General features: G+C 67.4%; 92 protein-coding genes (1 of these 92 only partly in view). 19 read left to right on the top strand and 73 right to left on the bottom strand.

Going from position 1 to position 97099, the window contains the following annotated elements:
• From AC5YGJ_RS05100 to AC5YGJ_RS04825, 56 genes are all read right to left on the bottom strand, one after another.
• Positions 1 to 1695: HAMP domain-containing methyl-accepting chemotaxis protein (locus AC5YGJ_RS05100; protein ID WP_496185937.1), on the bottom strand; the 1695-nt coding region annotated here is incomplete at its 3' end.
• Between the two features lie 395 nt (positions 1696 to 2090).
• Positions 2091 to 4082, bottom strand: a complete 1992-nt coding sequence (locus AC5YGJ_RS05095; protein WP_496185936.1) for a chemotaxis protein CheA — start codon at positions 4080 to 4082, stop codon at positions 2091 to 2093.
• Between the two features lie 45 nt (positions 4083 to 4127).
• Positions 4128 to 4493, bottom strand: a complete 366-nt coding sequence (locus tag AC5YGJ_RS05090) for a response regulator (RefSeq protein WP_005409521.1) — start codon at positions 4491 to 4493, stop codon at positions 4128 to 4130.
• The gene (locus AC5YGJ_RS05085; RefSeq protein WP_057496420.1) at positions 4490 to 4798 is read right to left on the bottom strand and encodes an STAS domain-containing protein; all 309 of its coding nucleotides are present in this window, start codon (positions 4796 to 4798) and stop codon (positions 4490 to 4492) included. Before AC5YGJ_RS05085 ends, AC5YGJ_RS05090 begins: the two co-directional genes overlap by 4 nt.
• 147 nt (positions 4799 to 4945) lie before the next feature.
• On the bottom strand, positions 4946 to 6220 hold the full coding sequence (locus tag AC5YGJ_RS05080) for a chemotaxis protein CheW (RefSeq protein WP_496185935.1): 1275 nt from the start codon (positions 6218 to 6220) through the stop codon (positions 4946 to 4948).
• Positions 6217 to 6999, bottom strand: a complete 783-nt coding sequence (locus AC5YGJ_RS05075) for a ParA family protein (RefSeq protein WP_107230436.1) — start codon at positions 6997 to 6999, stop codon at positions 6217 to 6219. Before AC5YGJ_RS05075 ends, AC5YGJ_RS05080 begins: the two co-directional genes overlap by 4 nt.
• A gap of 4 nt (positions 7000 to 7003) precedes the next feature.
• Entirely contained in the window at positions 7004 to 8020 is a 1017-nt protein-coding gene (motD, locus tag AC5YGJ_RS05070; RefSeq protein ID WP_107230437.1) for a flagellar motor protein MotD, read from the bottom strand.
• Position 8021: 1 nt separating this feature from the next.
• Entirely contained in the window at positions 8022 to 8762 is a 741-nt protein-coding gene (locus AC5YGJ_RS05065) for a flagellar motor protein (RefSeq protein ID WP_107230438.1), read from the bottom strand.
• A gap of 102 nt (positions 8763 to 8864) precedes the next feature.
• Positions 8865 to 10691: a chemotaxis protein CheA gene (locus AC5YGJ_RS05060; protein WP_249844086.1), complete on the bottom strand. Its 1827-nt coding sequence runs from the start codon at positions 10689 to 10691 to the stop codon at positions 8865 to 8867.
• Between the two features lie 2 nt (positions 10692 to 10693).
• Positions 10694 to 11299 carry a protein phosphatase CheZ gene (locus AC5YGJ_RS05055; protein WP_107230440.1) on the bottom strand — a complete coding sequence of 202 codons (606 nt, stop codon included), beginning with the start codon at positions 11297 to 11299 and terminating at the stop codon, positions 10694 to 10696.
• A complete protein-coding gene (gene cheY, locus AC5YGJ_RS05050; protein ID WP_006365466.1) occupies positions 11299 to 11691 on the bottom strand; it encodes a chemotaxis response regulator CheY in 393 nt (130 codons plus the stop codon). Before cheY ends, AC5YGJ_RS05055 begins: the two co-directional genes overlap by 1 nt.
• Before the next feature lie 57 nt (positions 11692 to 11748).
• Positions 11749 to 12492, bottom strand: a complete 744-nt coding sequence (locus AC5YGJ_RS05045; protein WP_057496426.1) for an RNA polymerase sigma factor FliA — start codon at positions 12490 to 12492, stop codon at positions 11749 to 11751.
• The gene (locus AC5YGJ_RS05040) at positions 12489 to 13376 is read right to left on the bottom strand and encodes a MinD/ParA family ATP-binding protein (RefSeq protein WP_005409532.1); all 888 of its coding nucleotides are present in this window, start codon (positions 13374 to 13376) and stop codon (positions 12489 to 12491) included. The genes AC5YGJ_RS05045 and AC5YGJ_RS05040 overlap by 4 nt, the downstream gene beginning before the upstream one ends.
• Positions 13363 to 14985: a flagellar biosynthesis GTPase FlhF gene (gene flhF, locus AC5YGJ_RS05035; RefSeq protein ID WP_496185934.1), complete on the bottom strand. Its 1623-nt coding sequence runs from the start codon at positions 14983 to 14985 to the stop codon at positions 13363 to 13365. The genes AC5YGJ_RS05040 and flhF overlap by 14 nt, the downstream gene beginning before the upstream one ends.
• Positions 14986 to 15130: 145 nt before the next feature.
• Entirely contained in the window at positions 15131 to 17191 is a 2061-nt protein-coding gene (flhA, locus tag AC5YGJ_RS05030; RefSeq protein ID WP_496185950.1) for a flagellar biosynthesis protein FlhA, read from the bottom strand.
• Between the two features lie 44 nt (positions 17192 to 17235).
• Positions 17236 to 18366, bottom strand: a complete 1131-nt coding sequence (flhB, locus tag AC5YGJ_RS05025; protein WP_107230443.1) for a flagellar biosynthesis protein FlhB — start codon at positions 18364 to 18366, stop codon at positions 17236 to 17238.
• 161 nt (positions 18367 to 18527) lie between these two features.
• Positions 18528 to 20774 (bottom strand): CocE/NonD family hydrolase, encoded by a 2247-nt coding sequence (locus AC5YGJ_RS05020; RefSeq protein WP_496185933.1) that lies wholly within the window; start codon positions 20772 to 20774, stop codon positions 18528 to 18530.
• A 119-nt stretch (positions 20775 to 20893) separates the two neighbouring features.
• Positions 20894 to 23029 carry a putative bifunctional diguanylate cyclase/phosphodiesterase gene (locus AC5YGJ_RS05015; RefSeq protein ID WP_496185932.1) on the bottom strand — a complete coding sequence of 712 codons (2136 nt, stop codon included), beginning with the start codon at positions 23027 to 23029 and terminating at the stop codon, positions 20894 to 20896.
• Between the two features lie 265 nt (positions 23030 to 23294).
• Positions 23295 to 24086, bottom strand: coding sequence for a flagellar biosynthetic protein FliR (gene fliR / locus AC5YGJ_RS05010; RefSeq protein ID WP_309339540.1), 792 nt, complete (start codon positions 24084 to 24086; stop codon positions 23295 to 23297).
• A 13-nt stretch (positions 24087 to 24099) separates the two neighbouring features.
• Complete coding sequence (locus AC5YGJ_RS05005) at positions 24100 to 24369, bottom strand: flagellar biosynthetic protein FliQ (protein WP_005413254.1); 270 nt, start codon at positions 24367 to 24369, stop codon at positions 24100 to 24102.
• 84 nt (positions 24370 to 24453) lie between these two features.
• Entirely contained in the window at positions 24454 to 25233 is a 780-nt protein-coding gene (gene fliP / locus AC5YGJ_RS05000) for a flagellar type III secretion system pore protein FliP (protein WP_409461374.1), read from the bottom strand.
• Position 25234: 1 nt separating this feature from the next.
• Complete coding sequence (gene fliO / locus AC5YGJ_RS04995) at positions 25235 to 25642, bottom strand: flagellar biosynthetic protein FliO (protein WP_249844080.1); 408 nt, start codon at positions 25640 to 25642, stop codon at positions 25235 to 25237.
• Positions 25639 to 25974 (bottom strand): flagellar motor switch protein FliN, encoded by a 336-nt coding sequence (fliN, locus tag AC5YGJ_RS04990; protein ID WP_005409543.1) that lies wholly within the window; start codon positions 25972 to 25974, stop codon positions 25639 to 25641. Before fliN ends, fliO begins: the two co-directional genes overlap by 4 nt.
• Positions 25971 to 26975, bottom strand: a complete 1005-nt coding sequence (gene fliM, locus AC5YGJ_RS04985) for a flagellar motor switch protein FliM (RefSeq protein ID WP_057496435.1) — start codon at positions 26973 to 26975, stop codon at positions 25971 to 25973. The genes fliN and fliM overlap by 4 nt, the downstream gene beginning before the upstream one ends.
• A 10-nt stretch (positions 26976 to 26985) precedes the next feature.
• The gene (locus AC5YGJ_RS04980; RefSeq protein ID WP_107230449.1) at positions 26986 to 27501 is read right to left on the bottom strand and encodes a flagellar basal body-associated FliL family protein; all 516 of its coding nucleotides are present in this window, start codon (positions 27499 to 27501) and stop codon (positions 26986 to 26988) included.
• Between the two features lie 162 nt (positions 27502 to 27663).
• Complete coding sequence (locus AC5YGJ_RS04975; protein ID WP_496185931.1) at positions 27664 to 28836, bottom strand: flagellar hook-length control protein FliK; 1173 nt, start codon at positions 28834 to 28836, stop codon at positions 27664 to 27666.
• Complete coding sequence (gene fliJ / locus AC5YGJ_RS04970) at positions 28836 to 29303, bottom strand: flagellar export protein FliJ (protein ID WP_107230451.1); 468 nt, start codon at positions 29301 to 29303, stop codon at positions 28836 to 28838. The genes AC5YGJ_RS04975 and fliJ overlap by 1 nt, the downstream gene beginning before the upstream one ends.
• Positions 29304 to 29306: 3 nt before the next feature.
• Entirely contained in the window at positions 29307 to 30692 is a 1386-nt protein-coding gene (locus tag AC5YGJ_RS04965) for a FliI/YscN family ATPase (protein WP_249844077.1), read from the bottom strand.
• Positions 30689 to 31330, bottom strand: coding sequence for a FliH/SctL family protein (locus tag AC5YGJ_RS04960; RefSeq protein WP_249844076.1), 642 nt, complete (start codon positions 31328 to 31330; stop codon positions 30689 to 30691). The genes AC5YGJ_RS04965 and AC5YGJ_RS04960 overlap by 4 nt, the downstream gene beginning before the upstream one ends.
• Complete coding sequence (fliG, locus tag AC5YGJ_RS04955; protein ID WP_057496445.1) at positions 31327 to 32313, bottom strand: flagellar motor switch protein FliG; 987 nt, start codon at positions 32311 to 32313, stop codon at positions 31327 to 31329. The genes AC5YGJ_RS04960 and fliG overlap by 4 nt, the downstream gene beginning before the upstream one ends.
• 7 nt (positions 32314 to 32320) lie before the next feature.
• Positions 32321 to 33967 carry a flagellar basal-body MS-ring/collar protein FliF gene (gene fliF / locus AC5YGJ_RS04950; RefSeq protein ID WP_107230454.1) on the bottom strand — a complete coding sequence of 549 codons (1647 nt, stop codon included), beginning with the start codon at positions 33965 to 33967 and terminating at the stop codon, positions 32321 to 32323.
• A gap of 13 nt (positions 33968 to 33980) precedes the next feature.
• Positions 33981 to 34346: a flagellar hook-basal body complex protein FliE gene (gene fliE / locus AC5YGJ_RS04945; protein WP_496185930.1), complete on the bottom strand. Its 366-nt coding sequence runs from the start codon at positions 34344 to 34346 to the stop codon at positions 33981 to 33983.
• Between the two features lie 290 nt (positions 34347 to 34636).
• Complete coding sequence (locus AC5YGJ_RS04940) at positions 34637 to 35053, bottom strand: hypothetical protein (protein ID WP_496185929.1); 417 nt, start codon at positions 35051 to 35053, stop codon at positions 34637 to 34639.
• Between the two features lie 185 nt (positions 35054 to 35238).
• Entirely contained in the window at positions 35239 to 36744 is a 1506-nt protein-coding gene (locus AC5YGJ_RS04935; protein ID WP_496185928.1) for a sigma-54 dependent transcriptional regulator, read from the bottom strand.
• Positions 36741 to 37118, bottom strand: a complete 378-nt coding sequence (locus tag AC5YGJ_RS04930) for a response regulator (protein WP_010485922.1) — start codon at positions 37116 to 37118, stop codon at positions 36741 to 36743. The genes AC5YGJ_RS04935 and AC5YGJ_RS04930 overlap by 4 nt, the downstream gene beginning before the upstream one ends.
• A 14-nt stretch (positions 37119 to 37132) precedes the next feature.
• Positions 37133 to 38542 carry an RNA polymerase factor sigma-54 gene (gene rpoN, locus AC5YGJ_RS04925; protein ID WP_496185927.1) on the bottom strand — a complete coding sequence of 470 codons (1410 nt, stop codon included), beginning with the start codon at positions 38540 to 38542 and terminating at the stop codon, positions 37133 to 37135.
• Positions 38543 to 38973: 431 nt separating this feature from the next.
• Positions 38974 to 39606: a response regulator gene (locus tag AC5YGJ_RS04920; RefSeq protein WP_005413261.1), complete on the bottom strand. Its 633-nt coding sequence runs from the start codon at positions 39604 to 39606 to the stop codon at positions 38974 to 38976.
• Between the two features lie 91 nt (positions 39607 to 39697).
• Positions 39698 to 40276, bottom strand: a complete 579-nt coding sequence (locus tag AC5YGJ_RS04915; RefSeq protein WP_107230460.1) for a PilZ domain-containing protein — start codon at positions 40274 to 40276, stop codon at positions 39698 to 39700.
• Entirely contained in the window at positions 40273 to 40566 is a 294-nt protein-coding gene (locus AC5YGJ_RS04910; protein ID WP_249844071.1) for a hypothetical protein, read from the bottom strand. The genes AC5YGJ_RS04915 and AC5YGJ_RS04910 overlap by 4 nt, the downstream gene beginning before the upstream one ends.
• Entirely contained in the window at positions 40563 to 40979 is a 417-nt protein-coding gene (gene fliS / locus AC5YGJ_RS04905) for a flagellar export chaperone FliS (RefSeq protein ID WP_249844070.1), read from the bottom strand. The genes AC5YGJ_RS04910 and fliS overlap by 4 nt, the downstream gene beginning before the upstream one ends.
• Positions 40980 to 41107: 128 nt before the next feature.
• Entirely contained in the window at positions 41108 to 42526 is a 1419-nt protein-coding gene (gene fliD, locus AC5YGJ_RS04900; protein ID WP_107230463.1) for a flagellar filament capping protein FliD, read from the bottom strand.
• 442 nt (positions 42527 to 42968) lie between these two features.
• A complete protein-coding gene (locus AC5YGJ_RS04895; RefSeq protein WP_496185926.1) occupies positions 42969 to 44147 on the bottom strand; it encodes a flagellin in 1179 nt (392 codons plus the stop codon).
• Between the two features lie 86 nt (positions 44148 to 44233).
• Entirely contained in the window at positions 44234 to 45424 is a 1191-nt protein-coding gene (locus AC5YGJ_RS04890) for a flagellin (protein WP_249844068.1), read from the bottom strand.
• A gap of 72 nt (positions 45425 to 45496) precedes the next feature.
• The gene (locus tag AC5YGJ_RS04885) at positions 45497 to 46714 is read right to left on the bottom strand and encodes a flagellin (protein ID WP_409461379.1); all 1218 of its coding nucleotides are present in this window, start codon (positions 46712 to 46714) and stop codon (positions 45497 to 45499) included.
• Positions 46715 to 47148: 434 nt separating this feature from the next.
• Positions 47149 to 48351: a flagellar hook-associated protein FlgL gene (flgL, locus tag AC5YGJ_RS04880; RefSeq protein WP_496185925.1), complete on the bottom strand. Its 1203-nt coding sequence runs from the start codon at positions 48349 to 48351 to the stop codon at positions 47149 to 47151.
• Positions 48348 to 50228, bottom strand: coding sequence for a flagellar hook-associated protein FlgK (gene flgK, locus AC5YGJ_RS04875; protein WP_496185924.1), 1881 nt, complete (start codon positions 50226 to 50228; stop codon positions 48348 to 48350). Before flgK ends, flgL begins: the two co-directional genes overlap by 4 nt.
• A gap of 8 nt (positions 50229 to 50236) precedes the next feature.
• Positions 50237 to 51436: a flagellar assembly peptidoglycan hydrolase FlgJ gene (gene flgJ, locus AC5YGJ_RS04870; protein ID WP_496185923.1), complete on the bottom strand. Its 1200-nt coding sequence runs from the start codon at positions 51434 to 51436 to the stop codon at positions 50237 to 50239.
• A 1-nt stretch (position 51437) separates the two neighbouring features.
• Positions 51438 to 52580 carry a flagellar basal body P-ring protein FlgI gene (locus AC5YGJ_RS04865; protein ID WP_249844063.1) on the bottom strand — a complete coding sequence of 381 codons (1143 nt, stop codon included), beginning with the start codon at positions 52578 to 52580 and terminating at the stop codon, positions 51438 to 51440.
• A 2-nt stretch (positions 52581 to 52582) separates the two neighbouring features.
• Positions 52583 to 53275 carry a flagellar basal body L-ring protein FlgH gene (gene flgH / locus AC5YGJ_RS04860; RefSeq protein WP_107230471.1) on the bottom strand — a complete coding sequence of 231 codons (693 nt, stop codon included), beginning with the start codon at positions 53273 to 53275 and terminating at the stop codon, positions 52583 to 52585.
• A gap of 22 nt (positions 53276 to 53297) precedes the next feature.
• Positions 53298 to 54083, bottom strand: coding sequence for a flagellar basal-body rod protein FlgG (flgG, locus tag AC5YGJ_RS04855; RefSeq protein WP_005416457.1), 786 nt, complete (start codon positions 54081 to 54083; stop codon positions 53298 to 53300).
• Between the two features lie 102 nt (positions 54084 to 54185).
• Positions 54186 to 54935, bottom strand: a complete 750-nt coding sequence (locus AC5YGJ_RS04850; protein WP_057498420.1) for a flagellar basal body rod protein FlgF — start codon at positions 54933 to 54935, stop codon at positions 54186 to 54188.
• Positions 54936 to 54967: 32 nt separating this feature from the next.
• Positions 54968 to 56191 (bottom strand): flagellar hook protein FlgE, encoded by a 1224-nt coding sequence (gene flgE / locus AC5YGJ_RS04845; protein ID WP_496185922.1) that lies wholly within the window; start codon positions 56189 to 56191, stop codon positions 54968 to 54970.
• Between the two features lie 32 nt (positions 56192 to 56223).
• The gene (locus AC5YGJ_RS04840; RefSeq protein ID WP_014647064.1) at positions 56224 to 56907 is read right to left on the bottom strand and encodes a flagellar hook assembly protein FlgD; all 684 of its coding nucleotides are present in this window, start codon (positions 56905 to 56907) and stop codon (positions 56224 to 56226) included.
• Between the two features lie 23 nt (positions 56908 to 56930).
• Positions 56931 to 57338, bottom strand: coding sequence for a flagellar basal body rod protein FlgC (gene flgC, locus AC5YGJ_RS04835; RefSeq protein ID WP_005416461.1), 408 nt, complete (start codon positions 57336 to 57338; stop codon positions 56931 to 56933).
• 3 nt (positions 57339 to 57341) lie between these two features.
• The gene (gene flgB, locus AC5YGJ_RS04830) at positions 57342 to 57737 is read right to left on the bottom strand and encodes a flagellar basal body rod protein FlgB (RefSeq protein ID WP_107230473.1); all 396 of its coding nucleotides are present in this window, start codon (positions 57735 to 57737) and stop codon (positions 57342 to 57344) included.
• A 156-nt stretch (positions 57738 to 57893) separates the two neighbouring features.
• Positions 57894 to 58838, bottom strand: coding sequence for a chemotaxis protein (locus AC5YGJ_RS04825; RefSeq protein WP_107230869.1), 945 nt, complete (start codon positions 58836 to 58838; stop codon positions 57894 to 57896).
• 190 nt (positions 58839 to 59028) lie between these two features.
• Here AC5YGJ_RS04825 and flgA point away from each other — a divergent pair, with 190 nt between their 5' ends.
• The 4 genes from flgA to AC5YGJ_RS04805 all read left to right on the top strand — a co-directional run bounded on the left by flgA (position 59029) and on the right by AC5YGJ_RS04805 (position 61706).
• The gene (gene flgA / locus AC5YGJ_RS04820) at positions 59029 to 59685 is read left to right on the top strand and encodes a flagellar basal body P-ring formation chaperone FlgA (RefSeq protein WP_496185921.1); all 657 of its coding nucleotides are present in this window, start codon (positions 59029 to 59031) and stop codon (positions 59683 to 59685) included.
• Between the two features lie 75 nt (positions 59686 to 59760).
• The gene (gene flgM / locus AC5YGJ_RS04815; protein WP_496185920.1) at positions 59761 to 60066 is read left to right on the top strand and encodes a flagellar biosynthesis anti-sigma factor FlgM; all 306 of its coding nucleotides are present in this window, start codon (positions 59761 to 59763) and stop codon (positions 60064 to 60066) included.
• On the top strand, positions 60063 to 60401 hold the full coding sequence (locus AC5YGJ_RS04810; protein ID WP_496185919.1) for a flagellar protein FlgN: 339 nt from the start codon (positions 60063 to 60065) through the stop codon (positions 60399 to 60401). The genes flgM and AC5YGJ_RS04810 overlap by 4 nt, the downstream gene beginning before the upstream one ends.
• An 84-nt stretch (positions 60402 to 60485) precedes the next feature.
• A complete protein-coding gene (locus AC5YGJ_RS04805; RefSeq protein WP_249844059.1) occupies positions 60486 to 61706 on the top strand; it encodes an ATP-binding protein in 1221 nt (406 codons plus the stop codon).
• 114 nt (positions 61707 to 61820) lie between these two features.
• Here AC5YGJ_RS04805 and AC5YGJ_RS04800 read toward each other — a convergent pair whose 3' ends face one another.
• Together AC5YGJ_RS04800 and AC5YGJ_RS04795 are read right to left on the bottom strand one after the other, a co-directional pair.
• Positions 61821 to 63593 (bottom strand): EAL domain-containing protein, encoded by a 1773-nt coding sequence (locus AC5YGJ_RS04800; RefSeq protein WP_107230478.1) that lies wholly within the window; start codon positions 63591 to 63593, stop codon positions 61821 to 61823.
• A gap of 4 nt (positions 63594 to 63597) precedes the next feature.
• Complete coding sequence (locus AC5YGJ_RS04795; RefSeq protein ID WP_496185918.1) at positions 63598 to 65700, bottom strand: sensor histidine kinase; 2103 nt, start codon at positions 65698 to 65700, stop codon at positions 63598 to 63600.
• 131 nt (positions 65701 to 65831) lie between these two features.
• Here AC5YGJ_RS04795 and AC5YGJ_RS04790 point away from each other — a divergent pair, with 131 nt between their 5' ends.
• A complete protein-coding gene (locus AC5YGJ_RS04790; RefSeq protein ID WP_496185917.1) occupies positions 65832 to 68591 on the top strand; it encodes a bifunctional diguanylate cyclase/phosphodiesterase in 2760 nt (919 codons plus the stop codon).
• Between the two features lie 75 nt (positions 68592 to 68666).
• On the opposite strand, the gene AC5YGJ_RS04785 is transcribed toward AC5YGJ_RS04790, so the two are convergent.
• The 8 genes from AC5YGJ_RS04785 to AC5YGJ_RS04750 all read right to left on the bottom strand — a co-directional run bounded on the left by AC5YGJ_RS04785 (position 68667) and on the right by AC5YGJ_RS04750 (position 73992).
• Positions 68667 to 69194 (bottom strand): hypothetical protein, encoded by a 528-nt coding sequence (locus AC5YGJ_RS04785; protein WP_496185916.1) that lies wholly within the window; start codon positions 69192 to 69194, stop codon positions 68667 to 68669.
• A 99-nt stretch (positions 69195 to 69293) separates the two neighbouring features.
• Positions 69294 to 69599: a MafI2 family immunity protein gene (locus AC5YGJ_RS04780; RefSeq protein WP_496185915.1), complete on the bottom strand. Its 306-nt coding sequence runs from the start codon at positions 69597 to 69599 to the stop codon at positions 69294 to 69296.
• Between the two features lie 33 nt (positions 69600 to 69632).
• A complete protein-coding gene (locus tag AC5YGJ_RS04775; RefSeq protein WP_496185914.1) occupies positions 69633 to 69851 on the bottom strand; it encodes a hypothetical protein in 219 nt (72 codons plus the stop codon).
• A 98-nt stretch (positions 69852 to 69949) separates the two neighbouring features.
• Positions 69950 to 71140 (bottom strand): methyl-accepting chemotaxis protein, encoded by a 1191-nt coding sequence (locus tag AC5YGJ_RS04770; RefSeq protein ID WP_496185913.1) that lies wholly within the window; start codon positions 71138 to 71140, stop codon positions 69950 to 69952.
• A gap of 165 nt (positions 71141 to 71305) precedes the next feature.
• Positions 71306 to 71920, bottom strand: coding sequence for a high frequency lysogenization protein HflD (gene hflD / locus AC5YGJ_RS04765; protein ID WP_107230484.1), 615 nt, complete (start codon positions 71918 to 71920; stop codon positions 71306 to 71308).
• Positions 71917 to 73059: a tRNA 2-thiouridine(34) synthase MnmA gene (gene mnmA / locus AC5YGJ_RS04760; RefSeq protein WP_249844053.1), complete on the bottom strand. Its 1143-nt coding sequence runs from the start codon at positions 73057 to 73059 to the stop codon at positions 71917 to 71919. Before mnmA ends, hflD begins: the two co-directional genes overlap by 4 nt.
• Positions 73056 to 73517, bottom strand: coding sequence for an NUDIX hydrolase (locus AC5YGJ_RS04755; RefSeq protein ID WP_249844052.1), 462 nt, complete (start codon positions 73515 to 73517; stop codon positions 73056 to 73058). The genes mnmA and AC5YGJ_RS04755 overlap by 4 nt, the downstream gene beginning before the upstream one ends.
• Position 73518: 1 nt before the next feature.
• Entirely contained in the window at positions 73519 to 73992 is a 474-nt protein-coding gene (locus tag AC5YGJ_RS04750) for a hypothetical protein (RefSeq protein ID WP_249844051.1), read from the bottom strand.
• Positions 73993 to 74104: 112 nt separating this feature from the next.
• Here AC5YGJ_RS04750 and clpS point away from each other — a divergent pair, with 112 nt between their 5' ends.
• Positions 74105 to 74431 (top strand): ATP-dependent Clp protease adapter ClpS, encoded by a 327-nt coding sequence (gene clpS / locus AC5YGJ_RS04745; protein ID WP_057496341.1) that lies wholly within the window; start codon positions 74105 to 74107, stop codon positions 74429 to 74431.
• A 138-nt stretch (positions 74432 to 74569) separates the two neighbouring features.
• On the opposite strand, the gene AC5YGJ_RS04740 is transcribed toward clpS, so the two are convergent.
• Entirely contained in the window at positions 74570 to 75382 is an 813-nt protein-coding gene (locus tag AC5YGJ_RS04740; RefSeq protein ID WP_496185912.1) for an APH(6) family putative aminoglycoside O-phosphotransferase, read from the bottom strand.
• A 138-nt stretch (positions 75383 to 75520) separates the two neighbouring features.
• On the opposite strand from AC5YGJ_RS04740, the gene clpA reads away from it, so the two are divergent.
• Positions 75521 to 77806 carry an ATP-dependent Clp protease ATP-binding subunit ClpA gene (gene clpA / locus AC5YGJ_RS04735; RefSeq protein WP_107230489.1) on the top strand — a complete coding sequence of 762 codons (2286 nt, stop codon included), beginning with the start codon at positions 75521 to 75523 and terminating at the stop codon, positions 77804 to 77806.
• Between the two features lie 70 nt (positions 77807 to 77876).
• Here clpA and AC5YGJ_RS04730 read toward each other — a convergent pair whose 3' ends face one another.
• The 5 genes from AC5YGJ_RS04730 to trxB all read right to left on the bottom strand — a co-directional run bounded on the left by AC5YGJ_RS04730 (position 77877) and on the right by trxB (position 81779).
• A complete protein-coding gene (locus tag AC5YGJ_RS04730; protein WP_496185911.1) occupies positions 77877 to 78233 on the bottom strand; it encodes a hypothetical protein in 357 nt (118 codons plus the stop codon).
• 229 nt (positions 78234 to 78462) lie between these two features.
• Positions 78463 to 78681 (bottom strand): translation initiation factor IF-1, encoded by a 219-nt coding sequence (gene infA / locus AC5YGJ_RS04725; protein ID WP_005409596.1) that lies wholly within the window; start codon positions 78679 to 78681, stop codon positions 78463 to 78465.
• 86 nt (positions 78682 to 78767) lie between these two features.
• Positions 78768 to 79508: a leucyl/phenylalanyl-tRNA--protein transferase gene (gene aat / locus AC5YGJ_RS04720; protein ID WP_496185910.1), complete on the bottom strand. Its 741-nt coding sequence runs from the start codon at positions 79506 to 79508 to the stop codon at positions 78768 to 78770.
• A gap of 73 nt (positions 79509 to 79581) precedes the next feature.
• Complete coding sequence (locus AC5YGJ_RS04715; RefSeq protein WP_496185909.1) at positions 79582 to 80706, bottom strand: GNAT family N-acetyltransferase; 1125 nt, start codon at positions 80704 to 80706, stop codon at positions 79582 to 79584.
• Positions 80707 to 80807: 101 nt separating this feature from the next.
• Positions 80808 to 81779, bottom strand: coding sequence for a thioredoxin-disulfide reductase (gene trxB / locus AC5YGJ_RS04710; protein ID WP_496185908.1), 972 nt, complete (start codon positions 81777 to 81779; stop codon positions 80808 to 80810).
• Between the two features lie 233 nt (positions 81780 to 82012).
• On the opposite strand from trxB, the gene AC5YGJ_RS04705 reads away from it, so the two are divergent.
• From AC5YGJ_RS04705 to AC5YGJ_RS04685, 5 genes are all read left to right on the top strand, one after another.
• Entirely contained in the window at positions 82013 to 84376 is a 2364-nt protein-coding gene (locus tag AC5YGJ_RS04705) for a DNA translocase FtsK (protein WP_107230493.1), read from the top strand.
• Between the two features lie 38 nt (positions 84377 to 84414).
• Positions 84415 to 86358, top strand: a complete 1944-nt coding sequence (locus tag AC5YGJ_RS04700; RefSeq protein ID WP_496185907.1) for a DUF3857 domain-containing protein — start codon at positions 84415 to 84417, stop codon at positions 86356 to 86358.
• Between the two features lie 111 nt (positions 86359 to 86469).
• Positions 86470 to 87108: an outer membrane lipoprotein periplasmic chaperone LolA gene (gene lolA / locus AC5YGJ_RS04695; protein WP_496185906.1), complete on the top strand. Its 639-nt coding sequence runs from the start codon at positions 86470 to 86472 to the stop codon at positions 87106 to 87108.
• Between the two features lie 215 nt (positions 87109 to 87323).
• Positions 87324 to 88601 carry a replication-associated recombination protein A gene (locus tag AC5YGJ_RS04690; protein ID WP_496185905.1) on the top strand — a complete coding sequence of 426 codons (1278 nt, stop codon included), beginning with the start codon at positions 87324 to 87326 and terminating at the stop codon, positions 88599 to 88601.
• Between the two features lie 190 nt (positions 88602 to 88791).
• On the top strand, positions 88792 to 89163 hold the full coding sequence (locus tag AC5YGJ_RS04685) for a DUF805 domain-containing protein (RefSeq protein ID WP_496185904.1): 372 nt from the start codon (positions 88792 to 88794) through the stop codon (positions 89161 to 89163).
• Between the two features lie 73 nt (positions 89164 to 89236).
• On the opposite strand, the gene AC5YGJ_RS04680 is transcribed toward AC5YGJ_RS04685, so the two are convergent.
• Entirely contained in the window at positions 89237 to 89611 is a 375-nt protein-coding gene (locus AC5YGJ_RS04680) for a hypothetical protein (RefSeq protein ID WP_496185903.1), read from the bottom strand.
• 282 nt (positions 89612 to 89893) lie between these two features.
• Between AC5YGJ_RS04680 and AC5YGJ_RS04675 the strand changes: the two genes are divergently transcribed.
• The 7 genes from AC5YGJ_RS04675 to fusA all read left to right on the top strand — a co-directional run.
• Positions 89894 to 90922 carry an alpha/beta hydrolase gene (locus tag AC5YGJ_RS04675; RefSeq protein WP_496185902.1) on the top strand — a complete coding sequence of 343 codons (1029 nt, stop codon included), beginning with the start codon at positions 89894 to 89896 and terminating at the stop codon, positions 90920 to 90922.
• A gap of 122 nt (positions 90923 to 91044) precedes the next feature.
• Complete coding sequence (locus AC5YGJ_RS04670) at positions 91045 to 92421, top strand: YncE family protein (RefSeq protein ID WP_496185901.1); 1377 nt, start codon at positions 91045 to 91047, stop codon at positions 92419 to 92421.
• A 51-nt stretch (positions 92422 to 92472) separates the two neighbouring features.
• Positions 92473 to 93519, top strand: coding sequence for a heme/hemin ABC transporter substrate-binding protein (locus AC5YGJ_RS04665; RefSeq protein ID WP_496185900.1), 1047 nt, complete (start codon positions 92473 to 92475; stop codon positions 93517 to 93519).
• Positions 93516 to 94559, top strand: a complete 1044-nt coding sequence (locus tag AC5YGJ_RS04660) for a FecCD family ABC transporter permease (RefSeq protein WP_496185899.1) — start codon at positions 93516 to 93518, stop codon at positions 94557 to 94559. The genes AC5YGJ_RS04665 and AC5YGJ_RS04660 overlap by 4 nt, the downstream gene beginning before the upstream one ends.
• On the top strand, positions 94556 to 95317 hold the full coding sequence (locus tag AC5YGJ_RS04655; RefSeq protein WP_496185898.1) for a heme ABC transporter ATP-binding protein: 762 nt from the start codon (positions 94556 to 94558) through the stop codon (positions 95315 to 95317). The genes AC5YGJ_RS04660 and AC5YGJ_RS04655 overlap by 4 nt, the downstream gene beginning before the upstream one ends.
• A gap of 464 nt (positions 95318 to 95781) precedes the next feature.
• A complete protein-coding gene (locus AC5YGJ_RS04650; protein WP_496185949.1) occupies positions 95782 to 96531 on the top strand; it encodes a hypothetical protein in 750 nt (249 codons plus the stop codon).
• Between the two features lie 435 nt (positions 96532 to 96966).
• Positions 96967 to 97099 carry the 5' portion of an elongation factor G gene (fusA, locus tag AC5YGJ_RS04645; RefSeq protein ID WP_496185897.1) on the top strand. 1904 nt of this gene lie beyond the right edge of the window, so 133 of the gene's 2037 nt are visible here — the first part of the coding sequence; it begins with the start codon at positions 96967 to 96969; the stop codon falls past the right edge of the window.

The raw sequence follows: 97099 nt of genomic DNA, 5'->3' as shown, positions 1-97099 counted from the left end.
GGCGGCTTCCACGGCGGCGTTCAGCGCCAGGATGTTGGTCTGGAAGGCGATGCCGTCGATGACGCTGATGATCTCGGCGATCTTCTTCGAGGAGGCTTCGATGGCCGACATGGTGGTGACCACCTGGCCGACCACCTCGCCGCCCTGCGAGGCAACGCCATGGGCGCCAATGGCGAGCTGGTTGGCCTGGCGGGCGTGTTCGGCGTTCTGGCGCACGGTGGAGGTCAGTTCCTCCATCGACGCAGCGGTCTCTTCCAGGTTGGCGGCCTGCTGCTCGGTGCGGCGCGACAGGTCGCTGTTGCCGGAGGCGATTTCGCCGGCGGCCAGGGTGATGCTGGAGGCGCTGGCCTGGATCTGGCCGACGATCTGGGTCAGCTGCGCGACGGTGGTGTTGGCATCGTCACGCATGCGCGCGAACACGCCGTTGAACTGGCCTTCCATGCGCGCGGTCAGGTCGCCTGCGGCAATGGACTGCAGCAACTGCGAGAGCTGGCCGAGGTTGCCGTCGGCCACCTGCATCATGGTGTTGAGATGCTCGATCATCAGCCTGAAATCATGCTGGAAGCGCTGGGCGTCACCGCGCTGGCTGAAGTCGCCTGCGGCCGCTGCGGCGGCCAGCTGCTGGATCTGGGTGTTGATCGCCAGCAGGCTGGCCTTGGCCGCATCCATCGATTCATGCAGGATGGCGCGGCTGCCCGGCAGGCGGCGTGCATCCGGGGCGAGATTGCCGATGGCGTACTGGTTGAGCACGTCGATGGCATCGCGGATCGCATCGAGGTGTTCGAAGATCACGGTGTTGATGCCGGCGGCCAGCTGGCCATAGACGCCCGGGAAGTCTTCCGGAATGCGGTGGCCGATGTCCGGGCCGGCATGCATCTGCGCCATCAGCTGGGTCTGCTCGGAGAAGCGCCGCAGCGTGGCGGTCATTTCGGCGGTGGCGGCCAGCATCTTGCCGGCTTCGTCCTTGCTGGTGGCCTGGGTGCTGACGCTCAGGTCGCCGCGGGCGACCGCCTGGATGGCATGCACGGCCTTGCCCAGCGGACCGGTGACGGCACGCGAGATGACCGTGGCCAATGCGGCGGCCACCAGCGAAAGCAGCACGATGCAGCTGACGATGGCGATCATGCTGGTACGGTGGGTGGCGTTGGCATCGGCGATCTTGCCGTCCATCAGGCCGGCGATGTGGGCGCCGAGGGTCTTCATCGCGGCAAACAGATCGCGGCGTGCCGGTCGTGACTGCTCGTCGGAGATCTGCTGGGCGAGGGCACCGTCACCGGCGGCTACGGCTTCACGCATGGCCTTGTTGGCGGCGAAGTAGCGATCCAGCTGCGCGCTGGCGGCACGATACAGCTCACGTTCCTTGGCCAGTGCCGGCAGCGCTGAGTACGCGGCCAGTTCCTCATGCACGGTCCTGGCGGTGTCGTCCATGCGCTTGTTGTAATCGGCCACCTTGTCGGGCTGGTCGAGCATGCTCAACAAGGCCAGTTCGTAGGTGCGGAACTCGCCCAGCTGCGAGCGCGCCTCGCCCAGGTGCTGGACCGACGGAATATCGTTGCCGGCCATCTCGCCGAGCTGCTTGTTGGCTTCACTCAGGCGCAGCAGGGCGAAGGCGCCGAGGACGAGGGTCATCAGCGTGGTGAGCGTGAACCCCACGGCCAGCTTGCGGGCGATGGGCAGATCTTGGAACCACTTCATGCAGGGTGCTCCAGGTGGGCAGGGTGCCGGCGGCGGTGCGCCGGCTGGGGGGGGGGGCATCGCGAACGGTGGTGCCGGTGGGGGTTCGGTGACGGCCGTCATTGCGGAATAACGGCGCGGTTTGAACGGACTTTATGGACGCAGATCACATTCGGTTGCGTAGGGATGACGGCGCGAAAGTGCGGCAGTGGCGGGGCTTTCGCTTGAATGATGTGGTTGCGCGCGAAACCAACGCGGCGACGGAGTTCACGGAATGCGCGGCGCCATCAGTCGGGGTCAGTTCCCTTTCCTGCGGAATGGGAGCTGACCCCATCGCCGCCGCCATCGCCGGAGCGCGCGCAAACAAAAACCGCCGCCCCGAAAGGGCGGCGGTTCTGTACAGCCTGCAAGCAGGATCAGGCGGCCTGCGGCATCCGCAGCGAGCGCACCAGGCCGCCGATGTCGACGATCAGGGCGACGCGGCCATCGCCGAGGATGGTGGCACCGGAGACCCCGCCGATGCGGCGGTAGTTGTTCTCGATGTTCTTCACCACCACCTGCTGCTGGCCCACCAGTTCGTCCACTTCCAGCGCAATCTTCTGGCCATCGCCTTCGACCACCACCACCAGCGATTCGCTGTTGGCACGGCGGCTGCCATAGCCGTAGTACTCGGTCAGCGACAGGATCGGCAGGTACTCGCCGCGTACGCGCAGCACGCGGCCTTCGCCGGCCATGCTGCGGATGTCTTCGGGCTGCGGTTGCAGCGCCTCCAGCACATAGGCCAACGGCAGGATCAGGGTTTCACCGGCCACGGCCACGGTCATGCCATCGAGGATGGCCAGGGTCAGTGGCAGGCGGATCAGCGTGCGGGTGCCAGCGCCGAGGCTGCTTTCGATCTGCACCTCGCCGCCCAGCGCCTGGATGTTGCGGCGGACCACGTCCATGCCGACGCCGCGCCCGGACAGATCGGTGACCGCATCGGCGGTGGAGAAGCCGGGTTGGAAGATCAGGTCCCAGACCTGCGAATCGGTGGGATTGTCCGGTACCGCCAGGCCGCGTTCATGCGCCTTGGCCAGGATCTTGCTGCGATCCAGGCCGCGGCCGTCGTCGCTGACCTCGATCACGATGTGGCCGCCCTGATGCGACGCGGCCAGAGTGATGGTGCCGGTTTCGTCCTTGCCCGCGCCGCGGCGCACGTCCGGCATTTCCAGGCCGTGGTCGATCGAATTGCGCACCAGGTGCACCAGCGGATCGGCAATCTTCTCGATCAGGCCCTTGTCGAGCTCGGTGCCTTCGCCGACGGTGCGCAGGCGCACCTGCTTGCCGAGGCGGCTGGACAGATCGCGGACCAGGCGCGGGAAGCGCCGGAACACGGCTTCAACCGGCAGCATGCGCACGCCGATGACCGCTTCCTGCAGGTCGCGGGTATTGCGCTCGAGCTGGTCCAGGCCGGCGAACAGGCTCTCGGCGTGGACCGGATCCAGGGCATGCGAGACCTGCTTGAGCATGGCCTGGGTGATGACCAGTTCGCCGACCAGGTTGATCAGCGCATCGACCTTGTCGACGCTTACACGGATCGAGGTCTCCGCTTCCTGGCTGGCGCCGGCGGCCGGGCTGGCTGGGGCGGCCGGAGCGGCGGCGGAGGCGGTGGAAGGGGCAATCTGTGTTGCTGCCGGGGCCTGGGTGGCCAGGCTTGGCGGCGCGGCCGGACGGATGTCCAGTTCGCAGTCGTCCAGCACCCAGGCAAAGGTGTCTTCGATCTTGCTGCGCGGCACCTTGCCGACCAGACCCAGGTCCCAGGCCAGGTGCGCTTCAAGCGGGTCGAGCTGGGCGAAGCCCGGCAGGCGCTCCATGCGCGCGGCCACCTGCAGCGAACCGAGGTGTTCCAGTTCGCGGATGATGCGCAGCGGGTCGTTGCCGCTCATGAACAGCGAAGGTGCCGGGGTGAAGCCGATCTGCCAGGCTTCCGGCGTGTCGTCGACCTTGGCCGCTGCCGGCGCGGGGGCGCTTGCCGCGGCCTGACCGGACAGCACCGCTTCCAGGCGTGCCTTCACCGCAGCCACTGCGGCAGGGTCGGCGGCCTGGCCATGCTCGGCCTCGCGCAGCAGCGCGCGCAGCACGTCCACCGAGGACAGCATGGCGTCGACGGCATGGCCCTCCAGCGCACGCTTGCCGGCGCGCAGCTCATCGAGCAGCGTTTCCAGTACGTGGGTCAGGCTGGCGATGGCGTCGAAGCCGAAGGTGCCGGCGCCGCCCTTGATCGAGTGGGCGGCGCGGAACACCGAATTGATGATCTCCGCGTCCTGCTGCCCCGATTCCAGGGCCAGCAGGCCAGCCTCCATCGCGTCGAGGCCTTCGCGGCTCTCCTCGAAGAAGGTGGCGTGGAAGCGTTGCAGGTCCATGCTCATGGCAGTGGTGGTCCGGAAGCGAAGAGGGGAAGCGGCGGCGGGCGATCAGCCCAGCACTTTCTGCACGGTGGCGACCAGCTGTTCGGGATTGAACGGCTTGACCAGCCAGCCGGTGGCACCGGCGGCCTTGCCTTCGGACTTCTTGTCGGCGGCCGATTCGGTGGTCAGCATCAGCAGCGGGGTGAACTTGTAGTCCGGCAGCTGGCGCAGTTCGCGGATCAGCGCGATGCCGTCCATGTTGGGCATGTTGACGTCGGTGACCACCGCGTTGAAGCGTTGGCCCTTGGCGCGACCGAGCGCGACCGCGCCGTCTTCGGCTTCTTCGACGGCAAAACCGGCCGAGGTGAGGGCGAAGGAAACCATCTGGCGCATCGACGCCGAATCGTCCACCACCAAGATACGTGCGCTCATGCAGCGTTCTCCACAGATTTCAGGTTGTCATGGGGTACGTCCAGGCCCAGGGCCTGGGTGACGCCCAGCAGGCGCGCGGCGTCACGGAAGGTTGCAGTGCAACCGTGGAAGCCGGTGCCCAGGCCTGCCTCGCGGCGGGCCTGCACGAATGCACACAGCACCTGCACCGCGGCCGTGTGGATGCGGGCGACCTGGCTGGCATCCAGGGTCAGCTCGCCTGCCTGCGCCACCAGCGGGGCGAGGCGGTTCTTGAGCTCGGTGCTGCTCTCGATGCCGAGATCCTCACCCAGTTCGACAGTGCTCATCGTTGCTCCGGACAAACGGTTCCGTGATCCATAACGGCACCCCGGCAGGGTTCTTTAGAGGAATCGACGCGGAGCGTCGATGCGGCTGATGGTGGGCAGATCGCAGGGGCGTTTGCGACTTAACCCCCTCCGTCCCCTTTTGGGGGCTCAGCTCAGCAGCCGGGTGGCGTCGAGCAGGATCATCGGCCGCTGGCTGACGCGTGCCACGCCGCGGAACAGGTCGTTGGAGATCTGGCAGATGCGCGCGGTATCCGGCGGTTCGATCTGCGAATCGGTGAGGTTGGCGACGTCTTCCACCGCCGACACGCGCAGGCCGATGGTCTCGCCGTCTTCTTCCAGCACCACGATCCGGGTCTGCGCGTCGTCTTCGGCGGCGGCGGCACCAAGGTGCAGGCCGAGGTCCATCACCGGTACCACCTGGCCGCGCAGGTTCATGATGCCGAGCATCGCCGGTGCGGTGCCACGCAGGGGCAGCAAGGGCACCGGCAACACCACTTCCTGCACCTTCAGCAGTTCCAGTGCGTAGGCCTGGGTGCCGCAGCGCAGGCGCAGCCAGCGCGAGGTGCGTTCGGCGGCACGGCGGTTCTGCGGATGCGGGCTGCTGGCGGGCTGGTGGGCCTGGGCCTGCAACTCCTGCCAGCTGCCCGGGCGGTTGCCGCTGGGGGCGTCCAGTGCCACGCGCGGGGGCGGGGCGACGGCGGCGCGTGCGGACGGTGCAGCTGCGGGGCGGGGAGTGGGCGCCGGCGCGGCGATCACCGCGGGTGGGGGCGGGGCGACGTCCTCGCCACCGGCGGCAGCCTCGAAGGCGGCCTGCAGGCCGGGGCTGTCGGTGTGGGCAAGACGATGACTGTCGGCCGCATCGGTCTCGTAGATCACTTCGTCGGGCAGGTCATCCCAGGTAGGCTCGGGGCCGGTCGTTACGGCGGCTGCGGGTGCTGGCGCGGTTTCGTGGATGACTTCGTCGGGCAGGTCATCCCAGGTGGGCTCGCGTTCCGGAGAGGCGGCGCTTGGCGGGGAAGGCGGGGCCCCCGCCGGTGCAGCGGCAGCCTCGAAAGCGGCCTCCAGCAGGGCGTCGTCCGCGCTCGGGCCCGCAACGACAGCGTCCGTTTCGTAGATCACTTCGGCCGGCAGATCGTCCCAGGTCGGCTCGCGCTCTGCATCGATCACGCTGACGGGCGCGGACGCGGCCTGGAAGGCGGCTTCCAGCGCGGTGTTGTCCACGGCAGGGGCCGCGGTGACGGTCTCGGTCTCATAGATCACTTCGGCCGGCAGATCGTCCCAGGTCGGCTCGCGTTCCGGTGCCGCCGCGTCCGCCGGGCGTGGCCCGGCGCTACCGGGAGGTGGCACGGCAGCCGGCGCCGCAACAATCGCTTCGCCCAGCAGTTCGTCCAGATAGTCGTCCAGTACGCCGGTGCTGTTCATGCCGCCTGCTCCAGCGCGCGCGCGTCCTCACCCAGAATCCAGTTCAGTGCACGCCGGTAGGCCGCAAGACCGCGCCCCGGATAGTCCTCACCGATGCTCGGCAGGGTCAGGCCGGCGGCGTTGCTGATGCGGGTGTCGATCGGAATAGCGTCTTCCCACACGCGTGCACCGTGGCGATCCTGCATGGTGCGCAGCGATTCGTTGCCGGCGCGCGTGCGGCGGTCGAACAGGGTCGGCAGGATCGAAATCGGCAGCGGGCGCCGGCGCGAACGCTCGACCATCTCACCGGTGCGGACCATGCCATCCAGTCCGTGCAGGGCCAGCGGCTCGGCCTGGGTGGGGATGATCAGGCGGTCGGCCGCGGCCAGCGCATTGATCATCAGCAGGCCGAGGGTCGGCGCGCAGTCCAGCAGGATGTAGTCGTGCTGGCCCTGGTGGCGCGCCAGCGCGTTCTGCAGCGCCAGGCCGAGCCCGGGCTGGTTGGCGCTGCGGCGCTCCAGCGTGGCCAGCGCGGACTGTGCGCAGACGTAGTCCAGGCCGTGGATGTTGCTGGCGTGGCACAGGCCGGAAAGATCGGCCGGCGGCGTGCCGAACAGTTCAAGCACACCGGCCGGCGGCGGATCCACCGGCACGCCGAAGGCGCGGCTGAGCGACGCATGCGGATCGAGGTCGATCAGCAGCACGCGATGGCCGAGTGCGGCCAGGCCGCGGCCGAGGGCGAGGGTGGTGGTGGTCTTGCCGACTCCGCCCTTCTGGTTGGCGACTGCCCAGATGCGCATCGGATTACTCCTTCATTGCCGGGGGAACGGCGGCGCCGACGCGGCTGCCAGCCGGCACCGGTGGCAACGTCACCGGCGCGAGGGGGGAAGTGGGGGCGGTAGCCGGCGTTGCGGCGGCTTGTTCGGGGGTGGCCCTGTCAACGGCACCGGTGGCGGCGTTCAGACGTTGGCCGAGCGGGTCCACCGAATGGCTGGTGTCGGCCAGGATGATGACCATCACCCGGCGATTGCGGTTGCGGCCCTGCGCGCTGTCGTTCTCCTCGCGCGGGCGGAACTGGCCGTAGCCGACCATCGCCAGCCGCGACGGCTGTACGCCCTGGTCGGCGAACAGGTGCACCACGCTGGCCGCGCGCCCGGCCGACAGTTCCCAGTTGGACGGGAAGGTGGCGGTGGCGATCGGCACGTTGTCGGTGTGGCCTTCCACACGCACGCTGTTGGGTACATCGCGCAGCACGTCGGCCAGGCTGGCCAGGGTCTGCCGGGCGTGCACGTCCAGCGCCGCCGAGCCGGTGGGGAACAGGATGTCGCTGTTGATCTCCACTTCGATCCACAGCTCGGTACGGCGCACGCTGATCATGCCGCGGTCGATCAACGGTGCCAGCGCGGCGGTGAGGCGGTCGGCGATGCTGTTGAGCTGGCGCTCGGCGCGTGCGATCTGTTCCTGGTTGTGCACCGACACCGGCATGCGCATCTGCGAGGCCATCGACGGCAGCAGCGTCGGATCATGCGAGGGTGCCGGCGCCGAAGGGCCGATCTTGGTGCCGGACTTGATCACCGACGGGCTGTCCCAGCCGCCACCCTGCACCTGCTTGTTGCCGACCTGCACCGGATTGATGGTGCGCGGCGCACCGCCGAAGGCGTCGGTGAGCGCGTCGGCCATGATCCGGTACTTGCCCTCGTTGACCGAGGAGATCGCGTACATGACCACGAAGAAGGCGAGCAGCAGCGTCATCAGGTCGGCATAGGGGATCGCCCATGCTTCGTGGTTGGCGTGCTCTTCGTGGTGCTTGCGGCGGGCCATGTCAGTGCAGGAAGCCGGAGAGGTTGGTTTCGATGTTGCGCGGGTTCTCGCCCTGGGCGATCGAGATCAGGCCTTCGATGACCATTTCGCGGTCGCGCGTGTTGTGCGAGATCACACTCTTGAGCTTGGCGGCGATCGGCAGGAACAGCAGGTTGGCCGAGGCGATGCCATAGATGGTGGCGGTGAACGCGGCGGCGATGCCATGGCCGAGCTTGCTCGGGTCGGCCAGGTTCTTCATCACTGCGATCAGGCCGAGCACGGCGCCGATGATGCCGAGGGTGGGTGCGTAGATGCCCATCGCCTCGAATACCTTGGCGCCGGCCTGGTCCTGGTGCTCCTGGCTGCCCAGTTCGATTTCCAGCATGTGCCGCATCGATTCGGGCTCCACGCCGTCCACCAGCAGCTGCAGCCCCTTGCGCAGGAACGGGTCCTGCTGTGCTTCCACCTGCGATTCCAGGCCCAGCAGGCCCTGGCGACGGGCGATGTTGCTCCATTCCACGATCTGGCGGATCAGCTCGTGGCGATCGCTGTTCGGCGGGCGCACGACCCAGCGCACGATCTTGAAGGCGTGCTTGAACACGGCCGGTGAGGTGTGCAGCAGGATCGCCGCGACGGTGCCGACGATGACAATCACAAAGGCCGCAGGCGACCACAACGATGCCAGCCCGGCGCCCTTGAGGATGCTGCCACCGACCAGCGAGGCCAGGGCGAGAAAGAGTCCAATGAGGCTGAGTCTATCCATGGATCCGGTATCGGCTTGTGTGAATGGGACTTGAGACACCGGGCGTTCGTGTACAGACGGTAGTCACAGTTTCTGGGGGCGCCGGGCGGGGCCCGGCGGGGGTCATCGCAGGCCGTCCACGTCCAGGATCAGCGCCATGCGACCATCGCCGATCAAGGTTGCACCGGCATAACCGCGCAGGCCGCGCAGGGCTTTGGGCAGCGGCTTGATGACCACTTCCTCGCGCCCGCGCACCTGGTCCACGACCAGCCCGAAGCGTGCCTCGCCGGCCTGCAGCACCACAATGGTCAGCAGGGTGGAGGCGGCCGGCGTCACATCCAGCCACTGGCGCAGATCGACCAGCGGCAGGGTGTGCGAGCGGCGGTCGAGCACGGCACGGCCATCGAACCAGCCCAGCGAGGTGCGCGGCGCGTGCAGCACTTCCATCACGCGCGCCAGCGGCAGCGCGTAGACGTCCTCGCCGGCCTGCACCAGCAGCGTCGGCAGGATCGCCAGGGTCAGCGGTACGCGGATCAGGAAGCGGCTGCCACGGCCCAGCTCCGACTGGATCTGGATCTGGCCGCTGAGTTCGCGGATACGGGACTGCACCACGTCCATGCCGACGCCGCGGCCGGAGATGTCGGTCACCTGCTGCTTGGTCGAGAAGCCGGGCAGGAACACCAGGTGCAGGCATTCCTCGCTGCTCAGGCGGGCGGCGGCTTCCGGATCGATCAGGCCCTTCTCGCGTGCCTTGGCGCGCAGCTTTTCCGGGTCGATGCCGGCGCCATCGTCCTGCACCTCGATGCTGACGTAGTCACCTTCCTGCTGCGCCGACAGGCGCACATGGCCCATCCGCGGCTTGCCCTGCGCTTCGCGCAGTTCGGGCATTTCCACGCCATGGTCGATGGCATTGCGGACCAGGTGAACCAGCGGGTCGGCCAGGGCTTCGACCAGGTTGCGGTCGAGCTCGGTCTCGGCGCCGATCAGTTCCAGATCCACTTCCTTCTTCAGCGAGCGGGCGACATCGCGGGCGACCTTGGGGAAGCGCGAGAACACCTTGCCGACCGGCTGCATGCGGGTGCGCATCACCGCCGACTGCAGTCGCGCGGTGGCGATGTCCAGGGTGGATACGGCGCGGTCCAGCTCTTCATCGCGCAGGCGTGCGCGCAGCGTCTTCAGGCGGTTGCGTGACAGCACCAGCTCGCCGATCAGGTTGACGATCGCATCCAGGCGCTTGGTATCCACGCGCACGGTGTGCTCGGCTTCGGCCAGCGGCTTGGCGGCCGGCTTGGCTGCCGGGGTGGCGGCCGCCGGGCGCGGCGCAGGCGTCGCAGCGACCGGCGTGGCGGCGACCGGCTTGCTGCCGGGCGCGGCGCCACCGTGCAGCTGGTCGAGCAGGGCTTCGAACTCGTCTTCGCTGATCAGGCCGTCGTCGGCCTTCTTCGCCGGCGCGACCGCGGTCGGCGCGTTGCCGCCGTGCAGCTGGTCGAGCAGGGCCTCGAATTCGTCTTCGGTGATCAGGTCGCCGCCGGCAGCGGCGGGTGCGGCGGCGGTCGGGGCTGCGGTACCGCCACCGTGCATGTCGAACTGTGCGATCAGCTCCGGCGGCGCATAACCCGGCTCGGTGCCCGAGGACACCGCGTCGAGCATCGACTGCAGGTAATCCAGCGACTGCTGGGCCGCGTCGAAGTGATGGGCCTGCAGCACGGCCTGGCCGGCGCGCGCGATGCCGAGGGCTTCTTCGGCGGCGTGGCACAACTCGACCATGGCGGTGACGCCGAGGAAGCCGGCGCCGCCCTTGAGCGTGTGGTAGCCGCGGAACACCGCGTTGAGCTGCTCGCTGTCCTGCGGCGCCTGCTCCAGCGACACCAGCTGTTCGCCCAGGCGGTCCAGGATTTCCTGTGCCTCGATGATGAAATCGGCAGTGATGTCGTCGGATACCGCGCTCATGCTTACAGCCCCAGATCCGACAACAGGTCGTCGGCGTCGTTCTGCGAGACCGCGTGGCGGTCCAGTCCCTTCAGTGCCGGCCCGGCCAGTTCCGGGTCGGTGCGATGCTGTTCCGGCGGCAGGCCGAGCGCGCCGAAGCCTTCGTGCACGCGGCGCACGATGCCGACCACGCGACGGATGATCTGCCCGGTCAGGTCCTGGTAGCTCTGGGTCAGGGCGATCTCGGTGAGGTTGTGGCGGATGCGCTCTAGCTGCGCGTCCTGGCCCGGCTGCAGGCCTTCGGCGCGCAGTTGCTCGGTCAGGCTGCGGCATTCCTCGGCCAGGTCCAGGGTGCGGTGGGTGGCCTGTTCGGTCATCGCCACCACGTGGTCCAGGCGCGCGCAGGCGTCGTCCAGTTCACCGGCATCGCTGGGCACGGTCGGCAGTTCACCCAGCGCCTGGCCGAGTTCGCGGGCCAGCCGCGAAAGACCGCTCATCATCGGCTGCGTGCGCAGCGCGACCAGTCCGTCGATGCGCTGCCGCCAGGCGGCCTCGTCACCGGACTCCAGCGCGTCCAGGGCTTCCTGCAGGCGCAGGGCAAGGGCGTTCTTGTCGACCGTGGTATCCATCAGGCGCTGGCCGCCAGGCGTTCGAAGATCTTGCCCAGCTTTTCTTCCAGGGTCTGCGCGGTGAACGGCTTGATGATGTAGCCGTTGACGCCGCTCTGGGCGGCTTCGATGATCTGCTCGCGCTTGGCTTCGGCGGTCACCATCAACACCGGCAGGGTCTTCAGCTTGGCATCGGCGCGGATCGCCTTGAGCAGCTCGATGCCGGTCATCACCGGCATGTTCCAGTCGGTGACCACGAAATCGAACGGCTGGCTCTGCAGCAGCGACAGCGCGGCATGCCCGTCCTCGGCTTCGGCGGTGTTGGTGAAGCCCAGATCGCCCAGCAGGTTCTTGACGATGCGACGCATGGTCGAGAAGTCGTCGACGATCAGGATGCGCATGTTCTTGTTCAAAGCAGAGTTCCTTTGTTGTTCATTCCGGGCGGCCGGGGGCAGACGCCTCGGGGATGTTCATTCTTCAAGGCCGGCGTCGACCGCCTCGAAAATCTTCAGTCGGCCACGCAGGCGCAGCACCGCCTGGCCGTGGATCTGGCAGACCCGCGACTCGCTCACGCCGAGCACCGCACCGATCTCCTTCAGGTTCAGCTCCTGCTCGTAGTAGAGCGAGAGCACCAGCTGTTCGCGCTCGGGCAGGTGGCCGATGGCCTTGCCCAGCTCGCGGCCGAACTCGCCGCGCTCCAGCACCTGCTGCGGGGTCGGGCCGCCCTGGGCGACGGTATCCAGTTCGCCCTGGTCCTCGATACGCGATTCCAGGCTCAGCACCTGGCCGCGCGCGGCGTCTTCCATCAGCCGCAGGTATTCGGGCAGCGGCATGTCCATCGCGGCGGCCACTTCGGTGGCGCTGGCGGCACGGCCACTGCTCTGTTCCAGGCGGCGGATGGTGGCAGCAGCATCGCGTGCACGGCGGTGCACCGAACGCGGCACCCAATCGCCACGACGGATCTCGTCGATCATCGAACCGCGGATGCGGATCGACGCGTAGGTCTCGAACGAGGCGCCCTGGTCGGCGTCGTAGCTGCGCGAGGCCTCGATCAGGCCCATCATGCCGGCCTGGATCAGGTCGTCGACTTCGACGCTGGCCGGCAGGCGTGCGGCCAGGTGGTGGGCGATGCGCCGCACCAGGTCCGAATGCTGGGCGATGACCTCGTTGGCCGCCGAGCGCTGGACCTCCCGGTACTGGGCTGCGCCTTTCATGCGGCCACCCCGCGCTGCTTGAGGATGCGTTCGAGGAAGAACTCGACGCCGCCACGCGGTTCGGTCGGCGCCTGCCAGCGCGCGGTGCGCCGTGCGATCTCGGTGATCGCCAGTGCAGCCGGGCTGGATGGGTAGGCCTTGACCACCGGCTGCTGGCGCTGCACCGACAGGCGCAACCAGTCATCCTGCGGCACGCAGCCCAGGTAATTCAATGAGACATCGGCCAGGAACTTCTCGCAGACGCGGGTCAGCTTTTCGTACAGCACGCGGCCTTCGTTGGGGTCGCGCACCATGTTGGCCACCACCTGGATGCGGTCCACCCCACGCTCGCGCGAGAGCACCTTGATCAGCGCGTAGGCGTCGGTGATCGAGGCCGGTTCGTCGCAGACCACCACCACGGTGTCCTGTGCGGCCTGGCAGAAGGTCAGCACGCCATCGGTGATGCCGGCGGCGGTGTCCACCACCATGATGTCCAGCTCGCGCTCCAGTTCGGAGAACACGTTGACCAGGCCGACGTGCTCGGCCGGGGCCAGTTCGGCCATGTGCCGGCGGCCGGACGCGGCCGGGACCACCAGCACGCCGTTCGGGCCTTCGACGATGACGTCATCCAGCGAGCAGCGGCCGGCGACCAGGTCGGCCAGCGTGAAGGTGGGGTTCAACCCCAGGATCACGTCGATGTTGGCCAGGCCCAGGTCCGCATCCAGCAGCAGCGTGCGCTTGCCCATGCCGGCCAGCGCCACGGCCAGGTTGGCCGACACGTTGGTCTTGCCCACGCCGCCCTTGCCGCCGGTCACGGCAATGGTGCGCACAGGGCCGAGCGGCTCGCTGCGGGTGGCCGACAGCGGGAAGGTCTTGGTCAGCTTGGCGTACTCACGCGACGGCATGGTTCAACTCCGGGTTGCAGGGCATATCGGCCGCTCGGCGCAAATCTTCAAGGCGAAGTACGAGATTGGCCGCACTGGCCCGGTGCAGGTCCTCCGGTACGTCCTGGCCGTCAGTCACCCAGGTGATCGGCAGGCTGTGATCCACGGCCACCGACAGCGCGTTGCCGAAACGGCCGGTCTCGTCCAGCTTGCTCAGCACCAGCCCCTGCAGGTTGGCCGCGCCAAAGCGGCGGACCACCTCGTCCATGTCGCCGAAACTGGTGTTGGCCGGCAGCACCAGCAGGGTGCGCACCTGGCGGGCGGCGCGCAGCCACTGCAGCTGGGCGGCCAGTGCGCGGTCACGCGGGCCCAGGCCGGCTGTGTCGATCAGCACCAGCTTGTAGTCCTTCAGGCGTTCCAGCAGCTGGTCCAGGTCGGTACCGCTGTTGGCCTCGTGCACGGCGATGCCGAGCTGGCGGCCGTAGCCGTACAGCTGTTCGCGGGCGCCGATGCGGGTGGTGTCGGTGGTCACCAGGGCAACGTCACGCGGGGCGTGCTTCTCGGCGAAGCGCGAGGCCAGCTTGGCGATGGTGGTGGTCTTGCCGGCGCCGGTCGGGCCGACCAGCGCGATCACACCGCCTTCTTCCAGCGGGTCGACCGGGGCGATCGGCAGCTTGCGCGAGATCAGCCCCAGCATCAGGCCGCGGCCGCGGTGGGCTTCGGTCTCCAGTGGGATCTGCATGGCCACGTCGCGGGCCAGGCCAGCGTCGAAGCCGTACTCATCCATCAGGTCCAGGGCGGTGGCACGCACCGGGCAGCCGCGCAGGCGCTCGTCGGTGAAGCGGTTCATCTCGCGCTCGATCACCTGGCGCATGCCGGCCACTTCCTGGCGCAGCTGGCGGATCTCGGCGTCGTCCTGGGCCACCACGGTCAGCGCCGGGGCCGGCGCCAGCATCGGCGCCGGGCTGGCGTCGTCGTCGGCGTCCACCGGTGCCGGTTCGCTGACGGTCGATTCGGCCGGCGCCTCGGCCACGGCGGCAGTCGGCAGCGGCGGCGGCTGCACTGCCGGGGCGGGGCTTTCGTGATGCGTTTCGTGCGGCGGGTCGATCTGGAAGCGGGCGCGGTTGGGTGCTGCTACGGCCACCGCTGCCGGCGCGACGATGGGCTCGGCGAACGGGGCGAAGATCTGTTCCGGCAGCGTCGGTTCGTTGACGGCGGCGCGCGCCAGGGTGGCGGCGAAGCCGGTGCTGCCACGGGTCGGCACGATCTCGTCGGCGCTGTCCAGGGTGCGGCCGGTGGCACCGACCGCGGCGCGGGCCAGGGCCGCCACCGCCGAGGTGGTGGCGGCGACCGGTTCCGGTGCCGGGGTGCTGCTGCGGCGGCGGGTGACGGCGGCAATCACCGCATCGGCGGCGGTGCGCGGCTTCGGTGCCGGCGGCGGCGCCACGTCACGGCGCGAGGCTTCCAGTGCACGCTGCACGGCGCTCTCATCGTAGTTGGCGGCGGCCACGATCTCGATGCCTTCCTCGATCCGGCGGTTGGACAGGATCACGGCGTCGGGGCCGTGCTCCTTGCGCACCAGGTTCATGGCCGAGCGCATGTCGGCGGCGACGAATCGTTTGATTTTCATGCTGTGGTCACGGGACGAAGACGGCGGGGTGGCGTTCGGGGAACTCGGGTGGTCGGTGGTCTGCACGGTGCGGGTTCCCCTTGGTATCTGTCTGTTGCGTTGGTTCGGAAGTGGTGTCTGTTTTCTGGCGCATCGGCGGGCGGCGTCAGCTGATCGTTCCGACCAGCTTCAGGCGCTTGTCCTCCGGCACCTCGCTGTAGGCCAGGACCGACAGCGACGGAACGCTGTGGCGGACCAGGCGCGCCAGCGCGGCGCGCACCGGGCCGGGTACCAGCACGACCGCGGGCTCGTTGCGGGCTTCCTGCTTGCTGACACAGTCGGCCAGGCTCTGGTGCAGTCGCTCGGCGAGTCCGGGTTCCAGCGCGGCGCCGTTGCCCTGCGTGGACTCCTGCAAGACACGTTCCAATTGCGGGTTGAGGGTGAACACCGGCAGCTCCGCCGACATTCCGGCGATCTCCTGCACGATGAAGCGGCCCAGCGCGGTGCGCACCGCGGCGGTCAGCACGGCCGGGTCCTGGCTGCCGGGGGCATGTTCGACCAGCGATTCGGCGATCTTGCGCAGCTGGCGGATCGGGATGCGCTCGACCAGCAGGTTCTGCAGCACGCGTACCACGGCCGACAGCGGCAACGCCTTGGGCGTCAGATCTTCGACGAGCTTGGGCGCACTCTTGGCCAGGTTGGCCAGCAGGTGCTGCACTTCTTCGTGGCCGAGCAGTTCCGGGGCGTGCTCGCGGATCAGGTGCGAAAGATGGGTGGCCACCACGGTGGCCGGGTCGACCACGGTGTAGCCCAGCGTTTCGGCCTGGGCGCGCTGGTGCGGCTGGATCCAGGTGGCATCCAGGCCGAACGCGGGGTCCTTGCCGGCGATGCCTTCCAGCGTACCCAGGGCGCTGCCCGGGTCCAGCGCCAGTTCGCGGTCCGGATGGATCTCGGCGGTGGCCACCGGCACGCCGTGCACCAGCACGCGATAGCCGTTGGCCGGCAGTTCCAGGTTGTCGCGGATGTGCACCGACGGAATCAGGAAGCCGACATCCTGGGTCAGCTTGCGGCGCACGCCCTTGATGCGCGCCATCAGTTCGCCGCCCTGGTTGCTGTCCACCAGCGGAATCAGACGGTAGCCCACCTCCAGCCCCAGCGGATCGACCGGGCGCAGCTCGTCCCAGCTCAATTCCGCCGTCGGTGCCGCTGCGGCCGGACGGCCCAGCGCGTTCAGCGCGGCGCCATCGCCTGCGCCGGCAGCGGCGTCGGAGACCGGCTGCTTCTCCTTGCGGTACAGCTTCCAGGCAATGAACCCGAGGATCGCCGCCAGCGTCAGGAAAGCGACGTTGGGCATGCCCGGCACCAGGCCGACCAGGCCGACGATGCCGGCGGTGATCGCCAGCGCGCGGTACTGGCCGAACACCTGGCCGGTCATGGCCTGGGCCATGTCCTGAGAGCGCGAGGCACGGGTCACCAGCATTGCCACGGCGCTGGACACCAGCAGCGCCGGCAGCTGCGCCACCAGCCCGTCACCGATGGACAGCAGGGTGTAGGTGGCGGCCGCTTCGCCGAACGGCATGCCATGCTGCAGCACGCCCACGGCCAGGCCGCCGAGCATGTTGATGAACAGGATCAGGATGCCGGCGATGGCATCGCCGCGGATGAACTTGCTGGCACCGTCCATCGCGCCGTAGAAGTCGGCTTCCTCGCGTACTTCCTCGCGGCGCAGCTTGGCTTCTTCACGGGTCAGCAGGCCGGCGTTGAGGTCAGCGTCGATGGCCATCTGCTTGCCGGGCATGGCGTCGAGGATGAAGCGCGCGGTCACTTCCGAGACGCGGCCGGCCCCCTTGGTGATGACCACGAAGTTGATGATGGTCAGGATCGCGAACACCACGATGCCGACCGCGTAGTTGCCGCCGATCACGAATTCGCCGAACGAGGCGATGACCTTGCCGGCCGCCTCGTGGCCGTTCTGGCCGTTGAGCAGGATCACGCGGGTGGAGGCCACGTTCAGCGCCAGCCGCAGCATGGTGGTGATCAGCAGCACGATCGGGAAGATGGTGAAATCCAGCGGGCGCTTCACGTAGACCACCGCCAGCAGCACCATCAACGAGATGGCGATGTTGAAGGTGAACAATGCATCGAGCACCGGCGCCGCCAGCGGCACCACCACCATGGCCAGCAGGGCCAGCACGATCAGCGGCGCGCCAAGGCCCTGGCGGATCATTTCCAGGGCGCGGCGGGTGTTGAAACCGGTCGAGGGCTGGGCGCTCACGGGCGGCCTCCCTTGCCGAATTCATCCACCTGGATGTGCGGGGCGTCCGGCATCGGGCCAGTGCGCCAGGTGCGCAGCTGGTAGACGTAGGACAGGACCTGGGCGACGGCCGAATACAGTCTCACGGGGATTTCCTTTCCGAGTTGGCCTTCCCGATACAAGGCGCGTGCCAAAGGCGGGGCGGAGACGATGGCGACCTTGTTGCCGTCGGCCACTTCGCGGATGCGCAGGGCGGTCTCGTCCACGCCCAGCGCCACCACGGTGGGGGCGTTCATCGCGCCACCTTCGTACTTCAGCGCCACCGCGTAGTGGGTGGGGTTGACCACCACCACGTCGGCGGTGGGTACCGCTTCCATCATCCGGCGGTTGGCCATCTGCTGCTGCAGCTGGCGGATGCGCCCCTTCACCTCGGGGCTGCCCTCGCTTTCCTTCATTTCCCGGCGCAGTTCCTCGCGGGTCATCTTCAGCTTGCGCATCCAGTTCCAGCGCTGGTACGGCGCATCGATGGCGGCCAGCACCAGCATCGCGCCGGCGGTGGCCAGCAGCAGGCGCAGGGTGAAGCCCAGGCCATCGGTGATGGCGGTCTCCAGCGGGTGGTGGATCAGCCCGCGCAGGGTGTCAAAGCCGGTCCAGACCACCAGCCCGGCGGCCACGCCAACGAAGGCCACGCGCAGCAGCGACTTGGTGAATTCGGCGATGGCCTCCGGGCCATACAGCCGCTTGAGCCCGCTCATCGGGTTCAGGCGGTTGATGTCGGGCAGCAACGCCTTCTGCGACCAGCGCAGGCCGCCCATCACCAGCGGTGCGACGAAGCTGGCCAGCAGGCAGACCAGCACCAGCGGCGCGATCACCAGCAGGAACTGCAGCAGCAGGTCGCCGAAGTGGCCGAACAGTTCCTTCGGGTTCTGCCGCAGGCTCTGTTCCGGGCTGAGCGCCTGCTTCATCCAGGCCGTGGCGCCACGCCCGATCGAGCCGCTCATGGCCATCACCGCCAGCACGCCGGCACCGAACACGGCGGCCGTGCCCAGTTCCCGCGAGCGTGGCAGGTTGCCCTGTTCACGGGCATCGCGCAGGCGTTTTTCGGTCGGTTGCTCGGTCTTTTCGCCGGCGGATTCGTTCTCGGACATCACGGGTACTACGGCAGGAGATGCCGGGGTACGTGCAAGAACCGTTCCGTGATGGTGGGTCGCTCATCCACCCATGGCGTGGATCTACAGGAGGGTGTTGCAGGGAGCGTTCCGTGACGGCGGGCGGCGGCACGGCTGGCACCGGGCCATGCCCGGCGCAATCATCCATCCGGCGTTGCCGGCCGCAACGGAATCGACACCACGCTGTGGCTGTGCCAGTCCACGCGCAGCGGCTGGCCCGCATCGGCGGCCGATTCATCGCTGACATCGCGGCCGGTGCCGTGATTCACCTGATGCATGGCGTCTTTCAGTACGTCCACCTTGACCAACAGGCGGCTGCCCGCGGCCAGGCGGCGCGCGACCATGCGCGTGCGGTCGAAGGGCAGGTGGGTCCACTGCCCGGGGGGCAGCAGCTGGCGTGTGGTCGGGTCACGTACGTGGCTGGCCCGGCCCATGTAGTAGGACAGCTGCACGCGGCGGCCATCGGCCATCAGTTCGTACAGGGTGACGGTGAAATCGAAGTCGCGTTTATTGATCCGCACCTTCAGGTCGCCGGAGAAACTGCCCACCAGATCCATCGGGCCGGTAACGGGATCGGTGACAAAGGACAGCGCCGTATCCCTTTCGTCCTGAGCTTCGATGATCGGGAACGGGTAGTAGCCATGCCGCATTTCATCGCGGTCGGCCAGGTCCACGGTCTGCCCCAGCTGGCCTGGGGCTGGCGGCTGTTCCTGCAGGCGGTGGTAGCCATCGACCGAAGCGGGCGCGGCCGAGAGGAAGTAGCGGTGGTGAACACCTGCGGCGGCGTCCAGTGTTGCCGCATGCCCCCAGCGGTTGGCGCCCATCAGCTGGTAGTTCACGCGGTCGGGCACCAGCGCCGGGCGCGGGGCGCCGCGCAGCACATGGTCCAGCCACTGGAAGGTCAGTGCAGGCGTGTCGAACTGCGCGACGGCATCCAGGTCGTATCCGCGCAGTTGCATCGGTTTGATCGCCGACTGCGCACCGCGATGGTCATAGGGGCCGATCAGCAGGGCATGCTCGGCATCGGGGCGGTGCCGCAGGTGGTCCTTGAAGTACTGCAGTGCCGAGATCTGGCCATCGTCGTAGTAGCCGGTGATGGTCAGCACCGGGATGCGGATGTCGTCGAACTGGTCGCCATAGGGAACCATCGACTGCCAGTAGGCGTCGTAGGCCGGGTGATCGAGCCAGCGCTGAAGCCAGGGATTGGGCGTGCCATCGACCTGGTCGATCTGCCGGTAGGGGCGGCCGGAGGCATACCAGCGGCGCGGCAGCTGCGACCAGCGCTCGTTCTGGTTGTAGGTGTCGTTGTCCAGCATCGGGCCATTGGCCACGTAGAAGGCCCAGCCATAGTTGGCACTGAGAAACACGTTGTTCTCCATCGGCAGGCCCTGGCCGGGGATGGCGGCAACGTAGGGCACGATGGTCTTCAGTGCGGGGTGGTGATGGCGGGCCGCGGCCCAGGCGGTGAAGCCCTCGTAGCTGCCGCCGTACATGGCCACGCGGCCGTCGCTCCATGGCTGGCGGCTGGTCCAGTCGATCGCCGCGTTGGCATCGTCGCCATCGTGCTCGTAGGGGGCGATGCTGCCGCTGCCCTGGCCCTTGCCGCGCGCGTCGACCACGATGCCGGCGTAGCCGTGGGCAGCGGCCAGCAGCATCTTCAGCCGGTTCTTGGCCGGATCGGTGTAGATGGTGAAGAGCATGGCCGCCGGCAGGGGGGCCTGCGCGGCCCTGGGCCGGGCCAGCTGCGCCGACAGCACGACGCCATCGCCGGCGGGGATGCGCAACGCATCGTCGATGAGGAAGCGGCGTTGTTCTTCGGCCGCGACCAGTGGTGGGGCCAAGGCGGCGGCCAGGGTCTGTGCACGCAGCAGTGCACGCAGTCGCAACAATTCCAGGGCGACGCCCTGGGGCAGGGCGGTGGTGCCGGCCTGCGCGGCGATGGCCTGCGCCAGCTGCGCCTGCGCGGTGGCAGGTTCCACCGCGAGCGCGGTTTCCGCCTGCACGGCGGCGACGTCGCCGAGGTCGGCAAAGGTGTTGTGGAAGGCACGCGCATACCCCGCTGCGTCCTGCTCACCGGCCGTGGCGAGCAGCAGCATCGGTACCCAGCGCTGCGCCGCCGCGCTGTCGCCGGCGCTTGCCAGGCCGGCGCGTTCCTGCTGGATCAATGGCCGTGCTTCGGTGGCCCGGCCCAGCGCCAGCAGCGCGTGGCTGCGCTGCGCATTGGTCAGGGAGGCAGATTCCAGCAGCTCAGTGCCCAGTGTTCGCAGGGCTGCGTCGGTCTGCACGGGGGATGCATCGGCTGGCAATGACCAGGGCAGATCAGCGGCGGCGGCGTGGCCAACAGCGAGGGCCAGCAACAGGCCGGCAAGGGGGGTGCGTAGGGCCACGGACGCTTCCTTGGAGGGTGGTGGAACGGCGCATCCACGCAGGGCTTGGATCTACCGCGGATCGATACCCGATGGTAGCGCCGGGCCATGCCCGGCGGGAGCCGAGCGCAGGCTCGGCGCTACAAGGGAGCGTTGTCGCCAGGGGGTGGGTTCTGCGCCAGCTCCACCCGTGGCCGCGGCAGGTCGTGCAGCTGCATGAAGCGCGCGGCATCGACCGGGCGGCCGAGCAGGTAGCCCTGCAGGTAGTCGCAGCCCAGCCGCTCCAGGTAGGCGCGCTGGGCGGCGGTTTCCACGCCTTCAGCCACGATGTCCATGTCCAGTGCGTGGCCCAGCGCCACGATCGCCGAGACGATCACCACGTCTTCGGCGCTGTGTTCCAGGTCGCGCACGAAGGCGTGGTCGATCTTGATCTCGGTGGCCGGCAGCCGCTTCAGGTACAGCAGGCTGGAATAGCCGGTCCCGAAATCATCGATGGAAATGCCCACGCCCAGAGCCGACAGCGCCTGCAGCAGGCGCAGGCTGGTATCGGTATCGCGCATCACCGTGCTTTCGGTGATTTCCAGCACCAGATGGCGCGGGATGATCTGGTAGCGCTCGATCACTTCGCGCACGTCCTGCAGCAGATGCGGCGAGCTGAACTGCACCGGCGACAGGTTCACCGACATCGACCAGCCGTCATGGCCGGCGTCATGCCAGTGGCGCAGCTGCTGGCAGGCCTGGTCCAGCGCCCAGCGGCCGATCTCGTTGATCGCACCGCTGCGCTCGGCCAGGCGGATGAAGCGGTCCGGTGGAATCAGGCCGTGCTCGGGGTGACGCCAGCGGATCAGGGCTTCGGCACCGGCCACCTTCTGCGTGGCCACGCGGATCTTGGGCTGGTAGTGGAGGAACAGCTGCTCGCTGCCGATCGCGCGGCGCAGGTCGGCCAGCAGGCGGAACTGCTGCTCGGCGCTGTCGTTCATCCAGTCGGCGAACAGCACGAAGGCATTGCGTCCGGATTCCTTGGCCTGGTACATCGCCGCATCGGCGAAGGCCATCAGCTGGCGTTCGCTTGCGGCATGGTCCGGGCAGATCGCCACGCCGATGCTGGCGGTGACCTGCAGTTCGTTGTCCGGCAGCAGTGGACCGCCGCCGACCGCCTGCAGGATGCGTCGGGCCAGGGTCGGCAGGTCTTCATCGTGTTCGATTCGCACCACCATCACGAACTCGTCGCCGCCCAGCCGCGCCAGCAGGTCATGCGGGCGCAACAGCTGGCGGGTGCGCTCGGCCACGGCCACCAGCAGCGCGTCGCCGGCCTGGTGGCCATAGGCATCATTGACCTGTTTGAAGCCGTCCAGGTCCATGAACATCACCGCGAAGCGGCTGCCGCCCTGTTCGGCTTCGGCCAATGCCTGCACGATGCGCCGCTGCAACAGCAGGCGGTTGGGCAGGCGGGTCAACGGGTCGTGCAGGGCGGCCTGGGTCAGTTCCTGCTGCGCATCGGTCAGCGAGGTGCTCAACATTGAATTGCGCAGGCGCAGCAGCTGCGCTTCCACGCGCTGGTCCAGCCAGGACACCACCAGCACCACGGCCAGGATGGCCACGGTCAGCACCACCACCAGCATCGCCAGCCAATCGTTCTGCAGGCCGTCACCCACCGCCGCGCCGCAGATGCTGCCTTCGGGGAAGCGCGCGGCCGCCATGCCGGTGTAATGCATGCCAACGATGGCCAGGCCGAGCATGCCCGCCGCCGCCAGCCGGTCTCCAACCCGGGTGCGCTGCGCGCGCAGGCGGAACGCCACATACAACGCGGTCCAGGAAGCGGCCACCGCCACCAGCAGCGAGAACAGCAGCCAGCCGGGGTCGTAGTCGATGCCCGGCTGCATGCGCATGGCGGCCATGCCGACGTAGTGCATGCCGGCGATGCCAGTGCCCATCAGCAGTGCGCCGCCAGCCAGGCGTGGATGCGGCAGCGTGCGCAGAGACACCAGCCACAGTGCGAATACCGAGGAGGCAATGGCCAGGGTGAGCGAGAGCAGGGTGATCGGCAGGTCGTAGCCCAGCGGTATGGGCAGATCGAAGGCGAGCATGCCGATGAAATGCATCGACCAGATGCCCAGGCCCATTGCGAAGCCCCCTCCCAGCCGCCACCACCATGCCGCGCCCTTGCCGGGGGCGGTGACGGTGCGCCCGGCCATGGCCAGCGCGGTATAGGAAGCCATCACGGCAACCAGCAGTGAGGTCGCCACCAGCCATGGGTTGTACGTGCCTACCAGCATTCGTCAGTCTCCCGGACCTGCCTGTCGACGGAAACTACGGTGGGGCATGCGTGAGGCAGGCCGTCGCGCAGGCGCGCCGGCCAGGTGCGGTGTCCCCCCTGGACACCGCGTATTCACTCTAACGCGCAGACCCGGGGGGACTTCAAGCGGCAGGACGTGAAATCCGGCCCTCGTGCCCCCGGGTAGAGCCGATGCTTGGCTTGCTTTGCCCTTGTAGCGTTGAGCCATGCTCGACTGGCATGGGTCGACGGTACAGGAGGGCGGGTCAGCGCGTGACCGCGTCGGCCGCCTGGAAGGCCGCATCGAACAGGCGTTGGACCGGCGGGCCCATTTCCCCGGCCAACAGCGCCAGCAGGAACAGACCCAGCAGCAGCGACACCGGCAGGCCGAGCTGGATCGGGTTGAGCGCCGGCGCGGCACGGGCCAATACGCCGAAGGCCAGATTCACCGCCAACATCGCCACCGTCAGTGGAATGGCCAGCGTCAGCGCACCGCGCAGCACGGTCAGCAGGAAGGTCGGGGCGATGCTGAAGAACGCATGCGGGTCGGGCAACGGTGTGCCGATCGGCAGTGCGCGATAGCTGTCCACCACCAGCGAGATCAGCGCGAGGTGACCATTGGCGGTGAAGAACAGCAGCCCGAACAGCAGGTAGAACCACTGTCCGATTACGCCGGAGGTGCCGCCACGCAGCGGGTCGCTCATCTGCGCGAAGGCCAGGCCGGTGCCCTGGGCGATCAGTTCGCCGGCCAGCGCACCGGCCTCGAACACCAGCCGCAACAGGAAGCCGATGGCCACCCCGATGGCCAGCTCGCGGGCAATGGTGAGCACGGTGGCCGCGTCAAAGCCGGTCCAGTCCGGTACCGGCGGCAGCAGCGGCGCCAGTGCGATGGCCAGGGTGGCGGCCAGGATCACGCGGATCCGCGCCGGTACCGCGCGCGTGCCGACCATGGGCATGGCCATGGCCACCGCACCGATGCGCAGCAGCGTCCACAACACCGTGCCGATCATGCCGAAGGCCTGCAGGCCGTCGGCTGCCATCTGGGTGGCGGCGTCCATCGAGGCGTGCGTCCTAGCCGATCAGGTGCGGGATGCGCTGGAACAGCAGCGTGGTGAACTCGACCAGGTGGCCGATCAGCAGGCTGCCCAGCGCGAACAGCACCGCGGTCAGTGCCGCCGCCTTGGCGACGAAGGCGATGGTCGGTTCGTTGAGCTGGGTCGCGGCCTGCACCACGCCGACCACCACGCCCACCACCAGTACGGTCAGCAGCAGCGGGCCGGCCACCCACAACACGGTGATCAGGCCGCCACGCAGTTCAGTCAGGGCAAGTTCGGGAGACATGGTCTTTCCATCGATAGCGCCGGGCCGTGCCCGGCGACGCTCATGTAGCGTCGAGCCATGCTCGACGGTCGTTTCGGGCTTGAATCAGGCCGGATTGAAGCTGGCCGCCAGCGTGCCCACGGTCAGCACCCAGCCATCGACCAGCACGAACAGCAGGATCTTGAACGGGGCCGAGACCAGCATCGGCGACAGCATCATCATGCCCATCGACATCAGCACGCTGGCCACCACCAGATCGATGATCACGAACGGAATGAAGATCAGGAAGCCGATCTCGAAGGCGGTCTTCAGTTCGCTGGTGACGAACGAGGCGACCAGCACCGGGAACGGAATCGCGTCGGGGCTGGCGTAGGTACCGTGCCCGGCGATGCCGGCAAAGGTCATCAGGTCGGTCTCGCGGATCTGCGCCAGCATGAACGCACGCAGCGGCTGGGTAGTCATCGTCCAGGCGGTCTGGAAGTCGATGTCACCGTTGAGGTAGGGCGCCATGCCCGTGCTCCAGGCTTTGTCCCAGGTGGGCAGCATGATCATTGCAGTGAGGAACAGGGCCAGGCCCAGCAGCACCTGGTTGGACGGCGTCTGCCCGGTGCCCAGCGCCTGCCGCAGCAGGCCCAGCACGATGATGATGCGGGTGAACGAGGTCAGCACCAGCAGCATCGACGGGATCAGCGTGATCGCCGTCATCAGCAGCAGCGTCTGCAACGGCAGGCTGACCGGCGCACCGCCGATCTTGCCCACGTTGATGTCCGGCAGTGGCGTGGCCGGCGCGCCGGGCGCGGCGAAGGCCAGCGCCGGCAACAGGCACAGGGTGAGCAGGATCAGCCACGGCATCAGCGCGGCGAAACGGGAACGGGTGACACGCATGTCAGGGGTCCTTGCGCAGCCGCTGCTGCAGCAGCTGGGCGAAATTCGGCAGGTTCTTGAAATCCGGCACGCGCACCGGCGCCGGGGGCGGCAGCGGTTCGGGCAGGGTGTGCAGGGTGTTGATGCCGCCGGCAGTCACGCCCAGCAGCAGCTGCTGGCCGTTGACCTCGACCACCACCACGCGTTCCTTGGCGCCCACGCTCAGGCTGGCCACCAGCTTCATGCCTTCGGCCGGGCGGAAGCCGCTGCCGGGCATGCGCTTGAGCAGCCAGCCCAGGCCAACGACCAGGGCCAGCACGGCCAGCAGCGCCAGCACCGCGCCGAACAGGCTCGGCGCGGCCGCCGCGTGCTGTCCGACCGGTGTGGCGGCCTTGCCGACCGCCAGCAGGGTGGAGGCCAGCGCGATCAACGCAGTCTCCGGATCCGCTCGCTCGGGCTGACCACATCGGTCAGGCGCACGCCGAAGCGGTCATTGATCACCACCACCTCACCGTGGGCGATCAGGGTGCCGTTGACGAACACATCCAGCGATTCGCCGGCGCCGCGTTCCAGTTCCACCACCGAGCCCTGGTTGAGCTGCAGCAGGTTGCGGATCGGCAGGCGCGCGCGCCCCACTTCCAGCGACAGGGTCACCGGCACATCGAGGATCACGTCCAGGTTCAGGTCCGGGCCGTTCGCCTCGTCGGCCTGCAGGCTGCTGAACTGGGCCGGGGTGGGTTCGAGGGCGTCGATATCGTTCATTGCGGGTCTTCCTGGATGACGGGTACGCGCGGACGGGTGCCCGGCGGATGGGTAGCGGTGATCTTCACCGCGTTCATGCCGTTGGCGATGCCGAACTCACCGGTGAACACCGGGATGTTCTCCACGCACAGCGGCACCTGCGGGCTCAGCTCGATCGGCAGGATGTCGCCGACTTTCAGCTGGGTCAGGTCACGCAGGGTCATGCGCTTGCTGGCCAGCACGCTGGACAGGGTCACCTCGGCGACGTTGAGCTGTTCGCGCAGGGTCTGGCCCCAGCTCTCGTCGCGGTCGTTGCGGTCGCTCTGGATGCCGGCATCGAGCAGCTCGCGGATCGGCTCGAGCATCGAATAGGGCAGGGTGACGTGGATGTCGCCGCCGCCGCCGTCAAGCTCGACGTGCAGGCGGCAGACCACCACGTACTCGCGCGGCGTCACGATGTTGGCGAAGTGCGGATTGATTTCCGAGTTGATGTACTCGAAGTCGACATCCATCACTGGTGCCCAGGCTTCGCGCAGATCGGCGAATGTCTGCTTGAGCAGCAGGTGGATCACCCGCATTTCGGTGGCGGTGAACTCGCGGCCTTCGATGCGGGTGGGGTAGCGCCCGTCGCCGCCGAAGAAGTTGTCGACGATGGCAAACACCAGGGTCGGTTCGAACACGATCAGGCCGGTGCCACGCAGCGGCTTGAAGCGGATCAGGTTCAGGTTGGTCGGCACATACAGCGAGTGCATGTAGTCGTTGAACTTGATCAGCTCGATGCCGCGCACCGACAGTTCAGCCGAGCGACGGATCAGGTTGAACAGGCCGATGCGCCACAGGCGCGCGAAGCGCTCATGAACCATCTCCAGGGTGGGCATGCGACCGCGGATGATGCGGTCCTGGCTGGCGAAATCGTACGAACGTGCCTCGCCCGAAGGCGGTTCCGCATCGGTCTCGACCGCGCCACTGTCCACACCGTGGAGCAGGGCATCGATCTCGTCCTGGGACAGCAGGTCATTCATCGGTGGGCCCTTACTGGGTCACGAAGCTGGTGAACAGCAGATCGTCGGCGCCGTTGCTGCCGGTCTCGGCCTTGAGCACTTTCTGCACTTCGGCCAGCGAGGCGGCCTGCAGCTTCTGCTTGCCGGCGATGTCGGCGATCTGGTCGGGGCTGACCTGCGAGAACAGCATCAGCAGCCGTGCACGGATGGCCGGCGCATGGGTCTTGATCGCTTCCAGCGCGGCCGGATCGCGGGTCATCAGCTGCACTTCCAGCTGCAGGTAGCGCGGACCGTCAACCGGGCCATTGAGGTTGACCACGAAGGCCGGATCCAGCGCGAAGTACTGGGCCGGCGCAGGCGCAGCAGCTTTCTTCGGGGCCTGCGCGGCCTTCTCTTCATGCTTGGACTGGGTGAAGAACCAGACGCCGCCACCGGCGGCTGCGGCGGCCAGTACGGCCACCAAGGCGGTGATCAGGATCGGACTGCGCGGCTTGGCGGCCTTGTCCTTCTCGGCGGTCTTCTTGGTTTTGTCAGCGGCTGCGGCCACGGGGTGAAGCTCCTGAGGGTTGCTTCACCGGGATATGCAAGGGGTGTGCCGAAGGCGGGGGCGAGGGGTGCGACGGATTTCCGTCGGGTTCCCGGCGTTCCGCCGGGCATGGCCCGGCGCTACCGTTGTTCTGGTGGGTGCCAACCTTGGTTGGCACGCCTGTCAGGCGTAGGCGTCCAGCAACCCGCGCTGGCGGATCATCTGCGCGGACGACATCCCGGCGTCGCCCGGCGACGGTTCTCCGTCACCCATCATGCCGCCGCTGCCGGCCTGCCCCGACGCTTGACCGTCACCGCCCGGTGATTGATGACCGACATCGGCATGGGCCAGCTGGAAGCCCTGTTCGCCCAGCAGTTCGCGCAGGCGCGGCAGGCTGCTTTCCAGCGCCTGGCGCACATCCACGTGCGGGCTGCTGAAGCTGGCGTGCACCTTGTCGCCGTTGAGCTGAAGGCGCACGTCCACCGGGCCCATGTCATCCGGGCTGAGCCGGATATGGGCATGGCCGATCTTCTGGTCGGCCAGCCAGCCCAGGCGTGTGCCGATGGCCTGGTCGAAACCATCGTCGCCCAGTACCGGCTTCGGCGTCGGTTCACCGTTGAAGATGGCAGTACCGGTGGCAAGCGCCGACTTCAGTTCCTGCAGCGCCGCAGGGGTGGGGGCATGCAGCAGCGGCGTCGCGGCACGGTCGCCGATCGCGGTCAGGTCGCTGCCGTCGCCCTGCTCACCGCGCTTGCTGCCAGGCAGGACCAGCTCCGGCAAGGGCAAGGCGCCGGCATCGTCGGCGGTGGGCGCGGCGGTTGTGCTCGCGGTGGCCGCTGCCGGTGCACCGGCAGTGGGGGCGATCGGCAAGGCCGGCGTGGTGGCCGGCACTGCGGTGTCGGGCAATGTGCTACCGCTGCTGGCAACGGCGGCGGGGGCGGTGGGCAGGGCGGTTGCCGGATCAACCGGAACCGCGACGGCCAGCACCAGCCCGGCCAGACCCAGCGGGGGCCACGGCGCGTCGTCGCTGGCCAGTGCCTTGTCCTTGTCGGGGGAGGGCTCGGCCGTGCCCGGCGGCAACGGCGGCGCCGTCGCCGGTTCACTGCCAGCCGCGTCGGGTTCTGCGGTGCGCTCGTTGCGCGTACGCCCGTTGCCATCCGAGGTCGCTGCCTGGCCCGATGCGGACGTGCTCGGTGCGGAGGCGGTATCGCCTGCCCTCGCCGGCGCCGATGGCGCGGGGCCGCCCTGCAGCAGCTGGCTGAAATCCTTGCTGCTTTCATTGCGCGGGCCACGGCCCGCCGCGGTGCCGGTGGCCGAGGTGGAAGCGCTGGCGCTGCCGGAAAGCGCGGTAGGCATCACGGGCGACCTCCCTGTTCACTGCCGTCCTGGTCTTCGTTCTGCACCAGGCGTGCACGGCGGGCACCGATATCGTCCATCTCGCGCTGGTCGCGGCGGTCGGTCACCACCTTTTCCTGTGCACGATAGCTGGCGGCCAGCTGCTCGAGCACGGCCTTGTCGCGGCTGGCCAGGATCAGCCGCGCACGCTCGGCTTCCACTTTTTCGCGATTGCCGTTGACGGTGGCCTGCTGCTGTTCCACCGCACTGTCCAGCCGGTCGAGGAAGGCGCGGCGATTGAGCAGCTGCGCCGGGCTGGTGGCCGCCATCTGTGCGTTGGCGTACTCCTCGGCGTAGCGGCGCAGTTCGTCCAGTCGCGATAGGTGGGTGTCGAGCACGCGCTGGCGCTCGGCCAGGTCACGGGCCACCGCGTCCTCATGTTCCTGGGCCCGCTTGAGCAGGGGGTCGATGCGCTTGGACTGGTTCATGCCTTAACTCTCATGTTCCACCAGGCGCTGCAGTGCCGCCTGGCTATGCGGGAGATCTGCGGCCTTGGCAACGTCCTGGCCGAGGAATTCCATGATTTCCGGCCAGCGTTCCAGAGCTTCGTCGGTGGCCGCATCGTTGCCGCGCTGGTAGGCGCCGATGGCAATCAGGTCGCGGTTGGCCGAGTAGGCCGAGACCAGCCGCTTCAGCTTGCGGATGCGCAGGCGCCACGGCTCGTCGGCGATTTCGGTGACCACGCGGCTGACCGACGATTCGACGTCGATGGCCGGGTACAGGCCACTGTCGGCCACGCGGCGCGACAGCAGGATATGGCCGTCAAGGATCGCGCGCGCAGCATCGGCAATCGGATCCTGCGGGTCGTCGCCCTCGGTCAGCACGGTGTAGAACGCGGTGATCGAACCGCGGCCCTTGGCCCCGTTGCCGGCCCGTTCGACCAGCGCCGGCAGCTTGGCAAACACCGATGGCGGATAGCCGCGGGTGGTCGGCGGTTCGCCCACCGACAGGCCGATCTCGCGCTGCGCCTGGGCAAAGCGGGTCAGCGAATCCATCAGCAGCAGGACGTTCAGGCCCTGGTCGCGGAACCATTCGGCGATGGCGGTGGCGCGGTAGGCACCGTGCAGGCGCGCCAGCGGCGGCCGGTCGGCGGGGCTGGCCACCACCACCGCGCGACGCAGGCCTTCTTCGCCCAGCGTGGTTTCGACGAAGTCGCGCACTTCGCGGCCTCGTTCACCGATCAGCCCGACCACGATCACGTCGGCGGCGGTGTAGCGGGTCATCATGCCCAGCAGCGTCGATTTGCCGACGCCGGAGCCGGCGAACAGGCCGACACGCTGGCCACGACCGATCGGCAGCAGCGCGTTGATCGCGCGCACGCCGACGTCCAGCGGCTGGGTGATCGGCTCGCGGGCCAGCGGATTGATCGACACGCCGGCCATGCCGACATGGCCTTCGGCGCGGATCGGACCCTTGCCATCCAGCGGCACGCCATCGCTGTCGATGACGCGGCCAAGCAGGCCTTCGCCCACTTCCACGCCGCCACGGCGGGCCGAGGGCACCACGCGTGCATTGGGCAGCAGGCCGTGCAGTTCGGCGCTGGGCATGAGGTAGGTACGTTCGCCGGCGAAGCCAACCACTTCGGCGTCGACCCAACCGCCATCGACCACTTCCACCTTGCAGCTGGCGCCCAGCGGCGCTTCGCAGCCGACCGCTTCGAGCGTCAGCCCGACCGCGCGGCGCAGCACGCCCTCACGGATCAGGCCGCGGCCATGGGTGGTATCCACGCGCAGTCCTTCCAGGCGCCGGGCCAGGCGCAGGTTGCGTGCGACCGCCCAGTCGGCTGGCGGCGGGGACGGCAGGGGTTCGGGCGTCATGCGCTGGCTCCCGTCTGGCGGATCACCGCGTCCAGTGCGCCGCGCAGGCGCGCTTCCAGGGTGCCGTCAATGCGCACGGCTTCGGCGTGCACGCGCAGGTCACCGCGGCTGAGGCTGGTGTCGGGCACCAGACGCTGCTGCGGGGACAGGCTGAGCAGGGGGGCGAGGGCGGCGATATCGTCCGGGTGCAACCGTACTTCCACTTCGCGGCTGCTGCCACCGACGGCATCGATGGCTTCACCGACCAGTTGCGCCAGCAGCGCCGGCTCGGCCTCGTAGGCGCGGCCGACCAATGCACCGGCGATGCGCACCGCGAGTTCGCCCAGTGCGCCGACCACTTCGTTTTCCAGGCGCACCAGCGGGCGGCTGAAGTTGTCCAGGATGCCTTCGATCTGCGCGGCAAGCCGGCGGATCTCGGCCTGGCCCTGGCCATAGCCTTCGGCGTGGCCGTGCTCGAAGCCTTCCTTCTCGGCGCTGTCCTGGATGGCCTGGATTTCCTCCAGCGTGGGCAGCTGCAGTGGTGGTTCCGGTGCGTGGTCCGGATCCGGTTCGGTCAGCTCGAAGGCATCTTCCTGGTCCAGCACCGGTTCGGGCCGGGCCAGCAGATCCGGGGCAAGCCAGCGCACGACGTTGCTCACAGCATGGCCTCCGCACTGCCACCGATGGTGACGGTGCCTTCATCGGCCATGCGCTTGACGATGGCCAGGATCTCGCGCTGCGCGCCTTCCACGTCGGACAGGCGCACCGGGCCACGGGCTTCCATGTCCTCCAGCAGAATCTCGGCCGCGCGCTGGGACATGTTGCGGGTGATCTTGTCGCGTACCTTGATGTCGGCACCACGCAGGGCCAGGCCCAGCCGCTCGCCGCTCACCTCACGCAGCACCAGCTGCATCTCGCGGTCGTCCAGGTCGACCAGATCGTCGAACACGAACATCAGGTCCTGGATGCGGCCACTGAGCGGCGCATCGATGCGCGCGATCTCGCCCAGGATCGCCTGGTCCTGGCCGCTGTCCATGAAGTTGAGGATGTTGGCCGCACACTGCACGCCGCCGATGTTGGACGACTTCAGGTTCTGGTTGCCGGCGAACTGGCGCTCCATGATCTCGTTGAGCTCATTGAGTGCGTTCGGCGGAATGCCGTCGAGGGTGGCGATGCGCAGCAGCACGTCCACGCGGGTGCGGTCGGGCAGCAGCTTCAGCGCGTCGGCGGCCTGGTCGGTTTCCAGGTGGGCCATCACGATGGCGATGATCTGCGGGTGCTCGTTGCGCACCAGGTCGGCCACCGCACGCGGGTCCATCCACTTCAGCGCGTCCAGGCCGGTGGTGTTGCGGCCGAGCAGGATGCGGTCGATCAGATTGCCGGCCTTTTCGCTGCCCAGCGCCTGCACCAGCATGTTGCGGATGTAGTCATCCGAGCCCACGCCCAGCGAGGTCTTCGAGCCCAGTTCCTGGCCGAACTGGTCCATCACACGCTCTACCTGCTCGCGGGTGATGTCGGTCATGGTGGCCATGGCGATGCCGATCTTCTGCACTTCCTTGGGCTCCATGTGGCGCAGCACTTCGGCTGCGTCCAGCTCACCCAGGGACAGCAGCAGCACGGCCGCGCGCTGCACGCCGGTCAATTGCGGCTCAGTCATTGGCCACCCAACCCTTGACCACCTGGGCCACACGCTTGGAGTCGGTCTTCACGGCTTCACGCGCCATCCGCAGTCGTTCCTCGTAAGAGTCCACCGGCAGGGCCAGCGCATCCGGCCCTCCCAGGCTGGCCCGGTCCGCGCCCAGTGCCGGCAGCGGGAGGCCATCGTCGTCCACCAGCTGCACGTCCGCGGTGTGCGGCTCCAGTGCCTGGTTCTCGTTCTTCTTGCCCTGGCCGGTGATCGCACGCAGCGCCGGGCGCAGTACGCCGAACAGCAGCGCCAGTACCACCACGGCGCCCAGCAGCATGCGCCCGGCATCGTGCACCCAGGGCAGCTCCCACCAGGCCGGGCCTTCCACCGGCGTGGTGTCGCGCACAAACGGGGCATTCATCACCGACACGGTGTCGCCGCGCTCGGCGTTGAAGCCGACCGCCTGCTTGACCAGGGCTTCAACGCGGGTCAGTTCGGCGGCCGACAGCGGCTGTGGGCTCACCTTGCCGTTGGCACCAGCGCGCGGCACGTTGTCCACCAGCACTGCCACCGAGACACGCTTGATGCGCCCGGCCGGCTGCCGGGTGTGCTGCAGGGTGCGGTCCAGCTCGTAGTTGCGGGTAGCGTTCTTGCTGCTTTCGGTCGGCGCCTGCGCGGTGGCGGGCGCGGCCTGCTGGCCCGGCGGGCTGTTGCTGGTCGCGCCCGGTACGCCCTGCGGGCCCGGGGTGCTGGTGGTGTTCTCGCTCATCTGCTCGCTGCGCAGCTTCTGCGGTTCACCGTTGTAGAGTTCGCGGGCTTCCTCGGTCACCGAGAAGTCCATGTCCACGCTCACTTCCGGATTGACGCGGCCGGGGCCGGTCATCGGTTCCAGCAGTTCGCGGATGCGCTGGTTGAACGAGGTTTCCTGGCGGCGCACCTGCTCGAACTGGGCGGCGTTGACGGCCGCCTCGCTGTTCGGATCGCTGACGCTGAGCATGCGCCCGCTCTGGTCGACCACGGTCACCCGTTCCGGGGCCAGGTCGGGAATGCTGGCCGCCACCATGTGCACGATGGCATCGACCTGGCTGCGTTCCAGCTGCTGGCCACCGCGCAGTTCCAGGGTGACCGAGGCACTGGCCACGTCGCGCTGGCGGGTAAAGGCGCTGGGCTTGGGAATGGCCAGGTGCACGCGCGAGTCGCGCACCGGGCGCAGCGTGTTGATGGTGCGCGACAGCTCGGTTTCCAGCGCGTGCTGGTAGCGGGCGCTTTCCACGAACTGGCTGACGCCGAAGCCGGGGTCGCGTTCCATCAGCTCGAAGCCCAGCTTGCCACTGTCGGTCAAGCCCGAGCCCGCCAGCTTCAGGCGGGCATCGTGCAGGTTCTTTTCCGGCACGGTGATGCCACCGGTGGCCGGATCGAGGGCGAACGGAATCTGCGCGGCGCGCAGCAGGTCGGTGGCTTCAGCAGTGGCCTTCTGGTCCAGGCCGGTGTAGAGCGGCACCATGCCCGGCTTCTGCGACCAGAAGAACACGGCCAGGCCCGCCGCCACCGCCACGGCGATCATCGCCATCAGGCCCAGCCGACGGGTGATCTGCAGGCTCTGCAGGCGGTCGAACCATTGCCCGGCCTTCTCGGCGTTCAGGCTGTCCTTGGAAAGCGTCAGTGCCATGCGTCAACGTTCCTTACAGCGGCATGTTCATCACGTCCTGGTAGGCCTGGACGAGACGGTTGCGGACTTCCACGGTGGCGCGGAAGGCGATCTGGGACTGCTGTGAGGCGACCATCACCTTGGCCAGGTCGGCGCTGGGGTCGCCCAGTTCGAAGGCCTTGGCCAGCGCGCCGGATTTCTGCTGCGCATCGTTGACGCCCGCGATCGCACCGCGCAGGGTGTCGGTGAAGCTGGCCGGCTGCGCCTGCGGGGCATCCAGGACCGCTCCCGGCAGGGCATTGCTGCGCGGCGCTTCGGCCAGCGGGTTGAGCGCCGGCTGTCCCATCTGGGTCTGATAGGAGCGGATCTGCGAAAGGATCGACGTGACGGAGTGGGACATCTGCAACGGTTCCAGAAACAGGGGATGGGGTTGTCTGCTGGAGCAGGTGCAAGTGCCGTGCCGAAACCGGTTTTCGATTCAGTGAAGTGAGGGTGGGGGTGTGTTTTGCGGGGTTGCACCCCGCGCCCTGCCGAATCAATGTCAACGTCAAAAGCCGGTCTACTGAGGGGGGCGGGGTGGGTCCGGTTGCGGGGGACGCCGTAAATCCGTCCATGGAGGCTCGATCGCCGCATCCATGCGGCTCACGCCCCCCCTCCGTGGCGCCATTTAACCGGCGTCGGTTTTCTGGCCTAAGGGTGCAGGGTCCAGTGGCCGGAATTCTGGCGCTGGCGCGGTGGGATGGGGCCGTCGTGCTGGGTGTAGATGAAGCGGCCCTGGCGATCGCTCAGGCAGGTCAGCAGCAGGGTGTAGTGGGCGACGCCGGCCGGGTGGCTTTCGCTCATCCGGATCTCTGCGATGTGTGGGGCCAGGCGCTGGTAGCGGTAGCTGCCGACGATGCGCAGGTCGGTGCCGAGGACATCCAGCACGTACTGGCTGCCGGCAAAGCTGACCTGCACCATGCGCCCGGCGTTGGGGTTGTCCGGCGCGTACAGCGGGTCGCTGAGGTTGGTGAACTGACGCTGGTCCAGCGTGGTGGGCAGGGTGCAGTCGGCGGCGCCAGCCAGGGCTGGGCAGAGCAGGGCGGTGAGCAGGGTAAGGCGTTGCACGATGGAACCTCCTTGGAGTGTTCCTGCCATGCTCCGCATCGCGGCTGCGTTGTCTTTAGGAAAACCTGCAAATGCAATGGGGTCAGATCCCTTTCCGCAGGAAAGGGATCTGACCCCGGATTCTGGAAACACCAACGCCCGGGCAAGCCCGGGCGTTGGTGCCCCCTTCATGCTGGCAACGCGGTTCAGCTGGCCAGTTCGGCCTGCTCGCGTTCGATGCCGTACTTGCGCAGCTTCTCCACAAGGGTGGTGCGGCGCAGGCCGAGCAGCTGGGCGGCGTGGGCGACCACGCCCTGGGTGCGTTCCAGTGCTTCGTTGATCAGGCCCAGTTCGATGTTGGCCATGTGGTTGCGCAGGTCCAGGCCGTCGTCGGGCAGCGCTGCGGGCGCCGCCGGGCGATTGACGGCAATCCCGTGTTCCAGTGCCGGTTGGTTGCCGCTGCCCGGGGTGTGGAACGAGAAGCTGCGCAGGTCCAGGCGTTCTTCACTGGCCACCGACGGCGCCGGAGCCGCAGCCGGGGCGACAGCCAGTGCGGTATCGCCACGGTAGCGGGCCGGCAGGTCCTGCACGCGCACCGACCCGCCCGGATGCAGCACCGCCAGGCGCTCGACCAGATTGGTCAGTTCGCGCACGTTGCCCGGCCATTCGTATCCGGCCAGGGCCTGCAGGGCCTCCGCGGTGAAGCGCACTTCGCCACGGCCGGTGCGGGCCAGCTGCGCGGCGATGGTTTCCACCAGCGCGGGCAGGTCTTCGCGACGTTCGCGCAGGGCCGGCACGTCGATCGGGAACACGTTCAGGCGGTAGAACAGATCCTCGCGGAACTTGCCCTCGGCAATGCGGGTTTCCAGGTTGCGATGGGTCGCGGCGACCACGCGCACATTGCAGCGGATGGTCTGGTTGCCGCCCACCCGCTCGAAGCTGCGTTCCTGCAGCACGCGCAGCAGCTTGACCTGCATCGGAAGGCTCATGTCGCCGATTTCATCCAGCAGGAGGGTGCCGCCCTCGGCCATTTCGAAACGGCCCTTGCGTGCGGTCAATGCGCCGGTGAAAGCGCCCTTCTCATGGCCGAACAGTTCGCTTTCCAGCAGGTCGGCCGGAATGGCGCCGCAGTTGATCGCCACGAACGGGCCATCACGACGCGGCGAGCGCTGGTGGATCGCACGCGAGACCACTTCCTTGCCGGTGCCCGATTCGCCGAGCACCAGCACGGTGGTATCGAACGCGGCCACCTGCTCGATCATGGTGCGCAGTTCGGTAACGGCCGGGCCATTGCCGGTCGGTCCCTGGTCCTGCACGGCACCGGCATGGTGCTCGGCATCCAGGCGCTTGAGGCTGGCGCGGCGCAGCAGGGCTTCCATCTGCGCGTGACGCAGTGGCGTGTCCAGCGGCCAGATGTTGGCTTCGTGCAGGCCATGCAGCTGCGCGAAGGCAGCGGCATCACCATCGGCCAGCAGCACCGGTGGCGGCAGGCTGCTGCCACCCAGCCAGTGGTACAGCGCCGTGCTGGCGGCACTGTCGTCCAGGCTGCCGACGATCACCGCCATCCAGTCGTTCTGGCGCTGCCGGCCCAGGTCGAAGTCGGCCGCGTCGGAGACCCAGCGCGGATTAAAGTCCATGAATTCCAGCAGGGCAACGGTGCGCTCGGCGCGCACGGCGTCGTTGTCCAGTACAAGGATGCGCGATTCGCTCACGATCGATCCTCCCTGAGGCCTTCCAGGATCGGCATGACTTCCTGGATGTAGGACAGCTTGCTGACGAAATTGTCGGCGCCGGCGCGCAGTGCGTGTTCGCGGTGCTCGGCGTCGTCGAAGTGGCTGGCGATCACGATGTAGGGGGCATCGTCCTGGGACTTGATCAGGCGGGTGGCCTGCAGGCCGCCCATTTCCGGCATGGCCAGGTCCATCAGCACCACCTGCGGGCGCAGCGTCTCCGAACGTTCGATGGCTTCCAGGCCGTTGCCGGCGCTGCCGACGATCTGCAGCCAGTCGATCTTGCGGAAATGACGCATCGCCGCATTGATGAAGCCCTCGTGGTCATCGACCAGCAGGACCGTGAGCTTGTTCATGTCCAACATCCTTTTCAGCCCACCCGGGCCAGCTGCGGTTGCCTGGCGCTGAGCCGGCGCCGTTCGCGGGCCGGGGCGATATCCAGTTGTTCTCGGTATTTTGCGACGGTTCGGCGTGCAATGTTCACCCCCTGGCGCGACAACAGGCCGGCGATGGCCTCGTCAGCCAGCGGCCGGCCGGCCGGCTCGGCGTCGATCAGGCGCCGGACCATGGCCTTGACCGCCTGGCCGGAGACGCTGGCACCTTCCAGGCGCACGGCGAAGAAGTGCTTCAGTTCGAAGGTGCCGCGCGGGGTCTGCAGGAACTTGCCGGTGGTGATGCGCGAGACCGTGGACTCGTGCATGCCGATCTCCTCAGCCACTTCCTTCAGGGTCAGCGGCGCCATGGCTTCCTCGCCACGCACCAGGAACGCGGCCTGGCGCTCGACGATCACCCGCGCGGTGCGCAGCAGCGTGTCATAGCGCATCGACAGGCCGCGGCTGAACCAACGCGCTTCCTGCAGCATCTCGCGCAGCGCTGGGGCGGCCTCGCTGCTGTCGGCCAGCGCCTGTTCGTACTGGCTGTTGATCGAGACGCGGCGGCTGGTGGCCGGGTTCAGCGCCACCTTCCATTGATTGTCGGCATGCCAGGCGACCACGTCCGGTACCACCACGGCGTTGCGCTCGGGCAGCAGGCTGTCGCCCGGGCGCGGTTGCAGCGAGAGGATCAGGCGCACCGCCTCGCGCACGTCGTCGATCTCGGCGTCGTGCTGGCGGGCGAGGGCGGGGTAGTCATGCGCGGCCAGCGCGTCCAGTGCGCCGTCCAGGATGCGTGCGGCCAGGTGCCGCGCAGGCACCACGCCATGCAGGCTGCGCAGCTGCGCCAACAGGCCCTCGCGCAGATCCTGCGCGGCCATGCCGGCCGGCTCGCCGTGCAGCAGCTGCTGGCGGATGGCTTCCACGCCGTCGGCGGCGATATCGAACTGTGCACTGGCCAGCAGATGCAGCTGGTCCAGCGGTGCCTGCAGATAGCCGGCCTCGTCGCAATGGTCCAACCAGAACGCCGCCACCGCCAGCTGGCGATCGTCCATGTCCAGCGACAGGCGCTGCAGCACGCGCAGCTGCGGATCGCTCGATTCGCCTGCGGCGATGCGCGCCATGCGGTCATCGTCACCGTCCTGCCAGCTGGCGCCGGTGACATCCCACATCGACGACTCGGGCAGTTCGTCGAAGGCAGCGGTGTCGAGCGTGGTGGCGCTGGCATCGTTGGCGTCGGCGGCGGGCGCTTCGGCCTCTTCGATCTCCAGCAGCGGGTTGGAGTCCAACAGGCGTTGGATTTCCTGTTCCAGGTGCAGGCCATCGAGCTGCAGCAGCCGGATCGACTGCAGCAGCTGCGGGGTGAGGTGAAGTTGTTGGCCCAGCTGGGTCGAGAGTGCAGCCTTCATCGTGGTTCCCCGGCACCGCTCCCCGGCGCCTTGTGGAACGCATCTTGCTTTTCATCCGGCGCAGGCGGAATCGGGGAGTTCCTGAGGGGTTTGGTGGTTGCCCCGACAGCGTGTAGGGAAACTCCCTACAAGGGCGCGGGATATTGACGAAGGTCGCCGCCAAGTCATTGATTCGCCGTGGAGATGGCGCCGGATCCGCTGTGGGCGGCGTACGGATTCCTGTCGGGGCGCGTCGGGGTGACGGGATTTCGTCGCCAATGCAGGGTGTCGCGCGTTGGGAGAGCCGACCGACGGTAGAGCCGACCGACGGTAGAGTCGACTGTTAGTCGACTGCTGTCCAACGGCCCCAGCAAACATCCCGCGCTCCGCGCGCAAGTGGACTGACAGTCGACTCTACCGGGCATTTTTCCGCCGACCAACGCTGGCGCAGATCACTCCAGCTCGTGCTGGTGGCGCGCGGCCAGCAGCAGCAGATCATTGGCGCGGCGGCAGCCCAGTGATTCCATCATGCGCGCACGATGGGTCTCCACGGTCTTGACGCTGATGCCCAGGTCGGCGGCGATTTCCTTGTTGCTCTCACCCTTGCCGATGCGGCGCAGGATCTCGCGCTGGCGCGGTGACAATGCGGCGATGCCGGTGGGCTTCTCGCGGCCGAGCATCGGTGCCAGCATCTTGGCCGAGATCTGCGGGCTCAGGAACACCTGGCCGGCATGTGCGGCGCGCAGCGCCAGCTCAAGCTCCTGCGGCGCCGCGTCCTTGACCACAAAACCCACCGCGCCGCGATCCAACGCATCGCGGACATGGGCGGCGTCGTCGTGCATGGTCATCATCACCACCCGGGTGCCAGGGGCACGCAGGCGGATATCGCTGAGCGCCTCAAGGCCGGTCCGGCCGGGCAGCGACAGGTCCATCAGCACCACGTCCGGTGCGTGCTGCAGGGCCAGCTGCAGTGCCTGCTCGGCGTTGCTGGCCTCAGCGACCAGCTGCACGTCGGCAAACCCCTGCAGCAGCCGCGCCAAGCCGGCACGGACGAGGGTGTGATCGTCGACGATGAGAACTCGCACAGGCACGCAGCAGATCCGTCCAGGGGAGCCCACCTTAGCTTAGCTGAACGGGCGCGCCAAGGGTTGACCTTCGCGCGCCCGCAGGCACGATTCAACGGGCGCGACGCGCCTCGGCCACCTGCCGGCGGTGCAGGCGGAACAGGTGCCGCTCCATGGCCATCTCCAGGCCATCGCCCAGCCGTTGGAAGCGCAGCCACAGGAAATGCCCACCACTGCCGTCGGCGGCTTCGGCCACCACTTCCACCGGCAGGTCGATGTGATCGGGCAACCAGTCGCTGGGTTGCAGGCGGACCACACCGGCCTGACCCGCGCTGGCGCCACTGCGTGGGCCGAGCTGGAGGCGGATGCCGCGGCGTGACCAGCGCACCGGGCGCAGCGTGAGTTCCTGGCCCTGCTGGCGCACCAGGCGGCCCAGCAGCACCATCGCCAGGTCGAGCTTGGCTTCCACGCGCTGCAGCTGCAGGCTGGCTTCGCTGCGTTCTTCGTGCTCGTCGATGCGGCTGTCCTCCACCAGCGCCAGGCTGCGCAGCAGCCCTTCGGCGCTGCTGGTACGGCCCGCCGCGCTGCCGGCCTGGAACTCGGCCGGCAGGGCCAGCTCGCAGCTCAGGGTCTCGTCGAACAGTTCGCTCTCGGCCGGATGATGCAGCGAGGTGGTGGGCAGCAGGGTCATACCAGCGATTCTGCCTGCAGGTAGGCATGCGCCGCGCGAAGAGAGCGCTGGCCATCGTTCATCAGTGCAGCCACCGCATCGCGGCGCTGGCGCAGCAGGCCCAGCAGGTTCTGCTGGCGTTCGAACAGTGCCGTGAGCGGGGCGTGGTCGGCCGCGGTCAGCGGTTGGCTGAGCAGGGCATGCAGGGTGCTGTCGTGGCCATCGAGCAGGCTGTCGGCCTGGTCGAGCGTGTCTTCGCCCAGCGCCTTCTCGAAGGCATCCAGCTGTGCGTGCAGTTCGTGCAGGCTCATGGTGCCACCGCGGCCGGGCGGCGCTGTTCCTGCGGAATCGCGTTCCAGGCGCTGTCGATCTCGCCGAGCAGCTGCAGAGCCTCGTCCAGCGCGGCACGGTCATTGTGCAGGTTGGCTTCGGTGAGGCGCTGCAGCACGTAGTCGTAGAGCGAGGACAGATTGGCGGCGATCTCGCCACCGGCCTCATGATCGAGCGAGCCGTTGAGGTGGCCGACGATCGCACAGACTTCGCCGATCGCCTTGCCCTTGCCGGCCTGGTCGCCGCGTTCCAGGCTGGCCAGGGCGCGGCGCACGCGCTCCAGCGCGCCGGCCAGCAGCATCGCCACCAGCTTGTGCGGATCGGCATCGGCGACCGCGCTGGTTACACCCACCTGGCGGTATTGCTCGGCGTACTGACGGCTGGAACCGTACATTCGTGATTCTCCTTGCGCTGGGCGCCGCCGGGCGATCAGGGTGATCGCAGCCGACGGCCCGGCGATGATTGCTGTTGCGTCCGTTATCGGTGCGTTGCGCGCCAAACTTGAGCGCTGCACACGCGTTGTCAGCGATTCAACTGCGCCAGCTGCTGCTGCAGTGCGGTGTTGCTCTGCTGCAGCTTGCCCATCAGGCTGTCCAGCGCGATGAACTGCTTCTTGTAGCGCTCTTCCACGCTCTTCATGCGCGTGTCCAGGTCCTTGCGACGCTTGTCGATGTTGTCCAGGGTGGTGTTCAGGCCCTTGGTGCGTGCAACAAAGGCGCCTTCCTTGCCGACCGTGGTGCTCACGTAGCCGTCCACCAGCGAGTACAGCTGGCCAGCGCCGCCGGTGTCACCGGTAATCGCCTGGCGCACCTTCTCCGGCTGGGCGGCCAGGGTGGCTGCGAACTTGGTGGTATCCAGCACCAGGCTGCCGTCGGCATTGGGGTAGCCGCGGGTCTGCAGGCCGATCGCCTTCGGGTCCAGCCCGGAGGCGGAAAGCTCCTTCAGCACGCCGGCCATCACCGATCGCAGCTGGCTGGAGGCACCGCGCATCTGGGCATCGCCGGTCAGGGCCGATGCTTCCTTGGTCTTGGCGTCGTACTTGGTTTCGGAGTTGATCGCCGCGATCGCCGCGTTGTAGGCGGTCACGAACTCCTGCATCACCTTGGTCGCCGCAGTGGTGTCGGTGCTGATCACCACGGTGCTCTTGCCGGGCACCTTCAGGTTCAGGGTAAGGCCCGGAACGGCATCGGCCACGGTGTTGCTGGCGCTGACCACCTTGACGCCATCGATGGTCAGTTCGGCATCGGCGGCTGGGGTGTTCTGCTTCAGGCTGCCGACCAGTGCGCCCAGCTTCGGGTCGCTGCCGCCGTACTCGAGCTTGATGGCGTTGGCGGCACCGGTCTTTTCCTGGGCGATCGACAGGTACTGGTTGTCACCGGAGGTGATCAGCGTGGCCTGTACGCCTTCCTTGCGGCCTGCGGCATCGATCTTGTTGCGGATGGTGGTCAGCGTATCGCCGTCTTCCACCTCCACGTTCATGGTCTTGGCCTTGTCACCGACACCGACGGTCAGCGTCAAGGTCCCGGCACCGAAGGTGTCGGTTTTCGGCACCGAGGTGTCGGCGATCAGCTTGTGGGCGGTGGCCAGCGAAGTCACATCGACGATGTGCGTGCCATTGGAGGCGGCGGCCTTGGTCGTGCCCAGGTCGTACAGCGCCACCGAGGCGGTCAGCACGTCCTCGGCATTGTTGAGGCCGGCCTTGCCCGAGGCGGTCACGGTGCGGGTGTCGAAGGCGGTGGTGGCCTTCAGCGCGGTCAGCGCGGTCTTCAGCTTGTCGAAGGCCGAGGTGACGGTGCCGATCGACGACAACTGCATCTTGGTCTTGGACTGCTGCAGGTTCAGCGCATTGTCGGCGGGCTTGCGGTCTGCCGCGACCAGCTGGTTGACGATGTCCGAGATGTTCAGTCCCGAGCCAATGCCACCGTATCCAAAGTCTGCCACGTCGTTTCTCCTGGTATCCGGGCCTGGCCGCGGTGCAGTGGCCCGTCGTCAACGAAAATAGCGGCCTGCGCCGCTGGGTCTTGAGGACTTCGTTGATGCATGCGCCGTGCCAACGCTCTGGCGGCGGGCTCTGGCACGCAGGTTGCAGGAGGGATGGGGCAGGGTGCGGGTGGGTTCACCGCAGGCTGCCGGGGGTCTGCAAAAAACCCTCCCCCAAAGCAGGGGAGGGATCAGGCTACTGACAATCGGGGGGAGACGAAGCCGCCCGGTACGTACAGTCAAGAGTACAGCGCTGAAAGAGAGGTCCGCAGGGGCGGGCGATGCCAAGCCGGTTCGGGACGATTCCCGGGCCGGGCATGGCCCGCGCCTTCGAGTACCCTGGCTTCCAGGTTGCCGCTACCGTCGATTCACTTCGACGGTAGCGGCGCCTTCTTGCCGTGGATCAGCGCAGCAGGCTGAGCACGCCCTGCGGCACCTGGTTGGCCTGGGCCAGCATGGCCGTACCGGCCTGCTGCAGGATCTGGGTGCGGGTCAGCTCGGCGGTTTCCTTGGCAAAGTCGGTGTCCTTGATGCGGCTACGCGAGGAGGACAGGTTTTCCGACGAGGTCTGCAGGTTGGCCACCACCGAGGTGAAGCGGTTCTGGATCGCACCGAGGTCGGCGCGGGTGCTGTTGATCGCACCCAGGGCCTTGTCGACCACTTCCAGTGCCTGCTGTGCGCCGAGCACGGTGCTCACGTCCAGCTTCTGCACGTTGGCGGCGGTATCGGCACCAGCGGTGTAGGTACCGGCGGCGGCTGCGGTACCCCAGGTCTTGGCGGTGCCATCGAAATCGCTGCGCATCAGCGCGATGTCGGCAGCGGCCACGGCCTTGCCTTCCTTCACCGAGCTCAGCTTCAGCGTGCCGTCGGCATTGGCTTCAGCGTAGATGCCGGCTTCGCCGATCTTGGCGTTGATGGCGGTGGCCACGGCCTTGGAGGCATCGGCGGTGGTGGCACCGGCCTTGACTTCGACGGTGCCGATGTCAACGCCCATCACGGTGCCGGAGAAACGGGCGCCGTCGGTGCTGGCGGCCAGCGCAGCGGTTGCACCGCTGGCGAAGGTCGAGGTGCCCAGCGAGCCGGCCTTGGCGTCGATGGTCTTGTCGATGGCGATGGCCTGGCCGGCGTTGGCGCCGACCTGGAACAGCTGGCTGGAGAACGAGCCGTCCAGCAGCTTGGTGCCGTTGAAATCGGACTGCTTGGCCACGCGGTCGATTTCGCTGACCAGCTGGGTCACTTCGGCCTGCAGGGCCTTGCGGTCGCTGGCCGAGTTGGTGGCGTTGGACGCCTGCACCGACAGCTCGCGGACGCGCTGCAGGTTGTTGCCGATTTCGGTCAGCGAACCTTCGGCGACCTGGGCCAGCGAGATGCCGTCGTTGGCATTGCGGATGGCCACGTCGGTACCGCGGATCTGCGTGCCGAAGCGCTCGGAGATCGCCAGACCGGCGGCGTCGTCCTTGGCGCTGTTGATGCGCGAACCGGAGGACAGGCGCTGGATGGTGGTGGCCAGCGAGCTGCCGCTGGTGCTCAGGTTGCGCTGAGCGTTCAGCGACATCGTATTGGTGTTGATGACTTGTGCCATGGTGCTTTTCCTTTGGCGGAGGTGGAACGTGTTTCAGGATCCGGGCGCCGCATCATGCAGCGCCCGGAGATCGAGCGGCGAGCGGATCAGCGCAGCAGGCTGAGCACGCCCTGCGGCACCTGGTTGGCCTGGGCCAGCATGGCCGTACCGGCCTGCTGCAGGATCTGGGTGCGGGTCAGTTCGGCGGTTTCCTTGGCAAAGTCGGTGTCCTTGATGCGGCTGCGCGAGGAGGACAGGTTTTCCGACGAGGTCTGCAGGTTGGCCACCACCGAGGTGAAGCGGTTCTGGATCGCACCGAGGTCGGCGCGGGTGCTGTTGATCGCACCCAGGGCCTTGTCGACGATTTCCATCGCCTGCTGGGCGCCCTTCACGGTGCTGACGTCCAGGTTGCTGGCGTACTTCGCCGCCGGTGCCGCCGCAGCGGTGGTGGCGGTGAAGGTCGGCGCGGTGGCGCCGGTCCAGGTGCCCGGGGTGGCGGTGATGGCCTTGAACGAGCCGTCGGCGTTGGTGCTGTCCTTGACCGAAGTCAGGGTGACGCCGGTGGTGCCGTTGACTTCGGCATAGACGCCGGTTTCGCCGATCTTGGCGTTGATCGCGGTCACCAGGGCTTCACGCGAGGCCTTGCCGGTGGCAGCGGCGTCGGCGCCCTGCTTGACCGAGACATCGGCGATGGCCACACCGTTGATGGACAGGCCGGTGGTGCTGAAGTCAGCGTTGGTGCCCGGGTCGGCCAGGGCCAGCGAGTTGGTGTCGAAGCGGGCGCCGCCCAGGGCGTTGGCCTTGGCATCGATGGTCTTGTCGATGGCGATGGCCTGGCCGGCGTTGGCGCCGACCTGGAACAGCTGGCTGGAGAACGAGCCGTCCAGCAGCTTGGTGCCGTTGAAATCGGACTGCTTGGCCACGCGGTCGATTTCGCTGACCAGCTGGGTCACTTCGGCCTGCAGGGCCTTGCGGTCGCTGGCCGAGTTGGTGGCGTTGGACGCCTGCACCGACAGCTCGCGGACGCGCTGCAGGTTGTTGCCGATTTCGGTCAGCGAACCTTCGGCGACCTGGGCCAGCGAGATGCCGTCGTTGGCGTTGCGGATGGCCACGTCGGTACCGCGGATCTGCGTGCCGAAGCGCTCGGAGATCGCCAGACCGGCGGCGTCATCCTTGGCGCTGTTGATGCGCGAACCGGAGGACAGGCGCTGGATGGTGGTGGCCAGCGAGCTGCCGCTGGTGCTCAGGTTACGCTGAGCATTCAACGACATCGTATTGGTGTTGATGACTTGTGCCATGAGGAGAGGTCCTTGAGCGGTTGCACGTGAGTTGGGTTAGGCGCCCCCGACGTGCCCCGGGGGCGACTCATGTCAGCGCTGCAACAGGCTGAGCACGTTCTGCGGCACCTGGTTGGCCTGGGCCAGCATGGCCGTACCGGCCTGCTGCAGGATCTGGGTGCGGGTCAGTTCGGCGGTTTCCTTGGCGAAGTCGGTATCGCGGATGCGGCTGCGCGAGGCGGACAGGTTCTCCGAGGAGGTCTGCAGGTTGGCCACCACCGAGGTGAAGCGGTTCTGGATCGCGCCGAGGTCGGCGCGCACGCTGTTGACCGACTCCAGGGCCTTGTCGACGATGGACATCGCCTTCTGCGCGCCTTCGGCGGTGGTGACGTTCAGGTCCTTGACGAAGCTGGCCGCTGCACCGGTCAGGGTGCCGCCGTTGGTGCTGGTTTCGGTCAGGCCCAGGCCGGCGAGGGTGGCGGCGGTGGCGCCGGTCGGCGGGGTGGCCGCGCTGACGCCCAGGGCGAAGGTCTGGCCATCCTTGACCGAGGCCAGGCTGATCACACCGGCGTTGACCGAGGCGACCACACCGGTTTCACCCAGCTTGTTGTTGATCGCCGCTGCGGTGGCCGAGCTGATCGATTCGCCGGCCTTCACCGTGAAGTCGCTGATGGTGACCGTGGTGGCGGTGCCGCCCGGCGGGGTCACCGAGACCTGCAGGCCGGAGTAGGTGGTATCGGCGGCGGCCTTGTCCACGGCCAGCGCGGTGCCGGTGTAGCCGTTGGCGAAGGTGGCTGCGCCCAGCGAATCGGCCTTGGCGTTGACCACGCTGTTGATGGCGATGGCCTGGCCGGCGTTGGCGCCGACCTGGAACAGCTGGCTGGTGAAGCTGCCGTCCAGCAGCTTGGTGCCGTTGAAGTCGGCCTGCTTGGCGACGCGGTCGATCTCGCTGACCAGCTGGGTCACTTCGGCCTGCAGGGCCTTGCGGTCGCTGGCCGAGTTGGTGGCGTTGGAGGCCTGCACACCCAGTTCGCGGATGCGCTGCAGGTTGTTGCCGACTTCGTTCAGCGAACCTTCGGCGACCTGGGCCAGCGAGATGCCGTCGTTGGCGTTGCGGATGGCCACGTCCAGACCACGGATCTGGGTGGTGAAGCGCTCGCTGATGGCCAGGCCGGCGGCGTCGTCCTTCGCGCTGTTGATGCGCAGGCCGGACGAGAGGCGCTGGATGGTGGTGGCGAGCGAGCTGCCGCTGGTGCTCAGGTTGCGCTGAGCGTTGAGCGACATCGTATTGGTGTTGATTACCTGTGCCATGGGGTCGTCTCCTCTTATATGGAACCCGTTGGTGAATGAAACGAAGCGCCGCCTGTTTTTTTGTGTGGCTGTGTGCTTCGCCGTTGCCAAATGAATAACGGCGCTTTGTCAACAACCTTTAGGCGTGAATTCCAATGGAGCCGTAATTCGTTGCCGGAGGCTCTTTTTCCGGGGTTTTCGCCCTGTTGCCAAGGTTGAAGTGCCGCGGAAGGGGCGGTCGGGCACGGCCCGTCCAGCGCTGATGAAGGTATCGGCGGGGCCGGGCCGGGCTTGAAGGGAAATCACGGAAAATCGGCCTGGAATGGCCTGGAATGGCCTGGCCTGGCAGCAATGGCGCGGGCCGCGCCCGGCGAGTGCTGCAGCAGGGCCATCCAGAAACAAAAAGGCCGCGATGCAGGGCATCGCGGCCTTTCAGGGCTGACGCGGAAGCGGCGTCAGCGGATCTTGTTGAACAACGACATCGACTGCATCTGCGAGAAGATCGTCTGCGCCGCCTGCAGTGCGGTGCTTTGCAACTGGTACTGGCTCAAAGCATCGGCGTAGTCCAGGTCGCGCATCTGCGACAGCGTGGTCTTCAGGGTCACGCTGTTGGCCTCGCGCATGTCGGCCGCGTTGTCCAGCGCCTTCAGCTGCGCGCCACCGGCGGCGCGCGAATCGATCATCCGTTCCGACGCACGCGCGACATCGCGCAACGCGCTCTGCAACTCGTTCTGCTGCGCGGACATCTTGGCGGTGGTGCCGGTGTCGGCATCCAGTGCGGCAATCAGCTTGTCCATGGTGTCGAAGATGTCGCGGCTGGTGGCCGGCTTGACGTTGAAGCTGTCGCCGGCCGCGGGCGCGCCGGTGAGCTGCAGGCGCACGCCGTTCACTTCGATGTTGTCGCCGGCCTTGTAGGTGCCGGTGCCGGTCACGTTGCCGGCACCGTCCAGCACCTGGTACTGGTCGGCGGCGGTGAAGCGGATGCTGAACGACTGTCCGTTCCAGCTGTCACTGCCATCGCGGGTGATGTTGGTCAGCACGCCATTGCCGGTGTTGCCGGCCGCGGCATTGCCGTCGACGAAGCCATCGCCGGTGGGAATGCGCATGAAGATCTCGCTGCCGGGCAGCGCATCGTGCACGTAGGTATCCGGGCCGACTTCGATCTGGCGCTGGGTCTGGTCGCCACGGTAGACCACCTTGCCGTTGATCTTGGCAAAGGGCGGATCGCCGTCGTTGGTGCCGCCGAACACGTAGCGGCCGGTGCCATCGTCGGCGTTGGCCAGCGACAGCAGGCCGTCGCGGATCTGGTTCAACTCGGTGATCAGCGTCTTCTTGTCGGCCGCGCTCAGCGCCGGGTTGCTGGCCTGGATGGTCAGGTCGTTGACGCGGGTCATCAGGTCGTTGACCTGGGCCAGGGTGTTTTCCTGCACGCCCAGGCGGTTCTGCACGTTGCCGGCGTTGAGCTTCATGCGCTCCAGCGCTGCCAGGCTGCGATCAAGCCCGACCGCGGCGCCGGCGCCGACCGGATCGTCCTTGGCGCTGACGATCTTGCTGCCGGTGGCGATCTGCTGCTCCAGGTGGCTGAGCTTGGCCTGCTTGGCCATCATCAGCGACACCGACTGGTTGTACATCATTCCGGTGGAGATACGGGTGCTCATCGGCGCACGGCTCCCAGGATGGTCTGGAACATGCTGTCGGCGGTGGAGATCAGCTGCGAAGCCGCCTGGTAGGCCTGCTGCAGGCGAAGCATGTCAGCGGCTTCCTCGTCCAGGTTGACGCCGGACACTTCATCGCGTGCGGCCTGCGCCTTGTCATTGATCACCAGCTGCGCATCCAGCGAATACTCGGCCGAGCGCGCAGCGGCGCCGACCTGGGTGGTCAGCCCACCCAGTGCACCGTTGAGAGTGACCGTGCCGCTGTTGAAGGCCTTGGCGCTCTCCACCTTGGCCAGCCGGGTTGCATTGCTGTTGTCGGACGAGCCGGCCGGGGTCGGGGTGATGTTGAAGGTGTCACCGACCTTGGGCGCACCGTCGAGCACGAAGCTCCAGCCGTTGGCGCTGATGGTCTGGCCGGGGGTGTAGGTCTGCGGGGGGCCGCCGTCGATGGTGTAGGTGGTGGCCGAGGTGAACACGATCGCAGCCGGATTACGCAGGTTGGCATTGCTGGCGTCGGTCACGGTGACACCGCTCAGCTTGCCGGTGCCGGTGTTGGCGGTGGCTGCGGCACCCTTCACCGCAGCGGCGGCCGCGATCCGCGACGGATCGGTGATCGCCACTTCCAGGCTGCCAGCGACGCCGGCGGTGGGCTGCAGCAGGAAGCGATCATTGGCGGCCGGCGTACCACCGACCACCAGCTGCACACCGTTGATCACCAGCGGGTCGGCGGCGGTGCCGGTGCCGGTCAGCGGAATGCTGGCGCCGGTATCGGCGCGGCTGGCCTTCCAGTTGCTGCCGTCAAACTGCAGCACCACGTTCTGCGCGTCGAGCTTGCCCAGGTCGCCATAGGTGGCGCTGAGACTGGCGGTGCCGGTGTTGCTGGTGTTGCCGGTGACGCGCGGGTTGCCGATGTTGAAGAAGTCGCCACCGAGTTGGCCGTACAGGTCAACGCCCTGGTGATGGGCCTGGTTGAAGCTCTCGGCCAGGCCCACCGCCAGCTTGCCCAGTTCGGCCTGGGCCGGGGTCAGCACCGTATCGCGGAACTCCAGCAGGCCACCGATCTGGCCGCCCACGGCCTTGGGGTCCAGGCGGATGGTGTTGCCCTGGGTTTCCAGTGCCAGCTGCAGGCGCTCGGGCTGGTAGGGGTCGGCCACGGTGGTGACCTTGGTGGCCGTGGTGCCCACCACCAGCGCGTTGCCGCCGGCGGTGTAGACGTTCATGATGCCGCCGTCCTGGATGACCGCGGTGCCGCCGGTGTAGCCGATCAGCTGGGTGATGAGCTGGTCACGACGGTCGAGCAGATCCGGTGCGGCGGTGGCCAGGTTGGTGCCGATCGCCCCGTTGATCTGCGCGATTTCCTGCGCCAGCCGGTTGACCTCGGTGGCACCGGCCAGCAGACCGTTGTTGACTTCACTGTTGAGGTTGTTCAGCTGCGTGTTGAGCTGCACGAAACGGTTGGCCAGGGTCTTGCCGCCATCGAGCATGTTCTGGCGGTCGGCGGTGCCGGCGGCGTTGGAGGACAGGCCGCTGACCGAGTCGAAGAAGTTCGACCACACGCCCGAGACATTGGTGGCCGCATCGGAGAACAGCGCATTGACCCGGTCAGCCATGCCTGAAAGCTGCTTCAGGCGCGCCAGTTCGCCACTGCTGTCGAGCAGGCGCGAAATCGCCAGCTGGTCGGCCGCGCGGCGGATGTCGGTGATGCGGGTGCCGTTGCCGACCGTGCCGTAGCCGTAGTTCTGCGGATCGGCGGTGGCGAAGTCGACCTTCTGCCGGCTGTAGCCGGGGGTATTGAGGTTGGCCACATTGTGGCTGGTGGTCGCCAACGCACGCTGGAAGGCGAGCAGGGCACCAGTACCGGTGGAAAGTACGCTGGACATGGGGTTCCTCAACGACGGGTGATACCCAGCGCCGCGGTCGCGGTGCTGGCGAAGGTCTGGCCAAGGCGTGAGCCGGCATCGGCCACGGCGGCGACAGCGCGCTCGATGGTCGGGCCGCCGGCGATGGCGGCGATCTTGGCGGCGTAGCGCGGGTCGGTGGCATAGCCGGCGCGCTGCAGGCCACGGGCGAAGCCCTGCACGTCGGTGCCGGCCTGCAGAGCCTGCTGGTAGCGCGGGCTGGTCTTCAGCAGGCGCACGTAGTCGGCGAAGCTTTCGGCCGGCGAGCTGTAGGCACGGAAGCTGGCGGTCTCGTTGCGGCGCACGCCATCGACGTACTCATGGGTGCCGGCCACGGCGCGCTGGCCGTTCCAGCCGGTGGCCTTGATGCCGAACAGGTTGTGCGAGGTGCTGCCGTCGGCGTGCTTGATCTGGCGCTTGCCCCAGCCGGTTTCCAGCGCGGCCTGGGCGACCAGTGCACGGGCGTCCACGCCCAGCTCCTTGGCCGCGCTCTGCGCGTGCTGCCAGATGCTGGCCACGAAGCCTTCCGGCGTATGCGCACCCAGCTGGGCGACAGCGGTACGGGTGGCCATCGCATCGGCAGGACTGATCGCGGTACCGCGATTGCTGGCGGTGGCCGCCCACTGGTCGTTGTTGGCGGCCCAGTCCTCGCCCTGCAGGCCACCGATGTACGGATCTTCGGTGCCCAGCGAGCGATGCATGCTGCTGCTCTCGCGGCCGGCGATGAGGTCCAGGGCCTGCGCCATCGGGGCCAGCGCGGCCTGTGCGCCGTCCTGTGCGCCGGCGGCCATCTGCTGCAGCAGGCGCACGGCCTGGCTGCCGTCTTCCAGCGGCAGCGCCGGTGCCGGGCGCGCCGGTGCGTTGAGTTGGTAGGCACGGCTGGCCTTGGCCGGGTCCACGCGGGTATCCAGTGCCGGGCCTTCGGCGGCCTGGCCGGACAGCTGGCGGGCAATCATCCCCGACAGCCCCAGGCCCTTGCCGCGGGTCATTGCCTCGGCAATCTTCTGGTCGTACATGTCGCGGAACATCTTGTTCTCGCCGGGAAACAGCGAGTCGCCGAAGCTGGCATCACGCATGCTCTTGACCAGCATCTGCGCGAACTGGCCTTCCAGTTGGCGCGCGACCTTGTCGATCTTGGCCGGGTCGTTCTGCTGTGCGGGATTCAGATCGAATGCGGGAGTGATGCGCATGTCAGATCACCTCGAGCTCGGCACTCAATGCGCCGGCCTGCTTCAGGGCTTCCAGGATCGCAATCAGGTCGCCCGGCGCGGCGCCCACCGCATTCACCGCATGCACGATCTCGTCCAGCGTGGTACCGCCGCTGAACTTGAACATGCGGCTGCCATCGTTGGTGGCGGTGATGGTGGACTGCGGGCTGGCCACGGTGCGTCCACCGGACAAGGCATTGGGCTGGCTGACGTTGGTGTTTTCCTGGATCGTGACAGTCAGCGAGCCGTGCGAGATCGCCGCCGGGCCGACCCGTACCTGCTGGCCGATGACCACGGTGCCGGTACGCGAATTGACCACCACCTTGGCTGGAGCGCTGCCCGGGGTCAGTTCCAGGTTCTCGATGCGGGCCAGCAGGCCGATGCGCGCGCCCGGGTCGGTCGGTGCGGTCACGGCCACGGTCACGCCATCGACCGCGCGTGCCGCGCCTTCGCCGAACGCATTGTTGAGCGCAGCGACCATCCGCGAGACGGTGGTGAAATCGTTGTTGTGCAGGTTCAGGGTGATGTCGCCGCCATTGGCCAGCGGATCGGGCAGGGCGCGCTCGACGGTGGCGCCATTGGGAATGCGGCCGACACTGGGCACGTTGACCGAGACCCGCGAACCGTCCTTGCCCTGGGCGCCGAAGCCACCCACGATCAGGTTGCCCTGCGCGATGGCGTAGATCTGGCCGTCGGCACCGCGCAGCGGTGCCATCAGCAGCGAACCGCCACGCAGCGACACCGCGTTGCCGATCGAAGAGACGGTGATGTCGATCGGCTGGCCCGGCTTGGCGAACGGCGGCAGTTCGGCGTGGATCGCCACGGCCGCTACGTTCTTCAGCTGCGGGTTGACGTTCGCTGGCACGTTCACGCCCAGCTCGCCGAGCAGGTTCTTCAGGCTCTGCACCGTAAAGGGTGCCTGGCTGGTGCGATCACCGCTGCCATCCAGGCCGACCACCAGGCCGTAGCCCACCAGCGCGTTGCCGCGCACGCCACCGACCTGGGCCAGGTCCTTGATGCGCTCGGCGCTGGCGGGGGCGACCATTGCCATCACCAGGAAAACCGATGCGTGGAGCGACGCCACACGTCGCTGCCAGGAAGAAGAGGAGAAGAGTTTCATGGCCATACTCAGAACGGCGTCAGCCCGGAGTTGAAGAAGCGGCTCAGCCAGCCCATCGCATTGGACTGCGCAACCGGGCCGCGACCGCCGTAGACGATGCGCGCTTCGGCCACGCGGCTGGAGGGAATGGTGTTGTCCTGGCTGATGTCGCCCGGGCGCACGATGCCCTGTACCTGCACCAGTTCGTCGCCCTGGTTCAGCCGCAGGTTCTTCTGCCCCTGTACCACCAGGTTGCCGTTGGGCAGGCGCTGGATCACCGTGACCGTGACATTGCCCTGCAGGCGGTTGCTCTGCGCGCTGTTGCCCTTGCCACTGAAATCACGCTTGCCTTCGGCACTGGCGCTGAGGATGTCCTTGCCGCCCAGGGTGACCGGCGCACCGAAGATGCTCGGGCTGCCCAGGCTCAGGTTGGATTCCTTGTTGGTGGCGGTGTTGGCGCTGGTCTGCGCGGTGGTGTTTTCCAGCAGCGTGATGGTCAGCAGGTCGCCGACGTCGCGCGCGCGCCGGTCCGAGTACAGCTGCAGGGTCGGGCCGGCGGCATAGATCGCACCGGCAGTTGGCGCGGCCTGCGGCGGCATGATCGGCTGGATCGGTGCCATCGCCGCGTAGGGACGCACGTCGCCGGCGATCACGCAGCCACCGAGCAGGGCGACCACAGCGCAGGCCAGGGCAGTGCGGGCGAAGTTGGAAATGGACGACATGGCGGTTCCCCGGTTGGGCCGGTCAGATCTTGTTGTTGAGGTAGCCGAGCATCGAGTCGGTGGTGGAGATCGCCTTGGCGTTCATTTCGTAGGCGCGCTGGGTTTCGATCATCGACACCAGCTCTTCCACCACGTTGACGTTGCTGCCTTCCAGCGCACCCTGCACCACGGTGCCCAGGCCGTTAAGGCCGGGATTGCCGTTCTGCGCCGGACCCGATGCGGTGGTTTCCAGGAACAGGTTCTCGCCACGGGCCTGCAGGCCGGCCGGGTTGACGAAGTCGGTCAGGGTCAATGCACCCACTTCCACCGAGGCGGCGTTGTCGGCCATCTTCACGCTGATGGTGCCGTCGCTGCCGATGGTCACCGACTGCGCACCCTCGGGAATCTGGATGCCCGGCTGCACCGGATAGCCGCTGTTGGTCACCAGCTCGCTGTCCTGGTTGATCTTGAACGAACCGTCGCGGGTGTAGGCCGAGCTGCCGTCGGGCATCTGCACTTCGAAGAAGCCACGGCCGTTGACCATCACGTCCAGTGCGCGTCCGGTCTGCTGCTGGCCACCCTGTTCAAAGTTCTTGGCGGTGGCGACCACGCGCACGCCGGTGCCCAGCTGCAGGCCGGTCGGCAGCTGCGTCTGTGCCGAAGAGGAACCGCCGGGCTGGCGCACCTGCTGGTACAGCAGGTCCTCGAAGCTGGCACGGTCCTGCTTGAAGCCGGTGGTGTTGGTGTTGGCGAGGTTGTTGGAAACCACCGACATGCGCATCTGCTGCGCATCCAGTCCGGTTTTCGCGATCCACAATGCCTGGTTCATCTTCGCTGTCCTGTCTGGTGAAGCCGGCCGCGTGGTGCGGCCCTTGGTAGGGGGTGTGCAAGCGGTGTGCCAGCGCCGGTGCCTGCCGGTGCCGGAATTCCGTCAGCTGCCCAGGCGCAGCAGGCTGTTGGCGCTGCGCGCGTTGTCATCGCCGTGCTTGATCACCTGCACCTGCATTTCGTACTGGCGTTGCAGCTGGATCATCTGCACCAGTGCGCCGGCGGCATCGACGTTGCTGCCCTCCAGCTGGCCGCTGTGCACCGCCGTACCCTGGGCGGGAGCGAACGGCTGGCGCGGGTCGGTGTTGCGGAACAGGCCATCCAGGCCGCGCTCAAGGCGCTCGTCCGGGGCCTGTACCACCTTGATCCGGCCGATCTGCGCCATCGTCTGCGGGCCTTCGCCCTGCGGGATGATCGAGATCGTGCCGTCGGCGCCGATCTCCATCGCCTGGTAGGGCGGAATGGCGATCGGGTTGTTGTTGTCATCCAGCACCGTGCGCCCACCGGAGGTCACCAGCTGGCCGTTCGGCGTCACCGACAGGGCGGCGCCGCGCGTATACGCTTCGCTGCCGTCGCTGGCCTGCACCGCCAGCCAGGTGCCGCTCTGCAGCGCCAGGTCCAGCGGCTTGCCGGTGATGTGCTGCGCGCCGGGCCGGCGGTTGAAGCCGGCGTCGACGTGCAGCGCATCCACCCGCGAGGCAAAGCCCGGGCCGCGGATCGGGAAGGCTTCGGTGTTGGCCAGCGCTTCCTTGAAGCCGGGGGTGTCCGAGTTGGCGAGGTTGTGGCTGAGCGTTCCCTGCGCCTGCAGGGAGGCGCGGGCACCGGTCATCGCCACGTAAAGGGCTTTATCCATGCGGGGAGTTCCGTGACAGGGTCAGCGGGTCATCAACGGATGTTGATGACCGTCTGGGTGATCTGGTCCTGGGTGGTGATCATCTGCGCGTTGGCCTGGAAGTTGCGCTGCGCGGTGATCATGTTGACCAGCTGCTCGGTCAGATCCACGGTGGACGCCTCCAGCGAACCGGCCTGGATCTTGCCGAGGTTGGAGGTGTCGGGCATGCCGGTGCGCGGCGTACCCGATTCGAAGGTCTCCACCCACAGATTGTTGCCCTTCGATTCCAGGCCCTGGGTGTTGTTGAAGGTGGTCAGCGCGACCTGGCCCAGCGGCTTGTCGTCGCCGTTGGAATAGCGTGCGTAGACCACACCCGATTCGGACACGGTGATCTCGTTGAGCTTGCCGGCGGCATAGCCGTCCTGCTGCGTGTTGCGCAGCGCGAACTTCTCGCCGTACTGGGTCGAGCCGCCGATATCCAGCGTCATGTTCAGCTGGCCGGCACCCGTGGTCGGGGTGAAGGTGCCCAGGCTGACCTTGCCGCTGGCCGGGCTGGTCAGCTTGCCGCTGTTGTCGAAGGTGACCGTCGTGGGGGTGCCGGCCGGCTGGCCGTCCACGTAATTGCGCACGGTCCACTCGTTCGGGTTGGCGCCCTTGACGAAGTAGGAGACCTGGATATGGCTCACGCCCAGCGAGTCGTACACGGTGATGCCGCCGCTGGAGTGGTTGTAGCTGTTGGAATCGGTCGGATCGAAGGTGGCGACCGTCGGCTGCTTGGCATTGGCCGGCAGGGTGAAGCCGACCTTCACTTCGCTGGTCTGCTTCGGCGGGCTGTCGGTGGTCAGCAGCTGCAGGTCGACCAGGCGGCCTGCATCGAAATTGGTGCCGTCGGCATTCGGCGCGAACACCTGCAGGCGTGCGCCCTGCGGGTTGACCACATAGCCGGACGAGTCGGTCTGGAAGTTGCCGGCGCGCGAGTACACGCGCGAGCCGTTCATGTTCATGGTGAAGAAGCCCTCACCGGAAATGGCCATGTCCAGGCTGCGCCCGGTCTGTTCGTTGTGGCCCTGGATGAACTGCTGGGCGACGTTGGAAACGCGCACGCCCGAGCCGGTCTGGTTGGTCGACAGGCCATAGCTGGTGGAGGCGAAAAGGTCGGCGAACTCGGCACGCGACTGCTTGAAGCCGGTGGTGTTGACGTTGGCCACGTTGTTGGCGGTGACGCTCAGGTCGGTGTTGGCGGCATTGATGCCGGACAGCGAGACATTGAAGCCCATGGGATGCTCCTGGTTGATGCGGAATGTGCGGCTCAGCTGACGCGGAGCACGTAGTCGATCGGGGCCGTGCCCAGGCCCTTGAGGTTCAGGTACAGGCCGTCGGAACCGACGGTCACGCTTTCCACCGGCGCCTGCACATAAGTGGACAGCTTGGTGCTCTTGCCGGCGGTGTCGACGTGGTTGGCGACGATGGAATACTTGCCCGGTTCCATGCGCTTGCCGTTGGCATCCTTGCCGTCCCACTGGAAGGCGGTCTCGCCGGCGGCCTTGGCTTCCACGCTCAGCGAGGTGACCTTGGCGCCGTTGGCGTCGGTGATGTCCACGGTGATGATGCCGGCCGACGGCGCGGCCACCGTGCCTTCCACGTTGCCTTCCTTCTCCAGCACCAGTTTTTCAGAGGGCACCAGCACCTGATGGCCGACCAGCGCGGCACCCCGCAGCACCTGGTCGCTGGCCATCGACTCCTGGAAGCCCTTGACCGTCTTGTTCAGATCGGTGATGCCCTGCACGGTCGACATCTGCGCCATCTGCGCAACCATCTGCGTGTTGTCCATCGGCTTGAGCGGATCCTGGTGCTGCAGCTGCTCGGTCATCAGGCGCAGGAAGTCGGCCTGGTCCAGCGTGTTCTTCTTCTTGGTCGCGTTGCTGTTGGGGGCGTTCAGGCCGAGGGCACTGTAGACGTCCTGGCTGGTCTGGTTGTTGACGGCGGTGGTCATGGCGGTATCCGGTACTGCGGGCCTCAACGGCCCATGGTCAGGGTGGCCAGGGCCAGTTCCTTGGCCGTGGTCAGCATCTCCACGCCGGCCTGGTAGTTGCGCGAGGTCGAGATCAGGTTGACCATCTGCGCCACCGGATCGACGTCGGGCTGGTAGATGTAGCCATCGGCATCGGCCAGCGGGTGGCCCGGCTCGTAGCGTTTGATCGGCGCTGCTTCGCTCTGGGTGATCTCCTTGACCTTCACCGAAGTGATGTTCGGATCGTTCTTGCTGGTGACGGCCTGGAAGATCGGCTCCAGCGGCTTGTACACGGCGTCGGCGGAACCGGCGACGGTGTCGGCGTTGGAGAGGTTGGAGGCGATGGTGCTCATGCGCACCGATTGCGCCTGCAGTGCGGAGCCGGCGATATCGAAGATCGGCAGGTTGCTCATGGCTTATTGCCCCGTGATCGCGGTCAGCATGGAACGGACCTTGCTCTCGACGAAGCTGAGCGAGGCGCGGTATTCCAGGGCGGCACGGCCATAGGCCGCACGCTCGGCATCGGGGTCGACGGTGTTGCCGTCCAGGCTGGGCTGCACCCCTTCACGGGCCACCTGGAACGGGTTCAGGCCACTACTGATTTCGTAGTGCTGTTCGTTGGTGGTGGTCATCAGGCCGTTGGCATTCTGGCCCTGGGCGTGGCGCAGGGCGGCATCGAAGTCCAGGTCCTGGGCCTTGTAGCCGGGAGTGTCGGCATTGCCGAGGTTGCTGGCGATCAGCTTCATCCGCTGTTCGCGCAACGGCATGGCCTGGGCGTGGACGCCCAGGTAGTCGGTAATCAGGTTGCGCACGGTGCACTCCCACGGGAACGTTGCCCGGGAAGCTGCAAGGGGTGTGCCAAATTGCGTGCAAGATCGCGTCCGCCGGGCGTGGCCCGGCGCTCCCCAAGGGGTGGGGGAGGTTGCGGTAGCGCCGGGCCATGCCCGGCGGAGACCCGTGACCCGGCCTTACGCCGCCAGCGCCACCTTGCGCAGTCGGTCCAGCACGAAGTCGGCCAGCTCGTGCGGCGAGTACTTGGCGACGAAGGCGTTGGCGCCAACGCGCTCGACCATCGCATTGTTGAATACGCCCGACAGCGAGGTGTGCAGCAGCACATACAGGCCGGCCAGGCCCGGATGGCGCCGGATTTCCGTCGTCAGCGTGTAGCCGTCCATGGCCGGCATCTCGATGTCCGAAATGACCATGGCGTAGCGCTCGGCCGGGTTTTCACCGGAGGCATGGATCTGCAGCAGATGGTCCAGTGCCTGTTTGCCATCGGAGAGCAGGGTGGCGCCCACGCCCAGCTGGTCCAGTACGCTGCGGATCTGCTGGCGGGCCACGCGCGAGTCGTCCACCACCAGCACCTGCAGCTGCGGGCCATCGGCCGGCATCGCCATGGCCGGATCCAGCACGGCTTCGCCGCGGACCTGGGCAATGTCGGCCAGCACGCTTTCCACGTCGATCACCTGGATCAGCTCGCCCTGGAAGCGGGTCACCGCGGTCAGGTAGCTGGATTCGGCGCCCAGTTCCGGCGGCGGATGGATGTCTTCCACCGCGATGTTGACGATGCGCTCCACGCCGCTGACCAGGAAGCCCTGGATCGAACGGTTGAACTCGGTCACCACCAGGTAGCCGGGCGACGTATCCGCATCGGGTTCACGTTCGGGGTGGCCGATCGCCAGGCCCAGGTCCAGCACCGGCACCGAGCGCCCGCGGACATCGGCAACGCCGGCAAACTGGCTCGGCAGCCCGGGCACCTGGAACAGTTCCGGGCGACGCAGGACTTCCTGCACCTTGAAGACGTTGACGCCAAAAAGCTGACGTCCGCCGAGACGGAACAGCAGCAGCGCCAGGCGATTGTGGCCGGCCAGTCGGGTCCGCTGGTCGATCCGGTTGAGCAGGTCATGGGACATGGCTGCTGTATCGGCGCCGCAGCGGCGGAACTTGAGGGTGGTCTGCCACACGCGTGCTCTGCACCGCCTTTATGGCGTCGCGCCATGCTCGTCCCTGCCTCTGTAGCGTCGAGCAAGCTCGACTCTACACAAGCCCCTCTGGCACACCCCTTGCACGCTCCTGGGCCAGATCCCCTCGACAGGAGGCGCCATGCGCCGGGTCACAACTCTATTTGCCATCGCGCTGGCCGTGGCCTCGCCATGGGCGGCCGCTGCCGACTGGCAACCGGTCGCCAGCATCCGCACGGCGGCCTTGTCGACGCTGCCGGCCGGCAGCGAAGGCGAGGCGCAGGTGGCCGATGCGCTGCGCCTGCCCAAGTGCGGCGCAGCGCTGCAGGTGCAGCCCACCGCCAACACCACCGTAGAGGTCAGCTGCCCGGATGCGGGGGGCTGGCGGTTGTTCGTACCGGTGAAGGTGCGGCGCAACCAGACCGTACTGGTGCTCAATCGCGGAATCGGTACTGGAGAAACCCTCACCGCCGCCGATATCACCACTGCCCAGCGTGACGCCGCCCGGATAGCCGGCGCAGTGCTGGCCGATCCCAACGCGGCGATCGGCCGCATCGCCCGCCGACCGTTGCAGGCCGGGGCCCTGCTGTCGAACAACGATCTGGTGGTGCAGCGTCTCATCAAGCGAGGAGACAATGTCGCACTGGTGTCGCGTCGCGGCTCGGTCGAGGTCCGCATTGCCGGCCGCGCAATGGGCGATGCCGGTGAGAACGAACGGGTCTCGGTGGAGAACCTGTCCTCGCGGCGGATCGTGCAGGGCACGGTCGATGCCGCAGGTGACGTAATCGTGGCGCGTTGATTTAGTGCAAGAAATCCCTAAAGATCACGGCCCTGCGGCCGTTATCCCTTGTGAACGGCAACTCCAGGACACCCCATGAGCCAGAAAATCGACGGCAACCTGCAGGTCCCCCAGGCACTGCGCAGCGTGACGACCCCGGTCAGCAAGCCCGGCGTCAGCAGCGATTCGCCGGCACGCCCGGTCGAGGCGGCCGACAGCCTGCGCCTGACCGGCGAGGCCACCAATCTGCAGGCCATCGAGCGTGAGCTGAGCACCGCGCCGGCCATCGACGCCCAGCGCGTGGCGGCCGTGCGCGAATCGCTGCAGAACGGCACCTACAGGATCAATCCGGACGCGATCGCATCGCGCATGCTTGAGCTGGACCAGCAGCTGCAGGGATGACGGCGGCGATGAGCGAGCCGCTGCAGCGCCTTGCCCAGGCCCTGGACGTTGAGCGCCAGGCCCTGGTCGAGCACGACGTGCATGCCCTGATCCGGGCCACCGGAGCCAAGCTGGAAGCGCTGCGGGCGCTGGAAGGCGCGCCGCCGGTCGGGCACGGCGAGCAGCTGCAGGAACTGGCCGAGCGCAACCGCGCCAACGGCGTGCTGCTCTCGCGGCGCCGCCGTGAGGTCAACTGGGCGCTGCGCCAGCTCGGCCGTACCGAGGACGCCTCGTCCTACGATGCCAAGGGCCAGTCGCACGCGATCATCGCGGGCCGCCCGCTCGCGGTCGCCTGAGGCGACGGCCGATCCACTTTGACGGGCTGAAGCCCGCTGCACGACCGCGTATATTGGGCGCCTGTTCGAACGCCCCGAGTTGCCGTGTCCGCTGCCAACGCCCTCGTTACTGCCCCCCTTCCGCCGCAGCCGGTGCTGCAGGCTCTGCTTGAGCGCCTGCGCGAAGGCCTGTTGCTGTTCACCGAGGATGGGCAGGTGGCCCTGGCCAACCCGGCGGCGCAGGCCCTGCTCGCCGGTGCCGAAGAGGCCGCAACGCCACCGCCGCAGCGCCTGCGTGAACTGCTGCCGCCGGATGCACTGGAACACGCGCGCCAGCAGGGGCAGTGGAATGGGAGCCTGCCGCTGGGCGAGGGCGTGGTCATCGCCCATCTGTACCACCACGGCCCGGTGGGCCAGGGGCATTTCCTGGCGCTGTTCCGCCATATCGAGGGCCAGGAAGATTACGAACGCGAGCTGCAGCAGCGCCATGCCGAGCTGCGCCAGGCCTATCTGCGCCTGAACGGTACCCAGGAAAAGCTGCTGCAGTCGGAAAAGATGGCGTCCATCGGCCAGCTCGCCGCCGGTGTCGCGCACGAGATCAACAATCCGATCGGCTACGTGCACTCCAACCTGGGCAGCCTGCAGGAGTACCTGCGCAGCCTGTTCACCGTGATCGAGGCCTACGAGCGCGCACTGCGCGCGCCGGACCCGAAAGCGCTGATTCCGGAAATCGACGACATCCGTGACCGCCTGGACATCGACTTCATCAGCCGCGACCTGCCGCAGCTGATGGCCGAGTCGCGCGAGGGCATCGAGCGGGTGACGCGCATCGTGCGCGATCTGAAGGACTTCTCGTATTCGGGCCGCGACGAGTCGTGGAAGCTGGTCGACCTGCATGCAGGCCTGGAATCGACCATCAACATCATCTGGAACGAGCTCAAGTACAAGGTCACCCTGGTGCGTGAGTTCGGCCAGCTGCCGCTGGTGGAATGCCTGCCGTCCGAGTTGAACCAGGTGTACATGAACCTGCTGCTCAACGCCGGCCATGCCATCGCCGAGCGCGGCACCATCACCGTGCGAACCGGCGTGGAAGGTGATCACGTCTGGGTCGAGTTCGAAGATACCGGCGGTGGCATCTCGCCGGAGCTGCGCCAGCGCATCTTCGATCCGTTCTTCACCACCAAGCCGGTGGGCAGCGGTACCGGCCTGGGCCTGTCGATCTCCTACAGCATCATCAACAAGCACCATGGCCGCATCGACCTGGACAGCACGCCGGGCGTCGGCTCGCGCTTCCGCGTGGTATTGCCGGTGAAGCAGCCGCGCTGACCGGCATCCTCGCCGAATCCGCCGCACCAGACCAGCCGGCCAGCGGCCGGCTCTACCGGGCCGGGGTACTGCCGGCCGCTGGCCGGCATCCACGTTGAATCCGGCGCCGGATCATCACCGCAGCGGTCGATCCTCACCGCCATCCACCGGCTCGGCCGCTGCCGGCCCGGCATTGCTGCGGCGCTGCTCCTCGTAGGTGCGGAACGCCTGGTGGATGTGCTTGCGCAGTTCGTCGTCGTTCCAGGGCTTGGTCAGGAAGCGGTAGATCGCACCGCGGTTGATCGCATCGGTCACCGTGTTCAGATCGGTGTAGCCGGACAGCACCAGGCGGATCGTATCCGGGTACAGCATCTTCACCCGGCCCAGGAACTCGGTGCCGCTCATGTCGCTCATGCGCTGGTCGGACAGGATCACCTGCACGTCGTTGATCGCCAGCAGGTCGAAGGCATCGCGCACGTTGCCGGCGGCCAGGATCCGGTAGCCGTCACGGCGGAACAGGCGCACCAGCGAACGCAGTACGTTCTCTTCATCGTCCAGCAGCAGCAGCGTGCGGTCCGGGCGGGTTTCGGCGAAGGCCTCCGGGCGCAGGTAACGGCGGCGCAGGGTCATGCCGGCGGCATCGGCCGACATCGGCTCGCCGAACAGATAGCCCTGGAACACGTCGCAGTCGTTGCGGCGCAGGAAGCCCAGCTGCGCCTGCGATTCCACGCCATTGGCAATGACCGTCATGCCCAGCTGGTGGCCCATGGCGATGATCGCGCGGGCGATGGCCGCCTCGCGATTACCGGCCGGCGCGCTCTTGATGAAGCTGCGGTCGATCTTCAGCTTGTCCACCGGGTAGCGCACCAGTGCGCTGAGGCTGGAGTCGCCGGTGCCGAAGTTGTCCAGGCTCAGGCTGATGCCTTCGTTGCGCAGGTTGGCCAGCGTCTCGTGCACGAAATTGACGTTGTTGGTCAACGCACTCTCGTTGATCTCCAGCGTCAGCATCTGCGCCGGCACACCGGCGGCCTGCATCAGGCCCATCACCTCGGCAAAGAAATTGGGGCGCAGCAGCTGCAGGGTGGACACGTTGACCGCGATGGTGAAATCGTCAAAACCCTGGTCACGCCACAGCCGCGCCTGCTTCAACGCACCCTCCAGCACCCAGGTGCCGATCTGCACGATGATGCCGAGCCGCTCGGCGGTGCGCATGAAGCGCTCCGGCACCAGCATGCCCAGCGTGGGCGACTGCCAGCGCAGCAGCGCTTCCATGCCCACCACGTGGCCGTCGCGGGCGCTCACCAGCGGCTGATAGCGCAGCTTCAGCTCACCGTTGGGAATGGCATCGACGATCTGGCGGGCGATGATGCTCTCGCTGTGCGCGCTGGGCGGGGTATCCACCGCGTGGATGCGCACCGCATTGCCGCCTTCGCGGGCGGCCTGGTACAGCGCATCTTCGGCATGGTCGAGCAGGCGCGAGGTGCTGCTGGCGTGTTCGGGGCACAGGCTCACGCCGAGCTTGCCGGTCATGAACAGCGTGTACGGCAGCACCGACAGCGGCAGTTCCATCTGCTGACGGATCTCTTCGGCGAAATCCTCCGGCAGCGGCACATCGTCGGTGCGCGGTACGGCCAGCAGGAACTCGTCGCTGCCATGCCGCCACAGCTTGCCGCGCCCGCGCAGATAGGACTGCAGTCGCTGTGCCACCAGCACCAGCGCCTGGTCGCCCACTTCGGCACTCATGTTCTCGTTGACCGAGGCGAAGTGGTCGATGTCCACGTGCATCAGCATCAGCGCCGTGCCCCCGGAGGCGGCTTCGGCGACCATCGCCTGCAGCTCAGGGTTGCCGGCGCCAAGGCGATCGGGTGCATCATCGATGCTGACCGGGGGCAGGTTGGGATTCCACATAGGCTCAGTATTCCGGTGACTCGACAGCGGCCATGCCGGCCGCCTGGTAGGGGAGATGGACATCGACCAGGGTGCCTTCGCCATGCGCCGATTCGATCCGCACGTGGCCTCCCACGCTCTGCGCGCGCTCGCGCATGACGATCAGGCCCAGCCCGCGTGGACCGTCCGGATCGAAGCCTTCGCCGTCGTCGCGGATCTGCAGGTGCAGCCCGCGCTGGCCAACGTCGCGCAGCTGCAGCTGCACCTGGCTGGCGCGCGCGTGGCGCAGCGCGTTGGTCAGGCTTTCCTGGGCGATGCGGAAGCAGGCCTGTTCAATGCTGGTGTCCGGCCGACGCGGCAGTGACTCGATTTCGGCCAGCAGCTCCACCGGCGAAGAGCGGAACAGCACGCGGGCCTGCCAGCTCAATGCGGCCTCCAGCCCCAGCGCATCCAGCTGCGGTGGACGCAACAGGGTCGAGATGTCGCGCAGCTTGGCCACCGTAGTGTCGGCCAGGCTGACGATCTGCGCCAGGTCATCGGCGCGGCGGCGCGGATCCTCTTCATCCTGCGCGGCATGCGCAGACAGCTTGATGGCGGTGATCGCCTGGCCGATATCGTCGTGCAGGTCACGCGAGATCGCGCGGCGCTCGTCCTCCTGCAACGAGAACAGGCGGCCGGCCATGGCCTGCAGCTCGCGGTTGCTGGTTTCCAGTGCGCTGCGCGTGCGCTCCGAATCGCTCAGGTCGCGCACGATCAGCAGCTTGCAGTCGCGACCGCCGTAACGTACTTCACCCACGGCCAGCCCGGCGTGGAAGCTGCGCCCGTCGGCGCGTTGCATGGCCACCACGCTGCTGTGGCCCGGACCCAGATGCAGCTGGCCGGCGCGCAGCTGGCTGCGCACCCGGGCCAGATCGCCGGCGGCCACCAGTGCGGACAGCGGTTCGCCCAGCAGGGTGTGGCTGCCATAACCGAACAGGCTGGCGGCCCAGGCATTGGCGTACAGCACATGCTCTTCGGAGAGGATCACCACGCCGTCGGGCAGCACCCGCACCAGCTCGCGGAACTGCTCTTCGCGCTCACGCAGCAGGCGCCGCGACTGTTCGCGCTCGGTCACATCCTGCAGGGTGCCCAGCACGCGGCTGCGCCCGGCCTCGTCGAATCCGCTGGCGGCGCGCAGATGCACCATCAGTGCGCGCCCGTCCATCGACAGCAAGGGCAGCAGCACGTCCACCTGCACGGCCTCGCCCGAACACAGCTCGCCCAGCAGCTGTTCGGTCTGCGCGGCGGTAGCCGGGTCGGCCGGCACCAGCAGCTCGTCGAACCGGTGCCAGCGACGGGCCTCGGGCGGGCGACGACCGAGCAGGCGGTAGACCTGGTTGGAATAACGCCCCAGGCCGGTCGACGGATCCAGTTCCCATGCGCCGATGCGGGCCAACTCATGGGCTTCTTCCACGCGCGCCAGCGCCTGGTCACGACGCAGCTGGGCCAGGTCTTCGGCGGTACGGTCGATGGCAATCAGCAGGCGTGCGTTGTGGCCGTCGAAGCCGATGGCGTTGGAGCGCAGCTCCATCTGCCGCAGTGAACCATCGCGCAGCTGCAGTTGTGTGCGCAGGATGCACAGCTCCTCGGGTGCCTCGCGGATGGCTTCCAGCTTGGTCTGCAGGGCCTGGTCCTGGCCCGGCGGCCACAGCGCGTCGATGGTCTGTTCCAGCAGTTCCTCGCGCTCCCAGCCGAAGGCGCTGCAGGCGGCCGGGTTGGCATCGAGGATGGCCAGCGTGTCCAGGTCGTAGACCAGGATCGGGCCGGGGTTGCCTTCGAACATCTGCCGCAGGCGCAGCTCCGAGGCCTGCTGGCGGGCGTGGGTATGCAGCACGTGTTCGGCCAGCGGGCGCAGCAGCAGGTACAGCAGTCCCGCACTGGCCAGTGCGAAGAACGAGCCCTTCAGCCCCTGCCACAATGCCGCCTGCTGCGGATCGGGGATGAACGCCTGCACCGCGCTGTCGGTGGAGATCATCCAGGCCAGCGCCATCACCAGGTAGCTCAGCACCACCCGCCGCCGGTCGCGGCTCAACGCCTGCGCCATCCGCGGGTCGGGAGCAGGGGCGTTGCCGGTCGGTTCTGCGGGCATGGACAGGGCGGAAGAAGGGGGCGCCGGCCATCTTACCGCGCAGGTGTGCCCTGGCCACTCAATTATCCGCCGCAGGGGCCGTTAACCACTGCGTGCCCCGCTGACGGGCGTGTCATCCGGAGCAAGATCGCGTGGACCAAGGGATCATCGCCAGCCTGCTGCAGCACCCGCTTGCGTCGGCACTGGTCATCGTCGACCGTACCGGCCGCCCGCTGGCGGCCAACCCGGCCGCGCGCGAGCATGGGCTGCCGGCCACCGTGGCCGCGTACGCCCCGATGCTGGAAGATCTGCGGCTGATGGCGGCCGATGGCGGCATCGTGGCCTGCACGCTGCCGGGCGGCCCGCGCGGTCATTTCGATGGCCACCTGCGCGCCGTGCATGACGGTGCCGGCAATCTGCTGGCCTTCACCCTGAGCATTCCCGAGCCGGTTCCAGTGGATGGGGGCGGGCGCTGGGAGCTGGCACTGGACAGCGCCGGCCACAGCCTGTGGGACTGGGACATCCCCAGTGACCGGGTGGCGCGGACACCTGCGTTGGGTGATGAAACCGCCACCGCCATGCTCTCGCGTGTGCATGGCGATGACATCGTGCAGGTCCGCGCTGCGCTGGACGAACATCTGCGCGGCCTGAGCGAGCAGTACAGCGCACAGTTCCGTTTCCGCCAGGCCGACGGTCAGTGGCGCTGGGTGCTGGACCGTGGCCGCGTGGTGGCGCGTACCGCCGATGGCCAGCCGTTGCGGATGGTCGGCACGCATACCGATATCGAGCAGCAGAAGCAGCTGGAAGCGCTGTTGCAGGAGCAGCAGCTGCATCTGAGCGAAGCCCAGCGCATTGCCAGCATGGGCAGCTGGTCGTTCGATCCCAACACGGGGCATTTCTGGTGGTCGCCGGAGCTGCGCTCGCTGCTGGCCCTGGGGCAGGGCGCCGTACCCGGCCAGCGGCGCTGGCTCAAGCACCTGCACCCACGATCGCGCGGGGCGTTGCGCGCGGCCTGGCGGCGCCTGTGGCGCGATGGCCGTGCTGCCAATCTGGAGCTGGAGCTGACCCGCGGCAACGAACCCTCGCAGCATCTGCGCCTGTGGATGCAGCCGCTGCTGGACATGGACGGTCAGCCCAAGCGCCTGCTCGGCCAGGTGCAGAACATCACCGAGCAGCACCAGACCGATGCGCTGATCCGCTGGCGTACCGAGCTGCTCAACCGCGTTTCCGCGCTGGGACGCATCGGCGGCTGCGAGATCGAAGTGCAGACCCGGCACATGCAGTGGACCGAGGAGTGCTACCGCATCCACGGCCTGCGCAAGGAACCGATCACCCTCGACCAGGCGCTGGCGTTGTACACCGAGGATTCGCGCAACGCCTTCGAAGCCGCGCTGGCTCGTATTGCCGACGGCGGGCTGCCCGAGCAACTGGACCTGTGCTTCTATCGCCAGTCGGGCCTGCGCGTGTGGGTGCAGGTGCTGATCGAGTTGGACCGACGCGACGGCCTGCCAGCGCGCTTCGTGGTGCTGTTCCGTGACATCACCCGCGAACGCGAGGCCAACGAGCGCATCGAGCTGTTGGCCCACTACGATCTGCTGACCGGTCTGCCCAACCGGGTTCTGCTCGGCGAGCAGACCGCCGAGGCCATCGAGGAAGCGCGTGACCGCGGCACTTCGCTGGCGATGCTGTTCATCGACCTGGATGGCTTCAAGACCATCAATGACAGCTTCGGCCACGCCACTGGCGATGCGCTGCTGAAGGCCGCCGCCACCCGCCTGCACCAGAACCTGCGCAACAATGACCTGTTCGGCCGCTTCAGCGGCGACGAGTTCATCGTGGTGCTGCGCGATCTGGCCGAGCCGGAAGACGCCGGCCACGTGGCGCGCAAGCTGATCGCCTCGCTGGCCGAGCCGCTGCGCCGGGGCGAGACCACCCTCAAGGTGGGCGCCAGCGTCGGCATCGCGATGCTGGGTGATGCGCAGACCGACTTCGATTCCCTGCTGCGCGCCGCCGATGCGGCGATGTATGCAGCCAAGGAAGCGGGGCGCAATACCTACCAGTACTACAGCCAGGACGCCCTGGCCCGCATCCAGCGCCGGCTGGAGATCGAGCATGCCCTGCATGGCGCGATCGAGCGCGAAGAGTTCAGCCTGGCCTACCAGCCATTGCTGCACGCCCACCAGGGTGAGCCACCGGCGATCGAGGCGCTGCTGCGCTGGCATCGGCCTGGGATTGGCTATTGCAGCCCGGCCGAGTTCATCCCCATTGCCGAGAAATGTGGCGAGATCGTACGCATCGGTGACTGGGTGCTGGGCGAGGCATGCCGTCAGGCCGCCGCCTGGGACCGCGCCGGCCTGCGATTCGACCGCATCGCGGTCAATGTCTCCGCGGTGCAGCTGCGTGACCGCGGCTTTGCCGAGCGCGTGATCGAGATCTGCCACGCCCATGGCTGGCCGCCGCAACGGCTGGAACTGGAGCTGACCGAGTCGGCATTGATCCGTGACACCGACATCCTGCGCCACTGCTTCGATGTACTGGAGCGCCATGGCGTGCCGCTGGCAGTGGACGACTTCGGGACCGGATTTTCCAACCTCAACTATCTCAACCGCTTCCCGGTGGGCCGCCTGAAGATCGACCGCAGTTTCGTGCAGGGCATGCTGCATGATTCGGGCACGGCCGAGGTGACCCAGGCGATCGTGCACCTGGGCCACGCGCTGGGCATGAAGGTGGTGGCCGAGGGCGTGGAAACGCACCAGGAAGAAGACATGCTGCGCCGCCAGGGCTGCGACGAGATTCAGGGCTACCTGTACTCGCGCCCGTTGAGCCCTCGCGACCTGGCGCAGTGGCTGCGCCAGCCACAGCCGGTTTCATTGCGCACCGATGCCAGCGGGGAAGTGGTGCTGGCGCGGTGAAAGCCTGCTTTGGTGGGTGCCGACCTTGGTCGGCACGGATGCCTGCGCACGCGATCATCCACGCATGGCGTGGATCTACCGTCTTGGGTCGACGAACCTCTGCGGGAACTCCGACCGCACCCGCGCGCGCACGGCTTCCACCACCTCGGCATAGCGTCGCAGCTGGATGCGATAGCCCATATAGAACACCAGCAGCATGCCCAGCATCGGCCACGCCACCGGGCGCACCAGAATGATCGGTAGCACCAGCAAGGTCAGGGTCAGCGCAAACCAGCTGCATCGTCCGATAACACGCACCTCGCGGCGTCGTCTGTCGACCACCAGCTGGCCGTGCATCAACGGGAAATAGCGACCGCCATAGCCCGGCGCGAAGCTCTCACGGAACGCCACGCTGCGGTCGGGCAGGACACGGAACACGAAGCTCAGCCACTTGTCGGTCGGAAGATCGTATTCCAGCCCGATCAATGACAGCTGGGTGAGCTCGGCCGGCGAGGCGGCAATGCGCTGGTTGAACAGTACGATGCCGGTGCGGAAGAAGAGCGGCACCCAGAACAACAGCAGCAGGAGCTCCAACAGCATCAATGCGATCAGGGCGATGGCCATCGGTCTTCCGTGAACGGGACCGTAGCATCATGCCATGCCGGGCGCCTCATCCAGGACTGGCCTGGATCGACAGATGTCGGAACCTGGATGGCCGAAACGTCAGTTGCCTGGGCGCAGGTAGGCCACGCAGGCAAGCGGGAACAGTCCAGTAGCAAGGGAGCGGGACAGATAGGCCTCGTCGATCGTCCAGGGCGCCGGAAAGTCGGAAATCACTTCCGTTGCAGCGCATGAGCAGGATTCCCATGCTTCTTCCGATGGCTCGCCTTCGAATTCGAAGCGCACCCGGACACGTTGCATGCCGGCGTCTGCCTCGATCGAAGCCTGGAGCAGCTGAGCAGGGGTCTGGCCCAGAAGTGCTCGCCGCAGGGAGGCGCGCAGGAAGTCCGGGTCTACGGCATCGATCATGTTCACCTGTTCGACGGTTGTGTCAGCGCGCCGTTATCGTTTCAGCGCTTCGCCATCCAGCCCCAGGTCCCACGCCAGCCCGAGCAGTTCTTCATCCGCGCGGGACGGCGCCGGCCGTGCATCCGCCAGCTGCTGCAGCTCGCGGATCTCCTCGCGGGCGACCTCTTCCAGCTGCTGCAGCTGCTCACGCACGCTCGCGTTGCGCGGGCGCTCGGTATCGGTGAGGGAGGGCAGGGCGCGGATCAGGGTCATGGTGCGCGTACAGGTTGCATCCAGCGGCAGGGTACAGGCAAAGGCCCCGGAATGACCGGGGCCTTGCGGGCTGCCGGCAACGGCAGCGGACATCAGGATCAGAACAGCTCGACGGTGCCGGCGCCCATGCTCTGCTGGGCAACCGGCTTGTGCGGCGGGCGCTCCCACTCGCTGCGCAGTTCGCGCAGGCGGCTGCCGGTGCGCTGCAGGGCGGTGGCGATCTCTTCGTCGAACACGCCGCCATTGCGATGCAGCAGTTCCTGCAGGGCCACCGCTTCGCGGTTGATCGCGGTCAGGCGGTCCAGGTGGGTATGCACGCCGCCCAGGGCCTGGGTGGCGATGTCCTCGAACTGCAGGGCGCGCACGGCCTCGGCCACGCTGCCATCGATCGAACGGGCGCACTCGGACACTTCGCGCATGCCTTCGCCCAGCGAGGCGTTGATCTGGGCCACGTTGTCGAGCATCGCCGCCGCTTCCTGGCGTGCTTCGCGGGAGCGGTCCATGTCACGCGAGGCCATGTGCGAGACCGTCTCGCGCACCTTGGCGATGGCGTCCTTGGAGCTGTGCGCCAGCTTGCGGATCTGCTCGTTGAAGGTGGTCGAGCGTTCGGACAGGTTGCGGACCTCGTCGGCCACCACTGCGAAGCCACGACCGGCTTCACCGGCACGCGCCGCTTCAATGGCAGCGTTCAGCGCCAGCAGATTGGTCTGGTCAGCGATCGACTTGACGTCTTCCAGCAGCGCGAAGATGCCATCCAGGTGCTGTGCCATCTGATCGATGTGCTGCACGGTGGTGCTGCTCTGGCCGCTGACCTGTTCCAGCGCTTCCACCAGCTGTTCCATGCGGTGGCTGGCGTGCTGGGCAAAGCGGGCGACGTCCAGGCCGGCGTTGCCCTCATCACCGGCGCGGTCGACGATGCGCGACAGGGCCTGGCTCTGCTGGCGCGACTTGCGGTTCATCGCATCGAAGCTGCCGCCCAGGCTGGAGACGGCCTGGCGGATCAGGTCGCGGGCGCGTTCTACTTCACCACGCGAGCCGTCGATCTCGTTGCCGACGAAGTTGCGCAGTTCGGTCAGCAGCTGATCCTGCTCACGCAGGACGCGGGTGTGTTCCGGGGAACGGTGCGCTTGGGCGCGGGTGGTCCACCACGCAAAGCCCAGCCAGCTCAGCGTCATCGTGGTCAGGATCGCCCAGCGCAGGGCGGCCGGCCATTCGAAACCGATGGCGAAGGGGAGCAGCAGGGTCAGGGCCAGAGGGGCGGCCAGACGGATGAAAATGCGTGAGTACATGGACGTTCTCGGGAGGTGCACGGAGGATGTATCGGCCGTACCCCCCTTCTCTTTAACGTCGATGTGCCTTGATGTGCATTCTGAATGCGCCGGTTTTCCGGCGCTGCAGAGGGTTCAGGGGTCAGAGCCCGTTCCGTGTTGGAAAGGGATCCGACCCCATGGGGCTCACGCCAGTTGGCGGTCCACGGCCTCGATCATCGCCTTGCGGCTGAACAGGAAGTCCCAGTAGCTGCCGCCCAGCTGACGCCACAGGACCGCCGAGCGCACCGCGGCCAGCAGCAGGGCGCGGATCTCGGCCACCACGCCGGCCTGGCCCAGGTAGTGCGGGTTGCCCTGCACCATCACCCGCGGCTTGAGGTGGCTGATGGTGTCCGCGTACAGGCCGCCCAGGTTGGCCAGCACGTCCGGGTGGCCGCTGTCGCCCAGCTCGGCGGCCTGGCGCTGGGCGCGCTCGATGCCACTGGCGACCTTGTTCACCGTGGCGCCGTCCTGCACGAAGCGGCGCTCCAGCTGCAGCACCGACAGGGCCAGCTTGGGCAGGATCGGATCCTGGCCCTGGCTGCGGAAATAGTTGTGCAGCAGGCGCAGGCCTGCCTTCAGCGCATGGCGGTCACCGAACACCTCCTGCGGCGATGACGCATCGACGCGAAACACGCTGTCCACGGCGGTGCGCACGGCGGCGGCGTCGGAATGGCCGGTATCGGCGATGCGGCGGACCTGTTGCAGGGCCTGGGCAATGCCGGCCAGGGCCAGGACGCGGTCGTCGACAGTGAAACTCATGCAGCAATTACCTCAAAAGGAGAAGGGGTGGTGCGCAGGCGCTGTTCCAGTGGGGCGTCGGTAGCGGCGATCACCGCACCGCCCAGGCACACCTCGCCGTCATACAGCACCAGCGACTGGCCGGGGGTGACGGCGCGCTGCGGGCGGGCGAAGGTGACCAGCACACTGCCATCGTCCAGCACCTCGACCGTACACGGCTCGTCGGGCTGGCGGTAGCGGGTCTGCGCCGTGCATTCAAAGCGACGCGCCGGCGGCGAACCGGCAATCCAGTGCGCGGTCTCCGAGCGCAGGCGCTCGGACAGCATCCACGGGCTTTCACGGTCCTGGTCCACGTACAGCACGTTGCTGGCCACGTCCTTGCCGACCACATACCACGGCGCGGCGGGGCGGCCGCGCACGCCGCCGATATTCAGGCCCTCGCGCTGGCCCAGTGTGAAATAGAACACGCCCGGATGTTCGGCGATCACGCTGCCGTCGGCCGGGTCGAGGATCTGGCCCGGCTTGGCCGGCAGGTAACGGCCGAGGAACTCGCGGAAGTCGCGCTCGCCGATGAAGCAGATCCCGGTGGAGTCCTTCTTGGCGTGGGTCGGCAGGCTGACGTCGCGTGCAATGCGGCGCAGGTCGCTCTTTTCCAGGTCGCCGATCGGGAACAGTGTGGCCGCCAGCTGCTGCTGGCCCAGCTGGTGCAGGAAGTAGCTCTGGTCCTTGGAACGGTCGGCGCCGCGCAGCAGCAGCCACTGGTGGCCGCGCTGGGTCACCCGCGCGTAGTGACCAGTGGCGATGCGCTCGGCGCCCAGCTCGCGGGCGGCGTCCAGGAAGTGCTTGAACTTCACTTCGCGGTTGCACAGCACATCCGGGTTTGGCGTGCGGCCGGCGGCATACTCGGCCAGGAAGTGCTCGAACACGCCCTGCCAGTACTCGCTGGAGAAATCGCGGAAGTGGAACGGAATGCCGAGCAGGCCGCACACCGCCACCGCGTCGCGGCGATCGTCCTCGGCGCGGCACTCGCCGCTGCCGTCGTCGGCCCAGTTCTGCATGAACAGGCCGGCCACCGCTTCTCCCTGCTGCACCAGGCGCCAGGCGGCGACCGAGGAATCGACGCCACCGGAGACGCCAACCATCACGCGCGGGGTGCTCATGCGACCTCCTGGACCAGGGAAAGGGGATGGCGCTGGCCGCCCAGGTAGTCGGCCACCACCTTCCAGACCAACGGGCTGCGCTGGCGCTCGCCGGCCGTCTGCAGTTCGGCTGGGGTCAGCCACAGCGCGCGGTCGATGCCGGTGTCCAGCGGTTGTGCCGGGTCATGCGACAGCGGCCTGGCGGCGTAGCAGAAGCGCAGGAACGTGGTGCCATCGGCGGCAGTCCACTGGTAGCAGCCGATGAAGTGGGTCAGCTCGACCGTCCAGCCGGTTTCCTCGCGGGTCTCGCGCAGGGCCGCCTCGGCCAGGCTTTCGCCCGGCTCAAGGTGGCCGGCCGGCTGGTTCAGCACCTGGCGGCCCTCAATGGTCTCTTCCACCAGCAGCACGCGGCCACCGTCAACCACCACAGTGGCGACGGTGGCATGCGGTGCCCAGCGCGGGTCCGGCGTGGCGTTCAACTCAGAAATCGTCCTTCTTGGTCAGTTCCAGCTCCATCGCATCGGCGGTGCGGATGGCCGCATCAATGGCGTCGCTGAGCTGGTCCGGGGTGGCGTCTGCATCGATCTTCACCACGAACATGGCGGTGCTGTCCTGCTTCACCCAGCCGCCCATCTTGGCATCCTGGGAATCTTCCAGCAGGCGGTTGGCCACGGCCACCGGGAACTGCTTGGCCGTGGCGGTGTACGCCGGCGACCAGATCTCGCGGATATTGTGGCTGCCGAAATCCTCCACCGCCGAACGCACGTAGACCATCTGGGTGCGGTCGCCTTCGACATCGAACACAAGGCGGTAGTCACCGTCCTCGTCGATCTCGTAGGTGTAGCCCAGCTTGTCCAGATGGCGGGCCACGGATTTGTCGGCCTCCGGTGCGGCAACGGCGGAGCCGGTCGCGGCCAGGCCGAGCAGCAGGGCGGGCAGAAGCGTCCTTTTCATGAAGATCCTGTGAAGCGGATTTGAAAGAAGGTGCAATTGTGACGGGGGGCGTCCGTGCCGTCCAATCTGCGGCGGGCCGACGCAGGCTCGGCACAGGCCCTATAATGGACGGATGCCTCGCGAGTCTTCCCCCGATTCCCATCACGAACACGGTATTGCCGTGGAGCCCGCGCGCCCGGAAGTGGCGCCGCCGCCGTTCTACCAGGTGATGCTGCTCAATGACGACTACACCCCGATGGATTTCGTGGTGGACGTGCTGCAGCAGTTCTTCAGCATGGACCTGGACAAGGCCACGCAGGTGATGCTGCACGTGCATACCCGCGGCCGCGGAGTGTGCGGGGTGTTCACCCGCGAAGTGGCCGAGACCAAGGTTGCCCAGGTCAACGAGTACTCGCGGATGAATCAGCATCCGTTGCTGTGCACGATGGAAAAGGCCTGACCGGCTGCCGGTTCCCGTCCGGGTACATCGATTCCGGACCCGGCGTGCTGTAGAACCGAGCCCATGCTCGGCTGTCTTCCGTCAAGCCGTGCCGATGCCTGATGCATCGTGCCCACCAAGGTGGGCACCCGCCTTGGATCATGCCTCCGCCAGCGCCTCCAGCGCCATTTTCGCCACCGCCTCGTCGATGTCGGCCGGGTCGCCGTCATCGCGGAACCACACCGCCGACAGTCCCATGCTGGCCGCGATCCAGCGCAGCAGGCGACGGCGTTCGATGCCGGACAACGCGCCGACCTGCTCCAGCCGCGCCGCAAACCGCTCCGGCCGCGTGGCGACGTGGATGCCCGGGCCGCACAGGTCCGGGTTGCTGAACAACGTCGTGTAGTCGAAGGCGCGGTCGCCGATCAGCCGCTTCGGGTCGATCGCCAGCCAGCCGCGCGCGCCGAAATCCAGCACGTTGTCGTGGTGCAGGTCGCCATGCAGTGGCCGGATCTCCTGCTCGTCCTGCAGCAAGACCAGCGCCAGCGATCTGCACTGTTCCAGTAGTGGCGGCAACGCAGCCCTTGGCTGCAGCAGGTCGGCGAACCATGTAGGCAGGCAGACCAGGTCACTGGGCGCTGTGCTCCGTGGCCGGTGCAGCCGCTGCAGGACCTGGCACAGGAGGGTGGTGCAGGTGTCGTCCTCGCCATTGATCGAACGCTGTCGCAGCGAGTCGCCGGCGGCACGCTCGATCAGGATGGCCGGCCCCTCGTGGGCCAGCAGGCGGGCGGCGCCGTCACCGCCCCACCAGCGCAGCAGTCGATGGGCGTTCTGCTCTTCGGGCTCGTCGCTGACCTTGAGCATGGCCGGCACGCCGGCCGGGGTCAGCACCGGCCAGAGCCGGGCGCGGGGCGTTTCGATGGCCGCGCCATCACGCCGCAATCGCCAGCGACTCAGGTAGGGTTCGCTCATGCTGGCAGGGTCGTCCTGGAGTGAATGAAGATCAAGCAATCTGCACTGCTAACGCCATCTGAACGCAGCAATCCGCTAGGGTGATGGAAATCGCGTAGTCAGGCCGCATATTGTCCCCATCTGCCGCCGGAGTAATCCATGTTCAGCAAAGACCTCGAACACACCATCGGCCAGTGCTACAAGCGCGCCCGTGAGGCCCGGCATGAGTTCATGACGGTCGAACACCTGCTGTTGGCACTGCTCGACAACCCGTCCGCCCAGGCCGTCCTGAAGGCCTGTGGGGCCGACGCCGAACGCCTGCGCCAGGAGCTGGAGCAGGCCATCGAGGCGTCCGTGTCCCGCCTGGCCGAAGATGACGGACGCGATACCCAGCCGACCCTGGGCTTCCAGCGCGTGCTGCAGCGGGCTGTGTACCACGTGCAGTCCTCGGGCAAGAAGGAAGTCACCGGCGCCAATGTGCTGGTGGCCATCTTCGGTGAGAAGGACTCCCACGCCGTCTATTACCTCAACCAGCAGGATGTCACCCGGCTGGACGTGGTCAATTACCTGTCCCATGGCATCGCCAAGCTGGGTGAGGAGGGCGAGCAGCCGTCCTCGTCCTCCGAGGGCGAGGGCCGCATGGAAGGCGGCGAGGGTGAGCCCAAGGGCGACGCACTGACCGAGTTCGCCAGCAACCTCAACGAACAGGCCCGGGCCGGTCGCATCGACCCGCTGGTCGGTCGTGCCGACGAGATCGAGCGCACCATCCAGGTCCTGTGCCGCCGCCGCAAGAACAACCCGCTTTACGTGGGTGAGGCCGGCGTGGGCAAGACCGCCATTGCCGAGGGCCTGGCCCGCCGCATCGTCGAAGGCTCGGTGCCCGACGTGCTGGCCGATGCGGTGATCTACTCGCTCGACCTGGGCGCGCTGGTGGCCGGCACCAAGTACCGCGGCGACTTCGAGAAGCGCCTGAAGGGGGTACTGACCGCGCTGAAGAAGGTACCCAACGCGGTGCTGTTCATCGACGAGATCCACACCATCATCGGTGCCGGTTCGGCCTCCGGTGGCACCATGGATGCCTCCAACCTGATCAAGCCGGCACTGGCCTCCGGCGAGCTGCGCTGCATCGGTTCGACCACCTTCCAGGAATACCGCGGCATCTTCGAGAAGGACCGCGCCCTGGCTCGCCGCTTCCAGAAGATCGACATCGTCGAGCCGACGGTGGGCGAGACCTACGAGATCCTGCAGGGCCTGAAGTCCAAGTACGAGCTGCACCACGGCGTGACCTACTCGGACGAGGCGCTGCAGGCGGCGGTAGACCTGTCGGTGAAGCACATCGGCGACCGCCTGCTGCCGGACAAGGCCATCGACGTGATCGACGAGGCCGGTGCGCGCCAGCGCCTGCTGCCCGAAGGGCAGCGCAAGGAGCTGATCGACGTCGAGGAGGTGGAGGCGATCGTGGCCAAGATGGCGCGCATCCCGGCCAAGCAGGTCAGTGCCACCGACAAGGATGTGCTGCAGCACCTGGAGCGCAACCTGAAGATGGTGATCTTCGGTCAGGACCCGGCCATCGGCACCCTGGCGTCGGCCATCAAGCTGGCCCGTTCGGGCCTGGGCAACCCGGAAAAGCCGATCGGCAACTTCCTGTTCGCCGGCCCGACCGGTGTCGGCAAGACCGAGGTGACCAAGCAGCTGGCGCTGCAGCTGGGCATCGAGCTGGTCCGCTTCGACATGTCCGAGTACATGGAGCCGCATTCGATCAGCCGCCTGATCGGTGCGCCCCCGGGCTACGTCGGCTTCGACCAGGGCGGCCTGCTGACCGAAAAGATCGTCAAGACACCGCACTGCGTGCTGCTGCTGGACGAGATCGAGAAGGCGCACCCGGATATTTTCAACATCCTGTTGCAGGTGATGGACCGCGGCGTGCTGACCGACACCAACGGTCGCGAAGCCAACTTCAAGAACGTGGTGCTGGTGATGACCACCAATGCCGGTGCGGCGCAGGCCTCGCGGCGTTCGATCGGCTTCACCAAGCAGGACCATGCCACCGATGCGATGGAGACCATCCGCCGCGCGTTCACGCCGGAGTTCCGCAACCGCCTCGATGCGGTGGTGCAGTTCCAGCCGCTGGGCTTCGAGCACATCCTGCGTGTTGTCGACAAGTTCCTGATCGAGCTGGAGATGCTGCTGCAGGAGAAGCACGTCAGCCTGTCGGCCACGCCGACCGCGCGCGACTGGCTGGCCCACCACGGCTTCGACCCGCTGATGGGCGCGCGCCCGATGGCCCGTGTGATCCAGGACAGGATCAAGCGTCCGCTGGCCGACGAGCTGCTGTTCGGCAAGCTGGTCAACGGCGGCAAGGTCAGCATCGATGTCCGCGACGACGAGCTGGTGGTGGAGACCCAGGCCGAGCCGGAGCGTCTGCTGCCGGTGACAGTGGAGTAAGCCGGCCGGTTTCCTGCGGCCAGTCATGCAAGGACAAGGGCGGCTTCTGCCGCCCTTGTCGTGTCTGCGCTCAACGGCGACGTTGGCGCGCCTTCCGGGCGAAGCTGGCGGGGTCGATGGGCTCGACGCGGGCGACGGCGCAGCGTTCGGTATCGGTGCGCAGGGTGCTGCGCCCGTCGCTGCAGAGCAGGTTCTGCTGTCCTTCGGTGGCAAAGCTCAGCGTGCGGGAGCGGGCCGCGGCGGTACAGTCGCGCTGGAAGTGCACCACGTAGTGGTCCTGGTCGTTGCGCAACAGCACATCACGGGTAACGCCGGCGCGAACCATCTGCTGGTCGCTGCCCAGCTGGATGCAGGCGGTGGTGGCCGCTGCCGGTGCATCGGCGGCCTGGGCCGAGACGGCTGACAGCAGGCTGGCGGACAGGAACACGGAGCAAAGCAGGGGATGCCGTTTCATGGCGGGGCAGGGGGTTGCGATCCGGACTGGATCGGATTCCACGATGCCGGGGCGGCTGCAAGCGCGAATCTGCCGCAAGCCGGGCTGACCGACGCCACGGTGCGTTCGGTCACGATGACCTCCGGCAGGGCCGGATTGCGGGCATGACAAAAGGCCAGCAACCAGGGCTGGCCTTGTCGAAGTGGCGCCAGGCGCCGACCGCTTACTTCATGCGGTAGGTGATACGACCCTTGGTCAGGTCGTACGGGGTCATTTCAACCTTGACCCGGTCACCGGTGAGGATGCGGATGTAGTTCTTGCGCATGCGGCCGGAGATGTGGGCGATGATTTCGTGCCCATTTTCCAGGCGAACGCGGAAAGTGGTGTTCGGCAGCGTCTCGCTGACGGTGCCCTCGAACTCGATGGAATCGTCTTTCGACATGTAGTCCTGTGCGGTTCAGAAAACGGCCACGCTGGGCCTAAGGCGCGGTATTTTACGCGTGATGCGGCCAGCTTGCAAAGTTTGCGTTAACCTTCGGCCAAACGCTTCGCCGGCAGGCGTCCGACGGCCTGGGTCCAGGCGCCTTCACGGCCCTCGCGGCGCACCGCCAGACGCACCTGATCCAGGAACACGGCGCGCGGCAGGTGTACTGCGCCCATCCGCAGCAGGTGTGGATTCTCCACCTGCGCATCGATCAGTTCCCAGCCCCAGCTGCGCAGCGTGGCCGCCAGCGCCGCCAATGCGATCTTGGAGCCGCCGCTGGCGCCGCTGAACATGCTTTCGCCGAAGAACATCGCGCCGATCGCCACGCCGTAGATGCCGCCGACCAGGGTCTGCCGGTCCCACACTTCAAACGAATGGGCAAAGCCGAGGTCGTGCAGCTGGCTGTAGGCCTCGACCATGGCCGGGCTGATCCAGGTGCCGTCCTGGCCGGGGCGCGGGGTGGCGGCACAGGCGCGCATCACCTGGCTGAAGGCCACATCGGCAGTGACCTCCCAGTGGCTGGCGCGCAGCTGGCGCCGGAAACGGCTGGACAGGTGCACGCCGTCGGTGCGGAACACCATGCGTGGATCGGGCGACCACCACAGGATCGGCTCGCCCTCGCTGAACCACGGGAAGATGCCGCCGGCATAGGCGTTGAGCAGGCGCAGCGGGTGCAGGTCGCCGCCGACGGCGAGCAGGCCATCGGGCTGGCGCAGCGCGGTCTCGGCCGGGGGAAAGGGCGCGTCCGGCGCATCGGCCAGGCGCCAGGGCAGCGGGCGGGTCATGCACGCAGTGTAACGGGCGTGGGTGCCGACCTTCTCCGGTTCCGGTAGGCGCGTCAGTCGAGCAAGCTCGACGCTACGGTCCCGCGCGGAACGGGCTGTGCCCCAGCAGCGCCTGCTGGTAACGACGCACGTCGCCCCGCTCCTGCCGGCACCAGTCCTGCAGGGCGTCGGCAAACTCCGCATCGGCCACCCAGTGGCGGCTGCGCACCCGGGTGGGCAGGAAGCCGCGTGCCAGCTTGTGCTCGCCCTGCGCGCCGGGCTCGAAACGGGTGAGTCCCTCGCGCAGGCAATACTCGATGCCCTGGTAGTAGCAGGTCTCGAAGTGCAGGCCGGGCAGGTTCGCGCCTCCCCAGTAGCGCCCATACAGCGTGTCTCCGCCGCGCAGGCACAGCGCACCGGCAATCGGCTCACCCTCCTGCTCGGCCAGGAACATCACCAGCCGGCGCCCCAGTGCGATGGCCAGATGGCGCAGGAAGGCCTCGGTCAGCGCCGGTGCGTTGCCATACTCGAGGAAGGTCTGCAGGTAGAAGCGGTACATCGCCTGCAGGTCGGCGCGGCTGGCGTCATTGCCATGCACCACGCGGAAGGTGATGCCCTGGCGGGTGACCTTGGCCCGCTCCTGGCGGATGTTCTTGCGGTGCTTGTGGTTCATCGCGCCCAGGAACTGCTCGAAGGTGGTCCAGTCGCCCGGGTTCTGCCATTGGAACTGGATGTCCTCGCGCAGCAGCCAGTCGTCACCGAACAGCGTTTCGTCACCGGTGTCATGGAAATTCACATGCGCCGATGACACGCCCAGTGCGGGCAGCTGCTGGCGCAGTGCCGGCAACAGCGCGGCACGTGCGGCATCGTGACGGGCCAGCAGCCGCGGCCCGGTCACCGGCGAGTACGGAACCGCACCCAGCCACTTCGGGTAATAGTCGCGGCCGTGGCGGGCGTAGGCATTGGCCCAGGCATGGTCGAACACGAACTCACCGTGCGAATTGGTCTTGAGGTAGCCCGGAATGGCGCCGATCAGAGCATCGCCTTCCCAGAGCGTGAAGTGCCGGGGCTGCCAGCCCCAGTCCTCGCGCAGGCAGCCGTGCGCTTCCAGCCCGGCCAGGAAGGCGTGGCTGACAAACGGGTTGCGGCCATCATGCAGAGCGTCCCAGTCGGCGGCGGCAATGGACGGCAGGGAATCGAGGAAACGGGGCGAAGGCATGAGGGAAGGATAGGGCAGGTGAAACAAAAAGGCCGACGCGTTGGCGTCGGCCCTTGGCCAGGGTCGAGCATGGCTCGACGCTACCGAAGCGGGCCAGCGTTTCAGCTGGCCTTGCCTTCGGCATCCAGGAAGCGCTCGGCGTCCAGCGCGGCCATGCAGCCGAAGCCGGCCGAGGTGATCGCCTGGCGGTAGTGCTGGTCGGCCACGTCGCCGGCGGCGAACACGCCCTCCACCGAGGTCTGGGTGGCGTTGCCGCCCAGGCCCGAGCGGATCTCCAGGTAGCCGTTGTTCATCGCCAGCTGGCCGTCGAACAGGGTGGTGTTCGGGTGGTGACCGATGGCCACGAAGAAGCCGTGCGCGTCGATGTCGCGGGTGCTGCCGTCCACGGTGGACTTCACGCGCACGCCGGTCACGCCGGCATCGTTGCCCAGCACTTCCTCTACCTGGTGGTGCCAGACAGTCTCGATCTTGCCTTCGGCCACCTTCTTGAACAGCTTGTCCTGCATGATCTTTTCCGCCTTCAGGGTGTCGCGGCGGTGCACCAGATAGACCTTGCGGGCGATGTTGGACAGGTACAGCGCCTCTTCCACGGCGGTGTTGCCGCCGCCGACCACGACCACGTCCTGGTCGCGGTAGAAGAAGCCGTCGCAGGTGGCGCAGGCGGACACGCCGCGGCCCTTGAAGGCCTCTTCGGTGGGGATGCCCAGGTACTTGGCGGTGGCGCCGGTGGCGATGATCAGGGCGTCGCAGGTGTACTCATGGCTGTCGCCGATCAGCTTGAACGGGCGCTGGGAGAGGTCGGCGGTATGGATGTGGTCGAAGATGACCTCGGTCTCGAAACGCTCGGCGTGGGCCTGCATGCGCGCCATCAGGTCCGGCCCCATCAGGCCGTGGGCGTCACCCGGCCAGTTGTCCACCTCGGTGGTGGTCATCAGCTGGCCGCCCTGCTGCAGACCGGTGATGACGACCGGCTTCAGGTTGGCGCGGGCGGCGTAGACGGCGGCGGTCCAGCCGGCCGGGCCGGAACCAAGGATGACAAGACGCTGATGGCGGGAGGGCAGGCTGGTGCTCATGTAAACTCGCGAAAAGGTAGATGGGGCAAGGCGCTGGCGATGTTTGCGCAGCATCCATGGCAGGTCATAGAGTGGCGGCTGGGGCAGGGCGATTCAAGCCGATGAACAGAACGCCGTCATCCAGCGGTGGTTCGGGCGACCCACAGACACCGCAGCGCGTCGCATAACTGAAAACTGACGCCGTCTCATTTATTATCAATCACTAACAGCGCATTCCAAAGGTATGGTCTAAGGTGGCGAAGCAGGTCCCCGAACGCTCCAAGTCCGACGACAGCAAGGCGTCACGTCGCACGGCCGCGGCGGCGACGACCGACAATCCACGCCGCCAGCGGCTCTGGCGCGACCTCGGCCTGATCGCCATCGCGCCGGCTCTGTTGTATCTGGCGGCCAGTCTGTTCACTTACTCCGCCACCGACCCGGGTTGGTCGCATACCGGCAGCGTGGTCGCGCCGGTGCACAACATGGGCGGGCGCGCAGGGGCCTGGATCGCCGACGTGCTGCTGCAACTGTTCGGCTACATCGCCTTCCTGCTGCCGGTGGTGCTGGGCGCGCTGGCGTGGATCGCCATGTTCGGCCTCAAGCGCGAGAGCAAGGGTGAGAACGACCTGGACCCGGCGCTGCGCCTGGTCGGCCTGGTCGGCTTCCTGATCGCCGGCACCGGCTTCCTGCACGTGCGCCTGTTCAGTGGTGATGTCTCCAGTGCCGGCGGCATCCTCGGCAAGCTGGTCGGCAATTCGCTCACGGTGGGCTTCGGCGCGCTGGGCGCGAACCTGTTCGTGCTGGTGCTGCTGCTGGCCTCGATCACCTTGGCAACCGGGTTGTCCTGGTTCAGCGTGATGGAGAAGATCGGCCGTGGCGTGATGTCGCTGGCGCCGTTGCTGGAGCGCAAGAAGGAAGAAGTCACCGAGTGGAAGCAGACCCGGGTGATGCGCGAGGAGCGCCAGGAAGTGCGCAAGGCCGATGCCGAGGTGCGCGCCAAGCGCGAGCCGGTGAAGATCGAGCCGCGCCCGGAACCGGTGATCGAGAAGAGCGACCGCGCCAAGCGTGACAACCAGATCCCGATGTTCCGTGGCGTCAACGGTGACGGCTCGGACCTGCCGCCGCTGGCGCTGCTGGATGATCCCAAGCCGCAGCCGAAGGGCTACGACGAAGAGACGCTGGAGACGCTGTCGCGGCAGATCGAATTCAAGCTGAAGGATTTCCGCATCGACGCGCAGGTGGTCGGCGCCAATCCCGGCCCGGTCATCACCCGCTTCGAGATCGAGCCGGCGCCGGGCATCAAGGTCAGCCAGATCAGCTCGCTGGACAAGGACATCGCGCGCGGGCTGTCGGTGAAGTCGGTGCGCGTGGTCGACGTCATCCCGGGCAAGTCGGTGATCGGCCTGGAAATCCCCAACGTGACCCGCGAGATGATCTTCCTGTCCGAGCTGTTGCGCTCGAAGGAATACGACAAGTCGGCCAGTGCGCTGACCTTGGCGCTGGGCAAGGACATCGCCGGCCGCCCGACCGTGGCCGACCTGGCGCGCATGCCGCATCTGCTGGTGGCCGGTACCACCGGTTCGGGCAAGTCGGTGGCGGTCAATGCGATGGTGCTGAGCCTGCTGTTCAAGGCTTCGCCGAAAGACCTGCGGATGCTGATGATCGACCCGAAGATGCTCGAACTGAGCGTCTACCAGGGCATCCCGCACCTGCTGGCGCCGGTGGTCACCGACATGAAGGAGGCCGCCAACGGCCTGCGCTGGTGTGTGGCCGAAATGGAGCGCCGCTACAAGCTGATGAGCGCGGTGGGCGTGCGCAACCTGGCCGGCTTCAACAAGAAGGTGAAGGAAGCCGAAGACGCCGGGCAGCCGCTGATGGATCCGCTGTTCAAGCCGAACCCGGAACTGGGCGAGGCGCCGCGCCCGCTGGAGACGCTGCCGTTCATCGTCATCTTCATCGACGAATTCGCCGACATGATGATGATCGTCGGCAAGAAGGTGGAAGAGCTGATCGCGCGCCTGGCACAGAAGGCACGTGCGGCCGGCATCCATCTGATCCTGGCCACGCAGCGCCCATCGGTGGACGTGATCACCGGCCTGATCAAGGCCAACATCCCGACCCGCATCGCCTTCCAGGTCAGCTCCAAGATCGACTCGCGCACCATTCTCGACCAGTCCGGCGCGGAAACCCTGCTCGGCCACGGCGACATGCTGTACCTGCCGCCGGGCACCGCTCTGCCCGAGCGCGTGCACGGCGCCTTCGTCTCCGACGAGGAAGTGCATCGCGTGGTCGAGCACCTCAAGGCGATGGGCCCGGCCGATTACATCGACGGCGTGCTGGACGAAGTGCAGACGATGGGTGACGGCGTGGTGGTCGGCGCCACCGGCCTGCCGGAGACCAGCTCCGGCGGCGGCGATGAGTCCGATCCGTTGTATGACGAAGCGCTGCGGGTGGTCACCGAGACCCGCCGCGCTTCGATTTCCGGCGTGCAGCGCCGGCTGAAGATCGGCTACAACCGCGCGGCGCGACTGATCGAGGCCATGGAAGCGGCCGGTGTGGTCAGTGCGCCCGAACACAACGGCGACCGCACGGTGCTGGCACCGCCACCGCCGAAGTAAGGCCCGACGTACCCCCACGACGTCCAAGGAACCGACGCATGCTTCACCCCGTCCCCAGCGCGCTGGCACTGGCGCTGGCAGCCTTGATGGCTGCCGGCCCGGCACTGGCAGATACCGCCACCACCGCGCCCGCCACGGCGCCGCCTTCCACCAGCGGCGATACCGAAGCCAGCAACAACTTCAGCATTGTCCGTTACCGCGCCGACTACCAGGTGCGGCCGGATGCGGGCAATGTGCAGACCGAAACCTACGAAGTGCTGCTCAAGACCAAGGCCGCCGTCGAGCAGTTCAGCCAGGTGCGGCTGAGCTACAGTGAAAAGATGGAAACGCTGGAAGTGCTTGGCGCCTACACCATCACCGCTGACGGCCAGCGCCGCGACGTGCCGGCCGACCGCATCTACACCCAGGAAAGCTACTCCAGCGCCTCGGCGGCGATGTACGCCGACCGCAAGGTGCGGGTGATCGTGTTCCCGAACCTGGCCCCGGGCACGCGCCTGTACTACCAGGTGCGGCGTACCCAGGCCACGCCGTACTTCCCCGGCTACTTCGGCCTGTGGGAGACCTTCAATGTGTTCACCGAATACGAGGACGCCGAGGTCACCCTGAGTGCGCCGGCCAACCTGCCGATGTTCGTTGACAGCCGCGGCGTGCAGGGCAGTGATCGCCCGGTGGTGAAGAATGGCCAGGCGCAGTGGCGCTGGCACTACCATCGCCGCGAAGCCATGCCGGCGCAGAACTGGTCGGCGGCCGGCTGGGAGTTCGGCCCGAACATCATGGCCAGCACCTATCGTGACTGGTCGCAGATGGGGCGCGCCTACCAGCTCAAGGCCGGCCCGGCCGCGCAGGTCACGCCGGAACTGCAGGCGCTGGCCGACCAGGTCACTGCCGGCATCAGCGACCGCCGCGCGCAGGCCGACGCCCTGTACCGCTGGGTGGCGCAGAACATCCGCTATGTGGCGGTGTACCTGGGCAACGGCGGTCTGGAGCCGAACAGCGCACAGAGCATCCTCGACAACCACTATGGCGACTGCAAGGACCATGTGACGATCCTGGAGGCGCTGCTGGCGGCCAAGGGCATCGTCAGTTCGCCGGTGCTGATCGGTGCCGGCGGCGGACCCACGCTGCCGAAGATTCCGGTGCTGGGCCGCTTCAACCACGCCATCACCTACATTCCCGAATTTGATCTGTACCTGGATTCGACTACCGCATGGGCGCGTTTCGGGCAGTTGCCGGAAGGTGATCTGGGTGCGCCGGTGATGCGCACGCGCGATGCCACGCTGGCGCGCACCCCGGCCAACACCCCGCAGCGCAATGCCACCTCGATGGAGGTGCGCTTCACGTTCGATGCCAACGGCAACCTGCGCGGCGAGACCGTTCCGAAGCTGGGTGAGAACGCCGAGATCGGCATGCGCGCGCAGTTCTCCCAGCTCAACGCGCAGAACCGTGCGCGCGCTGAAGAGCAGATCATGGCCGCGTCCGGTTTCGATGGGCGGGGACAGTTGCAGATCCAGGGCGTGCCTGTCGACCTGACCCGGCCGTTCGGTTATCGCATGGCGTTCCAGGCCGAGGACTACGCCGACTTCAGCGTGGCCGGCGGCATGGCCGTGCCCGATCCGCCGGGCGGCGAATCGGTGCGTGGCCTCTACGCCACCGCCTCGGCGCCGGCCAACGAGACGCCGTTCTACTGCAACGCCAGCCTGCGCGAAGAAACCTACCGTCTGCAGTTCCCGGCCAATGCGCCGATCATCGCCATTCCGGCCAGCCAGCGCTTCAGCAATGCCGCAGGCGACTACCGGGTGGATTGGAGCCGGCAGGGCCAGGAAGTAACCGTGCACCATCGCCTGCAGCAGAACGCGGTGCGTGGCCCGGAAGCGCTGTGCCAGCCACAGGACTACGCCGCGTTCCGCGCGCTGTACCGCGAAGTGCGTCGCGGCTTCCGTGGCCAGGTGCTGTACGGCAAGCTGCCGGCGGCTGGCGGCTGAATCGCCGATGGACGTCCGGGGCGGCATAATGTCGCCCTGATCGCCCATTCATGTTTCTACGGGCACACTGGCCACTACCTTTCCTGGCGTTCGCGCCCACAGGATTTCCGCATGAACTTCCGCTTCCACCGTTTCCTCGCCACCACCACCCTGGCTGTGGCCTGTGCCGCCGCTGGCAGTGCCTGGGCCGGCGCCCGCGATGATCTCAAGGCCTTCACCAGCGGCCTGAAGGGCCTGGATGGCCAGTTCAGCCAGCAGGTGTTCGACAGCCGGGGCAAGGTGAAGGAATCGACCAGCGGCCGCGTGGCGCTGTCGGCACCGCGCCTGTTCCGCTGGGAGTACGTGCGCCCGCACGAACAGCTGATTGTGGCCGACGGCAAGAAGGTCTGGATGTACGAGCCGGACCTGGAGCAGGCCACCGTGCGCGAGCAGGGCAAGGAAGAGCAGAACAGCCCGCTGACCGCGTTGATCAACCCGGCGCTGCTGGAACAGCAGTACGACCTGAGCGAAGAGGCGGCGCAGCGCGATGGCCTGCAGTGGCTGTCGCTGTCGCCCAAGCGCGATACCGAAGCCAGCTTCCAGTACGCCGCGTTGGGCTTCAACGCCCAGGGCCTGGCCAAGATGGAGATTACCGATGCTGTCGGCCAGCGTACCGTGATCACCTTCAGTGGCTGGAAGCGCAACCCGGGCTTCGCGGCCGGCACCTTCAGCTTCATCCCGCCGAAGGGCACCGACGTCATCGGTAATTGAGGTGTGACGCCGGGCATGGCCCGGCGTTACCGTCCTGGGTGGGTGCCAACCTGGGTTGGCACGCATTTGGTCTGCCGGCCAGCGGCCGGCACTACCGGAATCGTGGCCACCCGGCGCGGTACAATAGCCGCGTGCCAAGACATCGCTCCACTTCCTTCCCTGGCCCCGATCTGCTGAGCGTTGATCGGGATCACCTGCGTCCGCTGGCCGAGCGCATGCGCCCCCGCACCCTCGATGAGATGGTCGGGCAGAAGCGCCTGCTGGCGCCGGACAGCGCGCTGCGTCGCGCGGTCGAATCCGGCCGCGTGCATTCGATGATCCTGTGGGGGCCGCCGGGCTGCGGCAAGACCACGCTCGCGCTGCTGCTGGCCGAGTATTCCGACGCCGAATTCCGTGCCATCTCCGCGGTGCTGTCCGGCCTGCCGGAAGTGCGCCAGGTGCTGGCCGAGGCCGCGCAGCGCTTCGCCGAAGGCCGCCGCACCGTGCTGTTCGTGGACGAGGTGCATCGCTTCAACAAGGCGCAGCAGGATGCGTTCCTGCCGCATATCGAGCGCGGCACCATCCTGTTCGTCGGTGCCACTACCGAGAACCCGTCGTTCGAACTGAATTCGGCGTTGCTGTCGCGCTGTCGCGTGCACGTGCTGGAAGCGGTCTCGCCGACCGATATCGTCGAAGCGCTGGAACGTGCGCTCGGTGACCGCGAACGCGGCCTGGGCGAAGAGCGCATCGAGGTTGCTCCCGAGCTGTTGCTGGAAATCGCAACCGCCGCCGACGGTGATGTCCGGCGTGCGCTGACGCTGCTGGAGATCGCCGCCGAACTGGCGGGCGGGGAGGGCGGGCGTATCACCCCGCAGACCCTGACCCAGGTGCTGGCCGATCGCACCCGGCGCTTCGACAAGGGTGGCGAGCAGTTCTATGACCAGATCTCGGCGCTGCACAAGTCGGTGCGCAGCTCCAATCCCGATGCCGCGCTGTACTGGCTGACCCGCATGCTCGATGGTGGCTGCGATCCGTCCTATCTGGCGCGCCGGCTGACGCGCATGGCCATCGAGGACATTGGCCTGGCCGATCCGCGCGCGCAAAGCATGGCGCTGGAAGCGTGGGACATCTATGAGCGGCTGGGCAGCCCGGAAGGCGAGCTCGCCTTCGCCCAGCTGGTGCTGTACCTGGCCAGTACCGCCAAATCGAACGCCGGCTATGCGGCCTTCAACCAGGCCAAGGCCGATGTGCGCGAAAGTGGCACTGAAGAAGTGCCGCTGCATCTGCGCAACGCGCCGACCAAGCTGATGAAGGAGCTTGGCTACGGTGCCGAGTACCAGTACGACCACGACGCCGAAGGCGGCATCGCTCTGGACCAGACCGGATTCCCGGATGCGATGGGCGAGCGGGTGTACTACAACCCGGTGCCGCGCGGGCTGGAGATCAAGTTGAAGGAAAAGCTGGACCGCCTGCGCGCCGAACGTGAAGCCGCGCGCGCCGCAAAGGGCCGTTGAGTCGACCTATGTAGAGTCGAGCCATGCTCGACTCCCCTCTTGCATGGGCATACAGGTACCTCTTGGAACAGCAGCCAAGCATGGCTGGGCTCTACAGGGGTAATGGCAGTCGAGCGTGGTTCGTCACCACATTGTCCTGCGCGCGTTCATTTGGCACACTGCGCGGCTTCTCTTATCAAGGAACGATGCCGTGCAGGAAATGATTCTGCCGTTGAAGCGCTACGCCCAGTTCGAGGGTCGTGCCAACCGCCGCGAGTACTGGATGTTCCAGCTGTTCCTGCTGATCGTCTCCGCTGTGCTGATGGTGCCGCTGGTCACCGCGCTGGTGATGCAGTCCGACGTCCTGGGCATCGCGTCGATCATCCTGTTCGTCGTGTTCTGGCTGGCTACGCTGGTGCCGGTCATCGCCGTCAACGTGCGCCGCCTGCATGACTGCAACCAGTCGGGCTGGTTCTACCTGCTGGCGCTGGTGCCGGGCGGTGGAATCGTGATCCTGGTCTTTGCGCTGCTGCCGGGTACGCCGCAAGAAAACGCGTATGGTCCGGTGCCTGTGGGCCCCTGACATGGCGTAAGTCGAGCATGGCGCGACTCTACAGTGGCAAAGAAGAGAAGCCGGCAATTTGCCGGCTTCGTCGTTACTTGAGGCTGCAATCGCCGAAGGACAGGTAGTCGGTGCCGGAGCTGAACTGCAGCGTGCAACTGGCGGTGAAGACAGCGCCTTCCTCCAGTTCACCCAGTTTGGCCGCCTGCTGCTCATCATCGCTGGTCAGTCGGGCCAGGACATTGCCCTGGTCATCGCCGGCCTCGATGAGCGGTTCGCCCGCCATGTTGCTGGAAACGCCCAGCGCCACGGCGGTGAAGGTCACCGTCTGGTTGAGTTCCTGCATGCTCAGCGTCGAGTTGCCGGCCTCTTCAAAGGCCTGGTAGAGCGTGGGCAGATCCTGCGCGGCGTGCGCGGCCAGCGGTGCGAACAGGCCGAGGGTAAGGGCGATCAGTGCGGTGTGCTTCAAGGGAGTCTCACAATCATGGGATCCAATCCCATGGCGGTCGTGGCGCGGATGAACGCGACCCGGACGACGGCGAAGAGCCTGCCGTCCATGGCCGCGCTGGAGGTGGGGCGGTCCAATGCCCCAGTGGGCGGAAAAATAGGGGAAGTGCCGCCTCCTGTGCAACCGGCTCGTCGCGCGCGTGATACACAGTGTGACGTATTATCGATGTGATAATCATTCGCGTTTGAGGTAGACTGCGGTCCCTTGTGAACCGGCGGCTTCGGGCTGCCTCCGCTGCCGCTGATGAAGCATTTCGTCCTGCCTTCGCGTCGTGGTCCGCTGGTCCGCGGCCTGGCCGCCTTGATGATGGGTCTGCTCCTGGCCACTCCCTATGCCCATGCGCAGCAGCGCAACCCGCTGCAGAAGATCGGCCACACCGTGCTCGACGAGCCCGCGTCCAGCTACCGGTTCGAGCAGTTCGTGGTGGACAGTCCGGACCAGCAGCGCCGCTGGCGTGTGAATGTGGCCATTCCGGCCACGGCGGGTAAGGCCCCGATGCCGGTTCTGTATGCGCTGGACGGCAACGCGGTGGCGATGGTGCTGGACCAGCCGATCCTGGCCGAGCTGGCCGCGCGCAAGGCACCACCGGTGCTGGTACTGATCGGCTACGACAACGACCTGCGCATCGATTCGAAGGCGCGTACCCGCGATTACACCGCATGGATCGACCGTGCCGACGATGAGAGTGGCACGACCCAGGCGGTCGGCGGTGGCGCCGCAGCCTTCCTGGATGTGATCGAACGCCGGATCAAGCCGGAAGTCGAGCGTCGTGCACGCATCGATGCGCAGCAGCAAGCGCTGTGGGGTCATTCGCTGGGCGGGTTGTTCGTGCTCAATGCGCTGTACACCCGTCCCGCCGCGTTCCAGTCCTATCTGGCCGCCAGCCCGTCGCTGTGGTGGAGTCAAGGCGCTGCGCTGGGCGATCCGGAGCAGCAGTTCGTGCAGAACGTGCATGGCCAGCCGGCGAAGCTGTGGCTGATGCTGGGCGGTGCCGAGCGCGTCGGCGATCGCGGCAAGCGTGACATGAACAATCCGCGCGTGGTCGCGCACCTGCGCCGTATTGGCGGTGCCACGCCCGATGCAGCCATGCAGCTGTCCGAACGCCTGGGCAAGGTGCCCGGGCTGAGCGTGCAGTACCGCGAGTTCGACGGCCTGGGCCATGGTCCGATGCTGCCCGCCTCGTTCCACGCTGCGCTGCACGAACTGTACGGCGTGACCGATCGCAGCGTCGGCGACGGCGCCCTGAATGGCAGTGACAACGCTGCCGAATGAATCCGTACGCACGCAGTGCCGTGCGACCCCACCACCCAGGCGAGGCTGCCGGCGTGCAGCGGCCCAGGCAACCGATGAATCCCGCGTCACGTGGCGCGGCCTACGTGTGCAAGGAGCCTTCCATGTCGTTCCGTCCGTCTCTCCGTCTCACCTCTCTCGCCGCCGGCCTGCTGCTGGCCGTCACCGCCACCGCGCAGCCGGTGTTCGACCAGCCGGCCAATGCCACCTTCAAGGGCGAGGTGGTCTCGCGGGGTGAGAATGTGGTTCCCGGCAGTACTGCCGACGTGGTCGGCCGTGGCTTCGTGCCGGGCCAGAAGGTCAGCCTGCTGCGCGGTGACAGCGTGCTCAACGCGCAGCCGGTGGTGGTCGACGCCGATGGCAACTTCAAGACCCAGCTGAGCATCCCGACCGATGCAGTGCCGGGCACCCACCCGGTGGTGGTGCGGGCCAGCCAGCCGGCCGCGGCCACGGTGCTGAAGCTGCGCGTGTCGCCGCAGCTGCCGCTGTCCGGCCAGGCGCAGTTCGCCACCCAGTCCAACAAGCTGGTGCCGGGCCTGTACCAGTCCGCCTACAGTGCGGCCAGCAACGCGGTGTTCGTGACCTCGGCCGTAGGTCGCCCGCCGGTGACCCAGTCGCAGCTGCTGAAGCTGGACCCGAAGACGCTGAAGGTGACCCAGGCGATCACTCCGGCACAGGTGCCGGGCAGCACCAACGGTGCGGTGTACGCGGTCTATGGCGTGGGCGTGGATGACACCAACGGCAATGTGTGGGTGACCAATACCCGCCAGAACTCGATTGCGGTCTATCGCCAGAAGGACCTGTCGCTGGTCCACCAGTTCCCGGTCGATGCCGTGCCGCATGCGCGCGACGTGGTGGTCGACGGCACCCACGGCAAGGTGTTCGCCTCGGCCACGGGCGAGGACCACCTGTCGGTGTTCGATGCCAAGACCTTCAAGGAGCTGCCGCAGGTGACGCTGGAGTCCGGCGTCGATGACGGCAAGTTCACCCCGATGAGCCTGGTGCTGGACGAGAAGGGCGGCAAGCTGTTCACCGTCAGCATCGGCACCCCGGAAGCGGCGGTGATCGATGTGGCCAGCGGCAAGGTCGACAAGGTCATCGACCTGGGCAATTCGATCAGCGCCTCGGGCGTGGCTTTCGATGCGGCGCGCAACCGCCTGTACGTGGCTTCGCAGGGCACCGACAACCTGCTGATCGTCGATGTGGCCGCAGGCAAGGTGCTGCACGATGTCCCGGTCGGCGCCGGTGCGCTGAACGTCGCTTTCGATGATGCCTCCGGCCTGGCGTATGTGAGCAACCGTGGCGCTGGCACGGTCACCGTGGTGAATGGCGAGGGCAAGGTGGTCGCCAACCTCGACGGCGGCACGCTGCCGAACCACGTCCGTGCCGATGGCAAGGGCAACGTGTTCGCGGTGAACAAGTCGCGTGGCGCCGAAGACCCGAAGGGTGACCGCATCACCCGCATCACCCCGAAGCAGTAAGTCACCGGACAGGGCGGCGTAGGCGTCGCCCTGCCAGCAAGGAGAAGACCCATGAACATCGCGTCCCGCCTGCGCCTGTGCGCGCTTCCGTTGGCTGTTTCGCTGGCGCTGAGCGCCTGTGGTGGCACTTCGGCGCCGTCCGATGCCGCCAAGTCCGCCGAACCTTCGGCCGCAGCGTCGACTGCGGAAACCGCGCTGCCGGAAGGCTGGCAGCGCGTGGCCGGCGCCGGGATGCCGGCGGTGCATGACCAGACGGCCGTGCTGCCGGCCAAGGTGCACTCCGACGACGGCGCCGACATCGAGGTGACCGATACCAGCCGCATCATTGCCGGTGGCGACGATGTCATCGCGGTGATCGAGGCGCTGGGGCTGGGCAAGCAGGTGTTTGCCGCGCCGACCAACACGACCACCCAGGCCGGCCTGGCCGCGCCGCACCAGTTCCTGTTCAACCGCACCACCGGCGTGGAAGGCGTGCTGAGCCTGAAGGGCTCGCTGTTCCTGGGCAACAGCCTGCGCCGGCATACCGAACTGGCCAAGAGGCTGCGCGAAGTGGGCGAGCCGGCGGTGGTCATCGACGATCTGCAGCCGGCGCCGGACAAGGTGCGCAAGGTCGCCGCCGCGCTCGGGGTGACCGAGGCCGGGCAGGCGCTGGCCACCCAGGTGCAGCGCCAACTGGACGAGGCAGCAGCCCTGGGCAAAGGCCTGGGCCATGCGCCGCGCGTGATCCATGTCTCGGCCACCGGTGCCGGGGGCGCGCCGACCGTGGCCGGTGCCGACAGCGCCTCGGCGCAGCTGATCGCGCTGGCCGGCGGGGTCAACATCGGCACCGAAGCGGGAGTGAAGAACTACTCGCAGCTGAGCAATGAAGGCGTGGTCGCCGCAGCACCGGAGGTGATCCTGGTGACCGAGCATGACCTGCAGCTGTTCGGCGGTGCCGACGGCCTGTGGAAGTCGTACCCAACGCTGAAGCAGACCCCGGCCGGGCAGGCCAACCGGGTCTGGGTGATGCCGGATGTGCAGCTGAAGTACACCAGCGTCGGCTCCGGTGCCGGTGCGCTGGCGCTGGCCAAGGCGTTCGCCGCGATGCCCAAGGCATGAGTCCAGCGGATCGGCGCCGCCGTCGCGGGCGGATGATGGTGATGGTGGCGCTGCTGGCACTGTTGGGGGCGGTGCTGGCGTCGTTTGCCGTGGGTCCGCTGCGGCTGCCGCCGCTGGAGGTGGTGCAGGCGCTGGGGGTGAAACTGGGCCTGTTCGATCCACAGGCGGTCAGCACTCGCGATCTGGCCGTGGTCTGGCAGCTGCGCATTCCGCGCGCGTTGCTGGGCGCGATGGTTGGTGCCGCGCTGGCCATGGCCGGTGCCAGTCTGCAGGGCCTGTTCGGCAATCCACTGGCTGATCCGGGCATCGTTGGTGTCAGCCAGGGTGCGGCACTGGGTGCGGTGGCCGCCATCGTGCTCGGCGCGGCCGGTGCCGCCGGTTGGCTGGTGCCGGTAGCCGCCTTCGTCGGTGGCGCCTTGGCCATTGGCCTGACCTATGCGCTGGCGCGGCCGGGCAAGGGCAGTGGCAATGCGACGCTGCTGCTGGTCGGCATCGCGATGGCGGCATTCTGTTCGGCGCTGATTGGTTTCCTCACCTATATCGCCAGCGAAAGCGAGCTGCAGTCGCTGGTGTTCTGGCAGATGGGCTCTCTGGCACGTGCCAACTGGGCCGACGTGGCCGCCGTGGTGCCGCTGTTTGCCATCGGTGTGCTGGCGCTGCAACGGTTGGCAACGCCGCTGGACATGCTGGCGCTGGGTGAGCGCCAGGCGCAGCACCTCGGCCTGGATGTGACCCGTACGCGACGCCGCCTGGTGGCCTTCAGTGCGCTGCTGGTCGGTGCGGCAGTGGCGTTTGCCGGTTCGATCAGCTTTGTCGGCCTGGTGGTGCCACACGTGGCGCGGCTGCTGGTCGGCCCCGGCCATCGCTGGCTGCTGCCGCTGTCCGGCCTGCTCGGGGCATTGCTGATCGTGGTGGCCGATACCGCAGCGCGCACGCTGGATCCGCCCGCAGAGATTCCGCTGGGCCTGTTCTCCGCCGCGCTGGGAGCGCCGTTCTTCCTCTGGCTGGTGCTGCAGCAGCGCCGCAAGGCGACACCATGAGCGTGCTGTTGAAGCTGCACGAGGTGGTGGTGCGCCGCCAGCAGCGCGAGATCCTGCATGGCATCTCGCTGGCATTCGAGCCCGGCACGGTGACCGCGCTGGTCGGCCCGAATGGCGCAGGCAAGTCCACGCTGCTGGCGGTGGCCGCCGGAGACCTGCGCGCCGATGTGGGCGAGGTGAGCCTGCTGGGCAAGCCGTTGGCCAGTTACAAGGCCGGGCCACTGGCGCGGGAGCGCGCGGTGATGCCGCAGGAGCACGGCGTGCGCTTTGCCTTCAGCGTGGAAGAAGTGGTGGCGATGGGGCGGTTGCCGCATCCACCGGATCCAGTGGCCGATGATGCCCAGGTGGAGGCGGCGATCGATGCCGCTGAACTGCAGGCATTGCGCCTGCGCGAAGTGCAGCAGCTGTCCGGTGGCGAATCGGCTCGCACCACGTTCGCCCGTGTGCTGGCGCAGGATACGCCGCTGTTGCTGCTGGACGAGCCGACCGCCGCGCTCGACCTGCGCCACCAGGAGCGCACGCTGCGCAGTGTGCGTGCCTGTGCCGAGGCGGGTGCGTGCGTTATCGTGGTGCTGCACGATCTGAATCTGGCGGCCGGTTATGCCGACCGCATCGTGCTGCTGGAGCAGGGCAGGGTGGCCGCAGATGGCACGCCATTGCAGGTGCTGACCGAAGACAACCTGCAGCGGGTCTACCAGCAGGACGTGGTGGTGCTGGAGCATCCGCGGCGTGGCGTGCCGCTGGTGGTGGTGACCTAGCCTGGAGCTGCCGGGGCAACGACGAAGGGCGCGAGCGGGGAATCCACATCGCGCCCGTGTAGTGCAGGTACACGCCGGCAACAACGATGGTGGCGAACGGGATCCACAGCGGAGCAAACGTGGCGTATGCCCAGCCCCGGGATCTGCGCGCGGCGGCCAAGCTGAGATCAATCTGGCCAGGCAGGTGGAGCACTTCGGCCTTGTTTGCGTACACGATCGCAACGATCCCCAGCAGCCAGTTGCCCAGCAGAAGCGACGCCCATGCGAGGCGTTTGGGGTCATTCGGGGCGTGTGTCGTCGGAGGGTTCATGGAAGCCTCCACAGTTACGGGTGGGGCGCATGCTCGCTTCCTCCTGGCGCCATTGGAATACAAGAATTACGAAAGACGTCTGGCGGCAGGCGGCGGCCGTCGCACTCTGTCGCGCTATCATGCTGCGATCCAAACTTTTCAATGGACTGATGCAGTGATTCGTAATGCTTCGCGTAGTGTGTTGTTCGCTGCGATGCTCGTCTCGACGACCGCCGCCCATGCGGCCTCCACCTCTACGGTTTCGCTGACCCACGCGGCCGAGAACGCCTCGCTGATCGAGACCCGGCATGCCACTGGCGAGGGCGCTGCCGTCACCTCGATCAGGACGCAGTACTTCGCCAACGAGGAAATGTCGGTGAGCTGGGACGACCAGCAGGTGCTGGTGCTGTGCAAGGAGGCGGCGTACCTGAAGATTCCTGCTGCCAAACTGGAGGGCGGTGCGCTGACCACCGAACAGCGGCAGATGATCGTCTATCAGGCACTGATGTCGGGCCTGGGGGCTGTGGCAGGCGTGATCGGGCCGGCGGGCGAGGAGGTGGTCGTGGCAGATGATGGCGGCGAGACCCGCAGCGTCGGCGAAAGCAGCTGGGCGTACGGTGTCGAGCGCCATGAAGTGACCACTCAGCGCTTGCCGGATGGCACGCTGCGGGTGCGCGCGCGCAAGACGGAAACCGTGAACACCACGCCGCCTGCCAGCCCCGATGACATGTTCAGCACCGAGGACGACCAGGCCGCGCGGTTGTCCGAACTGGCGCCGGTAGGCAGCTGGACCGAAGTACTGATCCAGGGTGGCCCACGCCAGGCACAGGTGGACCCGGCGATGTCGTTGAAGGGCTGGCTGCCGATGGCGGACGATCAGGCGGCGACGGTAGCCGAGGCGCGCAAGCTGCACCGCTGCAAGTAAGGCAGGGCAGGGGTCGGTTCCCTTTGCTCTGGCAAAGGGAACCGACCCCGATCCTGATCCGTACCCGCATCGTTCCATTTATGTGTGCAATATTCACTTGCGCGCCAGATTGGCAGGTCTAGAATGCGCCCCATGAACCGGATGCCGCTCCTGAAGTTTTTCACCCTGACCCGCGCAATCGCGGAACGGGCGTGTCTGCCTGGAGCCCCGCGAGGCCGCTGAAACGGCCATCGCTGGACCTTCTACAGAGCGCCCTCCGGGGCGCTCTTTTCGTTTTTGTTTCTTTTTTTGTGAGTCGACTCTACCCAGTCGACTCTACCCAGTACCCAAGGAGAACGTGCCATGCACCAGATCGCCGAGACCGAACGCTAGCCGCGCGCCCTGTCGCCAACCGGGGTGCGCGGCCCCTGAAGTTGGCTTTGCAGGAATCTCTCCATGAACACCCAGATCCTTTCCCGCCGTCGCAACCTCGGCATCATTGCCCACATCGACGCCGGCAAGACCACGTTGACCGAACGCCTGCTGTGGAAAAGCGGCGAAATCCATCGCGTCGGCGAAGTGCACGACG

This window comes from Stenotrophomonas sp. CS3K5, assembly GCF_059515225.1.
This window is presented reverse-complemented; position numbering and strand designations above follow the sequence as displayed.

Bases quoted from the DNA above. Each gene is read 5' to 3' on its own strand.
- AC5YGJ_RS05095 (WP_496185936.1), bottom strand. From the start codon at position 4,082: ATGAGCATGGACCTGCAACGCTTCCACGCCACCTTCTTCGAGGAGAGC.
- AC5YGJ_RS05090 (WP_005409521.1), bottom strand. From the start codon at position 4,493: ATGAGCGCACGTATCTTGGTGGTGGACGATTCGGCGTCGATGCGCCAG.
- AC5YGJ_RS05085 (WP_057496420.1), bottom strand. From the start codon at position 4,798: ATGAGCACTGTCGAACTGGGTGAGGATCTCGGCATCGAGAGCAGCACC.
- AC5YGJ_RS05080 (WP_496185935.1), bottom strand. From the start codon at position 6,220: ATGAACAGCACCGGCGTACTGGACGACTATCTGGACGAACTGCTGGGC.
- AC5YGJ_RS05075 (WP_107230436.1), bottom strand. From the start codon at position 6,999: ATGCGCATCTGGGCAGTCGCCAACCAGAAGGGCGGAGTCGGCAAGACC.
- motD (WP_107230437.1), bottom strand. From the start codon at position 8,020: ATGGCCCGCCGCAAGCACCACGAAGAGCACGCCAACCACGAAGCATGG.
- AC5YGJ_RS05065 (WP_107230438.1), bottom strand. From the start codon at position 8,762: ATGGATAGACTCAGCCTCATTGGACTCTTTCTCGCCCTGGCCTCGCTG.
- AC5YGJ_RS05060 (WP_249844086.1), bottom strand. From the start codon at position 10,691: ATGAGCGCGGTATCCGACGACATCACTGCCGATTTCATCATCGAGGCA.
- AC5YGJ_RS05055 (WP_107230440.1), bottom strand. From the start codon at position 11,299: ATGGATACCACGGTCGACAAGAACGCCCTTGCCCTGCGCCTGCAGGAA.
- AC5YGJ_RS05045 (WP_057496426.1), bottom strand. From the start codon at position 12,492: ATGAAAGGCGCAGCCCAGTACCGGGAGGTCCAGCGCTCGGCGGCCAAC.
- AC5YGJ_RS05040 (WP_005409532.1), bottom strand. From the start codon at position 13,376: ATGCCGTCGCGTGAGTACGCCAAGCTGACCAAGACCTTCCCGCTGTCG.
- flhF (WP_496185934.1), bottom strand. From the start codon at position 14,985: ATGAAAATCAAACGATTCGTCGCCGCCGACATGCGCTCGGCCATGAAC.
- flhA (WP_496185950.1), bottom strand. From the start codon at position 17,191: ATGATCCGCCAGGGCCTTGGCGCGCCGCTGATCGTGCTGGCCCTGCTG.
- flhB (WP_107230443.1), bottom strand. From the start codon at position 18,366: ATGTCCGAGAACGAATCCGCCGGCGAAAAGACCGAGCAACCGACCGAA.
- AC5YGJ_RS05015 (WP_496185932.1), bottom strand. From the start codon at position 23,029: ATGCTGGTAGGCACGTACAACCCATGGCTGGTGGCGACCTCACTGCTG.
- fliR (WP_309339540.1), bottom strand. From the start codon at position 24,086: ATGGACGCCGCCACCCAGATGGCAGCCGACGGCCTGCAGGCCTTCGGC.
- AC5YGJ_RS05005 (WP_005413254.1), bottom strand. From the start codon at position 24,369: ATGTCTCCCGAACTTGCCCTGACTGAACTGCGTGGCGGCCTGATCACC.
- fliP (WP_409461374.1), bottom strand. From the start codon at position 25,233: ATGCGTGTCACCCGTTCCCGTTTCGCCGCGCTGATGCCGTGGCTGATC.
- fliN (WP_005409543.1), bottom strand. From the start codon at position 25,974: ATGAACGATATCGACGCCCTCGAACCCACCCCGGCCCAGTTCAGCAGC.
- fliM (WP_057496435.1), bottom strand. From the start codon at position 26,975: ATGAATGACCTGCTGTCCCAGGACGAGATCGATGCCCTGCTCCACGGT.
- AC5YGJ_RS04975 (WP_496185931.1), bottom strand. From the start codon at position 28,836: ATGCCTACCGCGCTTTCCGGCAGCGCCAGCGCTTCCACCTCGGCCACC.
- fliJ (WP_107230451.1), bottom strand. From the start codon at position 29,303: ATGAACCAGTCCAAGCGCATCGACCCCCTGCTCAAGCGGGCCCAGGAA.
- AC5YGJ_RS04965 (WP_249844077.1), bottom strand. From the start codon at position 30,692: ATGACGCCCGAACCCCTGCCGTCCCCGCCGCCAGCCGACTGGGCGGTC.
- fliF (WP_107230454.1), bottom strand. From the start codon at position 33,967: ATGGCACTGACGCTTTCCAAGGACAGCCTGAACGCCGAGAAGGCCGGG.
- fliE (WP_496185930.1), bottom strand. From the start codon at position 34,346: ATGTCCCACTCCGTCACGTCGATCCTTTCGCAGATCCGCTCCTATCAG.
- AC5YGJ_RS04930 (WP_010485922.1), bottom strand. From the start codon at position 37,118: ATGAACAAGCTCACGGTCCTGCTGGTCGATGACCACGAGGGCTTCATC.
- rpoN (WP_496185927.1), bottom strand. From the start codon at position 38,542: ATGAAGGCTGCACTCTCGACCCAGCTGGGCCAACAACTTCACCTCACC.
- AC5YGJ_RS04915 (WP_107230460.1), bottom strand. From the start codon at position 40,276: ATGACCCTGCTGCCCACCACCTCGCTGCATCATCCGGCCGAGAGCGAA.
- AC5YGJ_RS04910 (WP_249844071.1), bottom strand. From the start codon at position 40,566: ATGAGCCTGCACGAACTGCACGCACAGCTGGATGCCTTCGAGAAGGCG.
- fliS (WP_249844070.1), bottom strand. From the start codon at position 40,979: ATGTACGGTTCCAGCCGTCAGTACGCCGAGCAATACCGCCAGGTGGGT.
- AC5YGJ_RS04895 (WP_496185926.1), bottom strand. From the start codon at position 44,147: ATGGCACAAGTCATCAACACCAATACGATGTCGCTGAACGCTCAGCGC.
- AC5YGJ_RS04890 (WP_249844068.1), bottom strand. From the start codon at position 45,424: ATGGCACAAGTCATCAACACCAATACGATGTCGTTGAATGCTCAGCGT.
- AC5YGJ_RS04885 (WP_409461379.1), bottom strand. From the start codon at position 46,714: ATGGCACAGGTAATCAACACCAATACGATGTCGCTCAACGCTCAGCGC.
- flgL (WP_496185925.1), bottom strand. From the start codon at position 48,351: ATGAGCACCCGTATCTCCACCGGAATGATGTACAACCAGTCGGTGTCG.
- flgK (WP_496185924.1), bottom strand. From the start codon at position 50,228: ATGTCCAGCGTACTTTCCACCGGTACTGGTGCCCTGCTCGCCTTCCAG.
- flgJ (WP_496185923.1), bottom strand. From the start codon at position 51,436: ATGCGCATCACTCCCGCATTCGATCTGAATCCCGCACAGCAGAACGAC.
- AC5YGJ_RS04865 (WP_249844063.1), bottom strand. From the start codon at position 52,580: ATGGCCATGAAACTCTTCTCCTCTTCTTCCTGGCAGCGACGTGTGGCG.
- flgH (WP_107230471.1), bottom strand. From the start codon at position 53,275: ATGTCGTCCATTTCCAACTTCGCCCGCACTGCCCTGGCCTGCGCTGTG.
- flgG (WP_005416457.1), bottom strand. From the start codon at position 54,083: ATGAACCAGGCATTGTGGATCGCGAAAACCGGACTGGATGCGCAGCAG.
- AC5YGJ_RS04850 (WP_057498420.1), bottom strand. From the start codon at position 54,935: ATGGATAAAGCCCTTTACGTGGCGATGACCGGTGCCCGCGCCTCCCTG.
- flgE (WP_496185922.1), bottom strand. From the start codon at position 56,191: ATGGGCTTCAATGTCTCGCTGTCCGGCATCAATGCCGCCAACACCGAC.
- AC5YGJ_RS04840 (WP_014647064.1), bottom strand. From the start codon at position 56,907: ATGACCACCGCCGTCAACAACCAGACCAGCCAGGACGTCTACAGTGCC.
- flgC (WP_005416461.1), bottom strand. From the start codon at position 57,338: ATGAGCAACCTGCCGATCTTCGATATCGCCGGCTCCGCACTGCAGGCG.
- AC5YGJ_RS04825 (WP_107230869.1), bottom strand. From the start codon at position 58,838: ATGTCCCATGACCTGCTCAACCGGATCGACCAGCGGACCCGACTGGCC.
- flgA (WP_496185921.1), top strand. From the start codon at position 59,029: ATGCGCCGGGTCACAACTCTATTTGCCATCGCGCTGGCCGTGGCCTCG.
- flgM (WP_496185920.1), top strand. From the start codon at position 59,761: ATGAGCCAGAAAATCGACGGCAACCTGCAGGTCCCCCAGGCACTGCGC.
- AC5YGJ_RS04810 (WP_496185919.1), top strand. From the start codon at position 60,063: ATGACGGCGGCGATGAGCGAGCCGCTGCAGCGCCTTGCCCAGGCCCTG.
- AC5YGJ_RS04800 (WP_107230478.1), bottom strand. From the start codon at position 63,593: ATGTGGAATCCCAACCTGCCCCCGGTCAGCATCGATGATGCACCCGAT.
- AC5YGJ_RS04795 (WP_496185918.1), bottom strand. From the start codon at position 65,700: ATGCCCGCAGAACCGACCGGCAACGCCCCTGCTCCCGACCCGCGGATG.
- AC5YGJ_RS04785 (WP_496185916.1), bottom strand. From the start codon at position 69,194: ATGGCCATCGCCCTGATCGCATTGATGCTGTTGGAGCTCCTGCTGCTG.
- AC5YGJ_RS04780 (WP_496185915.1), bottom strand. From the start codon at position 69,599: ATGATCGATGCCGTAGACCCGGACTTCCTGCGCGCCTCCCTGCGGCGA.
- AC5YGJ_RS04775 (WP_496185914.1), bottom strand. From the start codon at position 69,851: ATGACCCTGATCCGCGCCCTGCCCTCCCTCACCGATACCGAGCGCCCG.
- AC5YGJ_RS04770 (WP_496185913.1), bottom strand. From the start codon at position 71,140: ATGTACTCACGCATTTTCATCCGTCTGGCCGCCCCTCTGGCCCTGACC.
- hflD (WP_107230484.1), bottom strand. From the start codon at position 71,920: ATGAGTTTCACTGTCGACGACCGCGTCCTGGCCCTGGCCGGCATTGCC.
- mnmA (WP_249844053.1), bottom strand. From the start codon at position 73,059: ATGAGCACCCCGCGCGTGATGGTTGGCGTCTCCGGTGGCGTCGATTCC.
- AC5YGJ_RS04750 (WP_249844051.1), bottom strand. From the start codon at position 73,992: ATGAAAAGGACGCTTCTGCCCGCCCTGCTGCTCGGCCTGGCCGCGACC.
- clpS (WP_057496341.1), top strand. From the start codon at position 74,105: ATGCCTCGCGAGTCTTCCCCCGATTCCCATCACGAACACGGTATTGCC.
- AC5YGJ_RS04740 (WP_496185912.1), bottom strand. From the start codon at position 75,382: ATGAGCGAACCCTACCTGAGTCGCTGGCGATTGCGGCGTGATGGCGCG.
- clpA (WP_107230489.1), top strand. From the start codon at position 75,521: ATGTTCAGCAAAGACCTCGAACACACCATCGGCCAGTGCTACAAGCGC.
- infA (WP_005409596.1), bottom strand. From the start codon at position 78,681: ATGTCGAAAGACGATTCCATCGAGTTCGAGGGCACCGTCAGCGAGACG.
- aat (WP_496185910.1), bottom strand. From the start codon at position 79,508: ATGACCCGCCCGCTGCCCTGGCGCCTGGCCGATGCGCCGGACGCGCCC.
- AC5YGJ_RS04715 (WP_496185909.1), bottom strand. From the start codon at position 80,706: ATGCCTTCGCCCCGTTTCCTCGATTCCCTGCCGTCCATTGCCGCCGCC.
- trxB (WP_496185908.1), bottom strand. From the start codon at position 81,779: ATGAGCACCAGCCTGCCCTCCCGCCATCAGCGTCTTGTCATCCTTGGT.
- AC5YGJ_RS04700 (WP_496185907.1), top strand. From the start codon at position 84,415: ATGCTTCACCCCGTCCCCAGCGCGCTGGCACTGGCGCTGGCAGCCTTG.
- lolA (WP_496185906.1), top strand. From the start codon at position 86,470: ATGAACTTCCGCTTCCACCGTTTCCTCGCCACCACCACCCTGGCTGTG.
- AC5YGJ_RS04690 (WP_496185905.1), top strand. From the start codon at position 87,324: ATGCGCCCCCGCACCCTCGATGAGATGGTCGGGCAGAAGCGCCTGCTG.
- AC5YGJ_RS04675 (WP_496185902.1), top strand. From the start codon at position 89,894: ATGAAGCATTTCGTCCTGCCTTCGCGTCGTGGTCCGCTGGTCCGCGGC.
- AC5YGJ_RS04670 (WP_496185901.1), top strand. From the start codon at position 91,045: ATGTCGTTCCGTCCGTCTCTCCGTCTCACCTCTCTCGCCGCCGGCCTG.
- AC5YGJ_RS04665 (WP_496185900.1), top strand. From the start codon at position 92,473: ATGAACATCGCGTCCCGCCTGCGCCTGTGCGCGCTTCCGTTGGCTGTT.
- AC5YGJ_RS04660 (WP_496185899.1), top strand. From the start codon at position 93,516: ATGAGTCCAGCGGATCGGCGCCGCCGTCGCGGGCGGATGATGGTGATG.
- AC5YGJ_RS04655 (WP_496185898.1), top strand. From the start codon at position 94,556: ATGAGCGTGCTGTTGAAGCTGCACGAGGTGGTGGTGCGCCGCCAGCAG.